This is a genomic window from Pseudomonas sp. 30_B (assembly GCF_017491605.1).
In the GTDB taxonomy this organism is placed as follows: Bacteria; Pseudomonadota; Gammaproteobacteria; order Pseudomonadales; family Pseudomonadaceae; genus Pseudomonas.
Genome location: NZ_JAFGYY010000018.1, coordinates 1 through 114,582, shown reverse-complemented (window position 1 = coordinate 114,582; position 114,582 = coordinate 1). Strand labels below are relative to the sequence as shown.

Sequence of the window (114,582 nt, the reverse complement as noted above, 5' to 3'; positions counted from 1 at the left end):
GGAGGATGGTGTCGATGTCTTCGAAGGTGTTGCCCACCAGCGGCTTGGCGTCCGTCTGCGGGACGTGGCACTGCACGCAGAAGTAGCGCCGTGGCGCGACGGCGGCCAGCGGCTGGCCGTCGCGGTCCATGTAGTGGGTGATGCTGATCATCGGCGCCTGGGTGCGCGCACTGTTGGAGCGGCTGTGGCAGGACAGGCACTTGTTGCTGTTGGTGTCGATGCGGTAGCCGGTGATGGTGTGCGGGATGGTCGGCGGTTGTTCGGGGTAGTTGCGCTCGCGGCGGATGTCCTTGTTCTCCTCATTGGCCAGCGGCGGCGCGGGGCGGTCCTGGCTGATGGTGCCGCCGGGGCGGCGGCCATCGGGCGCGGGAGCGTCCAGCGGGTAGTTCACCTCGGCGGCCAGTGCGGGCAGGCCGAGTAGCAGCAGGAAAAGAGCAGGCAGTATCGATTTCATCGCGCGTTCCTCAGGCCAGGCTGACCAGTTCGATGCGCACCGCGCATTTCTTGTAGTCGGTCTGCTTGGAGATCGGGTCGGTGGCATCCAGCGTGACCTTGTTGATCAGCTTGTTGGCATCGAAGAAGGGTACGAACACCAGCCCCTGCGGTGGCTTGTTGCGCCCGCGCGTTTCGATGCGCGCGCGGATTTCGCCGCGCCGGCTGATCACCTTCACCTCGCTGCCGCGGCGCATCTTCAGGTCGCGGGCGTCGTCGGGGTGCATGTACACCACGGCGTCGGGCACGGCCTTGTACAGCTCCGGCACGCGCTGGGTCATGGAGCCGGTGTGCCAGTGTTCGAGCACGCGGCCGGTGGCGAGCCAGAACGGGTATTCCTTGTCTGGCGCTTCCGCCGGCGGCTCGTAGGGCAGGGCGAAGATGATCGCCTTCTTGTCCGGGTAGCCGTAGAACTGCAGGCCGCTGCCCTTGGCCACGTAGGGGTCGTAGCCCTCGCGGTAGCGCCAGCGGGTTTCCTTGCCGTCCACCACCGGCCAGCGCAGGCCGCGTGCTTCGTGGTAGGCGTCGAAGGGCGCGAGGTCGTGGCCGTGGCCACGGCCGAAGCTGGCGTATTCCTCGAACAGGCCCTTCTGGATGTAGAAGCCGAAGGCCTTGGCCTCGTCGTTCTCGAAGCCCTTGGCGATCTGCTCGCTGCCAAAGGCGTCCACCAGGCCGTTCCTGAAGAGCACCTCATAGAGCGTCTTGCCCTTGAGCTCCGGCGCCTTGGCCAGCAGATTGGCAGGCCATACCTCGTCGGTGGTGAAGCGCTTGGAGAATTCCACCAGTTGCCAGAGGTCGGATTTCGCCTCGCCCGGCGCCTTCACCAACTGGTGCCAGAACTGCGTGCGGCGCTCGGCGTTGCCGTAGGCGCCTTCCTTTTCCACCCACATGGCGCTGGGCAGGATGAGGTCGGCGGCCTGGGCCGAGACGGTGGGGTAGACGTCGGAGACGATCACGAAGTTTTCCGGGTTGCGCCAGCCCGGCAGGATCTCCTGCATGATGTTCGGCCCGGCGTGCATGTTGTTGCTGACCTGGGTCCAGTACACGTTGAGCACGCCGTCCTTGAGCATCCGGCTCTGCTGCACGGCGTGGAAGCCGATCTTTTCCTGGATGGTGCCGGCGGGCAGCTTCCAGATCTTCTCGGCCGTCTCGCGGTGTTTCGGGTTGGTCACCACCAGGTCGGCCGGCAGGCGGTGGGCGAAGGTGCCCACCTCGCGCGCGGTGCCGCAGGCCGAGGGCTGGCCGGTGAGGGAGAAGGGGCTGTTGCCCGGCTCGCTGATCTTCCCGGTGAGCAGGTGGATGTTGTAGATCAGGTTGTTCGCCCAGACCCCGCGGGTGTGCTGGTTGAAGCCCATGGTCCAGAAGGACATCACCTTGCGTTTGGGGTCGGCATACATCTCGGCCAGGGCCTTGAGGCGCTCGGCCGGCACGCCGGTTTCCTTGGCGGTGCGCTCCAGGGTGTAGGGTTTGACGAAGGCGGCGAACTCGTCGAAGCCGATGTCGCTCCAGGTGTTGGCCTTGTCCGCGTTCTTCGCCTTCTGCTCCAGCGGGTCGGTGGGCCGCAGGCCGTAGCCGATGTCCTCGGCGCCGTGGGCGAAGCGGGTGTGCTTGTCGACGAAGTCGCGGTTCACCGCGCCGCTTTCGATGATGTGGTTGGCGATGTAGTTGAGGATGTAGAGGTCGGTCTGGGGCTTGAACACCATGGGAATGTCGGCCAGCTCGAAGCTGCGGTGCTCGAAGGTGGACAGCACCGCGACCTTCACCTGCGGCGCGCTCAGCCGGCGGTCGGTGACCCGCGACCAGAGCACCGGGTGCATCTCGGCCATGTTCGAGCCCCAGAGCACGAAGGTGTCGGTGGCTTCGATGTCGTCGTAGCAGCCCATCGGCTCGTCCATGCCGAAGCTGCGCATGAAGCCCATCACCGCCGAGGCCATGCAGTGCCGGGCGTTGGGGTCGATGTTGTTGCTGCGCAGGCCGGCCTTGAACAGCTTGTTGGCGGCGTAGCCTTCCCACACCGTCCACTGCCCGGAGCCGAACATGCCCACCGAGCCCGGGCCCTTGGCCTTGATCGCGGCCTTGAACTTCTCGGCCATGATGTCGAAGGCGGCATCCCAGCTGATCGGCTGGAACTCGCCCTGCTTGTCGAACTTGCCGTCCTTCATGCGCAGCAGCGGGCGGGTCAGGCGGTCGCTGCCGTACATGATCTTCGACAGGAAGTAGCCCTTCACGCAGTTGATCCCGCGGTTGACCTCGGCCTTGATGTCGCCGTGGGTGGCGACCACCTTGCCGTCGCGGGTGGCGACCATCACGCTGCAGCCGGTGCCGCAGAAGCGGCAGGGCGCCTTGTTCCAGTCCAGACGGGTCATGTCCGCCTCGGTGACCAGGTTGCTGGCGGAGCTCAGGATCGGCAGGCCGGCGGCGGCCGCGGCGATGGCGGCGGCGTTGGCCTTGGCGAACTGGCGGCGGGTCAGGTTCATCGGGCACCTCCGGCCTGGGCGGGAACGGGTTCGGATTCGATCTGCGGGTGTTCGGGCGACTCGACGATCTCGTGGTAGATCAGCACCGCGTTGAGCACGCCGGGCAGGTTCTGGATGGCATTTAGGTTGTCGAGGATGCTCTGTTCATGCTCGGCTTCGAGCACCACCACCAGCTTGCCTTGGGGGCTTTGCTGGTGGACTTCCAGGTGCGGCAGGCGCAGCAGATTGGACTTCACCGCGTCCAGCAGTTCGGGGCGCGTGTGCACGATCAGGCTGGCGATCTGGATGCTCTCGGGCATCGTGTTCTCAGGCATGGATGGCCTCACGGTTCAGGTGAATGGCATTGCCGGGGCAGGGCGCCAGGCAGGCGCCGCAGCCTGTGCAGCGTTCGGGGTCGAGGAGGGGCAGGGACGGGCCGCCGAGTTGCGGCTGGAAGCGGATGGCGCGCGGTTCGCAGGCGTCGTCGCAGCTGCGGCAGTGGATGCCGGCCTGGGCCAGGCAGTGCTCGTCGATCCGGGCGCGCCAGGGCAGGGCTTCGCGGTTCAGATCGAATACATCGGCTTCGCAGGCACGCACGCAATCGCCGCACAGGCTGCAGCCGGCGTGGCTGAAGTCCAGCTGCGGATAACCGCCGTCGCCTACGTGCAGCACCTGCTCCGGACAGGCGTCGACGCAGGCGTTGCAGCGGGTGCAGCCGTCAAGGAAATCGCTGGCGGTCCATGGCGGGCGACGTACATCCGGCGCACCACCCAGGCGCCGCAGCAGGGCACGGCGGGCGAGCACGACGGTGCTCCTACGACGGTGGGCCGGGCGGCCCCGCCACCAGCTGGAACATCCACACGATGAAGCCGTAGCCTCCGACGATGGCCACCGACAGCAAGGGGAACAGGCAGATCACGAGGAACAGGAACAGCCGGGTTTCCTTGCCTTTCTTCGCATCGGCTCCGGTCTTATCGGTCATGAGGGTCAGCCTCCCGCCAACAATTGGGAGTCAGACTAGACCCTGCTTTATGTGTGGGCAAAGTCGTACAGTCGCTATTCTTTTTTCCTATAGCGATTTTCGTTCAGCAGCGGTTCAGCAGCCGGACAGGTTGCGTTCAGTGGCCCGCCCATAACCTGCTCCCCGTCAACCAATTACTGAAGCCCTGACGGGAGAATCCCCATGAAAAACATGAAGAAGATCGCCCTCGCCGCCGCCATCCTCGGTGCCAGTGCCGCCGTCTCCACGGCCAATGCAGCCGACACCTTCGTCGGCATGACCTGGGGCGAAACCAGCAACAACATCCAGAAGTCCGCTGCGCTGAACCGCAACCTCGATAACCCGAAGTTCGACAGCGTGATCAACAACAGCGGCACCTGGGGCATTCGCGCCGGCCAGCAGATGGAGCAGGGCCGCTACTACGTCACCTATGAAAACGTCTCCGACACCGACAGTGGCCTGAAGCTGCGCCAGCAGAACCTGCTCGGCAGCTACGACGCCTTCCTGCCGATCAATGACAGCGGCACCAAGCTGTTCGGCGGCGGCACCGCCGGCCTGGTCAAGCTGGAGCAGGACTCCAAAGGCTACAGCCGCGACAGCGACGTCGGTTACGCCATCGGCGCGCAAGCCGGTATCCTCCAGGAGATCGGCAGGAATGCCTCGGTCGAAGGTGGCTACCGTTACCTGCGCACCAACGCCAGTACCGAGATGAGCCCGCATGGCGGCGGCAAGGTCGGATCGCTGGACCTGCACAGCAGCTCGCAGGTTTATCTGGGCGCCAACTACAAGTTCTGACCGATACTGCAACCGGGCCATGCGGGCCCGGTTGTCCGATTCAGGGAGCACGCGCATGAAATTGCTGGTGGTGGAAGACGAGGCGCTGTTGCGCCATCACCTGTACACCCGGCTCGGTGAGCAGGGCCATGTGGTCGACGCCGTCGCCGATGCCGAAGAGGCGCTGTACCGCGCCAGCGAATACCACCATGACCTGGCGATGATCGACCTCGGGTTGCCGGGCATGAGCGGCCTGGACCTGATCCGTGAGTTCCGCAGCCAGGGCAAGACCTTCCCGATCCTCATCCTCACCGCGCGCGGCAACTGGCAGGACAAGGTCGAAGGCCTGGCCGCCGGCGCCGACGACTATGTGGTCAAACCCTTCCAGTTCGAGGAGCTGGAGGCGCGCCTGAATGCCTTGCTGCGCCGCTCCAGCGGCTTCTCGCAGTCGACCATCGAGGCCGGCCCGCTGGTACTGGACACCCATCGCAAGCAGGCGCTGGTCAGTGGCGAGTCGCTGCAGCTGACCGCCTTCGAGTACCGCATCCTCGAATACCTCATGCGTCATCACCAGCAGGTGGTGGCCAAGGAGCGCCTGATCGAGCAGCTCTACCCGGATGACGACGAGCGCGATCCGAACGTGATCGAGGTACTGGTCGGGCGCCTGCGTCGCAAGCTGGAGGCGGCTTCCGGCTTCAAGCCCATCGATACGGTGCGCGGCCAGGGCTACATCTTCACCGAGTTGTGCAAATGATCCGTTCTCTGCGCCTGCGTCTGATGATCGGCGCGGCGCTGCTCGCGATCCTGTTCATGGCCGCCCTGCTGCCGGCCTTGCAGCGGGCTTTCAGCATCGCCCTGGAAGACGCCATCCAGCAGCGCCTGGCGGCCGATGTGGCGACGCTGGTGTCGGCCGCGCGGATCGAAGGCGGGCAGTTGAGCATGCCGGACCACCTGCCGGTGGAGGACTTCAACCTCCCCGAATCCAGGCTGTTGGGCTACATCTTCGACCAGAAGGGCCAGCTGGTGTGGCGCTCCACCTCGGCGCAGGACGAGAGCATCGAGTACTCGCCCAAGTACGATGGCCTGGTCGACGAGTTCACCCGCATCCGAGATCGCTCCGGCCAGGAATTCTTCGTCTATGACGTGGAGATCGACCTGGTGGGCGGCAAGCAGGCGGCCTACAGCATCGTCACCATGCAGCCGGAAAGCGACTTCCGCGAACTGGTGCGCGGCTTCCGCGAGCAGCTCTATGTATGGCTGGGCGGCGCACTGCTGGTGCTGCTGGGGATGCTCTGGCTGGGCCTGGGCTGGGGCTTTCGCTCGATGCGCGGCCTGCGCGCCGAACTCGACCAGATCGAGGCGGGCGAGCGCGAGCGCCTGAGCGATGAGCACCCGGACGAAATGCTGCGTCTGACCGGCTCGCTGAACCGCCTGCTCGACAGCGAGCGCGCCCAGCGCGAGCGCTACCGCAATTCCCTCGGCGATCTCGCCCACAGCCTGAAGACGCCGCTGGCGGTGCTGCAGGGCGTCAGCGAGAACCTCGCCGCGCAGCCGCAGAACCGCGAGCAGGTGCAGGTGCTGCAGACCCAGATCGAACGCATGAGTCAGCAGATCGGCTACCAGCTGCAGCGCGCCAGCCTGCGCAAGAGCGGCCTGATCCGCCACCAGGCGGCCCTCGAACCTCTGCTCGACACCCTCAGCGGTGCGCTGGACAAGGTCTACCGCGACAAGCGCGTGCTGCTCGAGCGCGATATCCCGCCAGACTTCGCCTTGCCGCTGGAACGCGGCGCGCTGCTGGAAATGCTCGGCAACCTGCTGGAGAACGCCTACCGGCTGTGCCTGACGACGGTGAAGGTGAGCGCCCGCAGGCAGGGGCGCTTCGTCGAGCTCGTCGTCGAGGACGACGGCCCCGGCGTGCCGGCCGGCCAGCGCGAACGCATCCTCAAGCGCGGCGAACGCCTGGACACCCAACACCCCGGCCAGGGCATCGGCACGGCGGTGGTGAAGGACATCATCGACAGCTACGACGGCGAGCTGTCGCTGGAGGATTCCGAGCTGGGTGGGGCGTGTTTCAGGATTCGGTTGCCGGGGTAATGGCGTCGGCCGGTTTGGCGTAGGGCGTACAACCGTTCGCGGTTGTACGCCGATACACCTTGCGCATTCGCGGCTCGATGGTCCGGCTCGGAGCGCTCTGCATCCGTAGGAGCGGACTCCGTCCGCGATAGCCCCGCGCAGGGTTCATCGCGGACGAAGTCCGCTCCTACAAAAGCATTCTCTCTGGCGTCACTCGCCCTGCTGTGCCCGGTATGCGCCGGGCGTCAGCCCCGTCCATTTCTTGAACGCCCGATGGAAGGCCGAGGGCTCGGAGAAGCCGAGCTGGTCGGCGATGTCCTGGATCGACAGCTCATCCCTGCCCAGGTAGTAGATCGCCAGGTCGCGGCGCAATTGGTCCTTCAACTCCTGGAAATTCGGCCCCTCTTCCCGCAGGTGGCGGCGCAGGGTCTGCGGGCTCATGTGCAATTGCGCGGCGACCTGCTCAAGGTCCGGCCAGTTGCGGCAGTCGCGGCCGAGCAGGCGGCGGATCTGGCTGGTCAGGCTGTCGCCGCCGTCGGGACGGGCGAGCAGGTCGGCGGGGGAGTCCTTGAGGAAGTGCTTGAGGGTGCGTTCGTCCTGCAGCAGCGGCATGTCCAGGTAGCGTGCCGGCAGCAGCAGGCTGGTGCTGCCGGCGGCGAAGCGGCGCGGGCAGGGGAACAGTAGGTCGTACTCGGCCTGGTGCTCCGGCGTGGGGTAGCTGAAGGTGGCTTCCTCCAGGCGAATGCGCTGGCCGATCAGCCAACTGGCCAGGCGATGCCAGATCAGCAGCAGGCTCTCGGTGAGGAAGTGGTCGGGGTCGCGCAGGTGGCTCTCGTCCAGGGTCAGGCGCGCCCAGTCGCCCTCGCGCACCAGGCGGATCGCCGGGGCCTCGGGGAACAGGCCGTAGAACAGCGAACCCCGGCTCAGGGCCTTTTCCAGGGTGCGGCAGTGGATGATGGCGTTGCACATCATGGCGAAGGTGCCGCGCTTGCTGGGACTGCTGCCGAAACCCATGTACTCGTCGTCCAGCGCCTCCCACAGGCGTTGCATCAGGTGCGTGAACTGGCCGGGGTCGATGCGTGCGCGAGGTTCCTCGAGCACCGCCGGGGCGATGCCGGCGTCGCGCAGCAGGGCTGCGACGTCCAGCCCCTGACGGTGCGCGCCCTGCACGGCGGCGCGGACGAAATGGCTGGCGATGGTGCGTTCTCGCATAGGGAATCCTTGTTATTCCGTCCGTGCGTCATTCGTGCGCGCGGTGTGTCCGGCCGCGTTGGGACGTCGGTGCCGGGGTCTACAATTTACGGTACGAGGGGCCTGGCGGATACCCGCCAGAGGGCGGGAAATCCGCCAGCCAGAAGGCGGGTTTCCGCCATTTCTGGCCGCTCATGTGCCTTGCCTTTGCGTGCAAACTGTTGAAAACAAAGGATTAAATGGATTTATAAAGGTCTGGCACAGCACTTGCCATAAGCGTTCAAGGCCTACCCGTGGGCAGGCCCTGAAAACAAATTCTCCCACTGCAGGGAGATAACGCGTTCGGTCTTGCGTCCCCTGGCGGGAGCGCATGCCCGTGAGGACAGAGCTGCCATGACCAAGCAACCCTTCTACAAGAGCCTGTACGTACAGGTGCTGATCGCCATTGCCATCGGCATCGCACTCGGCCACTTCTACCCCGACACCGCCAAACTGATGAAGCCGCTGGGCGATGGCTTCGTCAAACTGATCAAGATGGCCATCGCGCCGATCATCTTCTGTACCGTGGTCACCGGCATCGCCGGCATGCAGAACATGAAGGCCGTGGGCAAGACGGGCGGCATGGCGCTGCTGTACTTCGAAATCGTTTCCACCATCGCGCTGCTCATCGGCCTGTTCGTGGTCAACGTCGTGCAGCCGGGTGCCGGCATGCACGCCGACGTCGCCAGCCTCACCGCGGAAATGAGCAAGAACGCCACGCTGACGGCCTACGTAGCGTCCGGCGAGAAGCAGAGCACCATCGAGTTCTTCATGAACGTGATCCCGAATACCGTGGTCGGCGCCTTCGCCAATGGCGACATCCTGCAGGTGCTGTTCTTCTCGGTGCTGTTCGGCTACGCGCTGCACCGCCTGGGCGATTACGGCCAGCCGGTGTTCCAGTTCATCGATCGCATCACCCACGTGATGTTCAACATCATCAACGTGATCATGAAGGTCGCCCCCATCGGTGCATTCGGCGCAATGGCCTTCACCATCGGCGCCTACGGCCTGGGTTCGCTGGTGCAGCTCGGCCAACTGATGCTGTGCTTCTACATCACCTGCATCCTCTTCGTGCTGATCGTGCTCGGCGGCATTGCCCGCTACCACGGCTTCAGCATCCTGCGCTTCATCTCCTACATCCGTGAGGAGCTGCTGATCGTGCTGGGCACCTCGTCCTCCGAGTCGGCGCTGCCGCGCATGATCGCCAAGATGGAGAAGCTGGGCGCCGACAAGAGCGTCGTCGGCCTGGTGATTCCCACTGGCTATTCGTTCAACCTGGACGGCACCTCGATCTACCTGACCATGGCCGCCGTGTTCATTGCCCAGGCTACCGACACGCCGATGGACATCAGCCACCAGATCACCCTGCTGGTGGTGTTGCTGATCGCTTCCAAGGGCGCCGCCGGCGTCACCGGCTCGGGCTTCATCGTGCTGGCCGCCACCCTGTCCGCCGTTGGCCACCTGCCGGTTGCGGGCCTCGCGCTGATCCTGGGTATCGACCGCTTCATGTCCGAAGCCCGCGCCCTGACCAACCTGGTGGGCAACGGCGTGGCTACCCTGGTGGTCGCCAAGTGGTGCAAGCAGCTCAACGAGAAGACCCTGCACGACGAACTGGCCGCCGGCCCTGGCAACTCGGCAGAAGTGCAGCCTTCCCACTGAGTTCACCTGTGAAAGATTCGGCCCGGTGAACGTGAAGCACCGGAGCCTTTCCAGCCCGCTCTCTTGAGCGGGCTTTTTTATGGGCGGGTGGTTTGTGGTCGCAGTTGCAGGGGCGAGTTTTCCGGCAGCTCCTGAGCTGGGCGGTTCGCGAGCAAGGACTGGGCGTCCCCCTCGGTCCTACAGGTTGGCGACAAGCCCAGGCGTTTCCCTGTCAGCGCGGATTTCGCCGCGATGGATTTCGCGGACAGAGTCCGCTCCTACGAAAAGCGGTTTCCAGAGAACTATCCGCGCACACCGGAGCGCCCCTTCAGGAGGCCGAGTGGAATCGGAGTTTCAGGGGTTGAGCGGCATGGATGCCGCGAGAGCGTCGTTGGGCCAGGGATGGCCCGTCGACGCGTGCCCCTGAAACTTCGATGCAGGGAGGGAACCCCGGCGAAGCCGGGGCCGGATGCAGGGGCAAGACCTTTGGTTACTTTCTGTCGTTTGAGAAAGTAACTCGCCCGAGGGGGCGAAATAAAAAGTCCCAGCACACGCCGACGCGGCGCAGAAATACCTTACCCACAACGGCGGATAACGCCTTAGGCGTTATCCGCCCTACGAAGAACTAGAGCATCGCGGACGGAGTCCGCTCCTACAGGGAGGTAGAGGGCCGGCCAGGGATCAGAGAATGATCTTGTCCTTGAGCTTCTCGGCGGCCTGTTGCAGCGCCTCGATGACCCGCTCCTTGTCGTAGTTCTGCACGTTGTTGGTATCCAGGTACATGGAGAACCCCGGCACTTCGTGCTCGATGAAGCTGGGGTTGGAGCCCAGGTCGCGGCGGAAGTCGACCACCTGGTAGATCTGTACCGGCTTGCTGAAGCCCTTCACCGTGATCTGGCCCTTGTCTCGACACATCAGGATGTCCTTCACCAGCGAGTAGGTCTCGTGGCTGATGAGGATTTCGCCGGCTTCGGCGGCGTTTTCCAGGCGGCTGGCGAGGTTCACTTCGCGGCCGATGATGGTGTAGTCCATGCGCGTGTCGGCGCCGAAGTTGCCCACGGTGCAGTAGCCGGTGTTCAGGCCCATGCGCACTTCCAGCGGCTTGGTGATGCCCTGGGCGCGCCACTGCTGGCGCATGACCTTCATGTGCTTGCGCATGGCCACGGCCATGGAGACCGCGGCGGCGGCGTCCTTGCGTGCGCCCTGGGTGGATGGGTCGCCGAAGAACACCATCACGCAGTCGCCGACGAACTTGTCGATGGTGCCGCCGTACTTGAGGGCGATCTTCGACATTTCGTTGAGGTAGTTGTTGAGCATGTCGGTGAGGGCTTCGGCTTCCAGTTCCTCGGACAGCTCGGTGAAGCCCTTGATGTCGGAGAAGAACACGGTGAGCTTCTTGCGCTGGGTTTCCAGGCGTACGCTCTTCTTGCCGCTGAAGATCGACTCCCACACCTGTGGCGACAGGTATTTGGCCAGGTTGCTGGCCAGCCGCGCGGCCTTCTCCTGCTCGCGGGTGATTTCCGCGCGGGCCACGGCCAGGCGCAGGCCCTGCTGGTGAACGAAGAAGGCGGTGATGCAGATGTACAGCGTGGAGAACAGCACGCTGACCAGCGCCACGAGGGTCGGGGTGGCGCCCTTGTAGGCCGGGGTGAGCAGCGCCGCGGTGAATACCGAGGCGCTGAGCATGACCAGCAGGCCAAGGCCCAGGGAACGCAGGCCGCCGATGATCAGCGAGGAGAAGGCCAGCACCAGCACCAGCATGAGGCTCGGCACTTCCGAGAAGCCCATCAGCGCGGTGGCGGCGCCGGCATGCACGGCATCGATGAACATCAGCACCAGGCGCGTGCGTTGCGGGTGGTCGTGCTTGAAGCGCCGGCTCAGCTGCTGGGCGAGATGCGGGTAGAGCAGGGCATAGGGGACCATCCAGAGGATGTCGTAGCCGAAGTACTGGCTGAAGGTGCCGGCGGTGATGGTCGCTGCCGTCGCGACATAGGCCAGCACGCGGGAATGGTATTCGCGCAGGGGGGCGGCGGTGAGCGGCCCGGCGGGGCGCTCGGTGACGATAGGCTTCATGCGCAGGAAAAGTCCCTGGTTAGTGTCGGCGCAATCCACATTGGCGCCTCCCGCGCGATTGCGGGTGTAGGAATCTTATTCCATGCGCTACCTGCTGGGCCAGCGGCGGCGCGCGACGGCGCGTCGCGGGCCTCCGGGCCGTCTAACTCAGGCCATGCTGCCGTCGGGCCGCTGGTAGATCGAGCGGCGCGGCTGGGCGAAGACCCGGCGCAACATCGGCTCGAAGAACTCCAGCGGCAGCACTTCGCCATCCGGATCGAAGGCGGCGGCGTCGTAGCGGGCGCAGAACTCGATGGTCCGGGCGTACTGCGGGTGGTCCTTGAACTGCTCGCGCAGGTGCCGGTCCAGGCCCAGGTGGTGGAAGAAGTAGTAACCCTGGAAGATCGCGTGTTTCTCCACCATCCACAGATTCTCCTCGCTGACGAAGGGCTTGAGGATGGCCGCGGCGATGTCGGCGTGGTTGAACGAGCCGAGGGTGTCGCCGATGTCGTGGAGCAGGGCGCAGACCACGTATTCCTCGTCGCGACCGTCGCGGTGGGCCAGGGTGGCGGTCTGCAGCGAGTGGGTCAGACGGTCCACCGGGAAGCCGCCGAAGTCGCCGTCGAGCAGGCGCAGGTGGGTGAGGATGCGGTCGGGCAGCAGGGCGGCGTACTGGACGAAGTCCTTGGCGATGATCGCCCAGTCCTCGGCGCTGCCGTCTTCCATGTGGGTGAAGTGGGCGCGTGCGTTCATCGGGCTGTCCTCTTGTGATTGTTGGAGGGGGACCGCTCCAGTCTAGAAGCGCACGGCGTGGGCGGTAGTGTCCGTGCAGCGCCAGCGGGGTGTCCCGCCGGGCGCGAATGGCGCGGCATCAGCCGCGCCGATGGCGGCTGCTCCGGCCTGAAGAGATGCTCAGGGGTTCTCCGGGTCATGCCCCAGCGACTGCAGGAACAGCGAGAACAGCTCCGGCTGCGAGGAGATGTCGAGCTTGTTGTACAGGTGGCGGCGGTGGACCTTGATGGTCTCCGGGGAGATCGCCAGGCGCTCGGCCATGGCCTTGGAGGAGTAACCCCGCAGGATCAGTCGGGCGATTTCCAGCTCGCGCTCGGAGAGCACTCCGGCGCCGAAGTGGCTCAGGGCGTCGCGCACCTGCACCGCCACGCCATCGCTGGCGCCTGGCAGCAGGCGCTGGCTGCGCTGTTGCCAGTGCTGCTGCATCAGCGCCAGTACCCAGGGGCAGAGCATCGCCAACAGGCCGCTCTGCTCGGCGTCGAACAACCGGCGCATGCCCAGTGACAGCGACAGTGCGCCCAGGCCGGGCAACTGCAGGATGAACTGCACCTCGTCTTCCAGCACGTTGTCGTGGAAGTAGCTCAGGAAGTATTCGCTCTGGCGGAACTGGTCGGGTGAGATTTCCTCCAGCCGGTACAACCCGCTGGGCACGCCCTCGCGGCAGGCCTGGTAGAACGGGTCGAGCTGGTACAGGCCGTCGAGATAGATGGCCATCGCCGCCGGCCCGGCATTGGGCTCGGCGTCGTATTCCTCCAGCGCCACCGGCGTTGCATTGGCGGGGTAGTACATCGCCAGGGCGTTATCGAACGGCAGCCACTGGTGCAGCAGCAGGATCAGTTGCTTCCAGAAACGCGGCTGGCCGATCTGCTCGATGGCGCGGCCGAGGTTGGCGTGCATGCCGACCTCGCGGAACAGGTTGTGCATCCGTTGGCTCCCCGTGGATTCGGCCCACGGTTTCCTCCTTTTACCGGCCCGCCGTCAAGGGGCGTAACCCCAAATGGTGATTGGCCGCCACTCGCGCCATGCCCAGACTGCACACCACCCAGCGCCCCGCACAGAGGGCGCGACAAGGTCTTCGTTCCTGCCTCAGCCACCAATAACAACACGAGGAAACAACGATATGAGCGCTTCCCCTGCGCCCGATAGCGCGCTCAAGCCCAGCCTGGGCGTGCTCGATGTGGTCGCCATCACCGTCTCGGCGGTCACCCCCGCCAGCTCCGTCTTCGTCATCGCGCCCTTTGCCATCCAGCAGGCCGGCAGTGGCGCCTTCATGGCCTTCGTCATCGCCGGCTTCCTGGCCCTGATGTTCGCCTGGTGCTACGCCGAACTCGGCCGCGCCCACAGCTCCGCCGGTGGCGAGTATGTCTATGCCAAGCGTGTGTTCGGCGGCCTAGCCGGTTACGCCACCTTCCTTACCGTGCTGGTCTCGCTGCTGTTCATTCCGCCGGTCCTGGCTACCGGTGCGGCGACCTATCTCAACAGCGCCCTGGGCACGAACTTCGATACCCAGACGGTCGCGCTGGTGATAGTCGCCGCCAGCTACGTGCTGGGTATCCTCAATATCCGGGTGAACGCCTGGATCACCGGCGTCTTCCTGCTCTGCGAAGTGGCGGCGCTGCTGGTGATAGTCGTGCTCGGCTTCGGCCACGTCAGCCAGCCGATGAGCGTGCTGGTACAGCCGCAGCACATCGACGGCGGGGTACTGGCCGCCGCGCCCTGGGGGCTGGTGATCGGCGCTGTGGGCACTGCACTGTTCTCCTACAACGGCTTCGGCGGCGCCGTGCTGCTGGCCGAGGACATGAAGTGCGGCGGGCGCAACGTGCACCGCGCGGTGATCTGGTCGCTGGTGCTGGTGGTGGCGATCGAGATCGTCTCGCTGACCGCTCTGCTGCTGGGCGCGCCCTCGTTGCAGGACATGATCGCCAGCCCCGACCCGGTCGGCTACCTGCTTACCGCCCACGGCAACGAGACGCTGTCGCGGCTGGTCAGCGCCGGTATCTTCCTCTCGGTGTTCAACGCCATCGTCGCCATCGTCATCCAGGTCGGCCGGGTGATCTTCAGCAGCGGTCGCGACGAGTTGTGGACGCCGCTGATGAACCGCGCCTTCACCCGCATCCACCCGCGCTGGGAGTCGCCCTGGATTGCCACGCTGTTCCTAGGCGTCCCCTCGGCGGCGCTGAGCTTCAGCTCGAATCTGGAGGAGCTGACCTCCTTCACCGTGCTGCTGCTTGTGATGGTCTACCTGGTGGTGGCGCTCTGCGCGCTGTTCAGCCGCGTGCTGCGCCGCGATCGCGAGCACCCCTACCACATGCCGCTATGGCCGCTGCCGGCGATGCTGGCGGTGATCGGCGCCGGTTATCTGTTGCTCGACCTGCTACTGGACGCTTCCTCGCGGGACGTCATGATCATTGTCGGAATACTGGCCGTGTCGGTGATTCTCTACAGCACCTACGGCAAGCTCAGTCCGGCTTTCCAGAAGCTCTGAAACCCTTCTCGAAAACCAAGGAGACAGCATGCGCGCTCGTCAACTCGGCATCACCCTAGGCCTGGGTACGCCCGGCCCGTTCAACGCCATCACCGATGTTCCCGGCATCCGGGTCGGCCACAGCACCCTCATCGAGCAGCGCGACGGCCGCGCAGTGCGTACCGGGGTCACGGTGGTCCAGCCGCGCGATAGCGCGGCGCGGCGGCAACCCTGTTTCGCCGGCTGCCATGTGCTCAACGGCAACGGCGACGCCACGGGCCTGGAATGGATTCGCGAGTCGGGCTTGCTGACCACGCCGATTGCCATCACCAACACCCATAGCGTCGGCGTGGTGCGCGATGCGCTGATCGCCGCCGAACACGCCGAGCTGGCGGACCCGGCTATCTACTGGTGCATGCCGGTGGTGATGGAGACCTTCGACGGCCTGCTGAACGACATCTGGGGGCAGCACGTCGGCCCGGACCAGGTTCGCGAGGCCCTGGCTGCCGCCGAGTCCGGCCCGGTGCGGGAAGGTCCGGTGGGCGGCGGTACGGGAATGATTTGCCATGAGTTCAAGGGCGGCATCGGCACCGCCTCACGTCGCTTGCCGGCGGAGCAGGGCGGCTGGACCGTGGGCGCCCTGGTGCAGGCCAACCACGGCCAGCGCCGCGAGCTGCGGGTGGACGGCTACCCGGTGGGCCGTCGCCTGGGTGATATCCCATCGCCGTTCGCCGACCAAGGCGAGCCGGGCATGGGCTCCATCGTGGTGATACTCGCCACTGATGCGCCGCTGCTGCCGCACCAGTGCCAGCGCCTGGCCCAGCGTGCCTCCGTCGGCATCGCCCGTACCGGCGGTGGCACCGAGGACTCCAGTGGCGACATCTTCCTCGCCTTCGCCACCGGCAACCGCGACCTGCCGCCGGCGGATTACGCTCGCAAGGACCTGCCGTTCGCCACGCCGCTGGCGATGGTCAACAACGACCACATCTCGCCGCTGTTCGCCGCCGCCGCCGAAGCGGTGGAGGAGGCCATCGTCAATGTGCTGCTGGCCGGATGCGATATGCGCACCGACGATGGAGTACTGGTGCCGGCGCTCAGTGGTGAGCGTCTGTTGGCGGCCTTGCGCGAAGCCGGCTGGAAAGACTGAGGCCTCTGTCGGCCGCTCGATAGGCTGGCAAAACCTGTAGGAGTGAAATCCGTGCCATGAAAAAAGCCGGGGCTGCTGGGCAGCTCCGGCTTTCGCTTTCTCGCAGGAGCGGACTCTGTCCGCGATCCGGCAGCAAGACCACGATCAGTTCGGGGTATAGATCTGGTCGAACACGCCACCGTCGGCGAAGTGGGTCTTCTGCACGGTGCGCCAGTCGCCGAAGGTTTTCTCGACCGAGAAGAAGTCCACTTTCGGGAAGCGGTCGGAGAACTTGGCGAGGATTTCCGGGTTGCGCGGACGCAGGTAGTTGTTCGCCGCGATGGTCTGGCCCTCGTCGGACCACAGGTACTTCAGGTAGGCCTCGGCCTCGGCGCGGGTGCCTTTCTTGTCGACCACCTTGTCCACCACGGTCACCGGCGGCTCGGCTTCGGCGGAAACGCTCGGGTAGACCACTTCGAAGCCGCCACGGCCGAACTCGCGGGCGATCATCTCGGCTTCGTTCTCGAAAGTCACCAGTACGTCGCCGATCTGGTTCTGCATGAAGGTGGTGGTCGCCGCGCGGCCACCGGTATCCAGCACCGGCACGTGCTTGAACAACTGGCCGACGAATTCCTTGGCCTTGGCTTCATCGCCGCCGTTCTTCAGGGTGTAGCCCCAGGCGGAGAGATAGGTGTAGCGGCCGTTGCCGGAAGTCTTGGGGTTGGGTACCACGACCTGCACACCGTCCTTGAGCAGGTCCGGCCAATCCTTCAGGCCCTTGGGGTTGCCCTTGCGCACGATGAATACGGTGGCGGAGGTGAAGGGTGCGCTGTTGTTGGGCAGGCGCGCGGACCAGTCCTTGGGCACCAGGCCGCCGTTGTCGGCCAGGGCGTCGATGTCGGTGGCCTGGTTCATGGTGATGACGTCGGCCGGCAGGCCGTCGATCACGGCACGGGCCTGTTTGCTGGAACCGCCGTGGGACATCTGGATGACGATGTTCTGGCCTTTCTCGGCCTGCCAGTGCTTCTGGAAGGCGGCGTTGTAGTCCTTGTAGAAGTCACGCATCACGTCGTAGGAGACGTTGAGCAGAGGCTGGGCGGCCTGGGCTGCGGTGGCCAGGGCGAGGCCGGCGGCCAGCAGCGAGGCGCTGAACAGTCGTTTCACAATCCGATCCTTTTGGCAGTGTTGTCTAGGGCGGATTATGCCTTCGGGTTATATGGCCTTTAAATACTTAAAGGCTATTTGCTTATTCGCCCGTGCACACGGGCAGCCGCGGGATCGAGCGGCGGGAGGGGGGAGAGCGCGGGAAGGATGGGACGGCGGGAGTGGTCCGCCGTCCCGTCCAGGGGTCAGGCGCGTTCGCCGGCCTCGGCGCTGTTGGCGTCGTCTTCGGCCAGACAGGCCGCAGCGGTGAACAGCACGTCGGTGGAGGAGTTCAGGGCGGTTTCCGCCGAATCCTGGAGGATGCCGATGATGAAACCGACCGCCACCACTTGCATCGCCACCTCGCTGGAGATGCCGAACAGGCCGCAGGCCAGCGGGATCAGCAACAGCGAGCCGCCGGCCACACCGGAGGCGCCGCAGGCACAGATCGAGGCGACCACGCTGAGCAGGATGGCGGTGGGCAGGTCCACGGCGATGCCGAGGGTGTGCACCGCCGCCAGGGTCAGCACGCTGATGGTGATGGCGGCGCCGGCCATGTTGATGGTCGCGCCCAGCGGGATGGACACGGAGTAGGTGTCTTCATGCAGGCCCAGGCGTTCGCACAGCTGCAGGTTGACCGGGATGTTGGCCGCCGAACTGCGGGTGAAGAAGGCGGTGATGCCGCTCTCGCGCAGGCAGGTGAACACCAGCGGGTACGGGTTGCGGCGAATTTTGCTGAAGACGATCAGCGGGTTGACCACCAGCGCCACGAACAGCATGCAGCCGAGCAGCACGGCCAGAAGGTGCAGGTAGCCGACCAGGGCGTCGAAGCCGGATTCGGCGATGGTGCTGGCCACCAGGCCGAAGATGCCCAGCGGGGCGAAGGCAATTACCACGCGGACGATCAGGGTCACGCCATTGGCGACGTCGTCCAGCAGGTCGCGGGTGGTCTGCCGTGCGTGACGCAGGGCGATGCCAAGGCCGATGGCCCAGGCCAGGATGGCGATGAAGTCGGCTTCAAGCAGCGCCTTCACCGGATTGGTGGTGACGCTGAACAGCAGCGAGCGCAGCACTTCGCCGATGCCGCCGGGCGGCGCCAGTTCGCTGGTGGGCGCGTGCAGCACCAGGGTGGAGGGGAAGACGAAGCTGGCCATTACCGCGACCACTGCCGCCGAGAAGGTGCCGATCAGGTACAGCAGCAGGATTGGGCGGATGTGCGTGCGTTGGCCCTGCTTGTGGTTGGCGATGGAGGACATCACCAGCGCCAGGACGAGTACCGGCGCGACGGCCTTCAGCGCCGAGATGAACAGTTTGCCGAGCAGGCCGACCGCCAGCGCGCCCTGTGGCCAGAGCAGGGCGAGGGCGATGCCGCAGAGCATGCCGATGAAGATCCGCAGGACCAGGCTGGTGCGCTGGAGTCGCTGCAGGAGGGTGGGAGTTGGAAGCGTCATGACATCGTTCGCTGCATGGGAATGGGATCGCACCGGCGGTGCCGGATGCGCGAGGGCGCGGATTATGCCGCCTGATGTCGGGAAATGCGCGGTTACCCGTCGATTGAGCGGTCAGGTTCCGCGTTGGCGGCGGTCAGTTGGCAGTCTGGAGGAGGGTGCACGGACCGGCATTGATCCATGACGGTCACGGCGGGAATAAAGGCCGGGTTCAGCCCAGGTCGCTGAAGGATTCCGAATCCAGATCGATGCCGGCGACCCGCTGGACCGCGCCACGCATGGTGACCTGGAAGTCGTTCGCGACGTGGATCTTCAATTGGCCGCCGGCCAGGTTCAGATCGATACGCTCCTCGCACAGGCCCAGGCGGCGCGCCACGGCGGCGGCCGCGCAGCTGCTGGTGCCGGAGGAAAGGGTGTAGCCGGCGCCACGCTCCCAGATTTCCACGCGCAGGGCGTTGCAGCCCTGCCACTCGACGAACTGCACGTTGGTACGCCGCGGGAACAGCGGGTGGCGCTCCAGCAGCGGGCCGAGCCGGCAGGCCAGTTCGCGGCTGGTCCGCTCGACGAACACCACGCAATGTGGGTTGCCCATGGACACGGCATTGATCTTCAACGATTCGCCATCGATTTCCAGCGGGTAGCCCAGGGCTTCCGGCGCATCGATGAGCACCGGTATGGCCGCGCAGGCGAACTCGGCGCGGCCCATGGAGACCTCGACGTTGCGCCCGTCGTCGAACACCTGGCTGGTGACGGTGCCGCCGGCGGTGACGATGTCGAACGGCTGATCGGCGACCAGCCCGCAGTCCCACAGGTAGCGGGAAAAGATGCGCAGGCCGTTGCCGCTCTTCTCCGCCTCGGAGCCGTCCGGATTGAGAATGCGCAGGCCGAAGGCGCTGTCGGTGTGCTGCGCCAGCAGGATGCCGTCGGAGCCGATGCCGAAGTGGCGATCGCAGACGCGGCTGATCTGCGCTGGCGTCAGGGCGAACGGCTCGGGGCCGGCATGGACCAGATAGTCGTTACCCAGGGCCTGGTATTTCACGAAGTGCATGGTGCGATCCGTCGCTGAAGGAAGTACCCGACTGACTATAGACTCGGTCAGGCCCTTTCCGTGTGCAGGTTGCGCAGCAGCACCGACAGCAGGCGCTGGCCCAGGATCACCAGCCAGCAGGCGAAGATGAAGGGCGCGGTGAAGGCCGGCAGGCCGATCAGCGCGAAGCACGGCTGCAGCAGCACGGCGAGCAGGATGCCGCACAGTGGCGCCAGCGCACTGCGGTAGCGTAGCGACAGGGCGATGCCGGCCAGCGCGCCGTTCAGGCCGAGCAGGCCGGCTTGCGCCGAGGCGGCCGGCAGGCCACACAGCGGCGCGATCAGGAGGGCGCCGGCGGCTCCGGCCAGGGCGCAGAAGGCGGCGCGGCGCTCGGCCAGCAGCAGGCCGAGGGCGATGGTCAGGCCGGCCAGCGGTTCGCCGAGGAAGATCACTTCGCCAAAGCCCAGCGCCGTCGAGTCGAGGTAATGGTTGACCAGGTCGCAGGACAGGCAGCCCGGGCTTGTCGCGGGTGCCAGCCCAATGGTTTTGCCCAGCGCCGCACAGACCCAGCCCATCAGCACGAAGGCCAGCGTATAGGCCGGCAGGCCGAAGCGCAGGCGCGACTGGCGCAGCATGCCCGCTTGCACTACCACGGAACCGAGGATGGCCGCGACGCAGAGCACCAGCATCGCCGGCGACCACTGGAACAGGAAGGGCACCAGCAGACCGACGAGCACGGGGTTGTAGTCGTACAGGCCGGCATCGACGTCTGTCTGCGGCACGCGCAGGAAACGCGCGGCGAGGGCGCCAAGTAGGCTGCCAAGCAGCGCGCCGGGCAACAGTCGTGGCGCCGACCAGGCGATGCTGAGCAGCAGGATCAGGCCGAAGCGTGCGTCGGCCTGCAGGTAGATCTGGCCGAATCCGATCAGCCGGGTACGAGCGAGCTGGATGAGGGGCATGGTGCTACAAGGCAGTGGGAATCGTGGGCTGGGCGGCGCCCGGTAATGGACGCATCGAGGCCGCGCAGCGTAGTGCATCTTGTGACGCTGGCATACGAGACCGCGCCACCTGGTTGAAAAGAAAAGAGGCTGCCGGCGGGATCGCCGCTGACAGCCTCGAAATTCCATGGCCAGCATGGGAGTTGCTCGTGGGGGGCCATGGACCGACAAGCATTCGGTCAAGGTCAAACCCGGACGGACGGGGACGCGGCCCCGTATTCCCGGCCCCGTCCGTCCGGGAGTGACTCGGTGCGGAGGCACGCGCTGGGCGTGGCTCCTGAACTCGCTTGCCTTCTCCCCAGCCCTTCCCCTTCAGGGTGAGGGCGGGGGAGAGGACTTTGTCTTAACCTTCCAGAGCCGGCGCGACAGTCTCGATGCGCAGCATGTTGGTGCTGCCCGGCTGGCCGAAGGGCACGCCGGCGGTGATCACCACGGTGTCGCCACGGCGCGCCATGCGCTGGGCCAGGGCAATGTCCAGGGCGGTGGAGCAGATCTCGTCGACATGGGCGAGCTGCGCGTTGACCACCGAGTGCACACCCCAGGCCACGGTCAGGCGGCGGGCGGACTTCAGTTGCGGCGTCAGGCTGAGGATCGGTGCCTTGGGACGTTCGCGGGAAGCGCGCAGGGTCGAGGCGCCCGACTCGGTGTAGTTCACCAGCACCGCAACCGGCAGGATGCGGCTGATGCGGCGGATCGCGCAGCTGATGGCGTCGGAGACGGTGGCGTCCGGCTCCGGGCGGTTGAGTTCGAGCTGGCCCTGGTAGTCCGGCTCGGCTTCCACCTGGCGGATGATCTTCGCCATCATTTCCACCGCTTCACGCGGGTACTGGCCCGAGGCGCTCTCGGCACTGAGCATCACGCAGTCGGCGCCTTCGCTCACGGCGTTGGCCACGTCGGTCACCTCGGCGCGGGTCGGCGCCGGGGAGAAGCGCATGGATTCGAGCATCTGGGTCGCCACCACCACCGGACGGCCGAGCTGACGGCAGACCTGGATGATGCGCTTCTGGATGCCCGGCACGCTTTCCGCCGGCATTTCCACGCCCAGGTCGCCACGGGCGACCATGATGGCGTCGGCCAGGCGGGCGATGGCTTCGATGGACTGCACCGCCGACGGCTTCTCGATCTTGGCCATGAGGAAGGCCTTGTCGCCGATCAGCGCGCGGGCTTCCTCGATGTCTTCGGGACGCTGCACGAAGGACAGGGCGACCCAGTCCACGCCCAGCTCCAGACCGAAGTCCAGGTCACGGCGGTCCTTGGCGGTCAGCGGGCTGAGCTTGAGCACGGCTTCCGGGACGTTGACGCCCTTGCGGTCGGACAGCTCGCCACTGTTCATCACGCGGGTCTCGATGGCGTCTGCGTGGGCGTTGACCACCTGCAGGCGGATCTTGCCATCGTCCAGCAGCAGGCTCATGCCCGGCTCCAGCGCCTGGATGATCTCCGGGTGGGGCAGGTTGACGCGTTTTTCGTCGCCCGGCACATCGCTGAGGTCCAGGGTGAAGCTCTGGCCCTTTTCAAGCTGCACCGCGCCGTTGGCGAAGCGGCCGACGCGCAGTTTCGGGCCCTGCAGGTCCATGAGGATGCCGATGGGGTAGTCCAGCTCGGCTTCCACTTCGCGGACCCAGGCGAAACGCTGGGCGTGGTCGCTGTACTCGCCGTGGCTGAAGTTCAGGCGGAACAGGTTGGCGCCTGTTTCGACCAGAGCGCGGATGTCGTCACGGCTTTTGATCGCCGGGCCCAGGGTCGCCAGAATCTTTACTTTTTTATCCGGAGTCATTTGTCGTTCTCGAGGACCAGGATGGCGCGGAAGTCGTTGACGTTGGTACGGGTCGGCCGGGTGATCACCAGGTCGCCCAGTTCGGCGAAGAAGCCGTAGCCGTTGTTGTTGTCGAGCTCGTGCAGCGGGTTGAGGCCGGCCTTGAGGGCGCGGTTGTAGCTGCACGGAGTCATCAGGGCACCGGCGTTGCTTTCCATGCCGTCGATGCCGTCGGTGTCCCCCGCCAGGGCCCAGATGTTCGGTTCGCCCTTGAGGTCGGCGGTGAGGCTGAGGAGAAATTCGGCGTTGCGCCCGCCGCGGCCGCTGCCGCGTACGGTCACGGTGGTCTCGCCACCGGAGAGGATCAGGCAGGGCGCCTTCAGCGGCTGGCCGTGCTTGCGAATCTGCCGGGCGATGCCGGCGTGGACCTTGGCCACCTCGCGGGATTCGCCTTCCAGATCACCCAGGACCAGCGTCGGGATGCCGGCGGCTTCCGTCTTGGCGGCCACCGCGTCAAGGGCGTGCTGGGGCGTGGCGATCAGCTTGAAGTGGCTGCGCGACAGGCATTCGTTACCGGGTTTCACGGTTTCCGAACGCGGGTCTTCCAGCCAGGCGCGTACATGGGCCGGTACTTCGATGTCGTAGCGTTTGAGGATCGCCAGGGCATCGGCGGAGGTGGTCGGGTCGCCCACGGTGGGGCCGGAGGCGATCACCGTGGCCTCGTCGCCGGGCACGTCGGAAATCGCGTAGGTGTACACGCTGGCCGGCCAGCAAGCGCGGGCCAGGCGGCCGCCCTTGATGGCGGAGAGGTGCTTGCGCACGCAGTTCATTTCGCTGATGGCGGCGCCGGATTTGAGCAGTGCCTTGTTCACGCTGCGCTTGTCGTCGAGGCTGATGCCTTCGGCCGGCAGGGCGAGCAGGGCGGAGCCGCCACCGGAGAGCAGGAAGATCACCCGGTCGTTCTCGGTCAGCCCGCTGATCAGTTCCAGCACGCGGCGCGCGACGCGCTCGCCGGCATCGTCCGGCACCGGGTGCGAGGCTTCCACCACTTCGATGCTGCGGCAGTCGGCACCGTAGCCGTAAGGCGCCACGACCAGGCCCTGGACTTGGCCATTCCAGTGCTTCTCGGCCACTTCAGCCATGGCCCCGGCGGCCTTGCCGGCGCCGATGACGATGGTGCGGCCACCCTTGTCGGTGGGCAGATGCTGCGCCAGTACCTGGGCCGGGTGCGCGGCGGCAATGGCGGTGTCGAACAACTCGCGCAGGAAGGTGCGTGGGTCCAGGCTCATGACAGGCTCCGGTGATTCTTCTTGTGGTGTATCCATGGCTCAGGCCTCTGCTGGACAGAAGGCTCAGCGATGGATTCGAACGCCCCGGCCGGCGAGGCCGTGATTCCCTACGGCCGGGTGTTCGATGCTGGTTCTGGTCCCCCGCCTTCGCGGGGGTGACGTGCTTTGCGTGGTCCTGGCATCACTCCCATAACGCCCGGACCTGCATCGCTGTCGTCATCCCCGCGAACGCGGGGACCCAGTGGACAACCCTCAGTCCTTGCGGATCGAGAAGTTGGCCATGTGCTCCAGGCCCTTGATCAGGCCGGAGTGGTCCCAGTTGCTGCCGCCGATGGCCGCGCAGGTGCTGAACACTTGTTGGGCATTGGCGGTGTTGGGCAGGTTCAGGCCCAGTTCGCGAGCACCGGCCAGGGCCAGGTTCAGGTCCTTCTGGTGCAGGCTGATGCGGAAGCCCGGATCGAAGGTGCCCTTGACCATGCGGTCGCCGTGCACTTCGAGGATGCGCGAGGAGGCGAAGCCGCCCATCAGCGCTTCACGTACCTTGGCCGGGTCCGCGCCGTTCTTGGCGGCGAACAGCAGGGCTTCGGCGACGGCCTGGATGTTCAGCGCGACGATGATCTGGTTGGCGACCTTGGCGGTCTGGCCGTCACCGTTGCCACCGACGCGGGTGATGTTCTTGCCCATGGCCTGTAGCAGCGGCAGCACGCGCTCGAAGGTGTTCGGGCAACCGCCGACCATGATGCTCAGGGTCGCGGCCTTGGCGCCGACTTCACCGCCGGATACCGGGGCGTCCAGGTACTGCGCGCCAGTGGCCTTGATCTTCTCGGCGAAGGTCTTGGTAGCGGTGGGGGAGATCGAGCTCATGTCGATCACGACCTTGTTCGGGCCCACGCCTTCGGCGATACCGTCCTTGCGGAACAGAACGTCATCGACCTGCGGGGTGTCCGGCACCATGACGATGATGACTTCGGCTTCCTGGGCGACTTCCTTGGGGGTAGCCAGGGCGATGGCGCCGGCTTCGACCAGGGCAGCGGGAGCTGCGTCGTGGTGGGTGGAGACGAAGATCTGGTGGCCGGCTTTCTGCAGGTTCTGCGCCATGGGCAGACCCATGATACCGGTGCCGATGAATCCGATTTTGGCCATGAGGTGTTCTCCTGGTTTTCTTGTTGGTTTATCGGGCCCCGCGCTGGCGGGAGCCCGGCAAAAAGCATCAGATGACGTTGTGGCTCTTCAGCCAGCCCAGACCGGCTTCGGTGGTGGTCTTGGGCTTGTATTCGCAACCGATCCAGCCGTTGTAGCCGATGCGATCCAGGTGCTCGAACAGGAAGCGGTAGTTGATCTCGCCGGTGCCCGGTTCGTTGCGGCCGGGGTTGTCGGCCAGCTGGATGTGGTTGATGGCCGGGAGGTTCTTCTCCATGGTCCGGGCCAGGTCACCTTCCATGATCTGCATGTGGTAGATGTCGTACTGCAGGAACAGGTTGGCGCTGCCGACCTTCTCGCGAAGTTCCAGGGCCTGCTGGGTGTTCTTCAGGTAGAAGCCGGGAATGTCGATCGTGTTGATCATTTCCATGACCAGCTTGATGCCCGCGGCTTCAAGCTTGTCCGCCGCGTACTCCAGGTTGTTCAGGAAGGTGTTCTCGATGGTGGCGCAGTCGTAGCCTTGCGGGCGGATGCCGGCCAGGCAGTTGACCTGCTTGTTGCCCAGCACCTTGGCGTAGGCGATGGCCTTGTCCACGCCGGCGCGGAATTCCTCGACGCGGTCCGGATGGCAGGCGATGCCGCGCTCGCCCTTGGCCCAGTCGCCGGCGGGCAGGTTGAACAGCACTTGTTCGAGCTTGTTGGCGTCCAGGCGGGCCTTGATCACCTCGGCCTCGACGTCATAGGGGAAGAGGTACTCGACACCGCTGAAGCCGGCCTTGGCGGCGGCATCGAAACGGTCGAGGAAGTCCACCTCGGTGAACAGCATGGACAGGTTGGCGCAGAAACGGGGCATTGTGTGACTCCTTGATGGCGTGTTGCTCGAACAGCCCCCTCTCGGCAAGGAGAGGGTCAGGGGAGAGGGCCTTGCGGCGCCTCTCCCGCAGATGGATCAATCCAGCAGAGAGATGGCGGTCGGGGCGTCGGCACCCTTGAGCGCCAGTTCCTCGAACTCGTTCACCGCGTTGATCTCGGTACCCATGGAGATGTTGGTGACACGCTCCAGGATGACCTCGACCACGACCGGTACGCGGTGCTTCTGCATCAGCTCGCGAGCCTGGACGAAGGCGGCGCCGATCTGCTCCGGGTCGAAGACGCGGATGGCTTTACAGCCCAGGCCTTCGACCACGGCAACGTGGTCAACGCCGTAGCCGTTGAGTTCCGGTGCATTGACGTTGTCGAACGCCAGCTGCACGCAGTAGTCGATCTCGAAGCCACGCTGCGCCTGACGGATCAGACCCAGGTAGGAGTTGTTCACCAGTACGTGGATGTACGGCAGGTTGAACTGCGCACCGGCCGCCAGTTCTTCGATCATGAACTGGAAGTCGTAGTCGCCCGACAGCGCGACGACCTGACGGCTCGGGTCGGCCTTGACCACGCCCAGGGCAGCCGGAATGGTCCAGCCCAGCGGGCCGGCCTGGCCGCAGTTGATCCAGTGGCGCGGCTTGTACACGTGCAGGAACTGGGCGCCGGCGATCTGCGACAGACCGATGGTGCTGACGTAGCAGGTGTCCTTGCCGAAGAACTCGTTCATCTCTTCGTAGACGCGCTGCGGCTTGACCGGCACGTTGTCGAAGTGGGTCTTGCGCTGCATGGTGCGCTTGCGCTCGCGGCAGGATTCCACCCAGGCGCTGCGGTCCTTGAGCTTGCCGGCGGCTTTCCACTCGCGGGCTACTTCCAGGAACACTTCCAGGGCGGAACCGGCGTCGGAAACGATGCCCAGGTCCGGGGTGAAGACGCGGCCGATCTGGGTCGGTTCGATGTCCACGTGGACGAACTTGCGGCCCGCGGTATAGACGTCGACCGAACCGGTGTGGCGGTTGGCCCAGCGGTTGCCGATACCGAACACCATGTCCGATTCCAGGACGGTGGCGTTGCCGTAGCGGTGCGAGGTCTGCAGACCGCACATGCCGGCCATCAGCGGGTGGTCGTCGGGGATGGTGCCCCAGCCCATCAGGGTCGGGACCACCGGTACGCCGGTCAGCTCGGCGAACTCGACCAGCTTGTCGGAGGCATCGGCGTTGATGATGCCGCCGCCGGCGCAGATCAGCGGACGCTCGGCGTCGTTGAGCAGGGCCAGGGCTTTCTCGGCCTGGGCGCGGGAGGCCTTGGGCTTGTTGACCGGCAGCGGCTCGTAGGCGTCGATGTCGAATTCGATTTCGGCCATCTGAACGTCGAACGGCAGGTCGATCAGCACGGGGCCCGGACGGCCGCTGCGCATTTCGAAGAAGGCCTTCTGGAAAGCGTAGGGCACCTGGCCCGGCTCCAGAACGGTGGTTGCCCACTTGGTCACCGGCTTGACGATGCTGGTGATGTCCACGGCCTGGAAGTCTTCCTTGTGCATGCGCGCACGGGGAGCCTGGCCGGTGATGCAGAGAATCGGGATGGAGTCGGCGGAGGCCGAGTACAGGCCGGTGACCATGTCGGTGCCGGCAGGGCCGGAGGTGCCGATGCACACGCCGATATTGCCGGCGGTGGTGCGGGTGTAACCCTCGGCCATGTGCGACGCGCCTTCGACGTGGCGGGCCAGGACGTGATCGATGCCGCCGAGTTTCTTCATGGCCGCATACATGGGGTTGATGGCGGCGCCCGGTACGCCGAAGGCGGTATCGACACCTTCGCGGCGCATTACCAGTACGGCAGCCTCGATTGCTCTCATTCTGGCCATATTTTGTTCCTCGGTTCTTATACTGATTGTGTACAAAAGTTGAGGCGATTCTATGCAGGCTTCGGCGAGAAGGTCAAGGCAGGTTGTATACGCGGTATTAGGTGGTTATTTTTATTGAAAATCCATTTAAATCAATATGTTGTGATTAAAGTTGATCAACGGGTCAAACTATCGTTTGAAAAAATGTATACAAAAATAGGTACTCATTGTCCTTTTGTGTTGCTTTGGTCGGGGCGTTCGGCTACTAGATTGCGTACAGATTTCTGGTGCGGATGTGTGCAGGCGAATCGCCAGTGCCGTCCGTGCCCCTGACTTATCAACCTTGAAGAGGAAAGCCTCATGAGCACTATCAGTCTGGAAATCGCGCTGGACATCACCCGCCAGGCCCTGGCCGCCAGCCGCGAGCTGTCCACCGCGCCGCTGACCATCGCCGTGCTGGATGCCGGCGGACACCTGGTGACCCTGCAGCGCGAAGACGGCGCGAGCATGCTTCGCCCGCAGATCGCCATCGGCAAGGCCTGGGGGGCCGTGGCGCTTGGCAAGTCGTCGCGCATGCTGGCGGCGGACGCGCAGCAGCGTCCGTCCTTCATCGCGGCGGTGAACACCCTGGCGCAGGGCAATGTGGTGCCGGCACCGGGCGGCGTGCTGATCCGCAACTCGGCCAATGAAGTGATCGGCGCCATCGGCATCAGCGGTGACGCCTCGGACATCGACGAGCAGTGCGCAATCTGTGGTGTACAGGCGCTGGGCCTGGTGGCCGACGCGGGCTGAACGAAAAGAGGGAAGGGCGCGCAGTTCGCTGCGCGCCGAATGCTTTTTTGTAGGAGCGAGCTTGCTCGCGAACCACCGATTGCACCGGATGTATCAGGTGTAAAACGGGTTCGCGAGCAAGGACTGGGCGTCCCCCTCGGTCCTACGTCGTTATGGCATTCGTATGAGACGAAGGCTCAGATCGACAACGGCCGCAAACGCCCCTGGGGCTTGGGCTCGGCGCCATTGTCCGGCGCGGTGCCGCGCAGCACCAGGCGGGTGATGGTGTCGGTGGCGGCCTCGAAGTCGGCCTCGCTGAGGCTGGTCTTGCCGGTGACCATGGAGATCTGCCAGTCGAAATCGGCGTAGGTCTGGGTTGCCGCCCAGATGGTGAACAGCAGGTGATGCGGGTCCACCGGGGCCAGCAGGCCACGGTCGATCCAGCTCTGCAGGCAGGCGATGTTGCGCTGGGCCTGGGCGTTCAGTTCGTCCAGGTACTCCTTGGGCAGGTGCGGTGCGCCGTGCATCAGTTCGCTGGCGAACACCTTGGAGGCGTGCGGCAGTTCCTGGGAAATTCGCACCTTGGAGCGGATATAGGCCTTGAGCGCCTCGCCGGGCTCGTCGTCCTCGCGGAACGGCGCGGAGGCTTGCAGCAGGGGCTCGACGACACTTTCCAGAACGCAGCGGTAGAGATTTTCCTTGGTCTGGAAGTAGTAGTAGACGTTGGGCTTGGGCAGGCCGGCGCGAGCGGCGATGTCGCTGGTCTTGGTCGCCGCGAATCCCTTTTCGGCAAATTCCTCACTGGCTGCGCGCAGGATGAGGCGCCGGTTACGCTCGCGAATGCTGGTCATGATGCTGGTCTTCTTGTGCTGCTGTTGTTGCCCAACGTAGCCGGGCATGGTAGCACTCGCCTCACAGCCCCCTCAAGGCAACGGCTTGCAGGCGATTTCCTGACTTGTGGGTCGAATTCGTGTATACATCGGCCAGCAACTCATGTATTCCTAGCGGACTTTCGTCTGGCCAGCCTGCCAACCGGAACCCTGACTGCCCATGCCTGACTCCCAACTGGTCGACCCCTTCGGTCGACGCATCACCTACCTGCGCCTGTCGGTCACCGACCGTTGCGACTTCCGTTGCACCTATTGCATGAGTGAAGACATGCAGTTCCTGCCGCGCGACCAGGTCCTGAGTCTGGAAGAGCTGGAGGCAGTGGCGGACGCCTTCATCGGCCTGGGCGTGCGCCGTATCCGCATCACCGGCGGCGAACCGCTGGTGCGCAAGGGGCTGACCGGCCTGCTGGCGAAGCTGGGCGCGCGTCCGGAACTGGACGACCTGGCCATCACCACCAATGGCTCGCAATTGCGCGAGCGTGCCGTCGAGTTGCGTGCCGCGGGCGTGCGTCGCCTGAACATCAGTCTCGATTCCCTGCGCCGCGAACGCTTCGCCGCGTTCACCCGCGCGGACAAGCTGGAGCAGGTGCTCGACGGCATCGACGCCGCACGCGAGGCGGGTTTCGAGCGGATCAAGCTGAACACCGTGGTACAGAAAGGGCGCAATGACGATGAAGTCTGCGACCTGGTCGAGTTCGCCCTGAGCAAGGGCATCGATATCAGTTTCATCGAAGAGATGCCCCTGGGCAGCGTCAGCAGCCACGAACGCAAGCTCACCCTGTGCAGCAGCGACGAGGTGCGCGCGCACCTGGCCGAGCGCTGGCAGCTGCTGCCGACGCCCGAGCGCAGTGGCGGGCCTTCGCGCTATTACCGCATCGATGGCTACGACAGCCGCATCGGTTTCATTTCCCCTCACAGCAACAACTTCTGTGGCGACTGCAACCGTGTGCGGGTGACTGCCGAAGGCAAGCTGGTGCTGTGCCTGGGCCATGAAGGCGCGCTGGACCTGCGCCGCCTGTTGCGCGAGCACCCCGGCGACGTGGCGCGCCTGCGCGCCGCGCTGATGGAGGCGCTGCGCCTGAAGCCCGAGCGCCATCACTTCGAAGCCGACCAGCAGGTGCAGGTGCTGCGGTTCATGAGCATGACCGGCGGCTGAGTCCGCCACGGCGGGCTGCCCGGCCCGCCCGACAGAACAACAACAATGATGTCACCAGGAGGGTACTTTGAAGCTCAAGGCTTTCTGCTGGGCGCTCGCCAGCATCTTTTCCACCGGGGCCATGGCGCAGACCTATGTGGTCGGCGTCGAGAACCTGCTGTTCGCACCGCACTATGTGACCGATGAGCAGGGGCGCTACCAGGGATTTTCCCGCGACCTGCTCGACCTCTTCGCCACCACCAGTGGCATCACCCTGGAATACCGTCCGATGCCCGTGGATACGCTGCTACCGGCGCTGCTCAAGGGCGAGGTCGATCTCAAGTACCCGGACAATCCCAATTGGGCTCCGGAGCAGAAGGCCGGCAAATCGCTGCGCTACAGCCAGCCGGTAACCCAGTACGTCGACGGTGTGCTGGTGGCGCCGGATCGTGTCGGGCAGGGGGTTGGTGCGCTGAAGCGTCTCGCGCTGGTGGAGGGCTGGACTCCGCGTGGTTACGAGCAGCAGGTGCAGTCCGGGCAGGTCAGCATCGCGCCCAGCGCCGACCTGCGCCAGATGATCCACACCGCGCTGAAGAAGCAGGCCGACGGCGCCTACTTCAACGTGGTGGTCGCCACCTACTACCTGGACAACATCCGTGCGCGCCCCGGTGCGTTGGTCTTCGATCCGTCGCTGCCGCACACGCGCAGCACCTTCCAGCTCTCCACGGTGAAGCACGGCGAGCTGATCGATCACTTCGATCGCTTCCTCGTCGATCACGCCAAGGAAGTCGCCGCACTCAAGGCCAAATATGGCGTCGAGGCGAATCTGGACTCCGAGCATCTGGGTGTCGAGCAGTGGAAGGTGGACTTCCTCGAACGGCAGAAAGCAAAACAGAAGGCGCCGGCCTCGCCCTGAGCCGTCATCTTCCCTAGAATCGCCGCTGCCGTTCGCGCGCCAGCCGTAGGGAGGATGAAGTGCGCCGCGCTTTGTTCATCTGCAGCCGCAATCGCCTGCGCAGCCCCGCCGCTGAAACCGTCTTTGCCGACGGACCGGAGGGGGTGCGCCTGCCTCAACACAGGATCGGTCCCTTCCTGCAGCGGGAGGAGGCATGAGCGAGATCCGCATTCCGCTGCGCGATGGCATGCTGATCTGTCCCGGTTTCCGTATCCAGGCGCAGCCCGAACCTTCCCTGGCAATCGACGGCGACCTGCTCTGGGCGCTGGAGCAGCCGCTGTGGTGCGACCTGGCTGTGGAGCTTGAGGAGCGCGACGGCGCCTGGTGGGTCACACCGCTGCCGCCGGAGCAGCAGGCCGGCTTCGATCCGCAGCGCGTGATCGGCTGGCGCGACGAGTCGGTGCGCGTCGAGCAACCCGAAGGCGTCGAGGATGCCGAGGGCGCGATCCACTGGTGGCGCGGCGGCGTTGCCGATGTGCGCGGGCGCATCAGTCATTATCCCTGGGGGCGGCTGCTGCGTGTGGAAGGCGGAGGCTTCGGGCCGGAGCACATTCTCTTCCCCCGCGATCACGCTTGCGTCTACCTGGGGCATCTAAACGCCGACTGGCGCACATTACGCTTCGAACTCTTTTCCTGACCTAGCATCTTAATAGTTAGCGGCCCAGCGGTTGGCGCCGACATGGCGAGAGCGTTGCGGCTTGCCGGCTTTTGCGCCGGGCAGCAGCACCTCGTGCCTTACGTGCAAGTAGTCAGAGATGAGGAAACCCAGAATGACCATAACAAAGCGGGTGAAGAGCCTGGCAGCCATGCTGGTGCTGGCGCAGTTGGGCGTGGTGGCGGAGGTGCCACTGGCGCAGGCGAGCATGGTCGCCACCGGTGAGGTGCTGCAGGCTCAGCAACAACAGGTCGACCGTGAACAATTGCTGAAGATGCTCGATGACCAGGGCGTGCAGAAAAAACTGCAGTCCATGGGCGTTGAGCGCAGCAAGGTCGAGCAACGCATCAAGAGCCTCTCCAATGAGGAGCTGGCGCAATTCAACCAGCAGCTGGACCAGGCCCCCGCCGGCGGCATCATCGGCATCATCCTGCTGTTCCTGCTGATCTTCGTTATCACTGACATGCTCTGCATTACCCACATCTTCACCTTCGTCAGGTGCCAGCGTTGAGTCGCTGGGCCATGGCTGCCGCGTTGGCGGTAGCCGTGGCGCTGGGTGGCTGCGCGCAGGCACCGAAATTGCCGTCCTCCGTCGAGACGCTCCCCGAGCGGGTGGAATTGCGCGACGTGCAGTTCTTCCCGCAGCAGGAGTTCCAGTGCGGCCCCGCCGCACTGGCGACCATGCTCAACGAGCGCGGTGTGCGGGTTACGCCGCGGCAGCTGAAGGATCGTGTGTTCCTCCCGGAGCGCCAGGGCAGCTTGCAGGTGGAGCTGGTCGCGGCGGCGCGGGAGAAGGGCATGCTGGTGTATCCGCTGCGGCCGCGTCTTGAAGATGTGCTGAGCGAAGTGGCGGCGGGCAATCCGGTGCTGATCCTGCAGAACCAGGGCCTGGACTGGTTGCCGGTGTGGCATTTCGCAGTGGTGGTCGGTTTCGACCGGCAGCGCCACGAACTGATTCTGCGTTCGGGGATCACCGAACGGATGGTGATCGACTTCACCGCCTTCGATGTCACCTGGGCTCGCAGCAAGCGTTGGGCGGTGCTGACCTTGCCGGCGGATCGCCTGCCGGCCACGGCGCAGCCCACTGCCTGGCTGCGCGCTGCGCATGATCTGGAGGAGACCGGCCAGCCGGCCCTGGCGGAGCAGGCGTATCACAAGGCCACGCAAGCCTGGCCGCAGGATGCGCTGGGCTGGTTCGCCCTGGCCAATGCGCAGTACGCGGGTGGTCACCTGGCCGAGGCGGAGTCGGCCTTGCGGCAGAGCGTGGGCGCACGCCCCGATTTCGCCGCGGGCTGGTACAACCTGGGCAACGTGATGGGCGAGCGCGGCTGTCCGCAGCAGGCGCGTGAGGCGGGTAGCTGTGCGGCCCGCCTGGCGCCGGCGGATTCGCGCTTTTCGGTGGCGCCTGCTGGGACGGCAAATCCCTCGGCGCGCTGCGAGTCGCTTCCGGCGTGTCCGGGGAGCTGATTCGTTCTCCCGAAAAAGAAAACGGCGCCGTAAGGCGCCGTTTTTCTTTAAGCGGAGCGTCAGACGCCCAGCTTGTCGCGCATGGTGTAGTACCAGGCACCGATCGCGGAGAACGGCACCTGGAACATGCGGCCGCCCGGGAAGGGATAGTGCGGCAGGGTGGCGAAGGCGTCGAAACGCTCGGCCTGGCCACGCAGGACCTCGGCCAGCACCTTGCCCGCCAGGTGGGTGTAGGTGACGCCGTGGCCGGAGCAGCCCTGGGAGTAGTAGATGTTATCGCCGATACGGCCAACCTGCGGCAGACGCGACAGGGTCAGCAGGAAGTTACCGGTCCAGGCGAAGTCGATCTTCACGTTCTTCAACTGCGGGAAGACCTTGAGCATCTTCGGACGGATGATCGCCTCGATGTTCGACGGATCGCGCGCACCGTAGACCACGCCGCCGCCAAAGATCAGGCGGTTGTCGCTGGTGAGGCGGTAGTAGTCGAGCAGGTAGTTGCAGTCCTCGACGCAGTAGTCCTGCGGCAGCAGGGACTTGGCCAGGTCGGCGCTCAGCGGCTCGGTGGTGATCACCTGGGTGCCGCACGGCATGGACTTGGAAGCCAGCTCCGGCACCAGGCCGCCGAGGTAGGCGTTACCGGCAACCACCACGAACTTGGCCTTCACGCGGCCTTTGGGGGTGTGCACGACCGGGTTGGCGCCACGGTCGATCTTCACGGCAGGCGACTGCTCGTGGATCACGCCGCCCAGGGATTCCACGGCCGCGGCTTCGCCCAGAGCGAGGTTCAGCGGGTGGATGTGGCCGCCGCTCATGTCGAGCATGCCGCCGACGTAGCCGTCGGTGGCGACGACTTCACGGATGCGCTTGGCGTCCATCAGTTCCAGCTGGGTATGGCCGAAGCGCTCCCACAGCTTTTTCTGGGATTCCAGGTGGCCCATCTGCTTGGCGCTGAGGGCTGCGAACACGCCGCCGTCCTTCAGGTCGCACTGGATGTTGTACTTGGCGATGCGTTCGCGAATGATGCGGCCGCCTTCGAAGGCCATCTGGCCCAGCAGTTGAGCCTGCTTGGCGCCGACGCTGCGTTCGATGACGTCGATGTCGCGGCTGTAGCTGTTGACGATCTGGCCGCCGTTACGGCCCGACGCGCCGAAGCCGACCTTGGCGGCCTCCAGTACGGTGACCTTGAAGCCATTTTCCAGCAGGAACAGCGCGGTGGACAGGCCGGTGTAGCCTGCACCGATTACGCAGACATCGGTTTCCACCTCGCCCTGCAGTTCAGGACGGGCCGGGACCGGGTTGGCCGAAGCTGCGTAATAGGAAGTGGGGTAGGGAGTGTGCGGCATAATGCACCTGTGTTTGTTATTTTTTACGAGATGTGCGGATGCTACCTGAGTCGAATCTGGCCGGCTAGTGCCCGTGCAAAATAATTTACGGACGGTCGAACATAAAAAAATTCACTTTTTCAGTAAGTTAGCGAAAAAAGTGCTTGACGCTCCAAAACGATCGCGTAGAATGCGCCCCACACGACAGGCACATAGCTCAGTTGGTTAGAGCACCACCTTGACATGGTGGGGGTCGTTGGTTCGAGTCCAATTGTGCCTACCAAACATAGCCGCTTCGGCGGTTGCGAAAAGGGCGATCCGAAAGGGTCGCCCTTTTTGTTTGCCCGCAGAAAAGTCGGCGTGCCTGTTATGGTGTCCTTTGGGGTGCGGTAGGAGGTGAGGATGAGCGGTCTACGATCCTGGTTGTTGTTCGGTGCGCTGCTGGCGTCCGCGCCGGCGCTGGCGGATATGCAAGTGGTCTGGCCGGAGGGCTGGAGTGTCTCGCGCTCGCCGAAGGAGGCGGTGGCGGATGCTCCGCTGATTCGCCAGCGCGGCGTGCGTCTGGCGGAGGATGGCTCCCAGGAGTTGGTCATGGAGGTTACGCGCAGCCGTTTGGGTGCCGATACCTCTATTAATGTGGAGAACGTCATCGGCGAGATGCGCAAGACGCTGCAGAAGGACTTCCTCCGCCAGGGCTTCCAGGCTGCGTGCAGCAAGCCGCAGGCGGTGAAGCTGGGCGGTCTGGAGGGGCTGGAGGTGCGTTGTGGCATCAGTCGGAACGGTACCGAAGTACTGAAGCAGACCTTGCAGGTGGCTTTGGGTGACGGTGCAGCCTACTCGCTGACCTATGCGGCCCCGGCGGAGCGCTATGCGGCGCTTGCAGGAGAGATCGAGTCGGTGAAGGCCGGGATCAGCCTGCGCTGAGGATTGTGCGGGTGCTTGTCTTATATAGAAGGCAGAAAGCAAAAAGCCCCGCTTTGGCGGGGCTTTTTATTTTCAGGCTCAAGCTCAGGCGGCGAGGGTGGCCTGCACGCGCTCGATCACCGCTTGCAGTGGCGCTTCGGCCTGGTACTGCTGCGGATAGAGGCGCTCGGTGTGCTTGGCGATGCCGTGCTCGTTCACCAGCGTGAAGCTGAAGCCGTGCTTGCGCTTGGCCTGGATAACGCAGTTCAGAGGGGCGAAGGCCACCGAAAGGGTGTGAATCGCCTCCTGGATATGCGGGGAGGTTTTCATTGTCTTGTCTTTCCAAATAGGTAACGGTCCTATGACCGTTGAATTCTTAAAAAGCTCCGGGTGCCATCTGAGAATGCAGAAAACGTATGACCGGAATATGGCAGCGAATGGAAACTTGAGGGTCGGTTCGCGTCAGTCTGCGGTGTTGGGTGAAAGCAGTTGAACTGACGTAGGCGCAATCGCTCGGGCAAACTTTCCTGGCGCGGCTGACGTGCTCTGGAATCGATGCGGAGGAGGCGCTGGCCGTGGCCCTGTAGTGCCCAGCTTCAACCCTGGATCAAGGTAGGGGAGTGCTGGGAGGGGCGACCTTTGGTTTGGTACTCGCGTTTGGGATTATATGGAGTTCTGTTGGCAATGGCCAGCTGATGCTGTGCCGTTGGTCAGAATTATTGCGAGTGAGTAAAGAAAAAGCCGCAGGGCGGGAGCGCACTGCGGCTTTTTTCGTCTTACTTCTGCAGCCAGGATTCGACGGTTTCAGCGCCGAACTGTTGCTTCCAGGCTTTCAGGGTCTTGTGATTGCCGCCCTTGGTCTCGATGACTTCGCCGGAATTGGGGTTTTTGTAGACTTTCAGCTGGCGGCTGCGGCGATGCTGGATCGGCGCCGGTTCGCTGGTGGTCTGCGGGTCGAGAATGTTGATGACATTCCGCAGATTCATGCCGTACTGGTCCATCAGGGCTTGCAGTTGGTCCTTGAACTCCAGCTCCTTTTTCAGGCTGCTGTCATTCTTCAGTTTTTCCAGCAGGGCGAGTTGTTCTTTAAGCTTGCGTTCGGCTTCGCGGAATTCCGCAAGTTTGGACATCATATGCTCCCGTCGGCAGGGGTGAATTGTGGGGGCGATTCTCTGTTCTAGTCGTTATCGCCGTCAACTATGGATATGAATTGTTGCGATTCGGGCAATACGTCTTAAATCCTTCGGGCTGTTATCCGGGCGCAGATTAGTTGTTTCTTGAGGGATAATGCTTGGATTAAAGGGGTGGCGCCGGCCAAGCCCCTCTGAATACTGTGTGCTTTATTGTGGTGCGTTGAGTGCGAGTGCTGGATGAATAACGAGATTGTGCGGTATCGGGTCAATGATTATGAGCTCGCGTGCCAGGTGGTGGGGCAGGGGGCTCCGCTTGTGCTGGTTCACGGATCGCTCTGCGATTACCGCTATTGGCAGGGGCAATTTGCTGCGTTATCGGCTCGCTATCGGGTGGTGGCGCCCAGTCTGCGGCATTATTTCCCAGAGCAATGGAATGGCGAGGGCGCGGGTTTCACCACCGAGCAGCATGTGAGCGATCTGCTTGCGCTGTTGGACCAGTTGCCCGGCCCTGCGCATCTGCTCGGGCATTCGCGCGGTGGCAATCTCTGTCTGCGCGTGGCGTTGGCGGCGCCGCACAAGTTGCGTTCCCTGACGCTGGCCGATCCGGGCGGAGACTTTATCGAGGACGTATTTCGTATGGCGGGTCTGGTCTCGCCAATATCTCCGGTAGAGCGCAATCAGTTTCGCCAGCAGGCGCTGGACATGATTCGCGCGGGACAAATTGGCGAAGGGTTGCAGCTCTTCGTCGATACGGTGAGTGGTGTGGGTGTGTGGGAGCGTTCTTCACAGCAATTCCGTGAAATGGCCACAGCCAATGCCATGACTCTGGTGGGGCAGGTGGCGGATCATCCGCAGCCGATTTCCGATGCTCAACTTGATCAGTTGCAATTACCGGTTCTATTGATCGGCGGGGCGAAGAGTCCGGAGCCTTTCCCGCGCATTATCCAGGCGCTGCAATCGGCGCTGATCGATGTCCGTACTGCGATGATTCCCGGTGCCTCCCATGGCATGAACGTGATTCGTCCGGCGTCCTTCAATCGCACCGTGCTGGAATTTGTCGACCAATATTGAGCGATGTCAGGGCTGCCGCTCGTCAGTCATCGAAAGTTGCAGTAACATCGCACGCCCTGCCCGCTATCGTTTGCGGGCGGGTTTTATCCGATTTTCTTCCAGTGATCTCCGTCCGCGCGCGAATGCGCAGGGTGCCGACAAGGCGCCTGCCACTGTGAGGCAGGCCTGCCCGGCGGGCGACGCTTACTGGCACATCCCAACCCATGTGGCCTTTCGTAGGGGTCACCACTAGGAGAGGAGGCGCCATGCCCATCATTACTCTTCCCGACGGTAGTCAGCGTTCCTTCGATCATCCGGTCAGCGTGACCGAGGTGGCGCAATCCATTGGCGCGGGCCTGGCGAAAGCTACCCTGGCCGGCAAGGTCAACGGCCGCCTGGTCGATGCCTGCGACATCATCGACAGTGACGCGACCCTGCAGATCATTACCCCGAAGGACGAGGACGGGCTGGAAATCATCCGCCACTCCTGCGCTCACCTGGTGGGCCATGCGGTCAAGCAACTGTACCCGACCGCCAGGATGGTCATCGGCCCGGTGATCGACGAAGGCTTCTATTACGACATCGCCTTCGAGCGCCCCTTCACGCCGGAAGACATGGCAGCCATCGAAAAGCGCATGGCCGAGCTGATCGACAAGGACTACGACGTCATCAAGAAGATGACCCCGCGTGCCGAAGTCATCGAGACCTTCAAGGCTCGTGGTGAGGAGTACAAGCTGCGCCTCATCGACGACATGCCGGACGAGAAGGCCATGGGCCTGTACTTCCACGAGGAGTACGTGGACATGTGCCGTGGCCCGCATGTGCCGAACACTCGCTTCCTGAAGGCCTTCAAGCTGACCAAGATTTCCGGCGCCTACTGGCGTGGCGACTCGAAGAACGAGCAGCTGCAGCGCGTCTACGGCACTGCCTGGGCGGACAAGAAGCAACTGGCGGCCTACATCCAGCGCATCGAGGAAGCCGAGAAACGCGATCACCGTCGCATCGGCAAGCAGCTCGATCTCTTCCACCTCCAGGAAGAAGCGCCGGGCATGGTTTTCTGGCACCCCAACGGCTGGACCGTTTACCAGGTGCTCGAGCAGTACATGCGCAAGGTGCAGCGCGACCACGGCTACGTGGAAGTCCGTACTCCGCAGGTGGTCGACCGCATCCTCTGGGAGCGTTCCGGTCACTGGACCAACTACGCCGAGAACATGTTCACCACGGCGTCGGAAAGCCGCGACTTCGCGGTCAAGCCGATGAACTGCCCGTGCCACGTGCAGATCTTCAATCAGGGCCTGAAATCCTACCGCGATCTGCCGCTGCGCCTTGCCGAGTTCGGCGCCTGCCACCGCAACGAGCCGTCCGGCGCGCTGCACGGCATCATGCGCGTGCGTGGCTTCACCCAGGACGACGCCCACATCTTCTGCACCGAAGAACAGGTGAAGAAGGAAGCTGCAGACTTCATCAAGCTGACCCTGCAGGTCTATTCGGACTTCGGCTTCACTGACGTTTCCATGAAGCTGTCCACTCGTCCGGCCAAGCGTGTCGGTTCCGAAGAGTTGTGGGACCGCGCCGAAAGTGCGCTGGCCGACGCCCTGAACGAATCCGGCCTGGAGTGGGAATACCAGCCGGGCGAGGGCGCTTTCTACGGTCCGAAGATCGAGTTCACCCTGAAGGACTGCCTCGGCCGTAACTGGCAGTGCGGCACCCTGCAGTACGATCCGAACCTCCCGGAGCGTCTGGATGCCAGCTATATCGCCGAAGATAACAGCCGTACCCGTCCGGTCATGCTGCACCGCGCGATCCTCGGCTCCTTCGAGCGCTTCATCGGCATGCTGATCGAGCATTACGCCGGCCTGTTCCCGGCCTGGCTCGCGCCGACCCAGGCCGTGGTGATGAATATCACTGACAAGCAGGCCGAATGGGCTGAAGAAGTGGTGCGTCAGCTCGAGCAAAGCGGATTCCGTGCCAAGTCTGACTTGAGAAACGAGAAAATTGGCTTTAAAATCCGCGAGCATACTTTGCTCAAGGTTCCCTATCTGTTGGTTATCGGTGATAGGGAAGTTGAATCGCAGGCCGTCGCCGTACGTACGCGCGAAGGGGCAGACCTCGGCTCGATGCCGATCGCCCAGTTCGCTGAGCTGCTGGCTCAGGCGGTTTCCCGGCGTGGTCGCCAAGACTCGGAGTAATCATTATTAAGCGTGAAATGAGACAGGATAAGCGGGCTCTCCCGAAACCGCCGATCAACGAGAACATCACCGCCCGTGAGGTTCGTCTGATTGGTGCTGACGGTCAGCAGATTGGCGTGGTCTCCCTCGACGAGGCCCTCCGTCAAGCCGACGAGGCCAAGCTGGACCTGGTAGAAATTTCTGCTGATGCGGTGCCCCCTGTCTGCCGCATCATGGACTACGGCAAGCACCTCTTCGAGAAGAAGAAGCAGGCCGCTGCTGCGAAGAAGAACCAGCACCAGCAACAGATCAAAGAAATCAAGTTTCGTCCAGGGACGGAAGAAGGGGATTACCAGGTAAAACTACGCAACCTGGTACGTTTCCTTAATGAAGGGGACAAGGCCAAGGTATCGCTTCGATTCCGTGGTCGTGAGATGGCCCACCAGGAGCTGGGCATGGAGCTGTTGAAGCGGGTCGAAACCGACCTCGCCGAATTCGGCACCGTGGAACAGCATCCCAAGCTGGAAGGACGCCAGCTGATGATGGTCATCGCTCCCAAGAAGCGTAAATAACCTCCCGGGCACTGGCAGGCCTGATGGTTATCAGTTGTTAACGAATGCGGAGTACTAAACATGCCAAAGATGAAAACCAAGAGTGGCGCCAAGAAGCGCTTCAAAGTGACTGCTGGTGGCATCAAGCACAAGCACGCTTTCAAGAGCCACATCCTGACCAAAATGACCACCAAGCGTAAGCGTCAGCTGCGCGGCACCTCGCTGCTCGCTGCTTCCGACGTTCGCCGTGTAGAACGCTCCCTGCGTCTGCGTTGATTTCTGGTAGAGGATAGATAAATGGCTCGTGTTAAGCGTGGCGTGATTGCCCGTCGTCGTCACAAGAAGATTCTGAAGCTCGCAAAAGGCTACTACGGCGCGCGTTCGCGCGTGTTCCGCGTTGCCAAGCAGGCGGTAATCAAGGCTGGCCAATACGCCTACCGTGACCGTCGTCAGCGCAAGCGTCAGTTCCGTGCCCTGTGGATCGCCCGTATCAACGCTGGTGCTCGTCAGAACGGTCTGTCCTACAGCCGTCTGATCGCTGGCCTGAAGAAGGCGGCCATCGAGATCGACCGTAAGGTCCTGGCCGATCTGGCTGTGAACGAAAAAGCGGCGTTTACCGCGATTGTCGAGAAAGCGAAAGCCAGCCTGGCTTAAGCCCCACGACAGTTACCGGATCTCGGTCCGGACGTAACGTCACCGATAGGGGAAGAGCCTTACCGCTCTTCCCCTATTTTGTATCTGGAGTTGGTACATGGAAAACCTGGACGCGCTGGTTTCGCAGGCCCTGGATGCCGTGCGAAACACCGAAGACGTCAACGCCCTGGAGCAGATCCGGGTTCACTACCTCGGCAAGAAAGGCGAGCTGACCCAGGTCATGAAGACCCTGGGCGACCTGCCGGCCGAAGAGCGCCCCAAGGTCGGCGCGCTGATCAACGTCGCCAAGGAAAAGGTTCAGGATGTGCTGAACGCCCGCAAGGCCGAGCTGGAGGGCGCCGCCCTCGCCGCCAAGCTGGCTGCCGAGCGCATCGACGTGACCCTGCCGGGCCGTGGCCAGTCCTCCGGCGGCCTGCATCCGGTCACCCGCACCAAGGAACGCATCGAGCAGTGCTTCACCCGCATCGGCTATGAAGTGGCCGAGGGTCCGGAAGTCGAAGACGACTACCACAACTTCGAAGCACTCAACATTCCGGGCCACCACCCTGCGCGTGCCATGCACGACACCTTCTACTTCAATGCGAACATGCTGCTGCGCACCCATACCTCGCCGGTACAGGTCCGCACCATGGAAAGCCAGAAGCCGCCGATTCGCATTGTCTGCCCGGGCCGCGTGTACCGCTGCGACTCCGACCTGACCCACTCGCCCATGTTCCACCAGGTCGAAGGTCTGCTGGTCGATGAAGACGTCAGCTTCGCCGACCTCAAGGGCACCATCGAAGAATTCCTCCGCGCCTTCTTCGAGAAGGAATTCTCCGTCCGCTTCCGTCCGTCCTTCTTCCCCTTCACCGAGCCTTCGGCGGAAGTCGACATCCAGTGCGTGCTCTGCAGCGGCAAGGGTTGCCGCGTCTGCAAGCAGACCGGCTGGCTGGAAGTCATGGGTTGCGGCATGGTCCACCCCGACGTGCTGCGCATGTCCGGCATCGATCCCGAGAAATACCAGGGCTTCGCCTTCGGCATGGGTATCGAGCGCCTGGCCATGCTGCGCTATGGCGTGAACGACTTGCGCCTGTTCTTCGACAACGATCTGCGGTTCCTCGGCCAGTTCCGCTAGCCCGCACGACCGTCAACGCATTTAGGAGAGCAGGATGAAATTCAGTGAACAGTGGCTGCGGAGCTGGGTAAATCCGCAGGTATCCCGTGACGAGCTGGTGGCTCGTCTGTCCATGGCGGGCCTCGAGGTCGACGCCGTGATCCCGGTTGCCGGCCAGTTCAGCGGCGTGGTTGTGGGCGAAGTGCTGTCGACCGAGCAGCACCCGGACGCCGACAAGCTGCGTGTCTGCCAAGTCAGCAACGGTTCGGAGACCTTCCAGGTCGTCTGCGGCGCCCCCAACGTGCGCCCGGGTCTGAAGATCCCCTTCGCCATGATCGGCGCCGAACTGCCGGGCGACTTCAAGATCAAGAAGGCCAAGCTGCGCGGCGTTGAGTCCAACGGCATGCTCTGCTCGGCCAAAGAGTTGGAAATCAGCGAAGAGAACGCCGGCCTGATGGAGCTCGCCGCGGATGCGCCGGTGGGCGCCAACATCCGCGACTACCTCGAACTGGACGACGCCTCCATCGAGATCGGCCTGACCCCGAACCGTGGCGACTGCCTGTCCCTGACTGGCCTCGCCCGCGAAGTCGGTGCGCTGTACAGCGCCGAGGTCAAGCCGGTGGTGGTCAACGCCGTTGCGCCGCAGATCGACGAAGTACGCACTGTGGAGCTGTTGGCGCCCAAGGCCTGCCCGCGTTACCTCGGTCGCGTCGTCCGCAATGTTGACCTGAGCAAGCCGACCCCCCTGTGGATGGTCGAGCGCCTGCGCCGTTCCGACATCCGCAGCATCGACGCCGCCGTCGACATCACCAACTACGTGATGATCGAACTGGGCCAGCCGATGCACGCCTTCGATCTCGACGAGATCAAGGGCGGCGTACGCGTGCGCATGGCGGAGGAGGGCGAGAAGCTCGTCCTGCTCGACGGCCAGGAAGTCACCCTGCGCGCCGACACCCTGGTGATCGCCGACCACGAACGCGCCCTGGCCATTGCCGGCGTGATGGGCGGCGAGCATAGCGGCGTTGCTGCCAAGACCCGCGACCTGTTCCTCGAAAGCGCTTTCTTCGACAATATCGCCGTTGCCGGCAAAGCTCGTTCCTATGGCCTGCACACCGATGCGTCGCACCGCTTCGAGCGCGGCGTGGATTCGCAACTGGCCCGTCGCGCCATGGAGCGCGCCACCGAACTGCTGCTGCAGATCGTCGGCGGCGAAGCCGGTCCGATCGTGGAAGCCGTCAGCGAAGCCGATCTGCCGAAGGTCGCGCCGGTCACCCTGCGCGCCGAGCGCGTCACCCAGATGCTGGGCATGACCCTGGAAAACGCCGAGATCGAGCGTCTGCTCACCGCCCTGGAATTCGACGTCCAGAAAGCCGGTGCCGATGCCTGGACCGTGGGTGTGCCGAGCCATCGCTTCGATGTCTCCATCGAAGTCGACCTGATCGAAGAGCTGGGCCGCCTGTACGGCTACAACCGTCTGCCGGTCCGCTACCCGCAGGCTCGCCTGGCGCCGAACACCAAGTCCGAATCCCAGGCCGAACTGCCGGCGCTGCGCCGCCTGCTGGTCGCCCGCGACTACCAGGAAGCCATCACCTACAGCTTCATCGATCCCAAGCTGTTCCAGCTGTTCCATCCTGGCGTCGAGCCGCTGATGCTGGCCAACCCGATCTCCGCCGACATGGCTGCCATGCGTGCCTCGCTCTGGCCGGGTCTGGTGAAGTCCCTGCAGCACAACCTCAACCGCCAGCAGACCCGTGTGCGCCTGTTCGAAAGCGGCCTGCGCTTCGTCGGTCAACTGGAAGGGCTGGTACAGGAAAACATGCTCGCCGGCGTCGTCTGCGGTGCCCGTCAGCCGGAAGGCTGGGCCAACGGCCGCGAGAACGTCGACTTCTTCGACGTGAAAGCCGATGTCGAAGCGCTGCTGGGTAACGCCGGCGCCATCGATGCTTTCACCTTCTCCCCGGCGGAACACCCGGCGCTGCACCCGGGCCAGACCGCCAAGATCGAACGCGACGGCGTGCTGGTCGGCTACCTGGGCGCCCTGCATCCGGAACTGGCCAAGGCGCTGGACCTGGATCGCCCGGTCTATGTCTTTGAGCTGGTACTGGCCGAAGTGGCCAAGGGTCGCCTGCCGAAATTCAGCGAACTGTCGCGCTTCCCCGAAGTGCGCCGTGACCTGGCCCTGATCGTCGATCTGGATACCCCGGCAGAATTCGTCCTGGCAAATATCCGTGAAACGGCGGGGGAATGGCTGACGGACCTCAGGCTTTTTGACGTCTACCACGGTAAAGGCATTGATCCGCTTAGAAAAAGCTTGGCGGTTGGCTTGACCTGGCAGCATCCATCACGCACTCTTAATGATGACGAGGTGAACGCGACTACGCAGAATATCGTCGCCTCGCTGGAACAAAGGTTCAACGCCACGTTAAGGAAGTAGCGTATGGGGGCTCTGACGAAAGCTGAAATTGCTGAACGTCTGTACGAAGAGCTGGGCCTGAATAAGCGGGAAGCCAAGGAACTGGTGGAGCTCTTCTTCGAAGAGATCCGCCAGGCGCTGGAGCATAACGAACAGGTGAAGTTGTCGGGTTTCGGCAACTTCGACCTGCGCGACAAGCGCCAGCGTCCCGGACGCAACCCGAAGACGGGAGAGGAAATCCCGATCACAGCCCGGCGCGTCGTCACCTTTCGTCCAGGGCAGAAACTGAAGGCCAGGGTTGAGGCTTATGCTGGAACCAAGTCATAACGACGAGCTGCCCCCCATTCCGGGCAAGCGCTACTTCACCATCGGTGAAGTGAGCGATCTTTGCGCGGTGAAGCCGCACGTGCTGCGGTACTGGGAACAGGAGTTCCCGCAACTCAACCCGGTCAAGCGACGAGGCAACCGGCGCTACTACCAGCGCCAGGATGTCCTCATGATTCGCCAGATCCGCGCGCTGCTCTACGACCAGGGCTTCACCATCGGCGGCGCTCGTCAGCGCCTCACCGGCGACGAAGCACGCGAAGACGCCACCCAGTACAAGCAACTGATCCGGCAGATGATCGCCGAATTGGAAGATGTGCTGCATGTGCTGCGCAAGTAACTGAAAAAAATGAAAAAAGCACTTCTCCAAAGCAAATGCTTGGGGTATAGTGCGATCCGCTTCTGAGGGAACTCGGAAGCAACGTCGGGGCGTAGCGCAGCCTGGTAGCGCACTTGCATGGGGTGCAAGGGGTCGAGTGTTCGAATCACTCCGTCCCGACCAAATAACTCCACGACTTAGGCCAGTTCAGAGATGAGCTGGCCTTTTTCGTTTCAGGGACTTTTGCGGGACTTTTCATCCTGCCTTCCTCCTCAGTATCGTCAGCGCCGGCCCTCGCGAGTCCGTCGCCGATATCTTGTTGGCCTCATCGATCAGTTTTCCCAGCTCCGCCGCCGAGTAGTGACTGGTGATGCTACCGTTCTTGTGGCCCAGCAGGGCCCGCCTGTCTTCCTCGGTTACACCGGCTGCCCGGAGCCTTCTCCCGAAGGTGTGCTTCAGGTCGTGAATGCGGATCGAAGCAAATCCCTTCGGTGCCGGTCGCAGGAAGCGTTCCTGATACTTCTTCGCCGCCCGGATCCGCGCCTTCTTCCAGGCGGAATCGTTCATCCGATGAACCGGTGTCGCCTTGCCGTTCCTGTCGGGCATCCCATACGGGAATACCCAGACCGGATCTAGGCCGCGCTGCCCCTCGATGACCGATTTGGCCACCGTGTTCAGCACAACCAGCCGTTCCTCTCCGTTCTTCACACCTGATCCCTTGTCCCTACCTCCAAAGTCCGAAGGAATCAGGAACACGCTGGTATCCAGCTCCGGTACCGGGATCTCCCAGTCCCACCTCAGCTTGACCACTTCCTGCTCCCGAGAGCCGCAGTTGACCTTGTAGAGCGCCATTCGCCGCAGGTGGTCCGGCAGTTCCGAGAACAGCAGCGATTGCTCTTCCCACGAAAGCGGGTAGGGCGTTCGCCTCGATCGCTTCTCGTCCAGCTTGCTGATCATCGGTACCGTGTCCAGCCAGGGCCGTTTCTCTTCATCGCGCCATTTTCGGGCGCATAGGTTGAGAATACGGATGACTCTCTCCAGGGCGATGTTCACCGTCCTTGGGGTTACTCCAGGCTTCACCTTGCCGGTCGATGTCCTGCCCGGCTTCAGTTTGTCCTTGATGTACGGGGCAAGCGACTCGTCATCGACGTGCGTGAGCGGTAGGTTGCCGATGTAGGGATCCAACTGCTCAAGGTAGATGGCGGCCAGGCCGATCGACGGCATGTCCTTGTATTCCACCAGGTAGCGTGTGGCGGCTTCTCGCCAGCTCCTGATTCGGCGAATACCGTAGACCTTCTCTTCTCGCAGCTTCTCGAGCCGGTGTATCAGGTACTGTTCTGCTTCCTCCCGGTTGCTTGTTCCAGTGCTTTCTTGAAGTCGCTGACCTCTGACGACCTTGTCGACATGCCAGATTCCGTTTCTCTCGTAGAGGCCAGTGATGGTTTTTCGCGCCATGGTTTTTCTCCTTGGCGCTCGCTGCGGAATCGATCTTGTCCCTGGGCACCGTTCTTTTCAATAACCGCTCGTTCGATGTAGTCGTCTACCCAGGCGTCCAGTTCCTCGCGATCAAAGCCGATGCCTTGCAGGCCTATGCGAAATTCGCGGACATATGGGCGTACGGTCTTGTTGAACTCATCTCTGCACATCCCGAGATAAGCGGGCGCCGCCCCGGCCCGGATAACGCGTGGTGGGCAAGAAAGCCGGTTGGGCAGGGGTTGCCTGCTGGCGTCTGACATGGCATCTGCCTCTTGGCATGACGGTGTCATGCTCAAGGCAGACCAGATGAAGGGCAACCCGTTGTGGCGATTTGCTGCGTGTCCAAGCAAAGGGGAAGCCACGAGTGGACAGGCGACGCGGGCATTGATGGCATATGAGACTTGGGCGACAGGAGGATTGTGGGTGAACTCAGTTCCGACGGATGCTATGGATGGCGATGATCCGCCCGGGCAGGTGTCCCGGGAGGCGCTCTACGATGAGGTATGGCGCCACCCTATGCTCAGGGTGGCCGAGCGCTATGGGGTTTCGTCGAGCTTCATGGCGAGGGTCTGCACCTCCATGAACGTGCCGCGCCCGCCGCGCGGCCACTGGGCAAAGCTCGAACATGGCAAGCCAAGTCCCCAGGTACCCTTGCCTGACGCACGCCCGGGAGACCATTTGATATGGCGAAGAGGCGATGCCCCAGGGCCGGCGAGGTATCCGCTTCCCAAGCCGCCGGAGAGCCAGGTTGCCCGTCCGCGGCCACGTATTTCGCGCTCAGCGCGCCATCCCTTGGTCAGCGGTGTACGAGACCTTTTTACCAAGGGAAAGGTGATCGACAGCGGCTACCTGAAGCCTTCGCAGAGGCGCCTGGTGGATGTAGTGGTATCGGGGCCGATGCTCGACGATGCGCTGGATATGGCCAATGCCCTGTTCCTCAGGCTGGAGGCCGCTGGATATCGGGTCATGCTCGCGCCGAGCGATCGCACCTATTCCCGCGCTTCCGTTGAGGAAAGGGAGAAGCCCGGGAAGACGGTTAACAATCGTTATCCGAGCCTTTGGCATCCCACCAAGGCGACTGTTGTCTTCGTGGGCTCCGTCGCTATCGGCCTGACTCTTTTCGAGATGACCGAGGAGCTGGAGGCGCGGTACGTCGATGGGGAGTACATCCCTCTTGGCAAGCTACCGGCTGCCGAGCGACGTCGTCCGATGCCCAGTTGGAGCTGGACCACGCACAAACACTTCGCTACCGGGCGTCTGTGCCTCCAGGCATTCAGTCCTTATCCGGTCGCGGATTGGGTGTATCGCTGGCCGGAGGCCAAGGCGCGCGAACTCCGGGGACAGCTGGACGAAATAGTCGACTACCTGGCAAAGGCGGCGACCACTATTGCCGGCCTTGTCGAGGAGGGCGAGCGCCAGGCTGAGATCCGAAGGCGGGAGCAGGAAGAAGAGTGGCGGCGACTGGAGGCGCGGTGGGAGCGGGAGCGCCAGGAAAAGGCTAGGTCCGAAGCCCGACAAGAGCTGCTTGAGGCCATTCGTGCCTGGGATGACGTCCGGCGGATACAGGCATTCTTCCGCGAGGCCGAGGACGAAGCTTTGTCGCGGACTAGCGAGGAGAGGGAGGTGTTGCTGGGGCGCCTAGCCATTGCCAGGGAGCTTGTTGGGGAGATGGATACGCTTGGCATGTTGATGAAATGGCGAGGGCCAGAAGAGCGGTGAGGCACAAGTGCAAGCTGGCTTTGCTGCTCGAGTATGGCCGGTCTAATCCACTTTGATTTTTTCATGGGTTAGGTATACGTTACATTTAATTTAATTTGTTACGTATACAGAACATGGATTATTCCCTTATCACGAGGCGCCTTGGCGAGCAGATCCGGCAGCGCCGCCTGAATCGCGGTCTGACCCAGGCCAAGCTGGCGGTCTTGGCTGGCATCACCCGGCAAAAGATCATCGCCATCGAGAGGGGCGACTTGTCGGTGGGCATGATGGCCTATGCGCGCGTACTGGGAGCCCTGGACTGTGAGTTCGCGCTGGTGCCCGCTGCCATGCCGACGTTGGATGAAATCCAGGGAGTGTTTGACTGATGGCTACCGTGTTGCAGGTTTCAACGCCAGAGGGGGATAGCGGGAAGATCCTCAGCAGTGCCGGGGATTATCTGTTTCGCTACCACGAGGGAGCCCAAGAGCAGGCTGCGATCAGTTTGCTGATGCCCGTGCGCCTGGAGGAATACCGCCACCGGGAGCTGCATCCGATCTTCCAGATGAACCTGCCGGAAGGCTATGTCCTGGAACAGTTGCGCAATCGACTGGCCAAGGTGGTGAATGTCGACCCGATGTTGCTGCTGGCTCTGTCCGGCAGCAGCTCGCCTATCGGGCGAGTCGCGGTGAGCTCAGCAGAGGTCGATGCGCTCTTGCGAAGGCAGCAGTTTCCTGGGGAAAAGCTGGAAGAAATCCTGACCTGGGATGGTGCCGAGGACATTTTTGCCGGCCTGGTGGATCGTTACATTTTGCGCGCCGGAATCTCGGGCGTGCAGCCCAAGGTACTGGTGCCAGAGCAGCAGGACGCCGCGCCACAGCGTTTTACCTCGAAGACCTCCGACCTGATCATCAAGAGCGGTCGGGACGAGTTTCCGGGGTTGGCGATTAATGAGTTCCTCTGCATGTCCGTTGCCAGGGAGGCTGGGATTGCGGTGCCGGAGTTCTACCTGTCCGATAACACCAAGCTGTTCGTCATGCGCCGCTTCGACCGGGACGAGCAGCTCGATCCCATTGGCTTCGAGGACATGGCTGCATTGATGGGGCTGGCTGCGGAGCAGAAATACAGCAAGAGTTATTCGGCCATCGCCAAGGCCATCCGCCTGTTCTGCCCGCCCGAGCAGGTGCAGGGTTCATTGGCGCAGTTGTTTGCCATGGTTAGCCTGAGCTGCATCGTCGGAAATGGAGATGCCCATCTGAAGAACTTCGGGCTACTGTATTCCGACCCTACGCAGCGCGATGCGCGGCTGGCTCCGGCCTACGACATCGTCAACACCACGGCCTACATTCCAGAGGACGTATTGGCGCTGGATCTGGTCGGCAACAAGTCATTGTTCGCCTCGCGGCAGGGGCTGCTGGAGTTCGCCAAGGTGTGCGATGTGGCTCGGCCGGAGGAGGTCATTCGTGAGCAGTTACAAGCACTGGAGCGGGTGCTGGGCCGCTCGAATGAGCTGTGCGAGCAGGCTCCGAATGTGGCCGCGGCAATCCGCCAGTCTGCTGAGCCATTTATGAAAACCTTCGGCTAGATTACGTCGGCGCCTTGGATTGTATGAGCGCTGGCGATGGAGCGGATTATGAGGCCAGCACACCGCATCTGGATGGTTTCTCGTGGTCGAGAATGAGTCACTCGGAGTGACGGTTTTTCCGATTACCTAAACCAGCTCCGTGTCGCTTAGTTCGGGTTGGATAGTGCATCGATCTGGCACTTGGCGGACGTGTTGGCCTGGTTGCAGGTCAAGGGCAGCTACTCGCTGACCAGGGATTGTCAGCGCTGAGTGTTGGTGGTGCTTCGCAGCGTATTGACCCGGTGTGGGCTTGTCGGTACCTCAGGTCCTCTTGTTCAGCTTGTTCTCAGGTACCTCTGTCCTTTGGACATCCCCGGCTAATGGCCGGGCGCGCTGTCGTGCGGTGCATCGAGCCACGCTGGGCGAGTCTCGCCCCATTCGGGTTTCCATCGTTCCCTCACTGCGTTCGGCTGATGCTTTCGGCCCGGCTACGCAGGGCCTGCGCGCTGCGCTTGCGTGGCGTCTGCGCTAACGCTGTGGCCGTTGCCTGTCGATCCGCCTTTCCCTGACTTCATCACCTTGTCGCGACTGTAGCCCGCAGCCTTGAGCCGTCAAGGCGCGCCGGGCCGTGTCCTCGGCTGCGCCTGCGGGCCGCACCTACCCGGCGCTTGTCTCCTTTGACGGCCCCCGTCCGCGCGCTCCTGACCGTCGCGGGCGATGAACTCAGGAAAGACGGTGGCAACGAGGCCGGCCCAGGTCTCCGCGCCGACCCCACCGGAAGAGCCGAAAGCGGGCTCCGAATCTAGGAATCCGGTGATGGTTTTTGACAGCAATCCTTGTCAGGAGAACGACCATGCAACTTGCTTCCCGCTTCTCGTACCGCTCCCCGGTGCTGCGCTCGGAATCCCCCTTGTCGGATGAGCAGATTCGCGCCGTGGCCCCGTCCATCTTCGCCGAGGCCCCGCACGAAAGCCGCTCCGAGCGCTACAGCTACATCCCGACCGCGACCGTGCTGCAGGAGCTGCGCGGCGAAGGCTTCGAGCCCTTCATGGTGTGCCAGACCCGTGTGCGCCGGGATGACCGGCGCGACTTCACCAAGCACATGATCCGGCTGCGCCACGCCAGCCAGATCGACGCCCGAGGCGAAGCCAACGAAATCATCCTGCTGAACTCGCACGACGGGACGAGCAGCTACCAGATGCTCGCCGGCATGTTCCGCTTCGTCTGCCAGAACGGTCTGGTCTGCGGCGACACCGTGGCGGACGTGCGCGTGCCGCACAAGGGCGACGTGGCCGCCCAGGTGATCGAGGGCGCCTACGAGGTGCTGCACGGCTTCGAACAGGCACAGGCGTCCCGCGAGGCCATGCGCGCCGTCAGGCTGGACGGCGGCGAGGCCGAAGTCTTCGCCCGTGCCGCACTCGCCCTCAAGTATGACAACCCCGACAAGCCTGCACCGATTGCCGAGCGGCAGGTGTTGGCCCCGCGCCGTCTCGACGACAACCGCGCCGACCTATGGAGCGTGTTCAACCGCACCCAGGAAAACCTCATTCGCGGCGGCCTGCTCGGTCGCGGCGGCAACGGGCGTCGTCAGCGCACCCGCCCTGTGCAGGGTATCGACCAGGACCTGCGCCTGAATCGTGCCCTGTGGCTGCTGGCCGATGGCCTGCGCCAGTTGAAAGCCTGAACCTCTCCGGAGGGGCTGTCAGGCAAGTGGCCCCTCCGTTTCAACCGCAGATTATGTTCACGCGTCACACCATGAGTGACCAGCTACCGCTGAAACCGAGAGCAGCATAGTTGCGCTCAGTTTGGGTTCCCAGGGAAAAGCGTTGTGACTCTTTGATCGACATGCAGTACGATATTTACCAGCCGCGTCCTGCTGAACCTACTGCCGGGTTAAACGACGTTCTTCTGCTTCACCTCTCGCGACCGTGCCTATTCCCATAGGTCGATGCGTAATCGGCAGACATCGACCAGTTATCAAGGAACTTGGCATGTCTGTTTCTACTTTTTTCGTTTCTGAAGCCTCTCTGCGTAATCTCAAGCAAGGTGCTCAGCGCCGCGGCCGCGCATTGGGTATCTCTTCCTCTCACCTTAGCGAAGCCATTGCGGCCTCGTTGGGATACAAGACCCATGCAGCCCTGCGTGCTGCCCTTGCAGGTCATTCGACAGCCGAGGCGCAAAAGCCGAGCAATGGCCAGTTGGTTCAGCGCTTGAGGCAACTGGGTTATGACGCTCCCGAAAATCTGGAGTTGTTGCCGGAGCTTGATCGCTCCTATTCCCCGTTCAAGAGTTTCCCTCTGAGAGCGAAGCGGGGTGTGCGTTGGTGGGCGTGGCGCAACTTGATGGTGGCGGCGATCAATGCTGGTCTCGAACAGCGCCTGTTTGGGCTTACTCCGAGTGATAACTGGTGGCCCGGTGGAGCCCCTGATAGCCACAAATGTGTGCGTAGCAGCTATCGCTTTGTCATCGATGGGGAGCCGGCCATTGCCAGTGTGGATGCTATCAGCGGTGACGAGCTTTCCATCAGCGTCGTCCTCAAGCCCAAGAGGGATGACATTCAGCCAGAGTGGTACTGCGGCCTCCGCGATGGTGATGCCGTGGCGCATGGGTGGCTGGAGCGTCGCCTGGGTGCGTGGATTCAGGACGGCGGCGAGAGTTTCAGTTGCAAACGTGCGATGCAGTCACGTATTGCCGAGCTAGCGATTGACCCCGCCGGTTATTCGGATCAAGGCAGCTTCTTCATGTAGCAACTGAGGAGTAAGTAGCCCAAAGCCGGGCGTGTCGGCGCATGCGCCGTCGGGCTTTCGGGCTACGCCCCGTGCCGGCTTTGCCGTCACGGCCATTCGGCTTTAATCCCTCACGCCTTCGCGCCTGTGGCGCTGCGCGCTCTGCTTGCACATTTCAGGTGAAATGCCTCGCCGCAATGGGAGCGGGCTACGTTCTGGCTTGCTGCGACAGGTTGTGCATGCGCATACCGTCCTCGATGCTGACGGTTCGTTGTTCCAGGTCGCGAAGGACGGGCCACGGACATGCCGCACGGCCACGCTATGGCGCTTCCAGTCCACGCCTCAAGCCTGTTGCCGCAGGATGCGGCAAGGGCGTTCTCGCCTGTCGTCGGGGGTGTTGGCCTTACCCGCGTCAGGGTGCAGGCCGGTGAAGCCGTCACGCGGGGATACCGAGTCGGCCCTGTCTCCTTCCGGGGCGGTTCGGCCCGGTGCGTCCTTGGCTTGTCGTGAATCCTGTCGGTGGCACGGCTGCGCCTCGGGCTTCATGGCCGCAACCGTCCAACGCAAACAATTTCCCCTCCGCTGTGCGGATTCCTCGCCCACAAATTCTGTGCGCCTCCTGGTCCTCCACGCTGTTGCGGCCGCTGCGCGGTGCGGCCAGCCCGTCCACCGCCTGCCGGATAACAACAAGGACGCGATGGGCGCGACCTTGGTTACCCCGCAAGGAGAAATCATCATGGCCAACATCGGCACCTTCACCGCTCAGAATGACGGCTTCATTGGCACGGTCCGCACCCTGACGCTCAACGTCAAGGTCAAGTTCGTCCCCAACGACAGGAGCGGCGAGAACGCCCCCGTCTACCGCATCCAGGCGACCGGCGGCTACGACATCGGCGCGGCCTGGAAGAAAGTCAGCCAGGCCGAGCGGCCCTACCTGTCCGTGACCCTCGACGATCCTTCGTTCCCGGCGACGATCTACGCCCGGCTGATCGAGGAGGAGGACGGTACGCACAACTTGATCTGGTCGCGCAGCAAGTCGGCGGCCTGACGGCCACCTCGGTGCCCCGCCCGTTGCGGCGGGGCGTTGTCGCAGGACTACGCCCTGGAGGCGGCGAGCTGGCTTTCCGTCGCAGCCATCAACACCGCTGTACTGCAATCGAGCGCACCGGCGATCTTGAAGATGATCGCCAGCGTTGGCATGTGCTCGCCACGCTCGACCTTGCCCATGTGCGAGCGCTCGACGCCAGCCAGGTTCGCCAGCGACTCCTGCGCGATGCCGCGCTCCATACGTAGCGCGCGCACCGCCGCGCCGAAGGCTTGTGCCAGCTCTGCATCGAAGGTGGTGGTGCCGGCTGGTCGGCCAGGCTGGACGGATCGCTTCTGCATAGACAGAAGCGTCCGATCGAGGGAGAATCAAAACCACGTTATCTTTAACTCATTGCACGATATTTCCGACGCTTTCGTGCTTTTACGGAAACCCGCATCGGCGGATTTCATCAGAACCACAGAGGTGCATCCGTGTCTCTCCTGATTGGCGCAATGCCGATTTCACGCCTTGGTGCCTTTGCGAATTCGCTGGCATGCGCATCCGTTTCTCTGAACGAATGCACGAATCCGCATCGGCGGATTGGTGAGTCGGTGCGAAAGCACCTCTGTGTATCCACGCCTGCAGGCAGGGCGAGGGTGCATTCCGGCATGCGGCCATGATCCTCTCGCTCATCACCGAGACGGAGCGCGCACAGATGTTGGCGAACGGCCGCGCCCAGGCGGTGGGCCAAGCCATCGACCCATTGCCGGTGGTGCGCTTATTCACGCCCGACGCGCATGTGACCTGGCTCCTGGCTTCACTCGATCCGGTCGATGGAGACATGGCCTATGGTCTCTGCGATGTGGGGATTGGCATGCCCGCGCTGGGCACTGTGAAGCTATCCGAGCTGGTGTCCATCGTCGGGCCGCTCAAGCGTCCGGTCATGCGCGACCTGTACTTCCGGGCGACGCGCACGCTGTCGGAGTACACGCGGCTGGCGCAGCTCAACGGCTCGATCATGGACTGACCGATCTGACCTACCCCACCCAGGTCGTCTGGGGACACTGTGATCGACACGATCCGAGTCCAGATCGTCTCGGTCTTAATCGGCACTATTGCACTAAGACGCTACAAGCCTGATCCAATCGATCATGATGGCCGCCGCTCAAGACTGCAGGCTGTGCCTGGCGCCGTACCAATGATGGACGGCGGCGCTGTCGCATTCGGACGATCCGCGTAACGCTTCGGAGTCAATCGGTCTTGATGCTGTCGTTTGACGTATTTCCACCTACTGCTGTGTCGAGGATGCGCTGACCGCGCGTTGCGAGCCCGTGGCGACGAACCCTGTGCAAAGGGAGGTTGCCCCATGGCCGATTACGACGCCGAGCATTGGTATCCCACCGCCGCTTATCTCTACGTCCTGCACCTGGATGACCTCGCCCTGGCCTGGGAGTACCTGCGCCGGAACCCTGAATACCGCCGCGACTGGCTCGATCGCCAGCACCGGCCCGAAGCGCCGCAACGCTGGGGATTGCGTCTGCTGGAAAACCCGAGCCTGGACGCGCGTGACGCGCATCCGGTCTGGTTTCCCGACCACCCGGAACTGATCCATCTGTATCCCGATGTCGACCCCATGCCTGACTCCGTGGCGTTCGACTTCTGGCGCCTCCCTGGCAGCAAAGGCCTGGTCCATGATGGCCGGCGCCTGCTGCTGACGACGCGCTGGCCGGGCTGCTGCATGCGCCTGGCCGTGGCGCCCGGTCTGGAGCAGGGCATGGCCTATGTCCACGCCGTCCGGGCCTGCGCCAGCCCCTGCGCACGTTCCTGCGCCCTCATGGCCGAAATGGACAAGCTGGCAGAGGCCGCCGATGCCGCACCGCTCGCGGTGGTTCGGTGCCGACCCGGCCCGACTGCGCTGCTGGAGCTGCATACCCTGCAAGCACTCGACGCCACCCTGGCGGGGGCATCCTTGCGCGAGGTGGCCGCGGGGCTGTTCGGCCCGGCGGCGGTGGCCGACGGCTGGCACGCCGATGGTGGCCTGCGCTCGAAGGTGCGTCGTCTGGTGCGGCGCGGCCGGGAGCTGATGCACGACGGCTATCGTCGCCTGGCACAGCTCGACAGGCGCGAGGAGGGCCGTTCGACACAGCCCGCAGAACGACCCTGAGCAGGCCTCCAAGCCTTTCTGAGACTGCCTCCATCCGGCTGCTCTGGTGTGGCCGGACTGTCCTGAACGATGGAGGCTCACCCCATGCGACCCGCTCCCGTGCGACCCGCTGCCGCCCACGCCAAGTCCCTGCAACCCGCCGCCACAGCCCAGCCGCAGCGCTACCTGACCAACGACGAGGCGGCCACCTACCTGCGCCTGTCGCCGCGCACGCTGGAAAAGCAGCGTGTGATCGGCGGCGGCCCGCGCTTTCGCAAGTTCGGCCGGCGCGTCATGTACGCCGTCGCCGATCTCGATGCCTGGGCCGACCAGCACAGCTTCGAGGCCACCTCCGATCCCGAGTACGCTGAGCAGCACTCGGCCGACAGCCGTGCGCGCTGATCGGCGGCTCGCCGGAGGCCATCGCCATGCCCAGCTCGGCGCCGGAGCGGGAACAGCTCGACCTGTTCCGTTCCTTGCCGGGCGAAATGGCGCCGCGCGACAGCCAGGACCTGATGGCCTACCCGTTCTTCTCGCTGGCCAAGTCGCGGCGCACCACGCCGATCGACTTCCGCTCCGGCGGCGTCACCGTGCGCGTGGAGGGCACGCGGGAACATGGCATCGCTACGATCTGGGATGCCGACGTGCTGATCTGGGCCGCCAGCCAGATCGTCGCGGCGCGCAACGCGGGCCTGCACCCGTCTCGCCTGATGCGCGCCACGCCCTACGAGATCCTGCGCTTCATCGGGCGCGGAGTGTCGCTGCGCGACTACCAGCGCCTCAAAGCCGCCCTGGATCGCCTGCAGTCGACCACGGTGGCCACCTCCATCCGCGAGACCAGCGGCCGGCGCCTGCACCGTTTCTCTTGGATCAACGAGTGGAAGGAGCTGGCCGACGCCCGCGGCATCCCACAGGGCATCGAGCTGATCCTGCCGGACTGGTTCTACGCGGGCGTGCTGGACGCCGCCCTGGTGCTGACGATCGACCCGGCGTATTTCCGGCTCACCGGCGGCATCGAGCGCTGGCTGTACCGCCTGGTGCGCAAGCATGGCGGCAAGCAGCCGGACGGCTGGCAGTTCGACTTCCGCCACCTGCACCGCAAGTCGGGCAGCACAGCCAGGTTCTGCGACTTCGCCTGCGACCTGCGCGCCCTGGTGGCGCGGCAGTCGCTGCCCGGCTACGTGCTCGGTATCGAGCGCATACCGGAGGCCAGCACGGAGTTGCTGACGTTCCGGCCCGTGTCGCCCACGGCACGGGGATAAGCGCGGTAAAACCTGTGAATGGGCTCGTGCTATCAGGCGTACGGAGTATCGTGCTATCGGGCGTATCACTGTCGTGCTATCAGGCGTGCAAAATCCTCCGCAGGCCAGAGCCTGCGCGGGATCCAGTCTCCCTTAACTTCTCTAACTTAAAAGCTCTAACTTTTTGTAGAGGCGCGCTGTTTCGGTGGACAACCAAGAAACGGCACGGTCAGGCCGGCTTTCCAGCAGGGAGGGCCGCGCCATGATCATCGCCTTGCTCAACCAGAAAGGCGGCGTCGGCAAGACCACGCTCGCCACCCACATCGCGGGTGAGCTCGCGCTGCGCGGTGCGCAGGTCATCCTGCTGGACGCCGACCCGCAGGGTTCATCGTTGGACTGGACGCAACGGCGCGCCCAGCAGGGCTTGCCCAGGCTGTTTAGCACTGTGGGCCTTGCCCGCGAAACGCTGCACCAGGAAGCGCCCGAACTGGCCCGTCGCGCCGATCACGTGATCATCGACGGGCCACCGCGCATCGCCGCCCTGGCGCGCTCCGCGCTGCTGGCGGCCGAGCGCGTGCTGATCCCGGTGCAGCCCAGCCCCTACGACCTTTGGGCCAGCGCCGAGATGGTCGCGCTGATCCGCGAGGCGCAGGTATTCCGCCCGCAGCTAGCCGCGGCCTTCGTCATCAACCGGCGCGTCAGCACCACCATCATTGGTCGCGAGGCACGTCAGGCCCTGGCCGATCAGCCGCTGCCGGCGCTGCGTGCGGAGGTGCGCCAGCGCATCGTATTCGCCGACAGCGTGGCCGCCGGGCGACTCGCTCGTGAGACGGCGCCGGACAGCGCCGCCGCGCGGGAGATCACTGCGCTGGTCGACGAACTGCTGCGGTGGACGACATGACCCGCGAGCGCGGCAAACGCACGGTCATCGGCGCGCGTCCGCCGGCTAATCCGCACGCCGAGGCGTGGGTGCGCCAGGGTGACGCCGGGAGCCTGCAGAAAGGTGACCTCTACACCGCGCGCCTGACCCTCGACATTACGCCCGCCATGCGCGCCCGCATCAAGGTCTCGGCGTTCACCCAGGGAGTAACTGTCGCCGATCTGCTGCGCGCACTGCTGGAGCGCGAGTTCCCGGAGAAATCCCCATGAACGCCCGGCTTTCGGAGGCCACGGCTGCGCCGCCGCCGTCGCTCGCAGTGCTAGCCGGCCAGACTGACGCGGCGCAGCTGACCCGCGTGTCGCTCGCCTATGTGGAGCAGCGCATCAAGCTCTACCTACGTTTTGGCGAGCCGGCGTGTATTACCCGTTTGGATGGCTGGCGACGTGTCGCGGCGTTCCTGCCGGGCGCTGTCTTCTGCCGCATCCGCTGGCAGGCCAACGACTACGGCACGATTTGCTGGCAACTCATGGTGATGCAGGCCTGCACACCACTGGACACCGTGCAGCGCATCCCCGGCGTGCTGCCTGGCGCGCGCCTGCTGCTGCGTACCGACGGCGAAAACACGGTGCGCGCCGTGCTTGAACGCATCGACGCCATCGAGGCGCTGGGCATCGTACCCGTCGCCGCATCGCCCGAGTACTGGCGCACGCTGGGCAACCGGCTCGCGGCACGCTCGCCACTGCCCGACTACACCGCCGAGCGGCACGCCGCCTGGCTCGCCGGGAGAGCATTGTCGTGACCATCATTTCCACGACAAGCCTCGCACCGCGTCCTCGCTCGCGCCTGTGCGCTCGTATCGTCCTTGCGGGGCTGTCCGCCGTCGGCCTTGTTGCGCTGGCATGGGCGTCCGTCGTGCAGCCGCTGCCGCGCCTGATCTACAACTCGTCCGACAGCGTTCCGGTCGGCTGGTATCGCGTCGAACCGCTTCAGCCCCGGGCCGGCTCGCTGCCACGTCCGTTGTCCGTGGACAGCATCGTCCTGGTCCGGTTGCCTACCGACGCTACCGTACTTGCTGCGCAGCGCGGCTACCTCCCGGCGCAAATCCCTCTGCTCAAGCGCGTGGGCGCAGTTGCGCCGCAACACGTCTGCGTCGTCGCCGGCCAGGTACGCATCGACGGCGTGTTGGTGGCCACCGCGTTGCCTGCCGATCGCCTGGGCCGGTCGCTGCCATCCTGGCGGCATTGCCGATCGCTGATCGAGGACGAGCTGTTCCTGCTGAGCGTGACCAACCCGGCGTCGTTCGACAGCCGCTACTTCGGGCCGGTCAGCACATCCGCCGTGATCGGCGTCGCGCGCCCGATCTGGTCGGAGATACATCCATGATGGTCGCCGATTCGCTGCTGCTGCCGTGTCGTCGCATGTGCAGCGCGAGCGCATCCGCACCACGCTTCGCACAACATCCGGCGCAGCTGTCCTGCGTGCAGCTGTCTTGCCTCGAACGCGTCCGGCCTGCGGTCATTGGCGCATTCGCAGGCGGACTGGCTGCTGGTGCAGCAGAGCCGCCTGGTCGCCGAGGCCAGGGGGCAGGGGGCAGGGCAGAGCAAAAGCGGAAGGCAAGACAAAAGGGGGAGGCACCTGCTCGCCCGCGACACCAGTCTGCACGTGGGGGAGGAGCGGCACGGCGCGGCTTCGCCGCCGTGCCGTGTGCGACGCGCAACACGCGCCGATGCTGGCATACCCGTGTGCTTCACACGCCAGGACACGCCCTGGCTCGACGAGGGAACAGCCATGAGCGACCGGAGTGACGACGATTTCCGCATACGCCCCAGCGCCCCGAAGAACCGGGGCAAGGGCTTTGTCTCCAAGGTGCTCAAGCAGGTCGGCAAGGCCGGTGGCAAGTCGGCTGTGCGGCGCCCAGCACTGGCCAGTGGCAAGGGACAACACGCTGGTCAGCGGCCCAGCTCGCGCCTGGGGCGTGGGTACACGGCGACGCGCTTCGTGGGCACCTCACTTACGCCACTCTCGCGCCGGGTGACCATCAAGACCCTGCTGGTCAACCAGCGCCAGGCCAGCCCACGGTCGCTGGCCAAGCACCTGCGCTACATCGAACGCGACGGCGCCGGCCGCGACGGCGAACCGGGCCGCGCTTATGGGCCGCAGGCGGACGAGGCCGACCTCGGCGCATTCATAGAGCGCTGCCAGGACCACCGGCACCATTTCCGCTTCATCGTCGCGCCAGAGGATGGTGCCGAGCTGGACGACCTACGCACCTACACCCGGCATCTGATGGGGCGCATGGAGGCCGACCTGGGCACGCGGCTGGACTGGGTGGCGGTGGATCACTGGAACACCAATAACCCGCATACCCACATCGTCCTGCGCGGGCACGACGACACCGGCAAGGACCTCATCATCGCCGGCGATTACATCACCCACGGCTTCCGCCACCGGGCCGCCGAACTTGCCACCGAGTGGCTGGGGCCGCGCACCGAGTTGGAGATCCAGCAGACCCTGCAACGTGAGGTCGAGCAGGAGCGGTGGACGAGTCTGGATCGCACACTGAAACGTGAGGCTGGCGACGATGGCCAGATACATGTCGAACGCCTCAACGAGCCCCGTCACCAACGCCAGCGCCTACTGCTGATCGGCCGCCTGCAACGCTTGCAGCGCCTGGGGCTGGCCGACGAGACACAGCCCGGCACCTGGGCCGTCCAAGCGGACGCGGAAAGGACGTTGCGCGCTCTGGGCGAGCGTGGCGACATCATCCGTACCCTGCAGCGCGCCATGGGCGGCCAGCCGCGTGAGCTGGCGGTGTTCGAGCCGGGAGATGAGGGGCGTGCCGTGATCGGCCGGGTGACCGCCAAAGGGCTGGCCGACGAGCTGCGTGACCGGGGGTATCTGGTCATCGACGGTATTGATGGCAAGGCCCATTACGTCGTGCTCAATGCTCGCGACGAGCTGGCGAACTACCCCATAGGATCGGTGGTGGAGGCGCGCGGCTCGGCCGAGATACGCGCAGCCGACCGCACCATCGTCGCGCTGGTGAGCGATGGCCTGTATCGCACCGACCATCACCTGGCGGTTGCTCAGGGTCAGGCAAAGGCTGGCCGCGATCCGCAGGAGGTGGTGGCGACTCACGTCCGCCGGCTGGAAGCCCTGCGTCGTGCAGGTATCGTGGAGCGTGTGGCTGAAGGGCTGTGGAAAGTGCCCGGCGATTTGCCCGAGCGTGGCCGCCAGTACGACGCGGGGCGCCTAGGGGGCGTTGCTGTGGAGCTGAAATCGCACCTGCCGATTGAACGACAGGCCCGTGTGATTGGTGCCACTTGGCTGGATCAGCAACTGATCGGCGGTGGGCGAGGGCTGGGTGACCTCGGATTCGCTGGTGAGGTGCGACAGGCCATGCAGCAGCGTGCCGATTACCTAGTTGAGCAAGCCCTGGCAAAAAGACAAGGTCAACGTGTAATCCTTGCTCGCAACCTACTGACGACGTTACGCGACCAGGAGCTAGTCCAAGTTGCACGAAACATAGCAACCGAAACGGGGTTAGAGCATCGGCCTGTGCAAGAGGGGCAGCGGTTTGCCGGTATATATCGGCGTAGCGTCATGCTCGCTAGCGGACGATTTGCACTGATCGAGGATGAACTGTGTTTCAGCCTAGTTCCTTGGAAGAGGGTGATAGAGCGCCACTTAGGCCGATCAGTTTCAGCCTTGGTCAACGGGCGGGGAGTGACTTGGGATGTAGGTAGAACCATGGGTCGATAGTTGCGTTGGTCTGGGCCGGCTGTGGACATATTTCGAACCAGAGGGCGCGTGAGTTTTGGCTGACTTGGCTTGTGCCTCATCTGTAGTACCGTGGGAACGCATGGCGTTATTCAGTTCAATGAAGCGACTCAAGCTTCAGAGAACGCTTTCAGGGGGGGGGGTATTGACGAATACCTCGCTGGAGTCATTTCTGTGTGATGTCTTGATTGCGAATCTGCGGCCTCCGAAGGGACATCCCCTTCATCGGAGGCGCTATGAAATCAAAAACAATAAAAGCGAGAGGGCGGCAACCCATACTGCTGCCGCTGGTATCCCTGACCCTGGCCTCACAGGCCCAGGCTCTGACTTTCAATATCGGGGAGATCGAGGGGAGTTTCGACAGTACCCTCTCCATCGGCACCAGTTGGGCTGTGCGCGATCCGGACCGGGACTTCGTCGGCGTCGGTAACGGCGGCACGGCGTCGACCTTGTCGTCGGACGATGGGCGGCTCAACTTCAAGAAGGGCGATGTGATCTCCAATATTTTCAAGGGAGTTCACGACCTCGAACTCAAGTACGGCGACTCCGGCGTATTCCTGCGCGGTAAGTACTGGTACGACTTCGAGCTGAAGGACGGCCACCAGCGACTCTACGACATCGATGACAGTGGGCGTGACCGCAGCGCCAAGGCGTCTGGCGCGGAGTTTCTCGATGCCTTCGTTTACACCGGTTACCAGATCGGCGACCTGCCGGGCACTGTGCGCCTGGGCAAACAGGTAGTCAGTTGGGGGGAGAACCTGTTCATCCGGGGCGTCAATCAGATCAACCCCATTGATGTCGCTGCCTTCCGCCGCCCTGGAGCGGAAATCAAGGAGGGCCTCATTCCGGTCAACATGTTCTATATCGGCCAGGATTTGGCCAGCAACCTGTCCATGGAGGCCTTCTATCAACTCCAGTGGGACAAGACGGTCGTCGACAACTGCGGCACCTTCTTTTCAGGCACTGACGTGGTCGCTGATGGCTGCAACGACCGCAACGTGATTTCCGGCAGTGACTACAACCCGAACAATTCGGGCAACCAGGTGGTGCCTCGCCTGAAGGACCGGGATGCCCGGGATGGTGGGCAGTATGGGTTGGCCCTGCGCTGGTTCGTTCCCCAACTGAACGATACCGAAGTTGGCCTCTATGCCATGAATCTGCACAGCCGGATGCCGGTGTACAGCATGGTCAACAGCTCGGTGCTGGATCCCAGCGATCCTCGCTTCGATCCCAATCTGGTCGGCAACTCCCCAAAGGCTGGCTACCTCATCGAATACCCCGAGGACATGCGCCTATATGGCCTGAGCTTCCAGACCACGCTGGGCAGCACATCGGTTTCCGGCGAGTTCAGCTATCGCCCGAACATGCCGTTGCAGCTCAACAGCACCGACCTGACTTTCGCTGCTCTGGGGCTGGACTCCGTCACCGGTCTGCCGCCCGCCTGGGGTGGCGTGGGGCAACCTGTCAGCCCCGAGGTCATCCAGAACGGTCCGCTGCACCCCGGCGCCTACATGGCAGGCTACAAGCGCATGCCGGTTAGCCAGGTTCAACTGGCGGCGATCCACTTCATCGATCAGGTTGCTGGTGCCGATCGCCTGACCCTCCTGGGCGAGGTGGCCTACAACCGGATCAACGGCCTCAAGAGCGGACCGGGTGAGCTGCGTTTCGGGCGTGATTCCATCTATGGCTACGGTGAAGTCGGCGTACCGGGCCTGTGCGAGAACCTGCTGAACACCGATAACCCGCGTGAATGCAATGGCCATGGTTTCTACACCCATAGTTCCTGGGGCTATCGCCTGGACGGAAGCCTCGAATACAGCAACGTCCTGGCCGGTATAAACCTCACCCCTGAAATCGCCTGGTCCCATGATGTGGACGGCTATGGTCCCAACTTCAACGAGGGGGCCAAGTCGGTGTACCTGGCGCTCAATGCCAGTTACCGAAACCGCTACAACGCCTCGCTTTCCTATACCGACTTCTTCGGTGGCAGCTACAACCCGACCACCGACCGCGACTATGTCGCCGCCAGCTTCAGCGCAAGTTTCTAATTCAAGGATAAACGCCATGAAAGTGCATTTGTGGTTTTCGGCCTGCGCTCTGGCCTTTGGCTGCTCGAATCTGATGGCAGCCGACTTCACCGGTCTTACGCCCCTGGGTGCTGAAAAGGCTGGCAACAAGGAAGGCACTATCCCAGCCTGGACCGGTGGGTTGCCGACCAATGCGGCGAGTGTCGACAGCAAGGGTTTCCTGTCCAACCCTTTCGCAGGTGAAAAGCCACTCTTCGTGATCACTGCGCAGAATGCCGAGCAGTACCGGACGCATCTGAGCGAGGGGCAGATGGCAATGTTGCGCCGCTATCCGGAAACCTATCGGCTGCCTGTCTACCCGACTCATCGCACGATGGCCTTGCCCGAGCGCCTGTACGAGGCTGCGGCAACCAATGCCAAGGTCGTCAAGCTGGGGGCGGATGGCCTGAGCATCGAGAACTTCACGACCAGCTATTACCCTTTCCCGATCCCTAAAACCGGTGCCGAGGTGATCTGGAACCATGAGGCCCGGTATCACGGCGGCAACTTCCGGCGCTGGATCACCCAGGTCACGCCCCAGGTGAACGGGGATTTCACCCCCGTGCATTTCGAAGAGGAAATTGTCGAGCCAGCCCAGGTGGAGGGCCTCGAGCCGGAGCGTGCGCGCAATCTGTTGCAACTGTTCAAACAGCGGGTCACCGCGCCGGCGCGCATGGCAGGAAACGTACTGCTGGTGTACGAGACCCTCGACCAGGTGAAGGAGCCGCGTTTGGCCTGGGTCTACAACGCTGGCCAACGACGCGTGCGACGTGCCCCCCAGGTCGCCTACGACGGGCCGGGCACTGCCGCCGATGGGCTGCGCACCACCGACAACTTCGACATGTTTGGTGGAGCGATGGATCGCTACGACTGGAAGTTGCTGGGCAAGCGCGAGGTGTATATCCCTTACAACAGCTACGAGCTGGACTCACCCAAGCTCAAGTACGACCAGATCATCAAGGCGGGTCATATCAATCAGGACCTGACTCGTTATGAGCTTCACCGGGTCTGGGTCGTCGAGGCCACCCTCAAAGAGGGACAACGCAACATCTACGCCAAGCGTGTGTTCTATGTCGACGAGGATAGCTGGCAGATCGCCCTGGCCGACCATTACGACGGACGTGGCCAACTTTGGCGAGTCGGCGAAGGGCATGCCCAGCAGTATTTCGACCACCAGACCATGGGCTACACCCTTGAAGCGTTGTACGACTTGCAGGCTGGACGTTACCTCGCACTCGGCATGAAGAACGAGGAAGTGCGCAGTTTCGAATATGGCTTCAAGGCCCAGATGAGCGATTTCACGCCCTCGGCGTTACGTAAGAGTGGCGTGCGCTGAGGCGGGGTTAAGGGCCTCGGCCCAGCAGAAAAATCAATCGCAAACAGGCAGGAGAAGCCAATGAAGGTCTTATCAATCGGTGGTGGCGGCGGCATGGGAAGGACCACCGCCCGTACCGCTCTGGGGTTTCAATTCGTAGAGAAAATCGTACTGGCCGGGATCGACTACGAGAGGGCAGCGCGCTTTGCACGTTCTCTGGATGACCCACGCATCAGTGCGATCTCGCTGGATATCACCGACGAAGAGAGCCTGCGCCAGGCTATCCGTCAGTGCGACATAGTGCTCAACTCATCGGGTCCCTTCTTCCGCTTCGGCTTGCCGGTGCTCCGTGCCGCCATTGCCGAAGGCAAACACTATTGCGATATCTGCGACGACTGGGAACCGACCCTGGACATGATCGGCCTCCATGAGGAGGCCCAGAGCAAGGGCGTCACCGCAGTCATCGGTCTCGGCGCCAGTCCCGGTATCGCCAACTTGCTGGCGGTCAAGGCGGCAGAACAACTGGACGAGGTGCATGAGCTCTATTCGGCGTGGCGTCTGTCCAACGCCCATAACGAAGACGATGGGTTCTTCGACGAGGGCGAGTCGAATACAGATGCCGCCGCTGTCCATCTGGTCCACTGCCTGACGGAGAAGATCCCGTTGGTACGCAATGGCGCAGTCGAAGAGCGCCTGCCTCTGGAGCACTGCCGCATTGATTACCCTGGCCATGGCGAGCTGGACATCTGGTCCATCGGCCATCCCGAAGCAGTGACGCTGCCTCGCCACTACCCCGGTTTGCGCAATTGCCTGAATGGCATGCTCGGCGTCGACGGGATTATCGACGACTTGCGCCAATTGGCCGATCAGGTTCGTGCCGGTGCGATGAGTCTGGAGCAGGCCGCCGCCTTGCTGACGAGCGACGGTGGTCGAGAAAAACGTCGGCAGCGCCTGCAGGAAAACGAAGCCCCCGATGCCCCGGGCATACTGGCCTTCGCCGCTGGTCTCAAGGATGGTCGTCCGGCTCGCGCAGGCGCTCGCTTGAAACGCGTGCCGGGTGGTGGCATGAACGCTGTCACCGGGATTCCCCATGCGCTGTTCCTGCCATTGCTGCGGCAGGGGGCTATCAAGGGGGCTGGGGTATTTGCCCCGGAGCAGGCGGTGGATGCAGATGCATTCTTCGCCTTGCTGGATGGTTTCGCCGAAGGGCGGGACTGTGGTCTGAGCGTGACATTCGCCCATTGATACTGGCGAGAGGAGGGGACGTGACCAAGGCTGATGAAGTACCGAAGGAAACCGGCCTGATCGTGCGTCCCCGTTTGCTGGAAAAGCTTGCCAGCGGGCCGCGCATCCGCCTGCTGCTGGCTCCGGCCGGGTTCGGCAAGAGCGAACTGGCTCGCCAGTTCGCTGAACGTGCTGCCTTCGATCCATTGCTCTGGCTCGAACTGCACGGCGCGGAAACTAGCGTTGAGCAACTCGGCGCCCGGGTCGCTGAGTCGCTCAATCTACACAGTGATTCCATCGAGGCAATCGAGGACGCTGTGAAGCGTCAGCAACAAGGCCTCATCGTGCTGGATGACTACTGCCCGAGCAAAGCCACCGACCAATGGCTTGAAAACCTGTTCGTACATTGTCCCGCCACTCTCCAGTGGTTGATTTGTAGCCGCCATCGTCCCTCCTGGAAAATCGGCAAGTGGCTGCTGGCCGGCGACCTTCTGCTGCTGGAAGGAGAAGAGCTGGCGATGACTGCAAGCGAGATGGAGCTTTTACTCCGCCAACTGGCGGTGAGCAGGGGCGTCTCCGGGGCGGATCTACATCGGCAGAGCGATGGCTGGGTTGCCGGCACACGCCTGTACCTGCTGTCCCTGCAATCATCCGGCCGAAGGGCCAATGGCCAACTGCACCGTAACCCGCTGGTGCAGGAATATCTCGACAACGAAGTGCTTGAATGCTTGCCGGCGGAGATGTTCTCGCTCATGCCGAGCATTGCCCATGCCCCCTTCGTCGATGCCCCTCTCTGTGCGTTTCTTGCCAACGATCCTCTGGCCTTGCGCAAGTTGTTGGGGCAGCAAGCCTTCCTGCGCCGCCTGCCCGGAACCCAGGATCGCTTCTCGCTATTCACTCCGCTCAAACGGCTCCTCCTGGAGCGCTATCCGGATCAGAACGAGCCCTTGCTAGCCGCCTGCAACTGGCTGCAACTGGCAGGACTGCACGTCGAAGCGTTTCGTTATGCCTTGGCCATCCAGGACACCGCTCGCGCGCTGGTCTCCGTTGGACAGATCTCGGCGCGAGACCTGTACGCCGGACAGAACCTGAACTACCTCCTGGAGGGCATCGATCAACTTGGCTCCACCTGGATCGAACAGCATCCGCAGGCCCTGGAGATCGTCGCCAGAGCCCTGCTGCTTGGTGGGCGGCTGGAGCAGGCCGAATGCACCATACGGCTCATTGACGAAGACGAACGTAGCGACCTGCGCCTAGCCCTGGACGCTGAGCTGGCCCTCCACCAGGGACAGGCGCAGAGGGCGCGGGAACTCGGCTTCCAGGCTCTTGACGGCCTGGCGCAAAGCGGACTCTGGGCACAGATGATCCTGTGCTTTTCTTGCCTGACCCGCGCCAGCCTGGCCGTGGGCGACATAGAAACGGCGAAGCGTCTGCAGCATCAAGGTCTGGAGCTATCCCGCCGCAAGGGCGAAGCACTCTTCGAGTGCCTGCTGATGCTGGACCAGGCCCAGATCGAGGAGCTGGCCGGCAACCTACCCCAGGCCCTGCGGGTACTCGATCAACTCGCTCAGCTTTTGGCTCAGGGGTCAGGCTCAGCGTTGTTGCAGGGAGGAGAGCTGATCCGCCGAGGCTGGCTACTGATACTGACAGGCCAGGAGCAGCAGGCTCGCCATACCCTGGAAGAGGGGCTGCTTCTCACTCAAGAGATCCGCAGCCCGGTAGCCTTCTACGCCCATGCATTGCTTGCGCAGCTCGACGCAAACAGCGGCGATTTCGTTTCCGCACAGCAGCGTCTGACGGATGCACAGAGGTTGATGCATTCCTGGAATGTCGCCGAGATACTCTATCGAAGCGTCCTGAGCGTCGGTACGGCCAGGGTCTGGCTAAGGAGCCAGCACCACGGCTCGGCCAACCAACTGCTGTCTCGTCTGCGCGAGCAGTACGAGGGCGAACTGGCCTTGTCTCCACCTAGTTCCTTCCCTGAGTTACATGCCCTGATGGGCTTTCTACAGGCCGAGGCCCTGTGTTCCCGAGGGGCGCTCGGCGAGGCCGGCCAACTGCTTGACGCGGTGCTGGATTGGGCAAAGGGCAATGCTTTCGAGGTCATCGTCTGCCAGGCCTTGTACGCACTGGGTGAAGTTCGCCGGCTGAGGGGCGACATGCCCCAGGCGGAACGATTCCTCGCCTCGGCGGCGGCAATGGCGCTCCGCCAAGGTCAGCACAACCTGCTCACAGGCCTCCAAGCGGAAAAAACCGAGCTTGGGCTGCATGCCCCCCAGGCCGTGAACACTCCGCCAGCTACCCAGGTGGAACTGTTGAGTCCGCGAGAGTTGGCAGTACTCGGGCTGATCGCCAAGGGCTACGCCAATAGCGAGATAGCCACAATCCTCTCGCTTTCTCTGCATACCGTGAAAACTCACGCCAAGCACATTAACGCGAAGCTGAAGGTCAGCAACCGGACGATGGCAGTGGCTCGTGCCAAGGCGCTAGGCCTGCTGCTCTGACCCAAAAGGAAACGACATGTCCCGCTCCCTGCACTTGCCATCGTGGTACTTTGCGCCTGCCTACGGTCTTGGCAGCTTCGGCCCCGCCATCTTTATCCTGACGCCCCAGGTGCTGCTGCTGTTCTTCATGACCGAGACCCTGGGCATCCCCGCTGGCATGGCCGGTGGCGGACTACTGATCCCGAAGGTATGGGAACTCGTCAGCGATCCGCTGATTGGCCGATGGTCCGACCGCCTGAACAGCCGCTGGGGACGCCGCCGCCCCCTGATGGCCATTGGAAGCCTGGCCTTTCTTATTGCCTTCGCCCTGATGTTCGCGCCGCCGAGTTTCGCGGATTGGCGCTATTCGCTGGCCTGGGTGATAGCGTTCTACACCCTCACGTCCACAGCCTATTCGCTGTTCACTGTTCCCTACGCGACCCTGCTCGCTGAGGCCACTGACGATCCGCATGCTAGAACCCGGGTTGCTGCTTGGCGCAGTGGTTTCCTTGCCATCGGCTTCGTCCTCGCCGGAAGCCTGGCGCCTTGGCTTGTGGGGGCGGGGGGAGGGGGCGAGAAGGGCTATACACAGATGGGAATCCTCGTAAGCCTGATCGCTTTTGCTGGAATGGCTGGCGCGGTAGTTGGTACCGGCGGTATCCCTGCACACAGACATATCGCACATCCGCCAAGAAACATGCTGGCACCGTTCAGCAACAAGGCGTTCACATGGTTGTGGTTGGGATTCATCGTGCAGATGGTCTCTGTGAGTATCTGCACAGCAATGTTGCCATTTTACGATAAGTATTGGCTGGGAAATAAAGAAAGCACCATCCCCAGCATCTTCGCTGGCATGGCTCTGCTCACAGTCGTTACTACTTGGTGCTGGACTTTACTGTCGAGGCGTATAGGCAAACACCGAGCCTTTGTTGTGGCCACAGTGCTCTACGCATTAGCAACCGCATCTTTATGGCTCGTTATGTACGGTGAGGTCGGTTTAGCATTTGCAATCATCCTCTTCGGCATAGCCAATGCTGGCCAACAGCTATTTTGCTTCGCTATCGTTCCAGACATTATCGCGCTGCAGCGAGCGAAGACGGGAATTTCCGAGGAGGGTGCCTTCACTGGGCTTTGGATATGGGGAGAGAAAGTTGGCTTGGCTATAGGTGCTGGGCTGAGTGGTCTGGTATTGCAGCTAGTTGGGTTTCAGCAGGGCGCGGGTTTCCAGACGTTGGAGCAGAGTGAGACCGCATTGCATGGGATTCTGTTGATGGCCACTTTGCTACCGGCGCTGGTTTGCTTGTTTTCGATACCAGCGTTGCTGTGCTCCGCTAAAGCTATGTCTGGGCAAAGCGGGTCTGACCAGTCTCCGAGCACGAGGCAGCAAGGCACGGGGGTAGCATCTGGACACCTTTAAAAATCTGGGGTTTTCAGTCTATATACGACGTGGGTCGGGTATCAAAGTCCGTTATTGTCCTATTCACGATGGCGGTCGGGGGCTCTGTTTAGTGGTCCCCATAGAGTGCTCCTAATTGTATATAGGGGCGGGGTGCCACTAATTTGCATGCGTAAACATCGCCATTAAATTATTAAATTTTCTGATTTTAAAGGTCTGAAGATATCCCGGTTGTTAAGTTTTTCGATCGCTGAGATATCCTGTCACTGAACGCGCCTATTGCCTGTGGGGTGATGCAGGTAGTTAGAGTGAGAGGCTTTTTTATTCGTGTGCCAAAGGAGAAGATCAAGAAGTGGAGCTTCGACATCTTCGCTGTTTTTTGGCTGTAGCCGAAGAACTGCACTTCGCACGTGCGGCTGAGCGGTTGCACATAGAGCAGTCACCCTTGTCGCGTGCGATCAAGGAGCTTGAGGAAGAGCTGGGCACGCAGCTCTTCTTGCGAACCACACGGAGCACAAGGCTTACGCATGCCGGGAGACTGTTTCTCGAACATGTGCCGCGCGTATTCACCGCATTGCAGCAGGCCCGGGACAGTGTAAGGGCCGCCGCCAATGGGTTTTGCGGTCAACTGCGGGTGGCTCTCTCGGACGGCATCTCCCCGTCGCGCTTCTCCTCGTTCCTGGCGCTATGCCGGCAAGAAGAACCGGAGGTCGAAATTCGACTGTCTGAAGTGTCGTTGTCGCAGCAGATCAAGGGGCTGCACGACGATCTGTATGACGTGGGATTCGCCCAGTCCGATGAGGTCGGGGATGGCATAGTCGCCGTTCCGGCCTGGGGCGATCCGCTGGTGGTGGCCGTACCGGAGCGCCATCCCATCTTGTCCCACAAACGCGTCCCGCTGGAGGAGTTGCTGCGCTATCCGCTGGTGTTGTGTGACCCGCAGGCGTGCGAAGGCCATGCGCGCCAGGTTGAGCGCTTGCTGCGTCAGGCTGAAGCGGAGCCGCTGGTCGCGGAACAGGTGGCCTCTTGCGACTTGATGATGGCGCTTGTGGCGGCCGGTTTAGCCCTGGGATTGACGGGGGAATCGAACATCCCAGCTTGCCGAGAGTCTGGGGTTGTTGGTCGCCCGCTGGCGGGCTGCTCTCCAGAACTTAAGACCTACCTGCTGCATTCGACGCGCGAGCCATCGGCGACGCTGGCTCGCTTTGTTGAGCGAGTGCGAAGGATTGATCCTTTGGAGGCCACCTAGTCGAAATCATCCAGCCAGGCCAATATCTTGGAGGAGCTCGAACCATGAAGAAGGTCACGCCGTTTCTCTGTGTCCTGGCCATCACGTCCTGCGGCCAACCCGCTGCCCCTGCGCCGCTAGCATTGCCCACGGTTGATGAGCTCGCGGCCGATCCAGTGCGGCTGAGGGAATTGCGCCAGCAGTGCAAGCTGGATCGCGCCAAGCTGGGTGACGAGCTGTGCAACCGTGTGGCCGAGGCCACGCGCAAGCGTTTCTATAGCGATGGGAACGTGCCCTACACGCCGCCGAAAGAGCCGTCCAAGTTCTGATCGTGGGTGGGGCCTCCACACACCTTCGATGTTCTCGCCTTACACGCTGCCATGCGCTAGTGCTTGCAGTGTTTTCCCTGCATCTGCTCTCGCATGAATTGATGCTCTCCAGTCCATTCTTGTCCCGATAAAGGTCTTTGACCGGCACTGATCCGGCACCGAATCTCGGCCACGCAGCCAGCATTTTTGCTGCCGTCGCAGGAGAAACCGGGAGCCAGGCAATGCAAGGGACGAACGTGCTGTTCGGGCAGATCGCCGCCGTATTCGGCATCGTGATCGCCGGCGTGTGGGCCGCCACACAGTGGACAGCCGCCGCCCTGGGCTACCAGGTACGCCTGGGCTCGCCCTGGTTCGATTGCTTCGGCACGCCGGTCTATCACCCCTGGCGGCTGTTCGACTGGTGGTTCTTCTTCGGCGCCTATGCGCCACAGGTCTTCGACATCGGTGGCGCCATTGCCGCCGCCAGCGGCATGGTGGCCGTGGGCGTCGCCATCGTCATGTCGATCAGGCGTTCGCGCCAGTCGCGCCTAGTCACGACCTATGGCTCGGCACGCTGGGCCGAGGTTGCCGACATTCATGCGGCGGGTCTGGATCGATCGTCGGGTGTCTTCCTCGGACTGCATGGCGACCAGTACCTGCGCCACGAAGGGCCGGAGCATGTCCTGGCCTTTGCGCCGACGCGCTCCGGCAAGGGCGTCGGCCTGGTTATCCCCACGCTGCTGAGCTGGCCGGCTTCGGCGGTCATCCACGACATCAAGGGCGAGAACTGGAACCTGACCGCCGGCTGGCGCTCGCGCTTCTCGCACAGCCTGCTGTTCAACCCCACTGATGCCAGGTCTGCTGCCTACAACCCCCTGCTGGAGGTCCGGCGCGGCGCGCATGAGGTGCGCGATGTGCAGAACATCGCCGACATCCTGGTCGACCCGGAGGGCGCGCTGGAGCGACGCAACCATTGGGAGAAGACCTCGCACGCGTTGCTGGTCGGCGCCATCCTGCATGTGCTCTACGCGGGCGAGGACAAGACGCTGCGTGGCGTCGCCAACTTCCTGAGCGATCCGGCGTGCCCGTTCGAGGTGACGCTGCACCAGATGATGACGACACGGCATCTGAACGATGGCGTACATCCGGTAGTGGCATCTGCCGCCCGCGAAGTGCTCAACAAGAGCGACAACGAGCGCTCGGGTGTGTTGAGCACCGCCATGTCGTTCCTAGGGCTGTACCGCGACCCCACGGTTGCTGAGGTCACCTCGCGCTGCGACTGGCGCATTGCCGACCTGATCGCCGCCGAGCATCCCGTGTCGCTGTACCTGGTAGTGCCGCCTTCTGACATCAGCCGCACCAAGCCGCTGATCCGTCTGATCCTCAACCAGATCGGCCGGCGCCTGACCGAATCGCTCGACGGCAGCGATGGCGTGCAGCGGCACCACAAACTGCTGCTGATGCTCGACGAGTTCCCCGCGCTGGGGCGGCTGGATTTCTTCGAATCGGCCCTGGCATTCATGGCCGGCTACGGCCTGCGCGCTTTCCTGATCTCACAGTCGCTCAACCAGATCGACAAGGCCTACGGGCAGAACCATTCCATCCTCGACAACTGCCACGTACGCGTGAACTTCGCCACCAACGACGAGCGTACGGCCAAGCGCATTTCCGAGACGCTGGGCACTGCGACGGAGCTGCGCGCGCAACGTAACTACGCAGGCCACCGGCTCGCGCCGTGGCTGGGACACCTCATGGTTTCACGCCAGGAAACGGCGCGGCCACTATTAACCCCTGGCGAGGTGATGCAACTGCCGCCCGACGAGGCCGTAGTGATGGTGTCCAGCGTCGCGCCGATCCGGGCCAGGAAGCTGCGCTACTACAGCGACGCCAACTTCAAGCGCCGCGTGCTTCAGCCACCGGTTCTCGTGGGCGGGCGCTACGCCGACGCACCGCCGTCGCGAGCGGACGACTGGAGCGGCCTGGCCATGCCAGACGTGCCAACACCGATTGCGGGTTTTAACGATGACCCGGCCGCCAGCGTCGATGACGGCGGCCCGCGCCATCAGGCCGAACTGTCCGAGACCGTTGCCTACAGCCCGGAGTGGGCGCCGGCCTGCAGCGACCTGGCGCTGCTCGATGACGACGACCTGCAGCCCGTTCTCCCTCACCAGCTCAATCCAGCCATGCAGCGCGTCGCCGGGCTGGCCGCTCTCGACCCCGACGACTGAGTCCAGCTATGAGCCAGTACCGCCTCAACCTGTTCATCCAACCGGAACACGCCAAGCGCCTTGATGAGTTGGCCGCCAAAAAGGGCGTGTCAAAGTCCTCCATCGTGGCGGCGGCCCTGGCGTCCTGGTTGTCGCCGCATTCAGGCGACCAGCGCGAGGCGGCCATTGCCAAGCGGCTGGATCGCCTGTCACGCCAGTTCGAGCGCCTAGAGCGCGACCAGGCCATCGAGATCGAGACGCTGGCGCTGTTCGTACGCTACTTCCTGACCGTCAGCACGCCGGTACCCGAGGCGCATCAGGAAGCGGCCAAGGCCCAGGGCAAGGCGCGTTTCGAGCAGTTCGTCGAGCAGCTCGGCCGACACCTGCTGCGTGGGCGCAGCCTGGTACGCGACGTGGTCGAGGAAGTGTACCCGGACAGCTCGCATATGGATGAGGCGCTGGGCGAAGCGCGGGAGCGTGTCTCATGAGCGCTGGTCCGAAATCTTCCAACAGCGCGACCCCGCTGTACCGGCGTATCCGCATGCTCCGCACTGCGATGGGGCCGGTGATTGCCGCGGCGCTCGAGGACCCGGACGTGGTGGAGATCATGCTCAACCCCGACCGGACGCTCTGGGTCGATCGCCTGTCGTCGGGGCGCGCGCCGCTGGGTGCGGAGCTCTCCGCGGAGGACGGCGAACGTATCATCCGCCTGGTGGCCGCACATGTCGGCGCGGAAGTGCATCGTGGCCAGCCGCTGCTGACCGCCGAGCTGCCGGAAACGGGTGAGCGTTTCGAGGGCATCTTGCCGCCGGCGGCTCCGGGGCCGGCCTTCGCGCTGCGCAAGCGCGCCGTGGGCGTCATCCCGCTGGAGCGCTACGTGACCGACGGGATGATGACCGTCGCACAGGCCGAGCTCCTGCGCGGCGCGGTGCGCGAGCGGCAGAACATCCTGATCGCTGGCGGCACCAGCACCGGCAAGACCACGCTGGCCAATGCCTTGCTCGCGGAGATCGCCGCCACCGGCGACCGTGTGCTGGTGCTCGAGGACACTATCGAGCTGCAATGCGCCGCGCGTGACCACGTGCCGTTGCGTACCCGCGCGGGCGTGGTCTCCATGCGTGAGCTGGTACGCGCCACGATGCGCCTGCGCCCCGACCGCGTGGTAGTCGGCGAGGTGCGCGGCGGGGAGGCGCTGGATCTCATCAAGGTGTGGGGCACCGGCCATCCGGGCGGAATCGCCACCCTCCATGCCGGCTCCGCCCAGGGCGCGCTGCTGCGCCTGGAGCAACTGGTGCTCGAAGTGGCGGTGAATCCGCCACGTGCGTTGATCGCCGAAGCGGTCAACGTGGTGGTCTTCATCGCCGGCCGCGGCCGCAAGCGCCGCATCGAAAGCATTGCCCGCGTGACTGGCTTCGACGAGGCGGGCTACCGCCTGGCGGAAGTGCCGGGAGAGCCGCTCGCCGATCAGCTCACGCCCTTTTTCCTGTCCCCGACCACGCCTGGAGAACTGCCATGACGCCGACACGCGCCCCTGCTTTCTGCTTTTCCGTAAATAAGGCCGCGTGCCTGGCACGCCTGCGTCGTCTGGCCGGACCCGCGCAGCGTGGTTTGCTGCTGGCCGCCGTCATGCTGATGACGGTCGGCACGGCGAGGGCCGCCGGCTCCTCAATGCCTTGGGAAGGTCCGCTCGAATCCATCCTCGAATCGATCCAGGGACCGGTCGCGCGCATCGTGGCGGTGATCATCATCATCGCCACGGGGCTCGCGCTGGCGTTCGGCGACACCTCGGGTGGCTTTCGCAAGCTGATCCAGATCGTGTTCGGCTTGAGCATCGCCTTCGCCGCCTCCTCGTTCTTCCTGTCCTTCTTCAGCTTCTCCGGCGGGGCCGTCGTATGAGCACGGGAAGCGACCTGCCGGGCTTCGAGCTGCCGCTGCACCGTTCGCTGACCGAGCCGATCCTGCTCGGTGGCGCGCCGCGCACCGTGGCGATCGCCAATGGCACGCTGGCCGCCGCCGTCGGGCTGGGCCTGCAGCTTTGGCTGCCGGGCCTGGCGCTGTGGCTGGTCGGCCATGCGCTCGCGGTATGGGGGGCGCGCGTCGACCCGCAGTTCATGCAGGTGTTCACCCGGCACCTCAAGCACAAGCCGCTGCTGGACGTGTGAAGGAGGGCGCTACGATGCTGAACCTCACCGAGTACCGCCAGCGTCCGGCCTTGCTCGCCGACTGGCTGCCGTGGGCCGGCCTGGTGGCGCCTGGTGCCGTGCTGAACAAGGACGGCTCGTTCCAGCGTACGGCGCGCTTCCGTGGGCCGGACCTGGACAGCGCGACGCAGGGCGAGTTGATGGCCACCACCGCGCGACTGAACAACGCGCTGCGCCGGCTCGGCGCGGGCTGGGCGTTGTTCGTCGAGGCCGAGCGCCGGCCGGCGGCGGATTATCCGCACTCGGACTTCCCCGAACCGCTGTCGTGGCTGGTGGACGAGGAGCGGCGGGCGACGTTCGAGGATTCCGGCGAGCACTTCGAGAGCGGCTACCACCTCACGCTGCAATACCTGCCGTCAGAGGAGTCGCACGCTCGCGCGGCCAGGCTGCTGTACGAGAACACGCCAATCGCCGGCGTAGACTGGCGCGAGCGTCTCTCTGCTTTTATCGCGGAGACCGAACGTATTTTCGACCTGCTCGATGGCGTGATGCCGGAGATCGGCTGGCTCGATGACGACGAAACGCTGACCTACCTGCACGCGACCGTCTCGACGCGGCACTATCGCATCGCCACGCCGGAAGTGCCGTTCCACCTCGACACGCTGTTGGCCGATGTGCCGCTGCTCGGCGGACTCACGCCGATGCTGGGCGACGCGCACCTGCGTGTGGTTACGGTGCGTGGTTTCCCGACCTCGACCTGGCCAGGGATTCTGGATGACCTCAACCGGCTGGGCTTCGCCTATCGCTGGAGCACGCGCTTCCTCTGCCTGGACAAGACCGAGGCAGAGAGGGAGCTTGGCCGCCTGCGCCGGCAGTGGTTCGCCAAGCGCAAGAACATCCTGGCGCTGTTGCGCGAAACCGTCTTCCAGCAGGAGAGCCCGCTGGTCGACACCGACGCCAGCAACAAGGCGGCCGACGCGGATGCCGCTCTGCAGGAGCTGGGTAGCGACCAAGTCGCCTTCGGCTTCGTCACCGCGACCGTGACGGTGCTCGATGGTGACGCCGCTATGGCCGACGAGAAGCTACGCAGGGTGGAGCGCGCCATCCAGGGCCGGGGTTTCGTGACCATCCCGGAAACCCTCAATTCGGTGGAGGCGTGGCTGTCCTCGGTGCCGGGCAATACCTACGCCAACGTGCGTCAGCCCATCGTCTCGACGCTGAACCTCGCGCACCTGATGCCGGTGTCGGCGGTGTGGGCTGGGCCGGAGAAGAATACGCACCTCGACGGGCCGCCGCTGATCGTCACCCGCACCGAGGGCGCGACGCCGTTCCGGCTGGTGACCCATATCGGCGACGTGGGGCACACCCTGGTCGTCGGCCCGACCGGCATGGGCAAGTCCGTCCTGCTCGCCACGCTGGCGCTGCAGTTCCGTCGCTACCCGGGCTCGCGCATCTTCGCCTTCGACATGGGGCGCTCCATGCGGGCGACGGTGCTGGGCCTGGGCGGTGAGCACTATGACCTGGGCGCCGATGGCGTGATCGCCTTCCAGCCGCTCGCGCACATCGACCAGGCGGGCTACCGCACCTGGGCGGCCGAATGGGTGGAGGGCCGCCTGGCGCACGAAGGCGTTGCCGTCGGCCCGGACGAAAAGGCGGCCATCTGGTCAGCACTCGGCAGTCTCGCCGGCGCTCCTGTCGAGCAGCGCACGCTCACCGGCCTGTCGGTGCTGTTGCAGTCGAACGCGCTGCGTCAGGCGCTCGCGCCCTATGTGCTCGGTGGGGCGCACGGCAAGTTGCTCGACGCCGACCTCGACTATCTGGGCATGGCCGATGTGCAGTGCTTCGAGATGGAGGAGCTGATGCCCAGCAAGGCCGCGGTGCTGGCCGTGCTGAGTTACCTGTTCGCGCGCTTCGAGGAGCGTTTCGACGGCGCGCCGACGCTGCTGATCCTCGACGAGTCCTGGCTGTTTCTCGACGACCCGGTGTTCGCCGCGCGCATTCGTCAATGGTTGAAGACACTGCGCAAGAAGAACGTCAGCGTGATCTTCGCCACGCAGTCGCTCGCCGACATCAAGGACTCGACCATCGCCCCGGCGATCATCGAGAGCTGCGCGAGCCGCATCTTCCTGCCCAACCCGCAGGCGACCGAGCCGCAGATCCGCTCGATCTACGAGGGCTTCGGCCTCAACGGCCGGCAGATCGAGATCGTCGCCACCGCGCAGCCCAAGCGCGATTACTACTACCAGTCCCGGGCCGGCAACCGCCTATTCGACCTCGAGCTGGGGCCGGTCGCGCTCGCGTTCGCCGGCGCCTCGATGCCCCAGGACCAGCGCGCCATCGATGACGTGCTGCGCGATGCCGGGGTGTCGGGTTTCGCCGGAGCCTGGCTGCGTCATCGCGGCCTCGACTGGGCGGCCGAGCTGTTGCCGTCCGCACCATCCGCCGTGTCCTTTCAGGATGTTTCGCCATGAAAACCCGCGCGCTTTCCACGTCCCTCGCCGCTGTTCTGTCGATCTCGTTGCTGGCCGTTCAGCCCGTGTCGGCATTCACCGTCATCGACCCGACGAACCTCGTGCAGAACACGTTGATCGCTATCCGCACGCTGGAGCAGATCAACAACCAGGTGGAGCAACTGCAGAACGAATCGCAGATGCTCATCAACCAGGCGCGCAACCTGGCGAGCCTGGACTTCAATGTCGTCAACCGGCTACGCGCGTCGCTGACGAGGAGCGAGCAACTGATCGCCGAGGCGCAGGGGCTGGCCTATGACGTGCAGAACCTCGACCGAGAGTTCGCCCGGTTGTACCCAGCGGAGTACGCCGCCACCGTCAGCGGCGACCAGATGTACCGGGATGCCCGCGAGCGCTGGCAGCACACGCTCGACGGCCTGCACACCGCGATGCGCATGCAGGCGCAGGTGTCGCGGAACCTGAGCGAGGATGAAAGCGCCCTGGCCGATTTGGTGGGGCAGAGCCAGTCGGCCACGGGTGCTCTGCAGGCCATGCAGGCGACCAACCAACTGCTGGCCCTGCAGGCCAAGCAGTCCATCCAGGCGCAGCAACTGCAACTCACCCAGGATCGCGCGGCCTCGCTGGAGCTAGCGCGGCAGGCGGCGGCGACCGAGCGCGCCCGCGAGGTTCGGCGACGCTTCCTGGGCGAGGGCACGCCGTACACCCCGCAGTCGGTCCGGTTCTACGGGAACTGAGGTGGCCGCCATGCGCAGTCTTCTCGTGCTCTCGGTTGCCTTGCTGGCGGCCTGTGGTCAGCCCCCACGCGAGGATCTGGCCGAAACGCTGGCCACCAATCCCGCGCGACTCAGGGCGCTGCGCGCCGCGTGCGCGGCCGACTGGCCGGCGCTGGGAGCGGGCACCTGCAGGGCCGTCGTCGAGGTGTACCGGCGTCGCTTCTTCGCCGGCCACTCCGGACCCGACGAGTATGTCGTCCTGGAGGAGTTGCCGCCAATTCCACCGACCTTTGATGAGCCTGGCGACGAGGTGACCGAGAGTGATGCGCAGCGGGCTGTCGTCAAGGAGGACGCGCCATGAACGACGTAACGGTCATCGACCGATTCCTCGATACGTTCTCGCGCTACATCGACTCGGGGTTCGGGCTGCTGCAAGGTGAAGTCGCCTACCTGACCGCCACGCTTATAGCGATCGACATGACGATTGCGGGGCTTTACTGGTCGCTCGGTCACGCCACCGGCCAGGGCGAGGACGTGATGGCGAAATTGATCCGCAAGGTGCTCTACGTCGGCGCCTTCGCCTACATCATCGGCAACTTCAACTGGCTGGCCGGTATCGTCTTCCGCTCCTTCGCCGGGCTGGGCCTGACGGCGACTGGCGTGCTCAGCATGGAGACGCTCCTGCAGCCGGGGCGGCTGGCGAAAACTGGCATCGACGCCGGCGCGCCGATCCTGGAGCAGATCGGTGAACTGACCGGTTTCCCTGAGGTGTTTGTCAACCTCGACCCCATTGTCATCCTGTTCCTGGCCTACCTGGTGGTCATCGTCTGCTTCTTCGTACTGGCGATACAGCTGTTCATCACCCTGATTGAGTTCAAGCTGACCACGCTCGCGGGCTTCGTACTGGTGCCGTTCGCGCTGTGGAACAAGACCGCGTTCCTGGCCGAGAAGGTGTTGGGCAACGTGGTGTCCTCCGGCGTCAAGGTGCTGGTGCTGGCGGTAATCGTTGGCATCGGCACGGGGCTGTTCGCCGAGTTCCAGATGCATCCCGACGAACCCTCCATCGACCACGCGCTGGTGGTCATGCTGGCCTCGCTGGCGTTGCTCGCCCTGGGCATCTTCGGTCCGGGCATCGCCACTGGGCTGATTTCCGGCGGTCCGCAGCTGGGGGCCGGGGCGATGGCGGGCGCAGCGCTTGGCACGGCGGGCATGGCTGTCGCCGTCGGTGCCGCGGCGACCGGCGTTGGCGCTGCGGTCGTGGCTGGCGCGCGCATGGCGCCGGGCGCGAAGTTGGCCGCCGGAATGCGCTCACTCAAGGGCCGGTTTGCTGCTGGCGGCGGAGCTGCCTCTGGTGGCGGCGCGGCCACCTTGGAGAGTGCGACCCGCGTCGCCACCGATGCCAAGGCGCAACCGGCATGGGCCAGGCGCCTGCAGCGACGCCAGCAGATCAGCCATGCTGCCACCACCGTCGCGCACACGCTGCGTGGCGGTGACGGCGGCGGCTCGGGCAGTGGTCCGAGCCTGCGGGATTCAGACTCATAAGGAGGGCGAGCCATGCGCTTCAAGCGACCACGGGTGTGCTATGCCGAGACGCCGCAACCCACCACCCCGTACCAGGCCGCCGCCCAGGCGTGGGACGAGCGTATCGGCTCGGCCCGCGTGCAGGCGAAGAACTGGCGCCTGATGGCCTTCGGCTGCCTGGCGCTCGCGCTGCTGATGGCGGGCGGCCTGGTCTGGCGCTCGGCTCAGTCCATCGTCACGCCCTACGTGGTGGAGGTGGACAGGACCGGCCAGGTGCGTGCGGTCGGCGAGGCCGCCACACCCTACCGGCCAGCCGATGCACAGGTCGCCTACCACCTGGCGCGCTTCGTCACGCTGGTGCGCTCGTTGTCCATCGATCCGATCGTGGTCCGGCTGAACTGGCTCGACGCCTACGACTACACCACCGACCGTGGCGCGGCGGCGCTCAACGACTATGCGCGCACCAACGATCCGTTCGCCCGCGTGGGCAAGGAGTCGGTGACGGTGCAGGTCAGCAGCGTCGTGCGGGTTAGCGACGCCTCCTTCAACGTGCGCTGGACAGAGCAGCGCTTCGTCAACGGCGCGCCTGCCGGCACTGAGCGCTGGAATGCGGTGATCTCCATCGTCCTGCAAACCCCGCATACCGAGCAGCGCCTGCGCAAGAACCCCCTGGGCATCTACGTCAACGGGCTGTCGTGGAGCCGCGAGCTCGATGCGTCCGAAGGAGCCAAGCCATGAACCTGTCTTTTCGTATATCCGCGCTCCCCCTGGTCTTGCTGGCCTTGGCCGGCTGTACCAGCCAGGGCAAGCCACCACCACGCATCTCACTCGACGAGTCGGTGCAGGCGCAGCCGTTGCCCGAACCGCCAAAGCCGGTGGAAGTGGTGGAGGTACCGAAGGTGCTGCCGATGCCAGGGCAACTGAAGCCATTGCCGGACGAGGCCGGTCCTGCCCCGGAGCCTGCCGACGAGAAGATCAGGGTGTCGCGAGCGAACCGGGAGGCGAGGGTAGCGCCCACCCGCGAGGGTTACGTTAATGCGATCCAGGTCTGGCCCTACAGCGACGGCGCGCTGTACCAAGTCTATGCCGCGCCGGGGCGGGTGACCGTGATCGCGCTGCAGGCCGGCGAGGAACTGGTGACGGTGGCTGCTGGTGATACGGTGCGCTGGATCGTCGGCGATACATCCAGCGGCGCTGGCGATACGTTGCGCGTCAACGTGCTGGTCAAGCCGATCCGCTCGGATCTGAAGACCAACCTGGTCATCACCACCAGCCGGCGCACCTACCTGATTGAGCTGACCTCGACCGAGAAAGCCTGGATGGCCTCGGTATCCTGGGACTACCCGAAGGATCGGATGCTGGCTTTGCAGCGCCAGGCGCAGGCCGCACAGGCGAGCGCTCCGGTCGATACCGGCCTTTCGCTGGAGAAGATCCGCTTCCGCTACGCGATCAGCGGCAGCAAGCCGCCGTGGCAGCCTTTGCGTGCTTTCGATGATGGCGAGAAGGTCTACATCCAGTTTCCCGCCGGCATCGCCCAGGGGGAGCTGCCGCCGCTGTTCGTGATCGGCGCGCAAGGCGATGGACAGCTGGTCAACTACCGTTTCCGCTCGCCGTACTACATCGTGGACCGGCTGTTCGGCGCGGCCGAGCTTCGCCTGGGCGGCGACAAGGGCGACGTGGTACGCATCGAGCGCACGGATGGCCTGGCGCGGGGGAACTGAGTATGAGCCAGGACGATACCCCCGACCTGGCCGCGCCGCCAGCCGGCAAGGTTCCGCCCGATTCGGTCGCGCTGCGTGCCCAGCCGCGTCCCGTCACGCGGTTGAACCAGCGTACCCTAGCCATGTTTGCCGGTGGGCTCTCCGCTGCGGTGCTGGGAGCTACCATCTGGTCCCTGCAACCACCAAAGCCGCGAGGCGGCAACGATCCGGCCGAGCTGTACAACGTCGACCGTGTTTCGCGTTCCGAAGGACTCGACCGACTGCCCACGGACTACTCCAAGCTTCCGTTGCCTCCGCCCGAACTGGGGCCGCCGCTACCGGGCGACCTTGGCCCCGTCATCGTGCAGTCGCAACGACCTGTGGCGCCCAGCTACACCACACCCGGACACGATCCCGCCGAGGCTGAGCGGCTGGCGTGGTTGAAGGAGGCGGAGGAAGCGGCAGCTTCGTCAGTATTTTTCCGCACGGGCGGCCAGCGCCCCGCCATGGCTGCACCTGCACAACCTGACGCAGATGGAACAACACTAGCGGGCTTCGATCCGCTGGCCGCCGATCCCGCCTCTACGGCGGCTCAACCCCTCGATCCGACAGCCGTGCAGAACCGGCAGGAGCAGAAAGAGGCATTCCTTCAAGCCGGCACTACGGAAACCCACAACTCCGGTAGCCTGCAGCTACCGGCGTCGCCGTACCAAGTCATGGCCGGCACGGTGATCGCCGGCGCGCTGGTGACGGGCATCAAGTCGGATCTTCCGGGCGACGTGATCGGCACAGTGACGGAGCCGGTCTACGACACGGCGACCGGCAAGCACCTGCTGATCCCTCAAGGCTCGCGCATCCTCGGCCGATACAACAGCCAGGTCAGCTACGGGCAGAGCCGCGTTCAGGTGGTATGGAGTCGCATCATCCTGCCGGACACATCCTCGTTGACGCTGGACAACCCGGTGGGCACCGACCCGGCCGGCTACGCCGGCCTGGAAGATGGCGTCGATTGGCACTTGGATCGCGCCTTTGCCGGTGCTGCGCTGACGACACTGCTAGGCATCGGCGCTGAGCTGGCCGCACCAGAGAACCGTCAGAATGGCGATCGCATAATCATCGCCGGCCGTGATGGCTTGCAGGACAGCGTGAACCAGGCCGGGCAGGAGATGACCCGGCGCAACATGAACATCCAGCCCACCTTGTCCGAACGTCCGGGCCTGCCGGTGCGCATCATTGTCAACCGGGATCTGGTGCTTCGGCCTTACCAACCACTGTTCTTCAATCGGGGGACTTAGCAGGATGGTGTTCGCACTTTAGAATCTATTAAGTCATCACTTAGACGAGATTAGAACGAAAAAGGATTCTTGGAGTTTCTGTCGACAGGTTTACGCACGATTATCGTGAGCTGCGCTGGCTGTTAACGGCGCTCAGGAAGCAAATTAAGATGGAATCAGCGCTGTTTGGCTGTGTTCTTGTGGAAAGAGCAACGGATGCCTTGAGTGAGTACACCATAGGAGACTTATGGCGGGGGATAAGCGCGAGGAGCAGTTGCTCGACCTGTTGGCAGCTGCACGCAGACTGCGAATCACGCCTGAGCTGCTGCTGTTCTACGTGAAGCATGGGGCGAAGGGCACGCGCGGTCGGCGCTTGTCGATGGTCGAAGGAGCAGCACTGAACTTGTTCCGTGCGGAACAGATTGATGAGTTCGATGCATTCCTTCGAGCACCTTGGGGGGAGCTAGGTGTTCCGCGCCCTACCATCCCGAAGGGAGTTAAAGACTATCTCAAGGTTGAGGCCGGAGGCGGTTGTGCGCGTTGTGTTACCGGTGCTCCGTTGGAAGAGGCGCACATCGAGCCCTGGGAGACAAGCTTCTCGCATCACCATCACAACCTGCTACGCCTTTGTCGGAACTGCCATCGACTTTTCGATGAGAAGGTACTTTCTCGGTCCGATATCGAAGCGGTCAAAGCGCGCTGCATTGAGACGGTGCAGCGTCGCCTGTCTACTACATTGCGGGCTGGTTGGCCAATCGTAGGTGCTCCGTCTCTTTCGTCGGATTTCTTCGGGCGAAAGACCGAATGCGAACTGATAGGAGATGCACTTGCAACCGGCCAAAGTGTCCTCATAGAAGGTATGGGCGGCATTGGCAAGACACAGCTTGCTCTGCATGCTCTCCGAGTGATAACTGCCCGGCGTCCAGTCATTTGGATCAGTGTGGAATCTCTCCAAGGCGCGGAGGAGCTTGAGGAGGTCGTGATGCAACGCGCATTGGCGGCGGGCCTGATGCGAGCGGAGTCTTTGGCGCGGCTCCTTGATGACGGCAGAGCGTGCATCGTTCTAGATGGCGTGGAGAGGCTACCGGAAGCGCGTGACGCCATTACAGACTTTATTGAGCGACTCGTTGGAGAAACGTCGGACACGCTCATCGTTGTAACAAGTCAGATGTCATTACCGTCGTTCGTCGCCGACAGAAGAGTCCAGCTACGTCCGTTGGATGCAGACGCCTCCAGCAAACTATTTCTCCGCGACATCGAAGCCTATGATCGACCATCGAAGCCCACGATTAACGCGCTTTTGGCGTTCGCCGATGGTCATCCACTTACCTTGCGAGTCCTCTCTGCACTTGTTCGGCACCTCTGCTCGGCTGAGGAGGTCTTGCGCCGCCTGTCGGTGAGCGGCGCTGCCGCGATTCGTATGCCGCGTCGACGTATACAGAATCAGCAAACATCACTTGAACTTTCCCTTGCGGTCGCCTTCGCCGACCTCACAATTGAGGAGCGGCGGTTACTCTGGGCGATAGCCATGAGCCCAGCTGGATTGCGGCCACAGATGCACTCCTTAGAAGCACTAGATATCCCAGATCCCATCGCCGCCGCGGCTGAATTGCGCAGCTGGAATCTGATAGGCTTTGAACGTGATCCTGCCTTCGAGTTGTCGTCACCACTTTCGCTGTGCCTCGTCATGCTTTCTCCAGTTCGTGTCTTCGTTCTCCAAGAAATGGAGGCGGAGTCGGCTGAGACGAGGGGCGCGCGCGAGCGCACATTCGCGTTGCATATTGCGTTCTTTATCGCCGAGTTGCAGAGCAACTATCGGTATGCAAGCTCAGTTGCGCTTGTAAACGAAGTCATGGAACGCGAGCTCCCAAACGCTCTGGCGACATTCGAGTTGGCTCAGAAGCGGTCTAGCCAGGACGAGGGGTTCGTTGCGATCCTGACGAGCCTGGCAAACTCCATGATGATGTTCCTTTTTGTCTCGGGGCGGTTTGCGCTGGGGCAGTGGATAATGCGCAACGCTGCAGCAACAGCTGCGCGCAGGGCTGTCATAACGGACGCCATTCAGTTCCTGTTGCAGATGCAGATTCTCGCGCAACGCGCGAATGACAAGCCCAGTGCGGCCTTCGCCCTCGCTGAGGCAGAGCGCCTCGGTGCCGGGGCAACGGGGCAGGCGCTGGCTTTACTGCTGCAGATTCGGGCCTCGGCAGCAGAAGGACGCTCCGATTACCGCCAAGCCGCGGCGTTCGCTCGGGAGGCGCTCGCTATTCTCGATGGTCTGGATGGCGAAGAATACCAGGCTGGCCTCGTGGCATTCCAGCTGGGCCGTGCATTTGAGTTTGGAGGCGATCCCTCTGAGGCTCTCCGGTACTTCCGGCGTGCACTGAAGGCGTTTGAGGATGAGGAAGATCCGATTAATTGTGGATCCGCTCTTCATCACGTCGGAAATTGTGAGGCGTATGCAGAAAACTGGCGTGTCGCTGTCGACTCTTATCGAGAGGCAGGCTCTCTGTTCGTCAAGCTTGGGGCGGTGGAGTTCATTAGCAACGCGCTCGGTGAGGCGGGCCTAATATTGCCGATGCTTGACCCGATCGAGGACTTGCCCGGGCGCAATCTTATAGAAGCGGGACTGCGAGATATACTCAATTGCGCAGCGTCGCTGACGGATAACGTTTTGATACGCCCACAAAATTTTCGAGTTATGTTCAAGAAATTTGGTGGCCTAATCAGTCTTGCAGTCCACACCGGCAATCAAGATCTCTTGAAGGAAACCGCCGACACGTTGGCCGACGAAATCTTATTGCCGGCGATGGAACAGGACCCCACCGAATGGCCGGAGGGGCTGCGCATAATGATTTGGCATGGGCAGTGGGTTGCTCAGCTCTGCGATTTTCTTTCGGCAGAGGTTTCTGGTGATGGGCCATTCTCTAAGGAGCAATTTGGCATCCTGACGATGCTGGCTAGCCGTGGTTTCGTTCCGAATGAGCATGCACTTATGGCGCAGTGGCTCTCATCTTATCTTGTGCAGGTGCGCGGTATGGATGACATAACACCCAATAAAGTACTTGCTGCGATGGATGTATCAGACTGGTCGCCGTTGTAATCGTTAGTTTGTGTTGGGGTGTCTGTGTGGAGCGATCAGGTCACGGGGCTGGTTTACATTTATACCAATTTTACTGTTTAAAATTCTCGTAGTCTGCAGAGAGCTACAACCCAAGGGACAGGGTCGGGCAGGAGTGAAGCGCTTTAAATTGCGCTCAGTCCGGCCGAAGTTCAACATGATGAGAAAACTGATGAACCGAAGGGGCGGAAAATATGAGCATAGCGATCTATGGGCTTCAATAGTCTGATCCGCATATCTTCTAATGCGGTATTGAAACGGTGACAGAAGGCGGTAACTAGAGAGTCGTCCCGAATGTGGATTCTGTGATAGCATGTGAGTGTAAATGTAGTTTCGGGTTTGAAATGTTATGGGCTGACGCGATGCGTTAAGTTACAGGTGGCAGTGTTTGTGGTGATTTTAATAAAAATTAATGATGCTTAGTATTTTGGTAAGAATTTATATATTGGGCATTCCAGTGCCAAGGAGGGGGTATGCATTTCGAGTATAGAAACGAAAAAATAAAAAGTGTTTTTGATGATATCATTTCAGACAATATAGACCTGAGGCCGGATTTTCAGCGAGGGGAAGTTTGGGATTCCGCTAAGAAGAAATTGCTGATTGATTCCATTTTTCGAGGCTGGCAAGTCCCGCCAATTCATTTGGTGCGTGTAGATGCTCATAAAGCTGAGGTTCTTGATGGGCAGCAACGTCTGACTGCTATTCGTGATTTTATGCAAAATAAATTTGCAATGGACGGAAGCATTGAGCCTTTGGACGACGACATCGTTTCGTTGGATGGTTTAAAGTATTCTGCATTGCCGGAAGAGAAGAGGTTAGAGTTTCAAAGGTATCTCTTAAAAATATATGAAATCACTCAGTATAATCATGGGGAGCCAGGTGAGCTGTTCCATAGGCTTAATCAGTCGGTTAAGCTCACATCTGCTGAACAGAGAAATGCTTTCTTCGGTAGCATAAGGGATCAAGTGTCATCGCTTGTCCAATACATGGCTAAGAAAGGCGTCGATAAGGACGTTTTGGGGTTCTCCAATTCACGCATGGCATACAATGATCTGCTTACACGCGTTTGCTTTGTCTTGGAAAGTAATGGATTAAGAACTCCAATCACTGACCGATCTCTTACTGCCCGTTTCAGAAGGAAAGATGGATTCTCTCAGGAAATTTTAGATGCCGTTCGGGGGGCGATCGATTTTCTTGTTAGAGTCAATGAAAATATCGCTGTTAACGATGGTGATATAAATCTTACCAAGGCGTCATCATTCAATTGGTTCTATTTTTTGGCAAGCGAATCGTTGGCAGGTGGGGAGCTAGAAAATAACGATCTATTTAGATCTTTTGCGTGTATAGAGATTGCCAAAAGCGGAGTGAAAGATAACTTAATACTAGGCGATGATTTGGCGGAATATTTTGGATTTGATCGCAGCTCGTTGCGAGAGCTTCTATTGTTGTATATAGAGCGGTCTTCGTCTAGGGTTACCTCGACAAGCTCAATCCTGATACGCGATATTATTATAAATATAAGCATATTTTTGTCGGGCTATAGAACGCACTCTCTTTCTCATGCAGAAGTTGAGCTTGTTGCTTCGTTGGTCGATGCTATAAGGAAAAAGCAGGAGGACATAAAAGTAATTATTGAGGACGCGGCTATGAAATGGAGGTTGGATAAATGAGGGCTGCGGCGGTTGGGGATGTTTGGCGAGATATTTCAAAGATTGATAAGTATCCGTGTCGTCTGCTAAGTTTTAAAGTTATGGGGGTGAGTGGATTTAGGAATGAAGTGAATTTAGAGTTCAATTCGGCAATAACGGCAATATGTGGAAAGAATGGTGTTGGCAAAACCACCTTGATGAGGTTTTTGTTTTCTGCTTTTCGGGATGGGGAGGTGTGTAATGTACATAGCAAGTTTGAAGAGGCTAGCTTTGAAGCCGAAATAATTAACGGCGGTCGAGTTTGCTCTCCCGAGGAGGCAAGTTCTGGAGGGTTTAGTGCCTATTACCTAGAGCCCTCTAGAGAGTGCACGAGGATTGTGGAGTATCTTAAGGGTACTGATAATGTTGGTGAGTTGCTGGAGGGGGTGGACGATAATCAGTCTTTAAACAACCATAAGATAAAATCCCTTATCGAAAGCCTAGTTGGAAAAAGTTACTCATCTATTGTTTTTTATGAGATTGAAGGCTCAATGCCTCATGAGCTTGAGTACTCGTTTCCCTACTTTAATATAGTTCTTCCAAATGGCTCTTCGTATACAAATATTGATATGGGTATGGGGGAGCTTTCTTGTTTGTATATTGTGTGGTTTGTCTTGAAGTTTGTAGAGCCTCAAAGTTTTCTTTTTATTGAGGAGCCGGAGAATTTTATTTCAGCTTATAGCCAATCCCGTTTGATGGATTTGATTGCTGCTCAGTCTTTTGGTAAGAAGTTATGGGTGGTGCTTTCCACCCATTCTGAGCATGTTCTTTCTAAAGTTGGGATTGGTAATATTAAGGTTCTTTCTCAGTATTGTGTCGATAATAGATCGGCCATATCAAATCCCAAGCACATTAGAAAGTATCTCTCGGCGCTGGGGGTTTCTAGTTCTGTTTTGGGGATTTATATGGTGGAGGATGAGCTGGCTAGAATGTTTTTGGAGTATATCTTGAATAAAGTTGATTCGGATATGCTGAAAGATTACCCTGTTATACAAATGCGCTGCGACTCAAATATAGAAAAAATAGTCCGTCACTTTGAGCCAACCCCAAGGCCTGCATATGAAATTATCGCTGTTCTTGATGCGGACCAGTCTGCTTCGGTGAGGCCTCTTTCGGGGCGGCACATATACATAACTGCGTTGCCGTCCGCTCATAAACTAACCCCTGAAATAGAGCTTTGGTCGGTTCTTGATGCAAGCGCTGAAGAGATAGCTGGATTCCTCGATGTTGAAGCTGAAAGATTGAGGGACGCAATCGAGGAGCATCGTCATGGGGATCATCATGATCGATACTCTGGGATGGCTAGTGTCTGTCAGAAGTCTAAGCAGGAGCTTGTTAATGCCATTTTGAGAAAATGGTATGAAAGCGAAGAAAATCGGGTGTTGGTTCATAAGTTTTACTTGGCTACAAAATATAGAGGTCGATCTTTCCAAGTTGAGCTCATGGATGACGCGGGAGGATGGTTCATTGTTAATGGCCCATTTTTTGAAGAGTTAGGTGGCGAAAATTGTGAGGTCAAGGTGGATTCGTCTGGATCTGTCAGTCGCCACCTTCATAAATGTGTCGGTTTTGATGGGGCGGATCTATTTGTTTGATTAGATAGGCGCCGAATTTCGTACAGATTAAAGTTTGTGTGAGATTTGGCGTGCTCTACTTCTCTGAGTTTTTTGGATACGCCTGGTGGTCTGTCCCGGAACTGGTGGACAGGTAGTTAAGAGCTACTGCTCGCATTTCGCCGCTGAAACTCCATCGGACGAAGATAGCCCAACGTCGAGTGGCGACGGCGGTGATTGTAAAAGCGGATGTAATCGAACAGGTCGGTTTTCGCCTCCTGGTAGCTGGCGTAACGCGTCAGGTATACCCGCTCGGCCTTCAGCGAGCGGAAGAAACTCTCCATCGCCGCATTGTCCCAGCAGTTCCCAGGTCGCGAATGGCTAGGCACGATGCGATGTCGCCGAAGCAAGGCCTGGTAGTCGTAGGCGCAGTATTGGCTACCACGATCCGAGTGCAGCAGCACCTTCGCCTGAGGTTGGCGGCGTGCCACAGCCATCTCCAGCGCGGCGTGTACCAGGGCCTGCTGCATCCGGTGGTGCATCGCCCAGCCGACGACGGCGCGTGAATAGAGATCGAGCACAACGGCCAGATACAGCCAGCCTTGGGCCGTCCGCACATAGGTCATGTCCGAGACCCAGTGCCGATTGGCGCGATCCGAGGCGAACTGGCGATCCAGGTGATTCGGTGCAATCGGCAGATTATGGCGACTGCTGGAAACCAGCCGCCAGCGCTTGCGCGAAGAACGCACAGACCGGCTTCGCGCATCAGTCGAGCAACCCGGTGCCGGCCACACGCCTGCCCCATGGCTGTCAATTCAGCCTTGATGCGGCGATGCCCATAGATCCCATTCACCTCATGGTGGATGGTGCGGATCTCCTTGCTCAGACGCCGATTCGCCATCTCCCTCGCCGAAGGCGGTCGCTGTTGCCAGGCATAGAAACCGCTGCGCGACACCTGCAACAACCGGCACATCGGTGCTACGGGGTAACGACCAGCCAACGCCTCGATGGCGCGAAACTTCACTTCGTGGGCTGCGAGAAGATGGCGAGCGCCTTTTTTAGTACATCGCGCTCCATGGTGACCTGGGCCAATTGCTGGCGTAGGCGACGCAGCTCCGCGCTCTCACCACGCTGCTTGCCGTTGCCCGGAAAGGCATCGTCACCTTGCTGCTCGTACTGGCGTTTCCATTTGCCCAGCAGGCTTTCAGCGATGTCCAGTGTCTCGGCCACACGACGAAGCGGCGTACCGGCAAGCACCTGGTCACCGCCTTGCGTTTGAAGGATTCGGGAAAACGTCGTCTGGTCTGGGCCATGAACACTCCTGGCGGTGGACATTATCCATATATGGACTCCTCCCGATTTGCCAGTGACCCGCATTGCTTCTGAACCTAAGTACGACTGCTTCCGTATATCCGGCTTCAAGGGAGCATTGCTCCTTCGAGCCCTGATGAATGTCCGCCCATGTGCGCCTGATCGCCTTATCGGCCTTGCGTGGCAGCAGAGGGCCCGTGGATAAACCAGGTTTCACACATGCCGGTGCGACCGGTTCGTCATCATTGCCTGTCACTGTGCAATCGTGGTGATGCCTGCATTACGACGGTACTGTCGGTGTTTCTCAACCAGGCAGGTAGCTGGTCTCTCGGCTGAGCAGGGCCCAGAGTATTCGGGCATTCTTGTTCGCCAGGGCAACCGTGGCGGTGTTCTGATTGAGCCGTTGTAACAAGCCCTGCAGCCAGCGACTACGCGCGTCAGTTTTCGTGGCACAGGTGCGGATCACCGCGCGGGCGCCATGTATTAGCAAGGTACGCAAATAGGTATCGCCACGCTTGCTGATCTTGCCCAGGCGCTGCTGGCCTCCGCTGGAGTGCTGCCGTGGCACCAAGCCCAGCCAGGCAGCAAATTGGCGAGCTGTACGAAATTGCCGTGCATCGCCAACGGCCGCGACCAGCGCGGTAGCACTGATCGGACCGACGCCCTCCACCGCCAGCAGGCGTTGGATACGCACATCGCTGCGCACATTGTTAAGGATCAACTGATTCAGCCTGGTGATGCGCTGATCCAAGGCCTGCAGTTCTTCCTTCAGATCCGTCAGCAACGTGCCCATCGGCGCCGGTAGCTGGTCGTGCTCGCCGGCCACCACCAAGTTGAGCAACTCGCTGCTTGCTGCTCGTCCATGCCGACTGCTCACAATGCCAAACTCGCCAAGCAGGCCGCGTACTTCGTTGCTCAAAGCCGTGCGTGCCCGCACCAATCGGCTGCGAATCCGGTGCACGGCTTGTGCCGCCTGTTGCTCAGCGCATTTCACCGGCACGTAGCGCATGCCTGGCCGGCTGGCTGCTTCACAGATCGCTTCGGCGTCATGCGCATCATGCTTGTCACCCTTGACATAAGGCTTGACGAACTGGGGGGCGATCAAACGCGCCTCATGCCCCAGCTTGCGCAGTTCGCGAGCCCAATAGTGCGCACTCCCGCAGGCTTCCATCGCGACCAAACAGGGTGTCAGTTGGCGAAAGAAATCCAGCACCTGCGCACGTTTGAGCTGCCGACGGCACACCACTCGCTCATGCGTGTCGACGCCATGCACCTGGAATACCTACTTTGCCAGATCCAGTCCGACGCGCTTCATGTTCATGACGGTTCCTCCTCTGGGACAAGTCGCTACACCATCAGTCTGGTGCTCGCATGCCGTAGAAGGGAGGAGCCCATTTCATTGCCTTAAATCAGTGTTCACTCAGTCCGGGACAGACCAAAGACATGGCGGCTAAAGTTTTCGCGTTGTAGAGAGATTTTCCGATATTCGCACTAGATGTCGGGGGAGGGCTCGTGTGGCCACCTAGAACATCTGGCTCCGCCTGCGAGTCTGGACGGGAGAGAGCCTGCGCGTGACGCGCAGGCTCTGCCAGGTACTAAGCTTTGATCAGTTTGGCGATGTCTTTGATCGAGCGAGCGTGGCCCATCGTATGCGGTCCGACCTCAACCAGCGAGGCAACGTGTCTGAGTGGGTCCCAGGAGAAGTCACTCTCATGGGTAAACTGCCCGAGTAAGGCTTCATAAATGTCCAGGTGCTCACCGAAAAGGGTGAGCGCATTGTCTTGGGCACCTCAGATACATTCGCGGGGTAATGAGATTCAGGTCAATCGTTCCATTTGAGCAGCATCGATGCGTTACAGTGCACGGTCAGTTGTGGGGTTGACGGGCCTTTCGGTGCCGTGCTGGGCCCCGGCGGGCAGGTGCTCCTTGCGTGTACGTCAAAAATGTGGAAAATGACGTACAAGGCCATCAGATAACGTATCCGTCCATGAGTAACTACATCCATTCCTTCCCTTGTGTGAGAGGTATCCAGGCTGGTCGACCATGCTACATTGCCATGTGTCCGATGCGGTTGATACCCAAAATTTTCAGTTTCAACGAGGACGATGTTCCCGCGGACCTTCGTGCGCAGCGGAAGTTGAATATCGCGCGGGTTCCGGATATAGCCTCTTATCTCGTGGAAAATTTGGGTGACTATACCTTGTCCGCGATTACGGCATCAATTAACTCGACAGTAAAATTTGAACCATTCTCCGATACCGGAGTAGGGCAAAGTATTGGGATTTTATCGATCCCAATGGAAGCACAAATATTGATTAATGATGGTCAGCACCGCAGAGCGGCGATAGAACGCGCAATTCAGGATAGCCCCGAATTAGGATATGACAATATTCCGGTTCTTTTTTTTATTGATGAGGGGCTTCACAGAAGCCAGCAAATGTTTGCTGATCTAAATAAGCATGCTGTTCGTCCAAGTGACTCAATTAGCACTTTATACGATCACAGAGATCATCTCTCTGACCTGGCTAGATACCTAGTAAAAAACGTTGATGTGTTTTCACGGATGACAGAGCTAGAAAAGTCTAGCCTGTCGCATCGTAGCTCAAAGCTCTTCACTCTAAGCGCTATTAAAAATGCGTCACGAGTTCTTCTTAAAAAAGGAAAGAACGAGGCAATAGAGCAAGATGAAAGAGAGTTGGCGAAGAAATACTGGGAGGCCGTTGCAATCCAGATGCCTGACTGGACGCGCGCTAGAGATAAAGAACTATCTACCGCTGACCTTCGGGATAATTATATCCATGCCCACGGTGTGATGCTCCAAGCGATGGGGATTGTTGGCTCCGAGCTAATAGCTAGGAGAGAGTCGGAGTGGAAGAATATTTTGCTTAGCTTGAGAGGGATAGACTGGTCTCGCTCCAATGAAGAGTGGGAGGGGCGGGCGATGGTGCATGGACGCATTTCAAAAGCCACCACGAATGTCGCCCTGACAGCAAGCTTGATCAAACAGAAGCTTGGGGTGCCTCTGTCTACAGCAGAGCGTGAAATTGAAGAGAGGCTAGCCAAGCAATGAGTAATGAACAATTTTTGTATTGCTCTCATGAAGATTTTGTCAAAGAAAGTGTTATCGCGGATAGGCCGCTTTTAGATCTGATTAGAGAGATTCAGCATATATATAAGTCTGATAATCGACCATGGGTGGTAGGGTTTAGTGGCGGTAAAGACTCTACGGTTGTACTTTCTTTGATATATATGGCGTTGAAAACTCTAGCTCTGGATGATCGCCATAAACATGTGTATGTCGTCTCATCTGACACGCGAGTAGAAACACCTGTTGTTGTAGATATGATTCATGAGGTGCTGGGATCTATTAACTCTCAGTCACCTATTGATGAAATCCCTATGAGTGCCCATGCTGTTACTCCTGATACGGATCAGACCTTTTGGTCTAATTTATTAGGAAAGGGATATCCTGCGCCTACCAAAGCATTTCGTTGGTGCACCGAGCGCATGAAAATTGATCCCGTGAGCGAATTTATTAAAGATAAAGTCGCGCGATTTGGTGAGGTTGTTGTTGCATTAGGTTCTAGGCGTCAGGAAAGCTCCACGCGTGCTCAAGTGATTGCCCGCCATCGTATTGAAGGGTCAGCTTTAGGTCGACACTCATCTCTTCAAAATGCATATACCTATATGCCCATTGAATACTGGTCATCTGATGATGTTTGGGAGTATTTAATGAGTGCGCCCCGGCCTTGGGGGGGCTCAAACAGGGTTCTATTTGAATTATATAAAGGCTCCAATGCTGGCGAGTGTCCATTAGTCATTGATACTAATACGCCCTCTTGCGGAAACTCTCGATTTGGGTGCTGGACTTGTACGGTGGTAACCCAGGATAAAGCCATTGAAGGATTGGTGAATACTGGGGAAGACTGGATGCGGCCTCTCTTGGAGTTTAGGAATCAGCTGCATGAAAGTTCTTTGCCGGAGAATAAAACGGAATATCGTAATTATAAGCGAAGAACTGGAAAGGTAACTTTTGCTCGTGGTGCAATTGATGATGACTCTTCCACCGCAACCAGGCACGTCCCTGGGCCTTATTGGATGAAATATCGTAAGGAATGGTTGCGAGCTCTTCTTGAAATAGAGCGGACAATTCGCGACGGTGGTCGAGATCTAGAGCTGATTGGTAGAGATGAGCTTCAGGTAATTCGTCAGCAGTGGCTAAAAGACCCAAACGAGCCAGATTGGATTGATTCGCTCCCCAAAATCTACTCTGAAGTTTATCCCCATGATCAAATCGAGTGGATAAGGAATGATGCGGGGGCGTTTACGGCACCTGACGCCGAAATTTTGGGCTCATTAGAGCTTGAACACGGGGTTCCTGCAGCCCTGATTATGAAGCTAATTGATGCTGAGCTCTCCTTTTCTGGGTTGTCTCGCCGAAAGGGGATTTTGGATGAGCTTCAGAAAGTGCTTGAACAAGACTGGGGAGGGCTTGATGAGGCCCTTGAGCGGCATTCTAGTCCTCGTCACTCTGATGCATATAAAGTGGCTTTTGAGTCTTTGAAGTCTGAAGTAGATGGCTTGCTAAAATGATTATTGATTCGCTTTCTTTACTGGACTTTCGTGTTTTCCGAGGGAGTCATAATTTTGACTTGGTCCCAAAACTAAAGAAAGGTAAAAATGCCCCTATTGTTCTCTTTGGGGGACTTAATGGTGGCGGAAAAACTACGATACTGCTTGCGCTAAAGCTCGCCCTATATGGGAAAGGAGTACTTGGTCAGGTTGCTTCCACTTCCGAGTACCACCAGTACTTAAAAGAATGTATTCATCGTGCTCATAATAGTATAGCTAAGCCAACGAGATCGGCTTTAGAGCTTTCATTTCGCTATGCTCAGTACGGTGTTATCTCTACCTATAACTTACTTAGGGACTGGCACGTTGATCCTTCTGGAAAAGTAAAAGAGGGATTAGTAATATCTAAGGATGGCAATCTGTTGGCTGAGCTTTCATATGATCAGGCTCAATCATTTCTGAACGAATTAATCCCAATCGGCGTATCCGAGCTTTTCTTCTTTGATGGTGAGAAAATAGCCAGTCTGGCTGAGGAGACTACTGGCGACGCCCTGCGTGATTCAATTAATAAGTTGTTAGGTCTGGACCTTATTGATCGTCTAGACTCGGACCTATCCGTATTAGTTCGAACTAGAGCGGCAAAAAAAACCTCCGAAGAGCGTAGGGAAAAAATTTCCCAGCTAGAGGCTGAACATAATCGTCTTACTGATGGCATCACTCTATTGCGGGAAGAGATTTTAAAAGTCAGGAGGGATATAGGTGAAGTTAGTAGCGCGCTTGCAAATGTTAGCTCTAATATTAATGCTCGTGGGGGCGCTTGGAGCCTGACGAAAAAAGAAGAGGCTGCTCGTCTTGATGAGTTAGTGATTAAGAAGAGAGCAATTGAGGGCTCTTTGCATGAGCTACTTAGCAGTCTGGCCCCATTGGCGTTAACTCGAAACCTCAATGAAGCGCTTCTTTCTCAGCTTGCTAGTGAGCAGGAAGCATCTAAGGTAGAGGTGCTTGCTGAGTATCTGGAAAGTCAGCAGGAAAAGCTTATTTTTGCTCTGATGAAGGCACTTCCTAGTTCGATTAGTGATAGAGCGTCTCTGGATGAAGCTTACTTATCGGTTTTCGGTGCGGTAATTGAAGGGCGGAAAGGATTTTCTGCCAAGTTGCATGACCTTTCCGAAAGTAGCTATGTATCTATAAAATACAGGCTATCAACGCGTGTAGATTCAGATCTTAAGCGAGTTAGAATTCTGCTCAGAGAGCTAGATGAAATTGACTCATCTATAGACTCTATTGGTGAGAATATAGCTAGGGCCCCAGATGAAAATGTATTAATCCCGCTATTTAAAGAGCAGGGAGTTTTGCAAGGGCGCTTGAGTGGATTAAAGGATAAGAAGGTCTTTCTCGCGGATCGGGTCAAAGAGGCTTTAAATAAATTATCCCCTGTTGTAAGGCATCTGGATGAGCTTCATACCGAAGTCAATAGGTCGCAAGAAGATGGCCGTGCTTTTTCTCTTGCTGAGCGAGCCAGATATGTATTGAAAGAGTTCTCTATCAGAGCACGCGAGGCTAAGCTGAGGGAGCTTGAAACACAGTTCTATTCGTCATTCAATAATTTGGCTCGCAAGGAAGATCGTCGTTTAGCTATCAAAATAAGTCCTGATAGCTTTGAAGTGGAGTTGCATGATGAGACTAGCCAGGCGATTAAAAAGAGTGAACTTTCGGCAGGCGAAAAGCAGATTTTTGCTATCTCTATATTAGAGGCGTTAGCACGTACTTCCGGGCGTAGTCTACCAGTTGTGATTGATACCCCTCTTGGTCGGCTAGACTCACTTCACAGAAAGAAACTGCTAGACAATTATTTTCCGAAAACTAGTCATCAGGTTGTTATTTTGTCAACTGATACGGAAATTGACTGTTCGTTTTACGAGCGACTTCGTCCGCATGTATCGCATTCTTATCATCTTGTCTATAGTCCAGAAACTCGCTCGACACAAGTTGAAGAGGGTTACTTCTGGCGTTGGTCTGAAAACGTATGAACACCTTTCCACAAAAATTCAAGATCAGCGCTTCTTCTACCGCAAAGCTCAAGTATTTGAAATCAAAGACGGGATTGACTCCAAATATTTTGTGTCGCTATGCCTTTGCGTTGGCTCTTGCTGATGAAAAGGGTTTAGGTAACGCCAGTGTGTCCGATCTCGATGGGCAGGAGTTCAATTCTCCTACATTGTTTGGTGAAAATTTAGATATTTATGAGGCTTTGCTCAGGCATTTCGTAGACAGTAACAGTCTTGAATGGGATCCAGTTCGTCACGTAGCTTCTCTTGTAGAGATTGGACTCCACAAAATGGGGCATGTTCGCGCGTTGAAGGATGTTGCTCGTTTAACGGTTAAGGCATAGTAGCTAAGCTTTGAGAGGGAGGCGCCTCCCTCTTATTTTTTGAAGACAGTTTTTCTATGATATGAATCGCCCCGGATTTCCTAGACACTCTCCAAGCTCTGGAAATAGCGCTTTTCAAACTCCACTGGCGATAGCTGCATAGCGCTGAATCGCCCCTAGTTTCGTAGACACCTCTAAGCCTCATAATGAGGCCCATCAGGAGGTGCCATGAGCAACCAGCGTTACCCCGAAGAATTCAAAATCGAAGCGGTCAAGCAAGTGACCGAGCGCGGCCTCCCCGTGGCCGAGGTGGCAGCGCGGTTAGGCATGTCGGTGCATAGCCTGTATGCCTGGATCAAGCGCTACGGCAAGCCCCAGGAACAACGGCAGCAAGAAGACGATCAGCAGGCCGAACTGCGTCGTCTGCGCGCCGAACTCAAGCGGGTGACCGAAGAGCGAGACATCCTAAAAAAGGCCGCCGCGTACTTTGCCAAGGAGTCCGGCTGAAGTACGCCTTCATCAGCAAGCTGTCGGTGGAGTACCCGGTTCGACGTCTCTGCCAGACCCTTAAAGTGCATCCCAGCGGTTACTACGCCTGGCTGGCCGAGCCGAAATCCGTACGCGCCAAGGAAGATCAGCGCCTGCTCGGGTTGATCAAACATGCCTGGCTGGAAAGCGGTGGGGTCTACGGCTATCGCAAGATCCACGACGACCTGCGTGAGCTGGGGGAGTCCTGTGGCCGGCACCGCGTGGCTCGCCTGATGCGGGGAGAAGGATTGCGCTCGCAGACCGGCTATCGTCGGCGCCCCGGCTATTACGGTGGCAAGCCAACGGTGGCTTCGCCCAATCGCCTGGAACGGCAGTTCAACGTCAGTGAACCGAACAAGGTCTGGGTCACCGACATCACCTACATCCGCACCTATGAGGGTTGGTTGTACTTGGCGGTGGTGCTGGATCTGTTTTCACGCCAGGTGATTGGTTGGTCGATGAAGTCACGGATGTGCAGCGACCTGGCCATCGATGCCTTGCTGATGGCGGTCTGGCGGCGCAAGCCCAAGCAGGAAGTGATGATTCACTCCGACCAGGGCAGCCAGTTCAGCAGCTCGGACTGGCAGAGTTTCCTCAAGGCCAACAACCTAATCAGCAGCATGAGTCGACGCGGTAACTGTCACGACAACGCGGTTGCGGAAAGCTTTTTCCAGTTGCTGAAGCGGGAACGCATCCGAAGGAAAACCTACGGCACCCGCGAAGAAGCCCGCAGTGATGTGTTCGATTACATCGAGATGTTTTATAACCCCAAGCGCCGGCACAGCAGCGCTATGCAGCTATCGCCAGTGGAGTTTGAAAAGCGCTATTTCCAGAGCTTGGAGAGTGTCTAGGAAATCCGGGGCGATTCAGTCCCATACCCATAGCTGGTCGGGCCGGTCGGCATGGAACTGTCGCTGCACGCGATCGAATGGCCAGAGGGCCGGATCGGCCGGCGTAGTGGGGCGCACGGACAGGCCTCGCCGCGAGCGCATCAGCCTGACAAGGCATTGAGCGCAATTGCATCCTGAATGAGCAGGCAAAAATACTGACTCGGCTTTACCCCTGTCTTGTCAGTGGATAAGGTGAAGGCCATCGCAAATGGCAGATCACGGTTTTCCAGGGACGGCACCTCCAAGTGCGCAGTGCAGCTGCTGCTGGCGCTCAGCCTTCCCTCCGGTTTTAGTTGTTGCCACCTTTGTTTGAACTGGGCTGGTGCGCGTTGCTGCGGTCGGCTGTGGAGCTTTGTGCATTAGTGAGTTGGAGCAGGCAATGCTGGCGTTAGTGCCCATTGATGGTTCGAGTAATGGCAATCAGTCGATTCTGGATCGCCTAAAAAGCCAGTTCTCGCAGCTGAGCGAAGACGCCTTCTGGGCGGCGCGGGATAGGCTGACCGAGAAGGGCTTGCTGCAGAAGGGGCGTGTTTGGGGGGCTATGCTGTGAGCGCAGTCGGTTGCCAGCAGTATGGCTGACCAGGTACTGAGTGTGGTTAGTGAACGCTTGGCGTCTGCAGCGGTTGAAGAAGCGCCGCCTATGTGGCCGGCGCCGCAGCAGCCGTCAGCGAGGTCAGGGTGGTCAAGGTGTAGCTCGCCATCAGCATCACGGCCATGGAGAAAACTCTCTGGGCCACTGCCGACAAGCTGTGCGCCAATATCAGCGGTTATAAAATGGAGGTATTACAACACCGAGCGACCGCATGCCTTCAATGGCGGAATCGCGCTGGCACTAGAGGGAGAAAAACTTAAATCGGTGCCCGGGATCAGTTGACCACTATAAGAGTTGACACGGAATGAAATACAATCTTGATCTCAAGATTCTAGAAATCTTAGAGCGTGAGCAAGTTAGTACTAGGCTGTACAATTCTGTGTTGCGAGCAGCCTCAGAGGGTGGGCTGCCTTTTGAGAGTTTGTCTGAATACATTCAGAATAAAAGTGACAATATTGAACGCCTCTTTCTAGTTCCTAATCTCGGAAAAAAAGGCGTTGCCGAACTAATAAGCATACTCGATGAGTATGCCAAGGCTAATATAGCTAGTAACTTAAGCGTCTTTACTTCACCCCATCAGATTCGTTCTGTGACTATTCCTACCCCCTACAAGAGCTTCAGTCTCGTTAATTTTCTCCGAGCTTGTCAATGTAGCGTGCGATTGAGTAATGCTCTCACTAGAGCTATCGAAAAAAAAGAGTTTGGAGCAGAGACCTTGGGAGATTTAGAAGGTAAGAGTCTTTGCACTCTGAGGAGTGAGCTTCAAAACCTACCCGGCTTTGGTCAGACATCTGTGGACGAATTCCTCAATCTGTTGAAAGACTTGGTAAACGGTTCCGTGGACGAATTGGCGTTTACAGGGCCGGAGCTACAGAGTCAGTCGCTTCAGTATGAGTCGGGCTACTTGAAATCGGAATTCGTGTCGCTGCTCGAAAATGAAGGCTTTGCCAACATCACCGTTGCTGAAATCATCGGCAAAGCGCCTGGCCTATCGAAACAGGAAGAAACGCTGCTAAATAAACTGGACCCCGTCTACCGTAAATCCTCGCTACATCAACTGCTAACCTCAATCAGTGATGACATCTATGAGATGTCTGAAAAAATCACTGACGCTAAGCTGGCACCGAGGCTTGTAGCATTGCTTTCGGATTTTTACAGATTCCTATTGAGCAAGAAGAGTCAGGTCTTCCGCCACGATGAGTATTTCGCGAATGACTTGTCGGGCCTGGAAGACCGAGAGGCAAAAGTTTTGCTAGCGAGATTAGGGCGCGAAGGTCAGACGCTTGAGGAGCTGGGTCAGCGCTTTGGCGTGACCAGAGAGCGAATCCGGCAAGTCGAGTCTAAGGCGCTAACGAAATACGTGAAGAATAATCGCATTAGCCTGTTCCACCTATCCGAAAGCCTCGAGAAATATGTTAAAGCCTCAAAAGGAGTGTTATCCGTTGAGGTTGTACAGCGTTTGTACGGTGTTTCAAGGCAAAAACTGGACGTGGCCTTAAACTTCGTTGTCCCGGCTAGCCTGGATGCGTGGATGGCACGGGACGGTGAGTACATAATCAGCAAGGATTTTACGGCGCGTCAAGACCAACTTTTCAGCGACATTGAAGCGTTTATTTATTGTCACTCCGGCGGGGATAGAAAAACTCTGATTAAGGAACTTGATGGTGTGAATCGTCCGGTATTGGAGTACTTTATTTTCCGTCACCAGAAGAAGTTTTCCATAAGTGCGGAGGGGAAAATTGATATCGTCGTTAACTCCGCGTCGGAGCGCGCCCGGATTGTGTTGGCGTCCGCGGGACAACCCCTCCATACCAGCGAAGCCACACGACTATACAAAAAGATTTTTAAGGAAGAGGTCACAGAGCACGCCCTTGGGTCAACCCTGAACCGATTGCGGGATGTACTAATTATCGGCCCAGGTACGTTTGCCTTGTACGCCCATTTAAAGCTGGATTCTGACGATATTGACCACATCAGAGACGAAGCTTACAAGTTCATCCTCAGTGAGGGTCGTTACGTGAATTCGAGAATTATTTTCGAACACATTTCCCGAATCAGGCCAGAGCTCAGGCAGAAAGAACCTCATTTTAACTATTATTTGGTGCATGGCATTCTTCAAGACGACGGACGATATCGAATTGGACGAGGGTTTATGGTCGGCCTGCCCAGCTATGAAGATTATTTACCGCTGGAAACCGAAATCGCAGAACTGGTCGAAACCCATGGACCGGTTTCGATCTCCGAGGTCATGGAATTGCTCCGTCCCACCCGGGGTGAGCTAACGAATGGCTCGATCCGAAACAGCTTGGTGACGTGTGACGGGATTTACCTGACGGGGGAGAAACGCCAGTGGGATGTAGCGGACCGAGTGTTCAACGACCCCGCCGACATACGCCGTCTTCAAGCCGCGATCCGAATGGCTTCCTACAAAGAATCTGTTGCGTTGTCGTCGTTATATAATCGTATTCGATCAACGGGTATAGAGTATGCAGTCGGTACTATTCTCTCGGTCGTTTGGAAGGACCCGGACATAACCTTAGAACGGGGTTGTGTGCGCTTCGATGGAACGGATACGGAGATTGAATGCTATTACGCCACCGGCGAGCCAACCACCTTATGGCAACTGGATTACCGTAACCATACGGAAGAAAAGTCTGTTGATACGGGCGTTCTGGATGCGTTGATGAAGGAGTTCGATCTGTATGTTTAAAGAAATCGATCTCCCGCTGTCGATCAACACTTCTTCCGAAGACCCCAACGCGATCTTCTTCGACCCCGTGCTAAAAAGTGCCGTCACCTACGACGTGGGGGTGGGGTATTTTACCTCAGGCTGGATTGCGGACACTGCTCAGGGCATCTCGCAGTTCGCCCGATCTCGGGGCAAGGCTCGATGGATCGTCGGCCACGAGTTGCAGGAGAAGGACCTAGACTGCATCGTAAATTCAAAAGCCGTGGCGGATAAGGAGTTTCAGGCCAAGCGGATTTTTGAGGAAGAGGTGGATCAGGTGTTCTCGGCGCTCAAAGAGGACGCCCGTCTAGCGCTGGCTTGGCTGATCCGCGATGGCATTGTTGATCTGAAAGTTGCAGTGCCTACCAATAAGCTGAGTGGGATTTACCATGCGAAAAATGGCATTTTCTCGGACGAGGCGGGCAACGATATCGCCTTCAGCGGCTCGTACAATCTGACCGCCAGAGCGTCTTCGAATTGGGAAACTATTGACATCTATCGGTCGTGGGCCAGCGAGGAAGGTCGCCAGCGGTGCGAAAAGAAGAAGCACGAATTTGAGAGCATCTGGCAAGGCAAAGACCCCAATCTCCTGATCTTTACGCCCACATCCAAGACGCTGGATAAAATCAAAGCCTATGCCACGACAAGCTCTCGCCCCTACAGCTTGCCATCTGGCTGCCCGGCGGTCCCCCAAGCCATTCAAGATGACGAGGGGAAGATCCGGGGATACCAGGAAAAAGCCATCAAAGCTTGGTTTGCCCAGAATGGGCAAGGGCTGTTCTGCATGGCCACCGGGGCCGGCAAAACCATCACCGCCCTGACCGCGGCCACTAGGCTGTTGGACCACTTCCGCACTCAACAAGCCAAGCTCGTCATCGTCATCACCGTCCCCTACGTGCACTTAGGGGAGCAGTGGGCGGACGAAGCGGCGTTCTTTGGCTACGACGCGATCAAATGCTACGGGGGCAAAGACAAGTGGTTGGGTACGCTGCAGTCCGCCTACAATCAGCTGCTGTCCGGGGACCGTGATCATATGTTGGCCATTGCGGTGAATGACACCTTCAAGAACATCCAGTTCCAGTCATTCCTTGATGGTGTCCGGACCAACTTGCTGTTGGTGTCGGACGAGGTGCATAACATGGGCGCTGAGAACATTGCCCAGAAGCTGCCCCAACAGGCGCGATTTCGAATTGGGTTGTCGGCCACGCCCATCCGCCACAACGACCCCTTTGGAACCAAGGCCATCTTTGACTACTTCGGTGAGCCGGTAATTGAGTTTGACATCAAGGACGCCATCGACGCCGGCTTTCTGTGCAAGTACAACTATTACCCGATCGTCTGTGAGTTGGATCCGGAGGAGCTGGACGAATACATCCGGTTGAGCATAAAAATTGCCCGGCTCATGGCCATGGGGGATAAAGACGATTTTTCCACCAGCCTAAAGCTCGAGCTCATCAAGCGCGCCAAGCTCACCGGCAGCAGTGCAGACAAAAAACGCAAACTGAAACAACTGCTGAGCGACAGTCAGGACCGACAACACACCCTGATCTATTCCAGTGAGGCCATCAACGACGGTGAACGGGATATCGATCGGATTGTTCAGATTGCCGGGAGGGACTGCCAATGGCGCGTGGCCAAGTTCACGGCCGAAGAGAGCAAAGAACAGCGCGCCGAGATTTTGGGCAGTTTTAAGGCCGGCGACATTGACGCCATTGTTGCCATTAAGTGCCTCGATGAGGGGGTCGACATCCCGCAAACGAAAACCGCTTACATCGTGGCGTCCTCGACCAACCCCCGTCAGTTCATTCAACGACGGGGACGGGTTCTGCGTCAGTACGACGGTAAGGGCCTTGCTTCCATCTATGACTTTATCGCGATTCCGCCCCTTGACAAGCTAGGGGAGGACGAAGAAACGTTCAACATCGAAAAGAGCATGGTTGAGCGTGAGCTTGAACGAATCAACGAGTTTGCCGAGATTTCCGAAAACTACGGACACACCCTCTCAGCCTTACGAGAAATAAGAAAGAAATTAAAACTGTTAGGTGCTTAATATGAAAACACCCGCTGAGGTCATTAAGGCTGCTTCTCCTGAGGTCCGCTCGGTCATTGAAGAAGTCCTGAAAATCAATCAAGAAGGCAAGCACTACAGAGTTCTCCCGGTGGAAGTGGAGCGGGAATTCTGCGATCGCATCATCGCGGTGATTAAGGGAAAAGTTAAGGCATGAAATTAAAAAAACTGACTATTCGAAACTTTCGGCAATTCTATGGCGAAGTTTCGATTAACTTCGCCACCAATGAACAAGCGAGCGTCACGGTTATTCACGGAGAAAACGGTGCCGGCAAGACGTCCCTATTGAACGCCTTTAAATGGGTGCTCTACGGAACCACCGACTTCGATACCAATAACGAAAACATCCTCAGTGAAAAGGCCATTGCTGAGTCGGACCAAGATAGCATTATCGTCATGTCGGTGACCTTGGAGTTTGATGATGATGGGGCTTCCTACACCGCCAGTCGAGAGCAAAAGTTCTGCAAAGGCCAGGGCTTGAACGCGCAGACCTTGGGGCCCTCCGTGCCGTCTCTGAGCTGGATTGATGACGCTGGCAAGTCCCATCGCTCCCCTAACCCCGGCAGTCAGCTGAACCAAATTTTGCCGGAAAACATGCATGGCTATTTCTTCTTTAACGGTGAGCGTATCGAAAAACTCTCCTACAGTAGCGCCTCCACCCAGGTTAGAGATGCCGTCAAAAGCCTGATGGGCCTGAATATTCTGGATAGAGCCGAAAGTCAATTAAAGAAAGCTGTGGTGCAGCATTTCAATAAAGAAGCCAAAGACAGCTCCTCCGGTAATCTGAAGGTGCTCTACGAAGAACAATCGACATTGACAGATCAAATCCAAAAGAAAGAGGAAGAGATCAAGACGTGGGAAGAGAACAAGGCTGCTTGTGATCTGGATATAGAGGAAATCGATAAGAGTTTGGACTCTATTAAGATCATTGCGCAACAGCAAAAATTAAGAAAAGAGCTTGAGGCGCAACTTGATCAAATTAAGCAAGATAAATCCGCCGCCGAGCTTTCCCTTAACAAAAACATCACAGAACGAGGCTTTCTCGCGTTTATCGAGTCGCAGCTGGCCGAGGTGAAACAGTATCTGGATGAAATGCGGGTCCGGGGGGAGATGCCCAGCAAGGTAAAAGCAACCTTTATCGATGATTTGATCAATCTGGGCAAGTGTATTTGTGGTCAGTCCCTAGAGCCGGGAAGTGACTGTGTGAAGACCCTGGAATCATACAAAACCACTATCAAAGATAATGGCGTTGAAGAAAAGTTCTTGGCGCTGTTTGGTGTCATGTCCCATTTGCAATCCGAACGAAGAACCTTGTTCACCAATATTCATGAGTGGACAACGAAATTGGACGATCTAGCCAAGCGGCGAAAGGAGTTGTTGGGCCGTATTGATGAACTGGGCGAAGAGATTGGTGGGACAGAGGATGCCGCTGAAATGGAGAAGCGGCGGGCGAGATTAAAAGAAAAAAGACAAGAGTACAACGATAAGTGTGCCATCGGCCGGCACCAGATATCAGATTGGGACTGCGCGTTCAAAGAAAAGGAGAAGGAAGTTGAAAAGGAGTTGGCAAAAACCAGCCAGGCGGATTTGAGTCAGCGTAGAAAGCAGCTGGCCAAGGAAGTGGCAGATACCATTGGCGAGTTGCACGAAGCGATGGCCCACCAGGTCCGCTCAGATTTGTCGAAAAAGGTCGACGATACCTTCCGGAAAATTATGAGGAAAGATTATTGGGCGGAGATCGATGAAGACTTTACCCTAAAAATTTTTAAGAACATCGAAGGGCACGGTAAACAGCCGGTGTTGGAGAAATCCACCGGTGAGAACCAGGTGACAAGCCTTTGCTTCATTAGCAGCATCGTTAACAGCGCCAAAGAACGGGCCAGTAAACAGGGTGTGTTTCAAAAAGGCGGCATCTTTCCGATCGTGATGGATTCCCCGTTTGGTGCGTTGGATCCCGAGTATCGCCAAAAAGTGGCGAACCTCATTCCGGCCCTGGCTGATCAGGTCATCGTCATGGTATCGAAATCTCAATGGCGCGGCGAGGTGGAGAGCGAGTTGTCCAAACGCCTGGGTAAGCAATACACGCTGAAATACCATAAGCCTGACCAAGACAGCAATGAGAAGTTCGAGTACACAAACTTGGAGGAAGGGTTCTATGGTTGATCGCGTCCGGAAGCCAGCTAAACACACCGACACCCTAAACTATCTGAAGGATGGCGTGGGTGTCTTCGCCACCTTTAAGGACGCCATGCTGTTTGCCGCGGCCGTGGGTTTTTCAAGAAAGAAGTCGGTGGCGTTCGACAAGTCCAGTGAGCCCATCCCGTTGTCGGTGTTTCGGGGGGAGTACGACGAAGCTTTTATGAACGTGCTGGCCCTGTTCGACCATCAGGATTCCGGTTACCTGGAGCCCGAGGGCGATAAGTTTGACGCCAAGATCAAGCTCTTCGAAGAATACGCCTGCGGCGGTTTGGATATCATCAAAAGCACGATCATCGATCCGGGGGTGGATGCACAAAGTGCCATCATTCGCCTGATTCTCGATGAGCAGGCCGAGCACACGATCATTGATGATATTACGGCGCTGGGCGCCTAAGGTCCGGGATTGGAACGGAGGCAGGGACGCCTCTGACTCCAAAACTGCAGAGTGCAGTGGGGCTTGTCGGTGACGTGGGAATGACGTTGAACAAAAGGAATATCCAACCATCATGGCAGACGCAACCAGCTACGATCACGCTGCGTCCCACCAGGCTGATTGCCCGTTTTGCAATCTACCCCAGGAGCGGTTGATCTACAGCGACGAGATGGCCAACATTTTTGCGGACGGTTACCCGGTCTCTCCCGGTCATCTACTGATCACCCCACGATGCCATTACCCAACCCTGTTTGACGTGCCTGCCGAAGAACAAAGGCATCTGCTCAGTTTGATCAATCAGGCGAAGGACCTTATCGGCCAATTCCATCGTCCCGATGGCTACAACGTGGGGATCAATAATGGGGCGGCTGCAGGACAGACGGTCCCGCATGTGCACATTCACGTCATTCCTAGGTACGACGGCGATGTCGAGGACCCCAGAGGCGGGGTACGTTGGGTGATTCCGGACAAAGCGAAGTATTGGCCATGAGCGCGATCCCTCCCCCGGCTACCACGCTGAACGTGGGTGCGCTATCGGCGATCTTCGATAAGACGACTGCATCCTACAAGCTGCTGTTCTTTATTGGCTTGTTGCAGCTGATCGAAAACCGATTGCGCCGGTTCGATGACGACGGAACCTTTGCGTTGGACGAGATCACCAGCAGCTTGCTCAGCTTCGGCTGGTATCCCCATCGGTTCTTCAAACTTTCATTTGGGGCGCAGGATCAAGTTGGTTCGGTGCTGGATCGGCTGGACTTTGATCTGTCTGAGCGCGCGGTGACGTCACCGGAGGCGCAGCAAGCCCTACGCGACGCCCTTGCCGGCCAGTTCGATCGTATCGGCGCGGCGACCCTCCAACGGTACGTCCCCCAGCGCCTACTGACGCCCTTTTTTGCGGACGCATTGCATTGCCTTCCTGATCAAAAGAAAGACCGAAGAATACGCGAACTGGCGGAATCCACGTTTACGTCAGACCATCCGCCCCTCTATCGCTTCGTCAACGGCGGCACTCACATCGAGATCCATCCGCGTTGGTTGGAGTATCTGACGGTGAATTTCTCGATCATTAAAGGCTGGGCGTTCAACCATTGGGCGGCCTATCTGCAGAGGAGCAATCCAAATTCGCCGGCCATCATCGACAAGGTCGCGCCGCCGTACGAACGGGCATCGCTCACGAAGCAGCGCAAAGTTTGGAAGCAGCTTCTTGCCGAGCTGCCTCTGACGTGCATTTACGCCAATGATCCAGTTGAGCCCGATGCCTTTGATCTGGACCACTTCCTGCCTTGGTCGTTCATCTGCCATGACCAATACTGGAATCTAATCCCGGCCAAGTCAGCCACTAACCGCAGCGTCGGAAGGACCCTGCCCACCCCAGAGCAGGTGAAGGCGTTTATCAATGTCCATATCCAGGCTCTGCAAGTGGCTCAGCGCCTGCTGTCGTCAAAACAGTGGACAGCCATGGCTGAAGATTACAGCGCCGGCCTTGGCCTCAGCACCGCCGAGCTGGTATATCCGGAAAAGGTTACGGCGGCGTACACGAAAACCTTACATCCAATGATTTCATTGGCCCAGAGCCTAGGGTATTAGCTTACCCACGAGCCTACGTCGGGAGGACCCAGCATGGGTAACGGAACCGCCTTCGTTGGTAAGACAGTCGGACAGCACCTATATGTGCATTGGTCGGCGCTGCCGAGCCTGGGGCCACATCACCGTAAGACCATCCAAAAAGCCATCTCGCTTGCGGGCTTTGAAGCGGAGAAGGACTTCAATGTCGTCACATTACAGGGAGATGGCGCTCCGGCGGGATTCGAAACCACGACCCCTACTCTCGGAGGGCTAGGGACTTTTGCGGGAAGTCGTCGAAAACCGTCAGGTATCGTAAGGCATCGATTGCAGCGAGCGCCCTAGATTGTTCCGGAAAAATCAGTGACTTATGGACTCGGCCACAAGCATGGGGTGCAAGGGATAGAGTGTTCGAATCACTCCGTCCCGACCAAAAATCCCTAGAAAATCCAGTCACTTAGCGGTGACTGGATTTTTTTATGCCTGGTGGTTTTTGAGTGCCTCCGAATTTTGCCCCACTTTTTGCCCCACCCGAAATTTGCAGCGCTCTCACCCCCATCTTTTGATGGTGAGTTGAGAAAGTATTTGCATCGGATCTGACGCAACACGCTGCGTGGCTAAGGTCGGGTGGTAACTGCTTGCGACCGCCAATCGGAAGCATTGAAAACACACAAAACGAAGTGCCAGGATTTCTCCGGCTCCTGGCGCTCCGCCTCATCCGGCAGTTCGTTAACGCGGTGTTGTCTGGCGTAGCGGATTGCCGGGACGCTATGGCTGGTTGCGTGTCGGGGGAGACTGGCCGGGCACCGGGGCCGGCTATCGGGTGAGCTGTTTCGCGGACACTGACGCCTTGCACTTCGGCACCGGGAACACCCGCGCGCGCAGGAAGTCCACCAGTGCCCGCACTTTGGGCGACGGGTGCTTGCTCGCCGACCACAGCACATGGAACACGCCGCTGCGCTCCACATAGTCGGTCAGTATCGGGCACAGTCGTCCATCGGCCAGCGCGTCACGGATGGCGAAGTCCGGCAGATAGGCGATCCCCAGCCCCTGCAGGGCGAAGCACAGACGAGTCTCGATGTTGTTGCAGATCATCGAGGTGGGCAGTTGCAACTCGGGTTCGCCGGCGACTTGTCGCAGTGCCCACGGCTCCAGTTTCCCACTGTTGGGGAGGCGGTAGTGCAGGCAGGCGTGCTGCATCAGATCGGCCGGCACCCGGGGTGTCCCGCGCCGCGCCAGATAGTCTGGCGAGGCCACCAGCAGCGAACGGAAGGTCCCCAGCCTGCGTGCCGTGAGTCGGGAGTCGGAGGGCTCGCCGGTGCGTACCACCGCGTCGAAGCCTTCCTCGATCACATCCACCACCTGATCGGTGAAGTCCAGGTCCAACTCGATCTCGGGGTACTCGCGCATGAACTCGCCGAGCACCGGCAGCACCAGAGAGCTGACCAGTGGCAGGCTCACCCGCAGGCGTCCGCGGGGGGCGCCGCTGGCCTGTGACAGTTCGAGTTCCGCCGCCTCGATCTCGGCCAGGATGCGCCGACTGCGCTCCAGGAACAGCGAGCCCTCGGCCGTCAGCGTGACGCTGCGCGTGCTGCGGTAGAACAGGCGCACGCCCAGTTTCTCTTCCAGTCGCGCCACGCTTTTGCCAACGGCGGAGGCTGACACGCCCAGCAGCCGGCCAGCAGCGACGAAGCTGCGCGTTTCGGCGACTTGGACGAACACTACAAAGCCATTCAGGCTGTCCATACTGCACCTCGATTGCGGACAGTTTCGTCCGTATAGCGTGGAAATTTAGCCTACTTTCTCTTCAATTGAAGGTTTTCTAAGGTCACGGCATTGCCCATCCAGTCGAGGACTTTCCCGTGACGAATCCCATCTCTGCCCTGCGCCAGGGTGTTCCGCCTGCGTATTTATCCACCCGGATTCAGGCCGTCGTTCAGCAGGCGCTGGATGAGCGGCGACTGGTCGGCGCCGTCGTGCTGGTGGCGCGTGACGGCGAGCTGATCCACCAGCAGGCCACCGGCTTTGCCGACCGGGATAGCGCGCGGGAAATGGACCTGGAGACCGTCTTTCGGCTGGCCTCGGTGAGCAAGGTGATTGTTTCGGCCACGGCGCTGGTACTTGTGGCGCAGGGCCGCCTCGACCTGGACGAAGACATTGGCCGCTGGCTGCCCGAGTTCCAGCCGCGGCTGGCAAACGGCAACCCGGCACGCATCACCGCGCGGCAGTTGCTCAGTCACACGGCCGGGCTGGGCTATCGCTTCTTCGAGGCCGATGCGGACGGCCCCTACGCGCGGGCGGGGGTCTCGGACGGCATGGATGCTGCCGGTATCAGCCTGGCCGAGAACCTGCGCTGCCTTGCCGGCGTGCCACTGCTGTTTGCTCCGGGTACGTCCTGGGGTTATTCGCTGGCAACCGACGTGCTGGGGGCAATCATCGAGCGCATCCAGGGCACCCCGCTGGACGAGGCGGTGCGCCAGTGGGTGACCGGCCCGCTGGGCATGGCCGATACCGGTTTCGTCGTACGCGATCCGCAGCGCGTGGCCACCGCTTATGTCAGTGATACGCCGCAGCCGCGTCGGCTGGCCGAGGGTGAAACGGTGTCGCCCTTCGAGGGCACGGTCGGTATCGAATACAGCCCGGCGCGTATCTTCGATGCCCAGGCCTTTCCTTCGGGCGGCGCCGGCATGGCTGGCACGGCCGGGGACTTCCTGCGCCTGCTGGAGAATCTGCGGCAGGGCGGCGGTGCGCTGTTGCCCGGCGAGCTGATCGAGGAGATGGGACGGGACCAGACCGGTGGGCTCGATCTGCCCAGTGCACCGGGCTTCGGTTTTGGCCTGGGGTTCTCGGTCCTGCGGGATCCGCAGCTCGCCGCATCGCCGGAGTCGGCCGGCACCTGGCGCTGGGGCGGTGCCTACGGCCATGCCTGGTTCGTGGACAGGGCGCGCGGCCTTTGCGTGGTCGCTTTCACCAATACCTTGTACGAGGGCATGTCCGGCCGTTTCGTCACCGATCTGCGCGATGCGGTCTACGGTGCCTTGGAGGCGGCGCAATGATCGCCTCGCATCCGCAGCGCATGCCCATCGCGTCGCTGCTGGCGTTGGCCACGGCAGCGTTCGTCACAATCCTCACCGAAGCGCTGCCCGCTGGCCTGTTGCCGCGGATGGCGCAAGGCCTGGCGGTTTCCGAAGCCTGGGTCGGGCAGACGGTCACGGTGTATGCCATTGGCTCGCTGGTCGCGGCCATCCCGTTGACCGCCGCGACACGGGGTGTGCGCCGCCGCCCGTTGCTGCTGGTGGCCATTGCCGGCTTTGTCATTGCCAACACGGTCACGACGCTATCGGGCAGCTATGCCCTGACGATGGTCGCGCGTTTCCTGGCGGGCGTGTCGGCCGGGCTGCTCTGGGCGCTGCTGGCGGGCTATGCGGCGCGCCTGGTGCCCGAACACCAGAAGGGCCGGGCCATCGCCATCGCGATGGTGGGCACGCCGCTGGCGCTGTCGCTCGGCGTACCGGCCGGCACCCTCCTCGGCAATCTGGTGGGCTGGCGGATGTGCTTCGGCATCATGAGTGGGCTGGCACTGCTGCTCATGCTGTGGGTGCGCGTCAAGGTGCCGGACTTCGCCGGGCAGGCGGCGGGCAAGCGGCTGTCGCTGGGGCAGGTGTTCACCGTCGCCGGTGTGCGTCCGGTGCTGTTCGTGGTGCTGGCCTTCGTGCTCGCGCACAACATCCTCTACACCTATATCGCGCCATTCCTCGCGGGGGCGGGCATGGCTGCACGGACGGACCTGGTGCTGCTGGTGTTCGGCGTCACGTCCCTGCTGGGAATCTGGATCATTGGCGTGCTGATCGACCGCCATCTGCGTGCGCTGACGCTCGCCAGCACGGTCCTGTTCGGCCTGTCCGCGCTGGCGCTCGGCGTGGCGGGCGATGCGCCTGCGGTGGTGTATGCAGCGGTGGTCGCCTGGGGGCTGGCGTTCTGTGGTGCGGCGACGCTGTTCCAGACCGCCATCGCCAGGACGGCCGGGGACGCCGCCGACATGGCGCAATCGATGCTGGTGACAGCCTGGAACCTGGCGATTGCGGGTGGCGGCATTGTCGGCGGCGTGCTGCTGGATCGCCTCGGCGTCGGTGCGTTCTCTCCGGCACTGCTGGTCCTGCTGATCGCAACGCTGGTGGCGGTGTGGACCGCAAGGCGGCACGGTTTTCCAGCGGTGTGGGGGTAAGGCGCGACGGATCTTCGGCAATTGCGCTGTGCCCTGGGTGACGCGAATCCATAGCGAGCTGGTCAGGTCCACCCGGCCTACCAGATCCCGAAACCATTGAGTACACGGCTGCTCGCTATGGCAATTGAGCCCTTCATCCGGGGCAGCCGTGCTCTGGAATCGATGACGACGAAGAGGCGAGCTGCTGTATTCGACCCATAGCTACCTCTCATAGGAGACAGCTAGCGGCGGAAAGGGACATTGGAAATATGGGTCAATCGCGTGCCCAAACAACTTTCTGAAGCGCGCGAATTGGCTCTCAGAACTGCGCGGCGTCCAGCAGGTACAGCGACTCGCTGCCGGCCTTCACCGAAGCGCTCAGGGAGTGGATGCGCGGCAGCAGGCGGGCGAAGTAGAAGCGGGCGGTGCCCAGCTTGCTGGCGTAGAAGTCGTCCTGGCCTTCCTTGCCCAGCGCAGCACGCGCCATCAGCGCCCACATGTACGCATAGGCGGTGTAGCCGAAGGCGTGCAGGTACTCGACCGAGGCGGCGCCGATCTCGTTCGGGTTGCCCTTGGCGCGGTCCAGGACCCAGGCGGTCAGCTCGTCCAGGTTCTGCACGGCGGCGTTCAGCGGGCCGGTGAACTCGGAAAGCTCGGCCGAGGCCGAAGCGGTGAAGGCGCGGATCTCGTCGGTGAACAGCTTGGCGTAGGCGCCGCCGCTGCCGACGATCTTGCGGCCCATCAGGTCCAGCGCCTGGATGCCGTTGGTGCCTTCGTAGATCT

At 61.1% G+C, this 114,582-nt stretch carries 102 protein-coding genes, 2 tRNA genes and 5 pseudogenes (1 of these 109 only partly in view); 79 read left to right on the top strand and 30 right to left on the bottom strand.

Going from position 1 to position 114,582, the window contains the following annotated elements; genetic code table 11:
- The 5 genes in view from J5M67_RS19675 to napE are tightly spaced (at most 10 nt apart) and all read right to left on the bottom strand, a layout consistent with a single transcriptional unit that may run on beyond the window.
- Window positions 1-454 carry the 5' portion of a nitrate reductase cytochrome c-type subunit gene (locus J5M67_RS19675; protein ID WP_207887000.1) on the bottom strand. The gene continues 32 nt to the left of window position 1, outside the view, so the window shows 454 of its 486 coding nt (coding positions 1-454); the start codon lies at window positions 452-454; the stop codon falls past the left edge of the window.
- 10 nt (window positions 455-464) lie between these two features.
- A complete protein-coding gene (napA, locus tag J5M67_RS19670) occupies window positions 465-2,969 on the bottom strand; it encodes a nitrate reductase catalytic subunit NapA (RefSeq protein ID WP_207886999.1) in 2,505 nt (834 codons plus the stop codon).
- Entirely contained in the window at window positions 2,966-3,268 is a 303-nt protein-coding gene (locus J5M67_RS19665; RefSeq protein ID WP_207887010.1) for a chaperone NapD, read from the bottom strand. Before J5M67_RS19665 ends, napA begins: the two co-directional genes overlap by 4 nt.
- A gap of 7 nt (window positions 3,269-3,275) precedes the next feature.
- Window positions 3,276-3,752 (bottom strand): ferredoxin-type protein NapF, encoded by a 477-nt coding sequence (gene napF / locus J5M67_RS19660; protein WP_207886998.1) that lies wholly within the window; start codon window positions 3,750-3,752, stop codon window positions 3,276-3,278.
- A 10-nt stretch (window positions 3,753-3,762) separates the two neighbouring features.
- On the bottom strand, window positions 3,763-3,930 hold the full coding sequence (gene napE / locus J5M67_RS19655; protein ID WP_207886997.1) for a periplasmic nitrate reductase, NapE protein: 168 nt from the start codon (window positions 3,928-3,930) through the stop codon (window positions 3,763-3,765).
- Between the two features lie 201 nt (window positions 3,931-4,131).
- On the opposite strand from napE, the gene J5M67_RS19650 reads away from it, so the two are divergent.
- Genes J5M67_RS19650 through J5M67_RS19640 form a run of 3 tightly spaced genes read left to right on the top strand, consistent with a single transcriptional unit; the run spans window position 4,132 to window position 6,816 of the window.
- A complete protein-coding gene (locus J5M67_RS19650; RefSeq protein WP_207886996.1) occupies window positions 4,132-4,743 on the top strand; it encodes a hypothetical protein in 612 nt (203 codons plus the stop codon).
- A gap of 55 nt (window positions 4,744-4,798) precedes the next feature.
- A complete protein-coding gene (locus tag J5M67_RS19645; RefSeq protein WP_207886995.1) occupies window positions 4,799-5,476 on the top strand; it encodes a response regulator in 678 nt (225 codons plus the stop codon).
- Window positions 5,473-6,816: an ATP-binding protein gene (locus J5M67_RS19640; RefSeq protein WP_207886994.1), complete on the top strand. Its 1,344-nt coding sequence runs from the start codon at window positions 5,473-5,475 to the stop codon at window positions 6,814-6,816. The genes J5M67_RS19645 and J5M67_RS19640 overlap by 4 nt, the downstream gene beginning before the upstream one ends.
- A 189-nt stretch (window positions 6,817-7,005) precedes the next feature.
- Here J5M67_RS19640 and J5M67_RS19635 read toward each other — a convergent pair whose 3' ends face one another.
- Window positions 7,006-8,007 (bottom strand): AraC family transcriptional regulator, encoded by a 1,002-nt coding sequence (locus tag J5M67_RS19635; RefSeq protein ID WP_207886993.1) that lies wholly within the window; start codon window positions 8,005-8,007, stop codon window positions 7,006-7,008.
- Between the two features lie 372 nt (window positions 8,008-8,379).
- On the opposite strand from J5M67_RS19635, the gene J5M67_RS19630 reads away from it, so the two are divergent.
- The gene (locus J5M67_RS19630) at window positions 8,380-9,684 is read left to right on the top strand and encodes a dicarboxylate/amino acid:cation symporter (RefSeq protein WP_207886992.1); all 1,305 of its coding nucleotides are present in this window, start codon (window positions 8,380-8,382) and stop codon (window positions 9,682-9,684) included.
- Between the two features lie 660 nt (window positions 9,685-10,344).
- On the opposite strand, the gene J5M67_RS19625 is transcribed toward J5M67_RS19630, so the two are convergent.
- From J5M67_RS19625 to J5M67_RS19615, 3 genes are all read right to left on the bottom strand, one after another.
- A complete protein-coding gene (locus tag J5M67_RS19625; RefSeq protein ID WP_207886991.1) occupies window positions 10,345-11,736 on the bottom strand; it encodes an adenylate/guanylate cyclase domain-containing protein in 1,392 nt (463 codons plus the stop codon).
- A gap of 147 nt (window positions 11,737-11,883) precedes the next feature.
- Window positions 11,884-12,468, bottom strand: a complete 585-nt coding sequence (locus tag J5M67_RS19620) for an HD domain-containing protein (RefSeq protein WP_207886990.1) — start codon at window positions 12,466-12,468, stop codon at window positions 11,884-11,886.
- 159 nt (window positions 12,469-12,627) lie between these two features.
- Window positions 12,628-13,431, bottom strand: coding sequence for a helix-turn-helix transcriptional regulator (locus J5M67_RS19615; RefSeq protein WP_207886989.1), 804 nt, complete (start codon window positions 13,429-13,431; stop codon window positions 12,628-12,630).
- Window positions 13,432-13,627: 196 nt separating this feature from the next.
- Here J5M67_RS19615 and J5M67_RS19610 point away from each other — a divergent pair, with 196 nt between their 5' ends.
- Both J5M67_RS19610 and J5M67_RS19605 read left to right on the top strand, forming a co-directional pair.
- Window positions 13,628-14,992, top strand: a complete 1,365-nt coding sequence (locus tag J5M67_RS19610; RefSeq protein WP_207886988.1) for an APC family permease — start codon at window positions 13,628-13,630, stop codon at window positions 14,990-14,992.
- A 28-nt stretch (window positions 14,993-15,020) separates the two neighbouring features.
- Window positions 15,021-16,118 (top strand): P1 family peptidase, encoded by a 1,098-nt coding sequence (locus J5M67_RS19605; RefSeq protein WP_207886987.1) that lies wholly within the window; start codon window positions 15,021-15,023, stop codon window positions 16,116-16,118.
- Between the two features lie 144 nt (window positions 16,119-16,262).
- On the opposite strand, the gene J5M67_RS19600 is transcribed toward J5M67_RS19605, so the two are convergent.
- From J5M67_RS19600 to gcl, 9 genes are all read right to left on the bottom strand, one after another.
- Window positions 16,263-17,261: a sulfate ABC transporter substrate-binding protein gene (locus J5M67_RS19600; protein WP_207886986.1), complete on the bottom strand. Its 999-nt coding sequence runs from the start codon at window positions 17,259-17,261 to the stop codon at window positions 16,263-16,265.
- Between the two features lie 185 nt (window positions 17,262-17,446).
- Window positions 17,447-18,691, bottom strand: coding sequence for a serine/threonine transporter SstT (sstT, locus tag J5M67_RS19595; protein WP_207886985.1), 1,245 nt, complete (start codon window positions 18,689-18,691; stop codon window positions 17,447-17,449).
- Window positions 18,692-18,899: 208 nt separating this feature from the next.
- Window positions 18,900-19,736: a diaminopimelate epimerase gene (dapF, locus tag J5M67_RS19590; protein ID WP_207886984.1), complete on the bottom strand. Its 837-nt coding sequence runs from the start codon at window positions 19,734-19,736 to the stop codon at window positions 18,900-18,902.
- Between the two features lie 47 nt (window positions 19,737-19,783).
- Complete coding sequence (locus J5M67_RS19585; protein ID WP_207886983.1) at window positions 19,784-20,674, bottom strand: urea transporter; 891 nt, start codon at window positions 20,672-20,674, stop codon at window positions 19,784-19,786.
- A gap of 382 nt (window positions 20,675-21,056) precedes the next feature.
- Entirely contained in the window at window positions 21,057-22,487 is a 1,431-nt protein-coding gene (gene pyk / locus J5M67_RS19580; protein ID WP_207886982.1) for a pyruvate kinase, read from the bottom strand.
- A complete protein-coding gene (locus J5M67_RS19575; RefSeq protein ID WP_207886981.1) occupies window positions 22,484-23,755 on the bottom strand; it encodes a glycerate kinase in 1,272 nt (423 codons plus the stop codon). The genes pyk and J5M67_RS19575 overlap by 4 nt, the downstream gene beginning before the upstream one ends.
- Before the next feature lie 252 nt (window positions 23,756-24,007).
- Window positions 24,008-24,898, bottom strand: coding sequence for a 2-hydroxy-3-oxopropionate reductase (locus J5M67_RS19570; protein WP_207886980.1), 891 nt, complete (start codon window positions 24,896-24,898; stop codon window positions 24,008-24,010).
- A gap of 67 nt (window positions 24,899-24,965) precedes the next feature.
- Window positions 24,966-25,748 carry a hydroxypyruvate isomerase gene (gene hyi / locus J5M67_RS19565; RefSeq protein ID WP_207886979.1) on the bottom strand — a complete coding sequence of 261 codons (783 nt, stop codon included), beginning with the start codon at window positions 25,746-25,748 and terminating at the stop codon, window positions 24,966-24,968.
- A gap of 96 nt (window positions 25,749-25,844) precedes the next feature.
- Window positions 25,845-27,620, bottom strand: a complete 1,776-nt coding sequence (gcl, locus tag J5M67_RS19560) for a glyoxylate carboligase (protein ID WP_207886978.1) — start codon at window positions 27,618-27,620, stop codon at window positions 25,845-25,847.
- A gap of 339 nt (window positions 27,621-27,959) precedes the next feature.
- Here gcl and J5M67_RS19555 point away from each other — a divergent pair, with 339 nt between their 5' ends.
- On the top strand, window positions 27,960-28,391 hold the full coding sequence (locus tag J5M67_RS19555) for a heme-binding protein (protein WP_207886977.1): 432 nt from the start codon (window positions 27,960-27,962) through the stop codon (window positions 28,389-28,391).
- A gap of 176 nt (window positions 28,392-28,567) precedes the next feature.
- On the opposite strand, the gene J5M67_RS19550 is transcribed toward J5M67_RS19555, so the two are convergent.
- Window positions 28,568-29,221: a TetR/AcrR family transcriptional regulator gene (locus tag J5M67_RS19550; protein ID WP_207887009.1), complete on the bottom strand. Its 654-nt coding sequence runs from the start codon at window positions 29,219-29,221 to the stop codon at window positions 28,568-28,570.
- 199 nt (window positions 29,222-29,420) lie between these two features.
- On the opposite strand from J5M67_RS19550, the gene moaA reads away from it, so the two are divergent.
- The 6 genes and pseudogenes from moaA (at window position 29,421) to J5M67_RS19520 (ending at window position 33,472) form a co-directional block, all read left to right on the top strand.
- Entirely contained in the window at window positions 29,421-30,416 is a 996-nt protein-coding gene (gene moaA, locus J5M67_RS19545; RefSeq protein ID WP_207886976.1) for a GTP 3',8-cyclase MoaA, read from the top strand.
- A gap of 67 nt (window positions 30,417-30,483) precedes the next feature.
- Window positions 30,484-31,311 carry an ABC transporter substrate-binding protein gene (locus J5M67_RS19540; RefSeq protein WP_243434754.1) on the top strand — a complete coding sequence of 276 codons (828 nt, stop codon included), beginning with the start codon at window positions 30,484-30,486 and terminating at the stop codon, window positions 31,309-31,311.
- Window positions 31,312-31,370: 59 nt separating this feature from the next.
- Window positions 31,371-31,448, top strand: a pseudogene (locus J5M67_RS29945) (phosphotyrosine protein phosphatase); the annotation flags it as partial.
- Window positions 31,449-31,504: 56 nt separating this feature from the next.
- Window positions 31,505-31,987, top strand: a complete 483-nt coding sequence (locus tag J5M67_RS19530; RefSeq protein ID WP_207886975.1) for a hypothetical protein — start codon at window positions 31,505-31,507, stop codon at window positions 31,985-31,987.
- A gap of 133 nt (window positions 31,988-32,120) precedes the next feature.
- The gene (locus J5M67_RS19525) at window positions 32,121-32,516 is read left to right on the top strand and encodes a PA2779 family protein (protein ID WP_207886974.1); all 396 of its coding nucleotides are present in this window, start codon (window positions 32,121-32,123) and stop codon (window positions 32,514-32,516) included.
- Between the two features lie 11 nt (window positions 32,517-32,527).
- Window positions 32,528-33,472, top strand: a complete 945-nt coding sequence (locus J5M67_RS19520) for a PA2778 family cysteine peptidase (protein WP_207887007.1) — start codon at window positions 32,528-32,530, stop codon at window positions 33,470-33,472.
- 59 nt (window positions 33,473-33,531) lie between these two features.
- Here J5M67_RS19520 and J5M67_RS19515 read toward each other — a convergent pair whose 3' ends face one another.
- Window positions 33,532-34,815, bottom strand: coding sequence for an FAD-binding oxidoreductase (locus J5M67_RS19515; RefSeq protein WP_207886973.1), 1,284 nt, complete (start codon window positions 34,813-34,815; stop codon window positions 33,532-33,534).
- 185 nt (window positions 34,816-35,000) lie between these two features.
- On the opposite strand from J5M67_RS19515, the gene J5M67_RS19510 reads away from it, so the two are divergent.
- Window positions 35,001-35,077, top strand: a tRNA-Val gene (locus tag J5M67_RS19510).
- A 119-nt stretch (window positions 35,078-35,196) separates the two neighbouring features.
- Window positions 35,197-35,718 carry a DUF4946 domain-containing protein gene (locus J5M67_RS19505; RefSeq protein WP_207886972.1) on the top strand — a complete coding sequence of 174 codons (522 nt, stop codon included), beginning with the start codon at window positions 35,197-35,199 and terminating at the stop codon, window positions 35,716-35,718.
- 84 nt (window positions 35,719-35,802) lie between these two features.
- On the opposite strand, the gene J5M67_RS19500 is transcribed toward J5M67_RS19505, so the two are convergent.
- Window positions 35,803-36,027 (bottom strand): hypothetical protein, encoded by a 225-nt coding sequence (locus J5M67_RS19500; RefSeq protein ID WP_207886971.1) that lies wholly within the window; start codon window positions 36,025-36,027, stop codon window positions 35,803-35,805.
- A 446-nt stretch (window positions 36,028-36,473) separates the two neighbouring features.
- Window positions 36,474-36,827 carry a histone-like nucleoid-structuring protein, MvaT/MvaU family gene (locus tag J5M67_RS19495; RefSeq protein WP_207886970.1) on the bottom strand — a complete coding sequence of 118 codons (354 nt, stop codon included), beginning with the start codon at window positions 36,825-36,827 and terminating at the stop codon, window positions 36,474-36,476.
- Window positions 36,828-37,067: 240 nt separating this feature from the next.
- Here J5M67_RS19495 and J5M67_RS19490 point away from each other — a divergent pair, with 240 nt between their 5' ends.
- The 10 genes from J5M67_RS19490 (at window position 37,068) to J5M67_RS19445 (ending at window position 45,585) form a co-directional block, all read left to right on the top strand.
- Window positions 37,068-37,901, top strand: a complete 834-nt coding sequence (locus J5M67_RS19490; protein ID WP_207886969.1) for an alpha/beta fold hydrolase — start codon at window positions 37,068-37,070, stop codon at window positions 37,899-37,901.
- 245 nt (window positions 37,902-38,146) lie between these two features.
- Window positions 38,147-40,069: a threonine--tRNA ligase gene (gene thrS, locus J5M67_RS19485; protein ID WP_207886968.1), complete on the top strand. Its 1,923-nt coding sequence runs from the start codon at window positions 38,147-38,149 to the stop codon at window positions 40,067-40,069.
- Complete coding sequence (gene infC / locus J5M67_RS19480) at window positions 40,069-40,620, top strand: translation initiation factor IF-3 (RefSeq protein WP_207887006.1); 552 nt, start codon at window positions 40,069-40,071, stop codon at window positions 40,618-40,620. Before thrS ends, infC begins: the two co-directional genes overlap by 1 nt.
- A 60-nt stretch (window positions 40,621-40,680) precedes the next feature.
- Complete coding sequence (rpmI, locus tag J5M67_RS19475) at window positions 40,681-40,875, top strand: 50S ribosomal protein L35 (RefSeq protein ID WP_205334978.1); 195 nt, start codon at window positions 40,681-40,683, stop codon at window positions 40,873-40,875.
- Window positions 40,876-40,896: 21 nt separating this feature from the next.
- Window positions 40,897-41,253, top strand: a complete 357-nt coding sequence (gene rplT, locus J5M67_RS19470; RefSeq protein ID WP_003099086.1) for a 50S ribosomal protein L20 — start codon at window positions 40,897-40,899, stop codon at window positions 41,251-41,253.
- 97 nt (window positions 41,254-41,350) lie between these two features.
- Window positions 41,351-42,367: a phenylalanine--tRNA ligase subunit alpha gene (gene pheS / locus J5M67_RS19465; protein WP_017516492.1), complete on the top strand. Its 1,017-nt coding sequence runs from the start codon at window positions 41,351-41,353 to the stop codon at window positions 42,365-42,367.
- Window positions 42,368-42,401: 34 nt separating this feature from the next.
- Window positions 42,402-44,780: a phenylalanine--tRNA ligase subunit beta gene (gene pheT, locus J5M67_RS19460; RefSeq protein ID WP_207886967.1), complete on the top strand. Its 2,379-nt coding sequence runs from the start codon at window positions 42,402-42,404 to the stop codon at window positions 44,778-44,780.
- Between the two features lie 3 nt (window positions 44,781-44,783).
- On the top strand, window positions 44,784-45,086 hold the full coding sequence (gene ihfA / locus J5M67_RS19455; protein WP_003090661.1) for an integration host factor subunit alpha: 303 nt from the start codon (window positions 44,784-44,786) through the stop codon (window positions 45,084-45,086).
- Window positions 45,067-45,423: a MerR family transcriptional regulator gene (locus tag J5M67_RS19450; RefSeq protein ID WP_015476661.1), complete on the top strand. Its 357-nt coding sequence runs from the start codon at window positions 45,067-45,069 to the stop codon at window positions 45,421-45,423. Before ihfA ends, J5M67_RS19450 begins: the two co-directional genes overlap by 20 nt.
- 85 nt (window positions 45,424-45,508) lie before the next feature.
- Window positions 45,509-45,585, top strand: a tRNA-Pro gene (locus J5M67_RS19445).
- A gap of 72 nt (window positions 45,586-45,657) precedes the next feature.
- Here the strand turns inward: J5M67_RS19445 and J5M67_RS19440 are convergent.
- A complete protein-coding gene (locus tag J5M67_RS19440) occupies window positions 45,658-46,857 on the bottom strand; it encodes a tyrosine-type recombinase/integrase (protein ID WP_207886966.1) in 1,200 nt (399 codons plus the stop codon).
- A 35-nt stretch (window positions 46,858-46,892) separates the two neighbouring features.
- Here J5M67_RS19440 and J5M67_RS19435 point away from each other — a divergent pair, with 35 nt between their 5' ends.
- The 8 genes and pseudogenes from J5M67_RS19435 (at window position 46,893) to J5M67_RS19405 (ending at window position 53,911) form a co-directional block, all read left to right on the top strand.
- Complete coding sequence (locus tag J5M67_RS19435) at window positions 46,893-47,135, top strand: hypothetical protein (protein WP_207886965.1); 243 nt, start codon at window positions 46,893-46,895, stop codon at window positions 47,133-47,135.
- 574 nt (window positions 47,136-47,709) lie between these two features.
- Window positions 47,710-48,597 (top strand): hypothetical protein, encoded by an 888-nt coding sequence (locus J5M67_RS19430; protein WP_207886964.1) that lies wholly within the window; start codon window positions 47,710-47,712, stop codon window positions 48,595-48,597.
- Window positions 48,598-48,710: 113 nt separating this feature from the next.
- Window positions 48,711-48,962: a helix-turn-helix transcriptional regulator gene (locus J5M67_RS19425; protein ID WP_128696136.1), complete on the top strand. Its 252-nt coding sequence runs from the start codon at window positions 48,711-48,713 to the stop codon at window positions 48,960-48,962.
- Window positions 48,962-50,158, top strand: a complete 1,197-nt coding sequence (locus tag J5M67_RS19420; protein ID WP_207886963.1) for a type II toxin-antitoxin system HipA family toxin — start codon at window positions 48,962-48,964, stop codon at window positions 50,156-50,158. The genes J5M67_RS19425 and J5M67_RS19420 overlap by 1 nt, the downstream gene beginning before the upstream one ends.
- Before the next feature lie 162 nt (window positions 50,159-50,320).
- Window positions 50,321-50,392, top strand: a pseudogene (locus J5M67_RS29855) (DNA-binding protein); the annotation flags it as partial.
- Window positions 50,393-50,990: 598 nt separating this feature from the next.
- A complete protein-coding gene (locus tag J5M67_RS19415) occupies window positions 50,991-51,821 on the top strand; it encodes a DUF932 domain-containing protein (protein WP_207886962.1) in 831 nt (276 codons plus the stop codon).
- A gap of 307 nt (window positions 51,822-52,128) precedes the next feature.
- Window positions 52,129-52,884: a hypothetical protein gene (locus tag J5M67_RS19410; RefSeq protein WP_207886961.1), complete on the top strand. Its 756-nt coding sequence runs from the start codon at window positions 52,129-52,131 to the stop codon at window positions 52,882-52,884.
- Window positions 52,885-53,599: 715 nt separating this feature from the next.
- Window positions 53,600-53,911 (top strand): DUF736 domain-containing protein, encoded by a 312-nt coding sequence (locus J5M67_RS19405; RefSeq protein WP_207886960.1) that lies wholly within the window; start codon window positions 53,600-53,602, stop codon window positions 53,909-53,911.
- 47 nt (window positions 53,912-53,958) lie between these two features.
- On the opposite strand, the gene J5M67_RS19400 is transcribed toward J5M67_RS19405, so the two are convergent.
- The gene (locus J5M67_RS19400) at window positions 53,959-54,249 is read right to left on the bottom strand and encodes a helix-turn-helix domain-containing protein (protein ID WP_043545592.1); all 291 of its coding nucleotides are present in this window, start codon (window positions 54,247-54,249) and stop codon (window positions 53,959-53,961) included.
- A gap of 317 nt (window positions 54,250-54,566) precedes the next feature.
- Here J5M67_RS19400 and J5M67_RS19395 point away from each other — a divergent pair, with 317 nt between their 5' ends.
- From J5M67_RS19395 to J5M67_RS19245, 31 genes and pseudogenes are all read left to right on the top strand, one after another.
- A complete protein-coding gene (locus tag J5M67_RS19395; RefSeq protein ID WP_207886959.1) occupies window positions 54,567-54,917 on the top strand; it encodes a DUF2958 domain-containing protein in 351 nt (116 codons plus the stop codon).
- 339 nt (window positions 54,918-55,256) lie between these two features.
- Complete coding sequence (locus J5M67_RS19390) at window positions 55,257-56,054, top strand: DUF2285 domain-containing protein (RefSeq protein ID WP_207886958.1); 798 nt, start codon at window positions 55,257-55,259, stop codon at window positions 56,052-56,054.
- Between the two features lie 84 nt (window positions 56,055-56,138).
- Window positions 56,139-56,435, top strand: a complete 297-nt coding sequence (locus J5M67_RS19385) for an AlpA family transcriptional regulator (RefSeq protein WP_207886957.1) — start codon at window positions 56,139-56,141, stop codon at window positions 56,433-56,435.
- 26 nt (window positions 56,436-56,461) lie between these two features.
- Window positions 56,462-57,295, top strand: coding sequence for a replication initiator protein A (locus tag J5M67_RS19380; RefSeq protein WP_207886956.1), 834 nt, complete (start codon window positions 56,462-56,464; stop codon window positions 57,293-57,295).
- A 241-nt stretch (window positions 57,296-57,536) separates the two neighbouring features.
- Window positions 57,537-58,175, top strand: coding sequence for a ParA family partition ATPase (gene parA, locus J5M67_RS19375; RefSeq protein ID WP_151163692.1), 639 nt, complete (start codon window positions 57,537-57,539; stop codon window positions 58,173-58,175).
- Entirely contained in the window at window positions 58,172-58,423 is a 252-nt protein-coding gene (locus J5M67_RS19370; protein ID WP_207886955.1) for a chromosome partitioning protein ParB, read from the top strand. The genes parA and J5M67_RS19370 overlap by 4 nt, the downstream gene beginning before the upstream one ends.
- On the top strand, window positions 58,420-58,953 hold the full coding sequence (locus tag J5M67_RS19365; protein WP_207886954.1) for a DUF2840 domain-containing protein: 534 nt from the start codon (window positions 58,420-58,422) through the stop codon (window positions 58,951-58,953). Before J5M67_RS19370 ends, J5M67_RS19365 begins: the two co-directional genes overlap by 4 nt.
- Window positions 58,950-59,537, top strand: coding sequence for a S26 family signal peptidase (locus J5M67_RS19360; protein WP_207886953.1), 588 nt, complete (start codon window positions 58,950-58,952; stop codon window positions 59,535-59,537). The genes J5M67_RS19365 and J5M67_RS19360 overlap by 4 nt, the downstream gene beginning before the upstream one ends.
- Window positions 59,538-59,942: 405 nt before the next feature.
- Window positions 59,943-61,916, top strand: coding sequence for a relaxase/mobilization nuclease and DUF3363 domain-containing protein (locus J5M67_RS19355; RefSeq protein ID WP_207886952.1), 1,974 nt, complete (start codon window positions 59,943-59,945; stop codon window positions 61,914-61,916).
- Window positions 61,917-62,170: 254 nt separating this feature from the next.
- Window positions 62,171-63,982: a DUF1302 domain-containing protein gene (locus tag J5M67_RS19350; protein ID WP_207886951.1), complete on the top strand. Its 1,812-nt coding sequence runs from the start codon at window positions 62,171-62,173 to the stop codon at window positions 63,980-63,982.
- 73 nt (window positions 63,983-64,055) lie between these two features.
- Window positions 64,056-65,336, top strand: coding sequence for a DUF1329 domain-containing protein (locus J5M67_RS19345; RefSeq protein ID WP_230392395.1), 1,281 nt, complete (start codon window positions 64,056-64,058; stop codon window positions 65,334-65,336).
- A gap of 60 nt (window positions 65,337-65,396) precedes the next feature.
- Complete coding sequence (locus J5M67_RS19340; RefSeq protein ID WP_207886950.1) at window positions 65,397-66,560, top strand: saccharopine dehydrogenase family protein; 1,164 nt, start codon at window positions 65,397-65,399, stop codon at window positions 66,558-66,560.
- Between the two features lie 20 nt (window positions 66,561-66,580).
- Window positions 66,581-69,043: a LuxR C-terminal-related transcriptional regulator gene (locus J5M67_RS19335; protein WP_207886949.1), complete on the top strand. Its 2,463-nt coding sequence runs from the start codon at window positions 66,581-66,583 to the stop codon at window positions 69,041-69,043.
- 16 nt (window positions 69,044-69,059) lie between these two features.
- Entirely contained in the window at window positions 69,060-70,439 is a 1,380-nt protein-coding gene (locus J5M67_RS19330; RefSeq protein ID WP_207886948.1) for an MFS transporter, read from the top strand.
- Window positions 70,440-70,770: 331 nt separating this feature from the next.
- A complete protein-coding gene (locus J5M67_RS19325) occupies window positions 70,771-71,667 on the top strand; it encodes a LysR substrate-binding domain-containing protein (RefSeq protein WP_207886947.1) in 897 nt (298 codons plus the stop codon).
- 44 nt (window positions 71,668-71,711) lie between these two features.
- On the top strand, window positions 71,712-71,975 hold the full coding sequence (locus J5M67_RS19320; RefSeq protein WP_207886946.1) for an entry exclusion lipoprotein TrbK: 264 nt from the start codon (window positions 71,712-71,714) through the stop codon (window positions 71,973-71,975).
- A gap of 221 nt (window positions 71,976-72,196) precedes the next feature.
- Window positions 72,197-74,182 (top strand): conjugal transfer protein TraG, encoded by a 1,986-nt coding sequence (locus tag J5M67_RS19315; RefSeq protein WP_207886945.1) that lies wholly within the window; start codon window positions 72,197-72,199, stop codon window positions 74,180-74,182.
- A gap of 8 nt (window positions 74,183-74,190) precedes the next feature.
- On the top strand, window positions 74,191-74,649 hold the full coding sequence (locus J5M67_RS19310; protein WP_207886944.1) for a ribbon-helix-helix protein, CopG family: 459 nt from the start codon (window positions 74,191-74,193) through the stop codon (window positions 74,647-74,649).
- Window positions 74,646-75,599, top strand: a pseudogene (gene trbB, locus J5M67_RS19305) (P-type conjugative transfer ATPase TrbB); the annotation flags it as partial. The gene J5M67_RS19310 and the pseudogene trbB, both read left to right, overlap by 4 nt.
- Before the next feature lie 74 nt (window positions 75,600-75,673).
- The gene (locus J5M67_RS19300) at window positions 75,674-76,057 is read left to right on the top strand and encodes a TrbC/VirB2 family protein (RefSeq protein WP_207886942.1); all 384 of its coding nucleotides are present in this window, start codon (window positions 75,674-75,676) and stop codon (window positions 76,055-76,057) included.
- On the top strand, window positions 76,054-76,323 hold the full coding sequence (locus tag J5M67_RS19295; protein WP_207886941.1) for a VirB3 family type IV secretion system protein: 270 nt from the start codon (window positions 76,054-76,056) through the stop codon (window positions 76,321-76,323). The genes J5M67_RS19300 and J5M67_RS19295 overlap by 4 nt, the downstream gene beginning before the upstream one ends.
- Before the next feature lie 14 nt (window positions 76,324-76,337).
- Window positions 76,338-78,773: a conjugal transfer protein TrbE gene (gene trbE, locus J5M67_RS19290; RefSeq protein WP_207886940.1), complete on the top strand. Its 2,436-nt coding sequence runs from the start codon at window positions 76,338-76,340 to the stop codon at window positions 78,771-78,773.
- Window positions 78,770-79,507 carry a P-type conjugative transfer protein TrbJ gene (gene trbJ, locus J5M67_RS19285; protein WP_207886939.1) on the top strand — a complete coding sequence of 246 codons (738 nt, stop codon included), beginning with the start codon at window positions 78,770-78,772 and terminating at the stop codon, window positions 79,505-79,507. Before trbE ends, trbJ begins: the two co-directional genes overlap by 4 nt.
- Before the next feature lie 10 nt (window positions 79,508-79,517).
- Window positions 79,518-79,847, top strand: a complete 330-nt coding sequence (locus J5M67_RS19280) for a hypothetical protein (protein ID WP_207886938.1) — start codon at window positions 79,518-79,520, stop codon at window positions 79,845-79,847.
- The gene (gene trbL, locus J5M67_RS19275) at window positions 79,844-81,028 is read left to right on the top strand and encodes a P-type conjugative transfer protein TrbL (protein ID WP_207886937.1); all 1,185 of its coding nucleotides are present in this window, start codon (window positions 79,844-79,846) and stop codon (window positions 81,026-81,028) included. The genes J5M67_RS19280 and trbL overlap by 4 nt, the downstream gene beginning before the upstream one ends.
- 12 nt (window positions 81,029-81,040) lie before the next feature.
- Complete coding sequence (trbF, locus tag J5M67_RS19270) at window positions 81,041-81,745, top strand: conjugal transfer protein TrbF (RefSeq protein WP_207886936.1); 705 nt, start codon at window positions 81,041-81,043, stop codon at window positions 81,743-81,745.
- Window positions 81,742-82,728, top strand: a complete 987-nt coding sequence (gene trbG / locus J5M67_RS19265) for a P-type conjugative transfer protein TrbG (RefSeq protein WP_207886935.1) — start codon at window positions 81,742-81,744, stop codon at window positions 82,726-82,728. The genes trbF and trbG overlap by 4 nt, the downstream gene beginning before the upstream one ends.
- Window positions 82,729-82,730: 2 nt before the next feature.
- Window positions 82,731-84,002 (top strand): TrbI/VirB10 family protein, encoded by a 1,272-nt coding sequence (locus J5M67_RS19260; RefSeq protein ID WP_207886934.1) that lies wholly within the window; start codon window positions 82,731-82,733, stop codon window positions 84,000-84,002.
- Window positions 84,003-84,228: 226 nt separating this feature from the next.
- Window positions 84,229-87,081 carry an HNH endonuclease gene (locus tag J5M67_RS19255; protein WP_207886933.1) on the top strand — a complete coding sequence of 951 codons (2,853 nt, stop codon included), beginning with the start codon at window positions 84,229-84,231 and terminating at the stop codon, window positions 87,079-87,081.
- 491 nt (window positions 87,082-87,572) lie between these two features.
- Window positions 87,573-88,769 carry a DUF262 domain-containing protein gene (locus tag J5M67_RS19250; RefSeq protein WP_207886932.1) on the top strand — a complete coding sequence of 399 codons (1,197 nt, stop codon included), beginning with the start codon at window positions 87,573-87,575 and terminating at the stop codon, window positions 88,767-88,769.
- On the top strand, window positions 88,766-90,382 hold the full coding sequence (locus tag J5M67_RS19245; RefSeq protein WP_207886931.1) for an ATP-dependent endonuclease: 1,617 nt from the start codon (window positions 88,766-88,768) through the stop codon (window positions 90,380-90,382). Before J5M67_RS19250 ends, J5M67_RS19245 begins: the two co-directional genes overlap by 4 nt.
- Window positions 90,383-90,498: 116 nt before the next feature.
- On the opposite strand, the gene J5M67_RS19240 is transcribed toward J5M67_RS19245, so the two are convergent.
- The 4 genes and pseudogenes from J5M67_RS19240 to J5M67_RS19230 form a co-directional block, all read right to left on the bottom strand.
- A complete protein-coding gene (locus tag J5M67_RS19240; RefSeq protein WP_207886930.1) occupies window positions 90,499-91,089 on the bottom strand; it encodes an IS3 family transposase in 591 nt (196 codons plus the stop codon).
- A 50-nt stretch (window positions 91,090-91,139) separates the two neighbouring features.
- Window positions 91,140-91,241, bottom strand: a pseudogene (locus J5M67_RS29940) (IS3 family transposase); the annotation flags it as partial.
- A gap of 119 nt (window positions 91,242-91,360) precedes the next feature.
- Window positions 91,361-91,675: a transposase gene (locus J5M67_RS19235; RefSeq protein WP_207886929.1), complete on the bottom strand. Its 315-nt coding sequence runs from the start codon at window positions 91,673-91,675 to the stop codon at window positions 91,361-91,363.
- Between the two features lie 280 nt (window positions 91,676-91,955).
- On the bottom strand, window positions 91,956-92,924 hold the full coding sequence (locus J5M67_RS19230) for an IS110 family transposase (RefSeq protein ID WP_368735943.1): 969 nt from the start codon (window positions 92,922-92,924) through the stop codon (window positions 91,956-91,958).
- 714 nt (window positions 92,925-93,638) lie between these two features.
- Here J5M67_RS19230 and dndB point away from each other — a divergent pair.
- The 13 genes and pseudogenes from dndB (at window position 93,639) to J5M67_RS19160 (ending at window position 109,619) form a co-directional block, all read left to right on the top strand.
- Window positions 93,639-94,721: a DNA sulfur modification protein DndB gene (dndB, locus tag J5M67_RS19225; RefSeq protein ID WP_207886928.1), complete on the top strand. Its 1,083-nt coding sequence runs from the start codon at window positions 93,639-93,641 to the stop codon at window positions 94,719-94,721.
- Window positions 94,718-96,244, top strand: a complete 1,527-nt coding sequence (gene dndC, locus J5M67_RS19220; protein WP_207886927.1) for a DNA phosphorothioation system sulfurtransferase DndC — start codon at window positions 94,718-94,720, stop codon at window positions 96,242-96,244. The genes dndB and dndC overlap by 4 nt, the downstream gene beginning before the upstream one ends.
- A complete protein-coding gene (dndD, locus tag J5M67_RS19215) occupies window positions 96,241-98,253 on the top strand; it encodes a DNA sulfur modification protein DndD (protein ID WP_207886926.1) in 2,013 nt (670 codons plus the stop codon). Before dndC ends, dndD begins: the two co-directional genes overlap by 4 nt.
- On the top strand, window positions 98,250-98,615 hold the full coding sequence (locus J5M67_RS19210) for a DndE family protein (RefSeq protein WP_052157126.1): 366 nt from the start codon (window positions 98,250-98,252) through the stop codon (window positions 98,613-98,615). The genes dndD and J5M67_RS19210 overlap by 4 nt, the downstream gene beginning before the upstream one ends.
- A gap of 207 nt (window positions 98,616-98,822) precedes the next feature.
- A protein-coding gene (locus J5M67_RS19205; protein WP_121335745.1) for an IS3 family transposase occupies window positions 98,823-99,973 on the top strand; the annotation gives its coding sequence in 2 pieces (ribosomal slippage) (window positions 98,823-99,066 and window positions 99,066-99,973; 1,152 coding nt in all).
- A 418-nt stretch (window positions 99,974-100,391) separates the two neighbouring features.
- Window positions 100,392-100,562 carry a hypothetical protein gene (locus J5M67_RS19200; RefSeq protein WP_207886925.1) on the top strand — a complete coding sequence of 57 codons (171 nt, stop codon included), beginning with the start codon at window positions 100,392-100,394 and terminating at the stop codon, window positions 100,560-100,562.
- Window positions 100,563-101,814: 1,252 nt separating this feature from the next.
- Window positions 101,815-101,961: pseudogene (locus J5M67_RS29595) on the top strand (sigma factor-like helix-turn-helix DNA-binding protein); the annotation flags it as partial.
- Window positions 101,962-103,306: 1,345 nt separating this feature from the next.
- Window positions 103,307-105,382: a DEAD/DEAH box helicase family protein gene (locus J5M67_RS19185; RefSeq protein ID WP_207886924.1), complete on the top strand. Its 2,076-nt coding sequence runs from the start codon at window positions 103,307-103,309 to the stop codon at window positions 105,380-105,382.
- A 1-nt stretch (window position 105,383) separates the two neighbouring features.
- Window positions 105,384-105,557: a hypothetical protein gene (locus tag J5M67_RS19180; RefSeq protein WP_207886923.1), complete on the top strand. Its 174-nt coding sequence runs from the start codon at window positions 105,384-105,386 to the stop codon at window positions 105,555-105,557.
- Window positions 105,554-107,563 (top strand): AAA family ATPase, encoded by a 2,010-nt coding sequence (locus J5M67_RS19175; protein WP_207886922.1) that lies wholly within the window; start codon window positions 105,554-105,556, stop codon window positions 107,561-107,563. Before J5M67_RS19180 ends, J5M67_RS19175 begins: the two co-directional genes overlap by 4 nt.
- Entirely contained in the window at window positions 107,556-107,993 is a 438-nt protein-coding gene (locus J5M67_RS19170; protein WP_207886921.1) for a DNA phosphorothioation-associated protein 4, read from the top strand. Before J5M67_RS19175 ends, J5M67_RS19170 begins: the two co-directional genes overlap by 8 nt.
- Before the next feature lie 112 nt (window positions 107,994-108,105).
- Complete coding sequence (locus J5M67_RS19165; RefSeq protein WP_207886920.1) at window positions 108,106-108,522, top strand: HIT family protein; 417 nt, start codon at window positions 108,106-108,108, stop codon at window positions 108,520-108,522.
- Complete coding sequence (locus tag J5M67_RS19160) at window positions 108,519-109,619, top strand: HNH endonuclease domain-containing protein (RefSeq protein ID WP_207886919.1); 1,101 nt, start codon at window positions 108,519-108,521, stop codon at window positions 109,617-109,619. Before J5M67_RS19165 ends, J5M67_RS19160 begins: the two co-directional genes overlap by 4 nt.
- Before the next feature lie 792 nt (window positions 109,620-110,411).
- Here the strand turns inward: J5M67_RS19160 and J5M67_RS19155 are convergent.
- Window positions 110,412-111,341, bottom strand: coding sequence for a LysR family transcriptional regulator (locus J5M67_RS19155; protein ID WP_207886918.1), 930 nt, complete (start codon window positions 111,339-111,341; stop codon window positions 110,412-110,414).
- 137 nt (window positions 111,342-111,478) lie between these two features.
- Here J5M67_RS19155 and J5M67_RS19150 point away from each other — a divergent pair, with 137 nt between their 5' ends.
- Both J5M67_RS19150 and J5M67_RS19145 read left to right on the top strand, forming a co-directional pair.
- Window positions 111,479-112,651 (top strand): serine hydrolase, encoded by a 1,173-nt coding sequence (locus J5M67_RS19150; protein WP_243434756.1) that lies wholly within the window; start codon window positions 111,479-111,481, stop codon window positions 112,649-112,651.
- A complete protein-coding gene (locus J5M67_RS19145; protein ID WP_207886916.1) occupies window positions 112,648-113,820 on the top strand; it encodes an MFS transporter in 1,173 nt (390 codons plus the stop codon). Before J5M67_RS19150 ends, J5M67_RS19145 begins: the two co-directional genes overlap by 4 nt.
- A gap of 298 nt (window positions 113,821-114,118) precedes the next feature.
- Here the strand turns inward: J5M67_RS19145 and J5M67_RS19140 are convergent.
- The coding region (locus tag J5M67_RS19140) for an acyl-CoA dehydrogenase C-terminal domain-containing protein (protein ID WP_207886915.1) at window positions 114,119-114,582 on the bottom strand (464 nt) is incomplete at its 5' end.

Coding starts and splice junctions, on each gene's coding strand:
- napA (WP_207886999.1), bottom strand. CDS start 2,969: ATGAACCTGACCCGCCGCCAGTTCGCCAAGGCCAACGCCGCCGCCATC.
- J5M67_RS19665 (WP_207887010.1), bottom strand. CDS start 3,268: ATGCCCGAGAGCATCCAGATCGCCAGCCTGATCGTGCACACGCGCCCC.
- napE (WP_207886997.1), bottom strand. CDS start 3,930: ATGACCGATAAGACCGGAGCCGATGCGAAGAAAGGCAAGGAAACCCGG.
- J5M67_RS19650 (WP_207886996.1), top strand. CDS start 4,132: ATGAAAAACATGAAGAAGATCGCCCTCGCCGCCGCCATCCTCGGTGCC.
- J5M67_RS19645 (WP_207886995.1), top strand. CDS start 4,799: ATGAAATTGCTGGTGGTGGAAGACGAGGCGCTGTTGCGCCATCACCTG.
- J5M67_RS19640 (WP_207886994.1), top strand. CDS start 5,473: ATGATCCGTTCTCTGCGCCTGCGTCTGATGATCGGCGCGGCGCTGCTC.
- J5M67_RS19635 (WP_207886993.1), bottom strand. CDS start 8,007: ATGCGAGAACGCACCATCGCCAGCCATTTCGTCCGCGCCGCCGTGCAG.
- J5M67_RS19630 (WP_207886992.1), top strand. CDS start 8,380: ATGACCAAGCAACCCTTCTACAAGAGCCTGTACGTACAGGTGCTGATC.
- J5M67_RS19625 (WP_207886991.1), bottom strand. CDS start 11,736: ATGAAGCCTATCGTCACCGAGCGCCCCGCCGGGCCGCTCACCGCCGCC.
- J5M67_RS19620 (WP_207886990.1), bottom strand. CDS start 12,468: ATGAACGCACGCGCCCACTTCACCCACATGGAAGACGGCAGCGCCGAG.
- J5M67_RS19615 (WP_207886989.1), bottom strand. CDS start 13,431: ATGCACAACCTGTTCCGCGAGGTCGGCATGCACGCCAACCTCGGCCGC.
- J5M67_RS19610 (WP_207886988.1), top strand. CDS start 13,628: ATGAGCGCTTCCCCTGCGCCCGATAGCGCGCTCAAGCCCAGCCTGGGC.
- J5M67_RS19605 (WP_207886987.1), top strand. CDS start 15,021: ATGCGCGCTCGTCAACTCGGCATCACCCTAGGCCTGGGTACGCCCGGC.
- sstT (WP_207886985.1), bottom strand. CDS start 18,691: ATGACGCTTCCAACTCCCACCCTCCTGCAGCGACTCCAGCGCACCAGC.
- dapF (WP_207886984.1), bottom strand. CDS start 19,736: ATGCACTTCGTGAAATACCAGGCCCTGGGTAACGACTATCTGGTCCAT.
- J5M67_RS19585 (WP_207886983.1), bottom strand. CDS start 20,674: ATGCCCCTCATCCAGCTCGCTCGTACCCGGCTGATCGGATTCGGCCAG.
- pyk (WP_207886982.1), bottom strand. CDS start 22,487: ATGACTCCGGATAAAAAAGTAAAGATTCTGGCGACCCTGGGCCCGGCG.
- J5M67_RS19575 (WP_207886981.1), bottom strand. CDS start 23,755: ATGAGCCTGGACCCACGCACCTTCCTGCGCGAGTTGTTCGACACCGCC.
- J5M67_RS19570 (WP_207886980.1), bottom strand. CDS start 24,898: ATGGCCAAAATCGGATTCATCGGCACCGGTATCATGGGTCTGCCCATG.
- hyi (WP_207886979.1), bottom strand. CDS start 25,748: ATGCCCCGTTTCTGCGCCAACCTGTCCATGCTGTTCACCGAGGTGGAC.
- gcl (WP_207886978.1), bottom strand. CDS start 27,620: ATGGCCAGAATGAGAGCAATCGAGGCTGCCGTACTGGTAATGCGCCGC.
- J5M67_RS19555 (WP_207886977.1), top strand. CDS start 27,960: ATGAGCACTATCAGTCTGGAAATCGCGCTGGACATCACCCGCCAGGCC.
- J5M67_RS19550 (WP_207887009.1), bottom strand. CDS start 29,221: ATGACCAGCATTCGCGAGCGTAACCGGCGCCTCATCCTGCGCGCAGCC.
- moaA (WP_207886976.1), top strand. CDS start 29,421: ATGCCTGACTCCCAACTGGTCGACCCCTTCGGTCGACGCATCACCTAC.
- J5M67_RS19530 (WP_207886975.1), top strand. CDS start 31,505: ATGAGCGAGATCCGCATTCCGCTGCGCGATGGCATGCTGATCTGTCCC.
- J5M67_RS19525 (WP_207886974.1), top strand. CDS start 32,121: ATGACCATAACAAAGCGGGTGAAGAGCCTGGCAGCCATGCTGGTGCTG.
- J5M67_RS19520 (WP_207887007.1), top strand. CDS start 32,528: ATGGCTGCCGCGTTGGCGGTAGCCGTGGCGCTGGGTGGCTGCGCGCAG.
- J5M67_RS19515 (WP_207886973.1), bottom strand. CDS start 34,815: ATGCCGCACACTCCCTACCCCACTTCCTATTACGCAGCTTCGGCCAAC.
- J5M67_RS19505 (WP_207886972.1), top strand. CDS start 35,197: ATGAGCGGTCTACGATCCTGGTTGTTGTTCGGTGCGCTGCTGGCGTCC.
- J5M67_RS19500 (WP_207886971.1), bottom strand. CDS start 36,027: ATGAAAACCTCCCCGCATATCCAGGAGGCGATTCACACCCTTTCGGTG.
- J5M67_RS19495 (WP_207886970.1), bottom strand. CDS start 36,827: ATGTCCAAACTTGCGGAATTCCGCGAAGCCGAACGCAAGCTTAAAGAA.
- J5M67_RS19490 (WP_207886969.1), top strand. CDS start 37,068: ATGAATAACGAGATTGTGCGGTATCGGGTCAATGATTATGAGCTCGCG.
- thrS (WP_207886968.1), top strand. CDS start 38,147: ATGCCCATCATTACTCTTCCCGACGGTAGTCAGCGTTCCTTCGATCAT.
- rpmI (WP_205334978.1), top strand. CDS start 40,681: ATGCCAAAGATGAAAACCAAGAGTGGCGCCAAGAAGCGCTTCAAAGTG.
- rplT (WP_003099086.1), top strand. CDS start 40,897: ATGGCTCGTGTTAAGCGTGGCGTGATTGCCCGTCGTCGTCACAAGAAG.
- pheS (WP_017516492.1), top strand. CDS start 41,351: ATGGAAAACCTGGACGCGCTGGTTTCGCAGGCCCTGGATGCCGTGCGA.
- pheT (WP_207886967.1), top strand. CDS start 42,402: ATGAAATTCAGTGAACAGTGGCTGCGGAGCTGGGTAAATCCGCAGGTA.
- ihfA (WP_003090661.1), top strand. CDS start 44,784: ATGGGGGCTCTGACGAAAGCTGAAATTGCTGAACGTCTGTACGAAGAG.
- J5M67_RS19450 (WP_015476661.1), top strand. CDS start 45,067: ATGCTGGAACCAAGTCATAACGACGAGCTGCCCCCCATTCCGGGCAAG.
- J5M67_RS19440 (WP_207886966.1), bottom strand. CDS start 46,857: ATGGCGCGAAAAACCATCACTGGCCTCTACGAGAGAAACGGAATCTGG.
- J5M67_RS19425 (WP_128696136.1), top strand. CDS start 48,711: ATGGATTATTCCCTTATCACGAGGCGCCTTGGCGAGCAGATCCGGCAG.
- J5M67_RS19420 (WP_207886963.1), top strand. CDS start 48,962: ATGGCTACCGTGTTGCAGGTTTCAACGCCAGAGGGGGATAGCGGGAAG.
- J5M67_RS19415 (WP_207886962.1), top strand. CDS start 50,991: ATGCAACTTGCTTCCCGCTTCTCGTACCGCTCCCCGGTGCTGCGCTCG.
- J5M67_RS19410 (WP_207886961.1), top strand. CDS start 52,129: ATGTCTGTTTCTACTTTTTTCGTTTCTGAAGCCTCTCTGCGTAATCTC.
- J5M67_RS19405 (WP_207886960.1), top strand. CDS start 53,600: ATGGCCAACATCGGCACCTTCACCGCTCAGAATGACGGCTTCATTGGC.
- J5M67_RS19400 (WP_043545592.1), bottom strand. CDS start 54,249: ATGCAGAAGCGATCCGTCCAGCCTGGCCGACCAGCCGGCACCACCACC.
- J5M67_RS19395 (WP_207886959.1), top strand. CDS start 54,567: ATGATCCTCTCGCTCATCACCGAGACGGAGCGCGCACAGATGTTGGCG.
- J5M67_RS19390 (WP_207886958.1), top strand. CDS start 55,257: ATGGCCGATTACGACGCCGAGCATTGGTATCCCACCGCCGCTTATCTC.
- J5M67_RS19385 (WP_207886957.1), top strand. CDS start 56,139: ATGCGACCCGCTCCCGTGCGACCCGCTGCCGCCCACGCCAAGTCCCTG.
- J5M67_RS19380 (WP_207886956.1), top strand. CDS start 56,462: ATGCCCAGCTCGGCGCCGGAGCGGGAACAGCTCGACCTGTTCCGTTCC.
- parA (WP_151163692.1), top strand. CDS start 57,537: ATGATCATCGCCTTGCTCAACCAGAAAGGCGGCGTCGGCAAGACCACG.
- J5M67_RS19370 (WP_207886955.1), top strand. CDS start 58,172: ATGACCCGCGAGCGCGGCAAACGCACGGTCATCGGCGCGCGTCCGCCG.
- J5M67_RS19365 (WP_207886954.1), top strand. CDS start 58,420: ATGAACGCCCGGCTTTCGGAGGCCACGGCTGCGCCGCCGCCGTCGCTC.
- J5M67_RS19355 (WP_207886952.1), top strand. CDS start 59,943: ATGAGCGACCGGAGTGACGACGATTTCCGCATACGCCCCAGCGCCCCG.
- J5M67_RS19350 (WP_207886951.1), top strand. CDS start 62,171: ATGAAATCAAAAACAATAAAAGCGAGAGGGCGGCAACCCATACTGCTG.
- J5M67_RS19345 (WP_230392395.1), top strand. CDS start 64,056: ATGGCAGCCGACTTCACCGGTCTTACGCCCCTGGGTGCTGAAAAGGCT.
- J5M67_RS19340 (WP_207886950.1), top strand. CDS start 65,397: ATGAAGGTCTTATCAATCGGTGGTGGCGGCGGCATGGGAAGGACCACC.
- J5M67_RS19330 (WP_207886948.1), top strand. CDS start 69,060: ATGTCCCGCTCCCTGCACTTGCCATCGTGGTACTTTGCGCCTGCCTAC.
- J5M67_RS19320 (WP_207886946.1), top strand. CDS start 71,712: ATGAAGAAGGTCACGCCGTTTCTCTGTGTCCTGGCCATCACGTCCTGC.
- J5M67_RS19315 (WP_207886945.1), top strand. CDS start 72,197: ATGCAAGGGACGAACGTGCTGTTCGGGCAGATCGCCGCCGTATTCGGC.
- J5M67_RS19310 (WP_207886944.1), top strand. CDS start 74,191: ATGAGCCAGTACCGCCTCAACCTGTTCATCCAACCGGAACACGCCAAG.
- J5M67_RS19300 (WP_207886942.1), top strand. CDS start 75,674: ATGACGCCGACACGCGCCCCTGCTTTCTGCTTTTCCGTAAATAAGGCC.
- J5M67_RS19295 (WP_207886941.1), top strand. CDS start 76,054: ATGAGCACGGGAAGCGACCTGCCGGGCTTCGAGCTGCCGCTGCACCGT.
- trbE (WP_207886940.1), top strand. CDS start 76,338: ATGCTGAACCTCACCGAGTACCGCCAGCGTCCGGCCTTGCTCGCCGAC.
- trbJ (WP_207886939.1), top strand. CDS start 78,770: ATGAAAACCCGCGCGCTTTCCACGTCCCTCGCCGCTGTTCTGTCGATC.
- J5M67_RS19280 (WP_207886938.1), top strand. CDS start 79,518: ATGCGCAGTCTTCTCGTGCTCTCGGTTGCCTTGCTGGCGGCCTGTGGT.
- trbL (WP_207886937.1), top strand. CDS start 79,844: ATGAACGACGTAACGGTCATCGACCGATTCCTCGATACGTTCTCGCGC.
- trbF (WP_207886936.1), top strand. CDS start 81,041: ATGCGCTTCAAGCGACCACGGGTGTGCTATGCCGAGACGCCGCAACCC.
- trbG (WP_207886935.1), top strand. CDS start 81,742: ATGAACCTGTCTTTTCGTATATCCGCGCTCCCCCTGGTCTTGCTGGCC.
- J5M67_RS19260 (WP_207886934.1), top strand. CDS start 82,731: ATGAGCCAGGACGATACCCCCGACCTGGCCGCGCCGCCAGCCGGCAAG.
- J5M67_RS19255 (WP_207886933.1), top strand. CDS start 84,229: ATGGCGGGGGATAAGCGCGAGGAGCAGTTGCTCGACCTGTTGGCAGCT.
- J5M67_RS19250 (WP_207886932.1), top strand. CDS start 87,573: ATGCATTTCGAGTATAGAAACGAAAAAATAAAAAGTGTTTTTGATGAT.
- J5M67_RS19245 (WP_207886931.1), top strand. CDS start 88,766: ATGAGGGCTGCGGCGGTTGGGGATGTTTGGCGAGATATTTCAAAGATT.
- J5M67_RS19235 (WP_207886929.1), bottom strand. CDS start 91,675: ATGTCCACCGCCAGGAGTGTTCATGGCCCAGACCAGACGACGTTTTCC.
- dndB (WP_207886928.1), top strand. CDS start 93,639: ATGAGTAACTACATCCATTCCTTCCCTTGTGTGAGAGGTATCCAGGCT.
- dndC (WP_207886927.1), top strand. CDS start 94,718: ATGAGTAATGAACAATTTTTGTATTGCTCTCATGAAGATTTTGTCAAA.
- dndD (WP_207886926.1), top strand. CDS start 96,241: ATGATTATTGATTCGCTTTCTTTACTGGACTTTCGTGTTTTCCGAGGG.
- J5M67_RS19210 (WP_052157126.1), top strand. CDS start 98,250: ATGAACACCTTTCCACAAAAATTCAAGATCAGCGCTTCTTCTACCGCA.
- J5M67_RS19200 (WP_207886925.1), top strand. CDS start 100,392: ATGCTGGCGTTAGTGCCCATTGATGGTTCGAGTAATGGCAATCAGTCG.
- J5M67_RS19185 (WP_207886924.1), top strand. CDS start 103,307: ATGTTTAAAGAAATCGATCTCCCGCTGTCGATCAACACTTCTTCCGAA.
- J5M67_RS19180 (WP_207886923.1), top strand. CDS start 105,384: ATGAAAACACCCGCTGAGGTCATTAAGGCTGCTTCTCCTGAGGTCCGC.
- J5M67_RS19175 (WP_207886922.1), top strand. CDS start 105,554: ATGAAATTAAAAAAACTGACTATTCGAAACTTTCGGCAATTCTATGGC.
- J5M67_RS19170 (WP_207886921.1), top strand. CDS start 107,556: ATGGTTGATCGCGTCCGGAAGCCAGCTAAACACACCGACACCCTAAAC.
- J5M67_RS19165 (WP_207886920.1), top strand. CDS start 108,106: ATGGCAGACGCAACCAGCTACGATCACGCTGCGTCCCACCAGGCTGAT.
- J5M67_RS19160 (WP_207886919.1), top strand. CDS start 108,519: ATGAGCGCGATCCCTCCCCCGGCTACCACGCTGAACGTGGGTGCGCTA.
- J5M67_RS19155 (WP_207886918.1), bottom strand. CDS start 111,341: ATGGACAGCCTGAATGGCTTTGTAGTGTTCGTCCAAGTCGCCGAAACG.
- J5M67_RS19145 (WP_207886916.1), top strand. CDS start 112,648: ATGATCGCCTCGCATCCGCAGCGCATGCCCATCGCGTCGCTGCTGGCG.